The sequence below is a fragment of the Paraburkholderia sp. SIMBA_054 genome (genome assembly GCF_046534875.1).
In the GTDB taxonomy this organism is placed as follows: domain Bacteria; phylum Pseudomonadota; class Gammaproteobacteria; order Burkholderiales; family Burkholderiaceae; genus Paraburkholderia; species Paraburkholderia hospita.
This window is the reverse complement of the sequence record NZ_JAWRXV010000036.1, coordinates 1-106,991: the sequence shown is the minus strand read 5'-3', so window position 1 is coordinate 106,991 and position 106,991 is coordinate 1. Positions and strand designations below refer to the sequence as shown.

The window sequence follows — 106,991 nt, the reverse complement described above, 5'->3', positions numbered from 1 at the left end:
CAGGCAAGCTCGACTTCTCGGGCTTCAATCCACATGCCTCGTGAGCCGCATTAGCCACTCCACTTTTGAAATAGCCAATATAGCTTCCTCACACCGTGACCTCTACATCTTCCGATGCGCTCCAGGCGTCCCGATCCGCAGATGACTTCTGCGCGTCGTCCGGCGCATCCATCGTGCTGGACGCCGGTTTCGGATAGATCTGCGCGGCAAACGCGTAATCCGTGCCGTTGATATCCAGGCCGCCCTGAATAGGCTGTCCATCCTTGGTGATGGTTCCTGGAAGCTGATAGCACATGATCGACGTCTGATCGGGCGGGGTTGCGAAGATCGACTGCTGATCAAGCGCGGTGAGCACCTGCTGATCCACTGCCGTCTTGTTCCAGCCGTACTGCCGGTAGAAAAAGTCGTAGGCTTTTTGCGGATCGATCCGCGCGACCAGTTCCTGGCGCATATGCTCGTGCGGAAAGCCCAGCGTGTGCCCGGTTTCGTGTCGAACGACACGCAGGTATTCCGACTCCGCCGTATTCATCGTGAACGCTTCCAGATTCATCGTCGGACGATCTTTCGGGATATGAAGAATGTCCGTGCCGAGATACGACCAGTATCCTCCCGGGCCACGAGAAATGCGAACGTCCGCCGCCCCCTGCGTTTCGACGAACGTGACGCACGATACCCGCGCCCACGCATTCATGTGACTCAGAATGCGCGCACGAAGATCAGCGGGCGTGCTTTCCAGGAAGTTCACCGTCAGTTGACGCGGCGTCGGCCCCCAGTACTTGGATGTCATGACTGCGATGGCCATCGGCTCGAAGGGCACGTTCGCAGCAAGCATCGACGACACGGCAAGCGCGGGTGCGTTGACGGGATTCACCTTGATTGCTGTTTGGGCCGCCGGTACGAAAAGCCGGTCGGGAAGCGTCTTTATCGAGCACGATGGCGCTTCGCCCTGTGGGACCGCCGACGCCGCTACCGGGTTGTCTTTCTGCTCGTCGCCATCCGACGCATTGCCGTTGACTGCCGCGCCCGCAACTTGCAGAATCTTCACGAGCGTCTGAAGAAGTTCTTTGTCGTCCGCACTCATAGCTCACCTCCATAAAGTAGCGATCAATCTTGCGTTGCCTTTAAATCGCGAAACACACGCCTGCCGGTTCAACGCGGATACGCTGTCAAGAGATAACAGTCGGCCGGAGTTTTACGCACGACTGCAACCCAATTTGCCGTCTTCTTGCAGACATACCCGTTTTTGTTCGGACAGGGCGAGTTGTTCTTCTTGTCATGCGATACGGTGACAACCGTACCCACCGTGGTGGCCGCAGTACCATGGATGATGTAGTCGTTGGGATCGTCGCCCGGGTAGCGAGCCCCCGCCTGCACGATGTGCGTTCTCAGCGCATCCTGCAATGCCGCCTCACTCGACCACGCGCTCGCGGCGTTTCCGTTTGGCATGCACGCGGGACCATTGTGACCACCGCGATTCGTCAGGCGGCCTATGAGGCCGTTCACCGATACGCCGACATGACACGCGAGCGCATGACCTCCTGCGTCCTCTTGCGCCTGCAGCCATTGGGTCCAATTTCCATTGGCGGGCACACGACAGGTTTGCGCGACGGCCGACACCGTCGCCAATGAAGCCGCACACCACACAAGTCCTATCGCGCCGCGCCTCGCAATTCGACGCGGGACACGATTCAACGTCATTTGAGAAGTACGCATTTCCTTCACCTCGTTTTGATAAGCGAAACAACGTACGGATCCGGCTCTTCAGTCGTCTCGTGCAGGCAATTCGAGAAGGCGATGGGATTCGCGAACCGCTTGCCCATTTCCCGCTTTGGTCATCGTCGCCCACGCCTTGGCATTGGCTGTGAACCAGTTGTCCAGAACGCTTGCACCGATTGCGTCGCACGAGATCGAACCGCCCGATCCGGGATAGGCGCCGCGCGTCCAGTTGACGAACGCGAACCACACGCGGATCGTCGGACCGCCGTGTACGATAGCCGGTGAGACCTCGCCGCAATAGAGCGTCAGCGCAACCTGTTCAGACTCGTCGTCAGGCGGAATCAAACCCTGCTCGACGAGAAAGTTCACTTGCTGCTCTGGCCGGCTGAACGGCATCCTCCCTAGCACCCTTGCCACGCCTTCCAGACACGACACGGATTGCTCGGAAGACCTGCTGCCCGTCGATGGACCGAGCGCCGGGATCCGCAGCAACGCCTGCCGGGCGATGGACTGATAAGAGTCAGGCGCATCGGGTTGCATACGCGACGTGGCATAGCCATCGACAAGGCCAAAGATATCGAGCGTTCTGTCGCGACTGGTTTGCAGATCGTCACTGTCATTCGCGATCAGAAAGAAGGCCGACTGAGGCGTTGTACTCATTGTGGTTCTCCGGAAATCGGATGCGCTGAACGTGCTTGCGAAGACAGGGTTCGCGGGCCGGCCAGAGCCGACCCACAAGACGCCTCGCCAGGCCGATAAAAACGCCTTAGCTAACCGTGTCGCTGAAGAACGTCGTGGCTTCTTCGATCTTGTTGACGGCCGACGCCCCGACGAGTTTGTCGAATGCTGCCCTGACCGTCGCGTCGCTCTTGTACAGCTCGAAGTTCCAGATTGCGTCGACCTCGATGTATTGCAGGTCGACGTCGATCAGCGTTGCCGACGCGCAGCTGGAGTAGACCTTTCTGTCCTTGGACGTGAAATCGCAGAAGTACATCTTCAGGTGCGGCATCACCATCAAGGTGTTTCCGACCTGTTGCGCGTCGATGAATACCGTGTTGGACGCGAAATGGAAGGGCTTGCTCGACGAATCGACGCCCGCACTGATCTTCTGGCCGAACGATCCGATAAACGACTGGAAGGCGCCCAGCAAAGGCCCTTTGGTCGCGAAGCCGAGGATCGACTGAAGGAATTCCGACGACAGTTCGATGCCGCGTATCGTCTTCTTGTATCCCGTGTTCTGGAAGCTGAACGGGCCAAGAAGCGGATAATTGACCAGAACCTGTTTCCAGACGGAAGTGTCGAAAAGGAGATCTGGATTGTTCGCCTTTGCAGCCCGGCTTTGACAATACGTAGTACCGAGCGAGGTCAGATTCAACATGCAGCGGCTCGCCGTTTCCAGATCCGCCTGCACATTGGCAGGAACGTCCCGACTCAGTTGCACCGCGCTGAACAGCCCAGCTGTGTTCTGGTCGACGGGTGGCGGCGGTGCAGCAGGTGCAGCCGCTGCCCCCGGATAGTAATTCGGATGAATCTCGGGAAACGTCTCGCCAAAAAAGGTCGCGGCCGCTGCAACCTGATTATGAAGTTGCTGGATTTGTTCGGGTGCATTCATGGCTTTTCTCCGTCTGGATTAACCGAATAGCGGTCACACAAATTGCTGCGTGCCGTTGTCAGCACAATGGCGCTATTCATAGCTCAGAGAAATACCTCCGAATGCGTAGTGCGAAAAAATCCGTTAAGCAACGCGATTGGCTGGCAATTAGCGCAGTGAGTTTGCAATCCGCAGCAAGCCGGCCATGTCATGGATCTGGAGTTTTCGCATCAGATTTTCGCGATGCTTGCTGACTGTCCGGGGACTGATTTTTAGTTTTTTCCCGATCTCCTTGCTCGTCAATCCGGCAGCGACGAGGCGCAGCACGTCTAATTCACGTTTGCCGAGTGTTGCAGCAATGATGGGGAAAAGGATTCATTGAAGACGATTGCGCAACAGTCACCGCGTAGGAGACCAACTGGACGGTCGTTGAGAGCCCGAGCTTTTGCGCGATATTGGCTCGATGCTTTCGAACCGTCTGCGGTGATATTTTCAACGAAGCGGCAATCTGGTCTCCTCGTAAGCCATTTCCAATAAGCAAAACGATCTGTTTCTCTCGCTGCGTCAATGGTTTCATTCTTTTTTTAATGTTTTGTACACAATCGCGTGGGATATACCCAAGATTGTGCATGATCGCATGACCGGTCGACGAAAGTCGCTTTTCGGAATGCCAATACCGCGTCAATGAGCGACCCGCGCGTATTGTTTACTGAATTGATTTACAGATGTGGGCAGTTCCCCGATTGGAAATGACGTGCTCGCGTGACGCCGTTGATATCAACGGCCACTCAAACATAAATCCGGGAATGGGACCTCGATTTTTATTGATCGTTTTCCCTGGTCGCCGATCCGATTATTTTGCATTTACGCAGATGCGCGAGCCTTTGAAGACGCCCGGATTGCGTTACGCGGACTGATGGGCGCCAGAGCGGCGCCGCGGAAGGTCATTCACCTGGCAAATCGAACATGGAATGCGAGCAGTGACGACGCCCCCCAGCGGCGGTCACGCTATCGCGGACAGTTTCCAGACCAGCTCGCAGGCCATCTTCGTCGGGACGAGCAGACCTTGACGATCTGCCACGTCCACTCACCCCACTCACCCGTTAGTTCAGCCGCTTCAACTGACCATCGTCCGCATACCAGTCGACTGTCTTGCCGCTGGTGTTGATCGTCACCGCGCGCGGCTCACTGAACTGATCGAACGATTCGATGCCCGTCTCGCGCCCGACTCCGCTGTTCTTGAAGCCGCCCCACGGCGATGCAGGGTCGAGCCGGTGATGGTCGTTCACCCAGACCATGCCGAACTCGAGCTTGCCCGCAACCCGATGCGCGCGTGCGACGTCCTGCGTCCAGATGGAAGCAGCGAGGCCGAACTGCGTGTCGTTGGCGATACGAATTGCATCGGCTTCGTCTTCAAACGGCATGACGACGGTGACGGGCCCAAACACCTCGTCCTGGCCAATCTCCGATTGCGGGCTGGCGTCATGGATCACCGTCGGCTCGAGAAAGTAGCCCGACGTCAATCCTTGCGGCACGCGTCCACCCGTCAGCACTTTCGCGCCCGCCGCCTTCGCGCGTTGGAGCATCGCCAGAATGCGTTGCCTCGAACGATCCGAAATCACAGGCCCAAGCTGGGTTTTTGCATCGGCGGGATCGCCGACTCGAATGCCCTCCGCCTTCACGCGGAAACGTTCGAGAAATTCCGCGTACATCGACTTCTGCACGAGGATGCGCGCGCCGCACACACAGGTTTGCCCGGCGCCGATGAAGGCCGCGAACGCCGCGCCGTTCACCGCGCGCTCCATGTCGAAGTCGTCGAACAGAATCACCGCGCCCTTGCCGCCCAGTTCCAGCGTGGTCAGCGCGAAATTGCGCGCTGCCGCCTCGCCGATCGTGCGGCCCACTTCCGTGCCGCCCGTGAACACAACCTTGCGGATCAGCGGATGCCGTGCGAGCGCCGCGCCCGCTTCCCGCCCTTCGCCATTCACCACGTTGACGACGCCCCTGGGCACGCCCGCTTCCTGCAGCAGCTTCACGAGCCGGACCGTCGTCAGCGGCGTCTGCTCCGATGCCTTGATGACTACGCTGTTGCCCGTCGCAAGCGCGGGCGCGAGGCTCTTCGAAAGAATCATCAACGGATGATTGAACGACGTCATCAGCGCGACCACGCCGAGCGGCACGCGCTGCGTGTAGCACAGGTACGGTCCTTCAATGGGAATCACGTCGCTGCGGCGCGTCAGTGCGAGCGCGGCGAAGTACCGGTAGAACTGCGGCAACCGCGAAATCTGCGCGCGCGTTTCGGAGATGGGGCGACCGTTGTTCAGTGTCTCCAGCTTGTAGAACTGTTCGAGATCCGCTTCGAACAGATCGGCAAAGCGGTTCAGCACCCGCGCACGTTGCTGGATCGGCATGTCGCGCCACGCGCCGCCTTCGAAGGCACGGTGCCCCGCCTGCACGGCACGGTCGACGTCGTTCGCCGACGCAGCCGCCAGTGCGCCGATCACTTCGCCCGTCGCGGGATTCACGATATCGAGCGTGTGGTTCTCCTCGGCATCCGTCCATTCGCCGTCGATCAACAATTGTGCGTCGTAGTGTTGGGTGTTCGTCGTATCCATTGCGTCATTCCTGTTTGTTCACTTGAGAGGCGAAGCGTGCGCGTCGGCATGAAGCGCGTCGCGCGCGAGTGTGTCTTCCGGCTGAAGATCTTCGAGGCGCTGTCCCGTCGGCTCGACGCCGAGCCATGCGACCACCACGATCTGTACGGCGAGCAGGCCGATCATCAAGGCAAGCACGCCGACGACGCCGTGCTGTGCGAACAGCGCCACCACGATGAACGGCGTCACGATGGTTGCGCCACGCCCCAGCGTGTTGCAGACCCCAGACGCGCGCAGTCGTACTTCGGTCGGAAAGAGTTCGGGCACATAGACGGCGAACAGCAGCGCGACCAGCACGTAGATGGGTATGGTCAACAGCAGTCCGACGATGGGCAGAATCACAGGGCTCGTGATGAACGGGTACATCGCGCCGAACAGGATCGCTGCGAACGACGAACCGATGATGGTCGGCTTGCGACCCCATGCATCGGCCGTGAGCGCACCGATCGCGGAGCCGATCGGCGCACCGAGCGACATCACGAGCGCAAAGCCGAACGACTTCGCGATACTGAAGCCCTGATGCACGAAGAACGTCGGCAGCCAGGTCACGAAGCCGTACAGCAGCGTGTTGATGACCACCAGCGTCACGCAGCCGACGATCATCCGCTGCAGCATCGCGCCGCTGAAAAGCGAACCGAACGTGAGCACCTGCGGCGCGGTCGAGCCTGCTTTCATGGAAACGGGAGCCGGCAACGACTCGCCACCCCGCGCAGCCGTCACTTCGGCTTCAATGCGACGCAGGATCGCGTCGGCTTCGTCGTGCCGTCCGACGGAATCGAGCCAGCGCGGCGACTCGGGCAAGGCCTTGCGCGCATACCAGACGCCGAGCGCGCCAAGTCCGCCGAGCACGAACATCGCGCGCCAGCCGAACGATGGAATCAGCAGCAAGCCGATCAGCCCCGCAACAGGCAATCCCGACACCACGAAGACAGCCATCAGGCCCTGCAGCCTGCCGCGCTTTTGCGGTGGCACGAATTCGGTCAGCGTCGAGTAACCGACCACGTTTTCTGCGCCGAGGCCGAGCCCCATGAAGAAGCGGCAGGCAATCAGCACGCTCATGTTCGGCGCGAGCGCCGCACCGAGCGACGCCAGACCGAACAGGGCAAGGTTCGCCTGATAGGTGAACCGCCGCCCGAAGCGGTCGCCGAGAAAGCCGGTGGCAAGCGAGCCGAGCATCATGCCGAGAAACGTCAGCGACACGAACAGCGCATTCTGTCCGAGCGTGGAGAAGCCGCTCTTGAGCGTTGCACCGAGCACCGTCGACGCGACGTAGATATCGAAACCATCGAAAAACATGCCAATACCGATCAGCCACATGATGCGCCGGTGAAATCCCGACATCGGCAAGCGATCGAGCCTTGGCCCTGCGTTGACATACATGTCTGTCTCCTGTCGACGTGTCAAAGTCGCGTGACGTCCCCGTTCAGTGACGCACGCGCCGTAGCACGTCGTGTTGTATCGCGTGAGAGATGCATTACCGTATTCAGCGGCCCTGCATCAGCCGCAACGCATTGACGGTCAACATATCGGTTGCGCTGCGGAAGTTGTGTTCGACGCTGCTTTCCTGTGCCGCGAGGAAAAACGCCTTGCATTGCCTTGCACCCGCTTCGTCGAGCGAGAGAATGCGTTCGGCTAGCGCGTCCGCTTCTGCATGCAGACTCGCTGGCTCGCACACGCGCGTAACGAGACCCGCCTGCACGGCAAGCTCGGGGGTGATGGCGTCGCCGAACAGCACCATCGGAAATATCGCCTTGGGCAACGCATAGCGGCCGAGATAGGCCATGATCGCGGCGGGCGGCAGGCCAGCCCGCATCTCCGGAAAGCCGAGCCGCGCCGACGACGAGACAAGCGTGAAGTCGCACAGGATGGCCAGCCCGAAACCAAAGCCGAACGCATCGCCCTGCACCTGCGCAATCGAGATCAGCGAAGTGTTGCGCAAGAGCCGCTTCAGTTCGATCAGCCGCGCGACTTCGGCGCGTATCGACACGGCGTCCCGCCCCGCCCGCTCGCGGCCTGTGCAAAACACGTCGCCATTCGCGCGGAGGCGCAACACGCGCGCCTTGGGCTCGACGGCCTCGCTACGCAACGCGGCAGACATCGCGTCGAACATCACGCCCGACACTTCATTGCCGGCGTCTGGCCGGTTCAATGTGAAGGTGAGCGTGTCGCCCGTCTGTTCGATCAGAACGGGGGCCTGCAATGGACTACGATCCATGTCGTCTCCTGATGTATAATCTGTATACAGCGTATTCACAGAATTTCGAGGTGTCAATGCCTACCGCAAAAACTGCATCTAAAAAAGCGCCTGCGCGCCATGCGCCTACTCTGGAGTCGATCGCCACGCGGTATCACGCAAGGCTGCGCACGCTGGATACCACCGGGGATTCATTGAGCGACGGCGTAGTCGTGCCCGCGTTGCGCGAGGCGATCGTCGAGGGGGTGCTTGCGCCGGGCAGCCGGCTGTCCGAAGTGCAGGTCGCGAAACAGCTGAACGTCAGCCGCACGCCGATGCGCGAAGCGTTCGCGCAACTGGAGCGCGAAGGGCTGGTGACGATCCTGCCGCGTGTGGGCGCCTATGTGCGCGCGGTGTCGCTGCGCGATGTCGAAGAGATCTACACGGTGCGCGCCGCGCTCGAATGTCTCGCGGTGCAGCTTGCATCGGAGCGCATCACGGCGCTCGGCGCGGCACAACTGGACGACGTGATCAGCGCGATGCAGGCTAGCGTCGAGGCAGACGACCCAGCGAGCTATGTCGACGCACTGGATCGCTTCTATACGATCGTAATGACGATCGCCGACAACCGCACGCTGCAACAGAACCATGCCGCACTGATCGGCCCTGTGCGCCGCTTGCGGCGTATCGCGATGTCACGCGGCGGACGGATGCGCGCATCGTTCGAGCAGGCGGTGCGAATTCGCGATGCGATCGTCAACCGCACGGCGGACGTTCAGGATCTGATGCGCGAGCAATTACAAGGCGCGTGTGCAGCCGCGCTCGATGTATTGAAGAGCGCCTAGGCGTGCACCCCTGTGTACTCGCTGACCTTGTCGAGGTCGGTCAGATGCTCGCGCGGAATTTCATCGCCGATACGTCCGCGCCGGATCACCAGCACCCGTTGCGATACGGCGGCGATAAAGTCGAGGTTCTGCTCGACGAGCACGATCGTCAGGCCGCGCTTTTCGCGCAACGACACGAGCGTCTCAGCGATTTCCTCGATGATCGAAGGCTGGATGCCTTCCGTGGGTTCATCGAGCAGCAACATCGACGGCTCGCCCGCCAGCGCGCGCGCCAATGCGAGCAGTTGCTGTTCGCCACCCGAGAGCGCCCCGCCGGCCCGGTCCAGCAGAGGCCGAAGACGCGGAAAATCCTCGAGTAGCGCGTCGATCGCCGCTTCGGGCTTACGTCCTGTCTTCACGAGGCCGAGCCGCAAGTTGTCGTAGGCGGACAGCGTCGGGAAAATCTCGCGCCCCTGAGGGACATACGCCATGCCTCGTTTCGCACGCGCGTGCGGCGCAAGCGCGGTCACATCGTCGTGATTGAAGCGGATGGTGCCCGCCGTCGCGGGCAGCGCGCCGATCAGCGTGCGCAGCAAAGTCGTCTTGCCCATGCCGTTGTGCCCGAGAATGCCGACGGCTTCGCCGCTCTTGACGGATAGCGCCACGCCGTAAAGCACGGGAATGGCGCCATAGCCCGCACACAAGCCGTTTGCTTCAAGCATCGCGCCTCCCGTCAATGCGGCTTCTTGCCCAGATAGATTTGCTGGATGAACGGATCGCTCATGATGCGCTCGGGCGTGTCCTCGCGAATGATCGCGCCTTGATGCAACACCGTGACCTTCTTTGCAATGCGCCGGATGAAGCTCATGTCGTGTTCCACCACGACGAGGGCATGGCGCCGGTTGATCTCGAGTATCAGGTCTGCGGTGCGCGCCACTTCCGCGTCGGTCATGCCCGCTGCGGGTTCGTCGAGCAGAATCAGCGGCGGGTCTGCGGCGATCACGACAGCCAGTTCGACCCACTGGCGCTCGCCATGGGCCAGCAAGCCGGTGATCGCGTCGCGATGCGACAGCAGGCCGACGCGCTCCAGCACTTCCCGCGTCACGCGATCGGTCTGCATGGGCGTATTCACCCGCCGTGCCGCCAGCCACACGTTGTCCCACACCGAGAGGCCGTTGAAGAGGCTCGGCACCTGCGTCTTGATGCCGATGCCGAGACGCGCCGGCTCATGCGGTTGCATCGCGGTGATGTCCTTGCCGCGAAACAGGATCTCGCCCGACGTCGGCTTGACCTGACCCGTGAGCAGCTTGAAGAACGTGCTCTTGCCCGCGCCGTTCGGCCCGATCACACAGCGCAACTCCGCCTCGGCGAGCGTGAAGTCGACATCACGAGTCGCGTGCACGCCGCCGAATCGGACATTGAGCTTGCGTGTTTCCAGCAGCGGCTGCGTCATGCGGCTTCCTCGCGCGATGCGCTATGTGTGTCGTCCTGCGCGACGTTGCGCGCGTCGTCCGCTGAACGGCGTGTGCGCCGGGCCGCGCCGAAGAGCTTCATGCCAAGCTCGCCAAGACTCGGCACGATGCCCTTCGGCACCATCAGCACGAACACGACGAGAATGGCGCCGAGCACGAGGTTGGAATTGATGGTCTGCTGCGTGCCGATCTGCGTCGTGAGCCACTGGATCGCCACGCATCCAATCACCGGTCCGACAAGCGTGCCCAGCCCGCCCACGATGACCCAGATGATGATCTGCGCGGATTGCGCGAGGCCGAACACCGTGGGACTCGTAAACGCGCCCCAGTTCGCGAAGAGGCAGCCTGACAGCCCGGCGATGGCCGCGCCCAGCACGAAGGTCAACAGCTTGTAGACGCGTGAGTCGTAGCCGAGCAGCAGCAGACGCTGTTCGTTCTCCTTGCTCGCGACGATTACCCGCCCCATCTTGAACGCGAGCAGCACGCGCAGCAAAAAATAGACGCCGAGCAGCGCCGCCAGCGACAGCTCGAACAGTCCGCGCGGACTGATCACATCGTCGATATTGCCTGGCGTATTGAGCGGCGCGATGTTGGGAATACCGTTGAAGCCGCCGAGCACCGCATTGCCGATCTTCCATTCCGGTCCGGCCGTCGAGTTGACCAGGTTGAAGAGAATCAGTGTGACAGTGAGCGTGATCACGCCCATGTACACGTCCGAAAGCCGCCCATAGAAGATCAGATAGCCGAGCACCGCCGCAAAGGCCGCAGGCAACACGATAGCGAGCATGAACGGCACCGTGCTGTCGCCCATATTGGTGACGGCGATCGCATACGTGTAAGCGCCGAGACCGAAGAACGCCGACTGGCCGAAGCAAAGTATGCCGCCAAAGCCCCACACGAAGCCGAGGCTCATCGCGAGTATCGCCATGACCGCGTAGACGGTTGCCTGCACGAGCGCGAAGTCATCGAGCACACGCGGCAGCACGATCAACATGATCGAGCCGACGGCCAGCGCGAGTGCCGCGCTCTTCCATGACCGTGAGAAACGCGAGAGTGCATCGGCAACGGGAATCGTGCGGTTCGCGTTGACTGGCGTCATCACAATGCCCCCTTGAAAAAGCGGCCGGTGATGCCGCGCGGCAGAAGCCGCAGCATCACGATCGCGCCGACGAGCAGCGCGACCTCGCCGAGCACGGGCGTCGACGCGAACGCAGCGACCTGATTGATCGCGCCGAACAGCATCGACGAGCTGACCAGTCCCGCAACGATCGCCGGCCCGCCCCCGATCACCGTGATGAACGCCTTGGCGATAAACGCGCCACCCATGGTCGGCACGACGCCCGTCATCGGTGCGAGCAACGCACCTGCGAGTCCCGACAGCGCTGCGCCGATGGCGAAGGTAGCCGAATACACGCGGCCGGGAGCGATGCCCAACGCGTCGGCCATCTGCGGATTCTGCATCGTGCCGCGCGCGATGAGACCGAGCGACGTATGCAGCAACACCCACCGCAGCGCGACGCCGAGCACCACGGCAACCGCGATGATGACGAGCGTATAGCTGCTCACCGAATATCCGCCGATAGCGAAGTTGCCCAGCGGCGCGGAAATGCCCGCCGTCGTATTGCCCGCAATCGAGGTGACGATGCCGATCAGAAGCAGCGACAGCCCCCAGGTCGCCAGCATCGTGTCGATCATGCGGCCGTACAGGCGCCGGATGAAGACCCGTTCCAGCATGACGCCGATCAGCGCGACCACAAGCGGCGCGACGACGAAAATCGCAACCCACAGATTCACGCCGAAGCGGATCGCCTCGATAGCCGCATACGCGCCCAGCATCATGAATTCGCCGTGCGCGAGATTGATCACCTTCATCATGCCGAAGATGACCGCAAGCCCCGACGAGATCACGACGAGACTCGCAATGGCGTAGAGCACCTGAATCAGAATGATCGCGGCAAGATCCATCGTAGCTCCTCTCCATGAAGGCGCGGCGTGCGCCTCAAAGCTTGATTACGTATTGCTGGTTGTCGCGCGGGTTCTTGATGAGATTGCACACCGCGCTGGTGTCGACGGGAGGCTGGTTCTGGAACGTCTGAACGATGTCGAGCTTGTGACTCTTCACCTGCGCGATGCTCACGTTGAGCACGCAGTGATGCGTGGCCGGATCGATCGACACCTTGCCGCTGGGCGCGTCGATGCTGATCCCCGATTCCAGCGCCTCGATCACCTTCACGCGATCGAGCGTGCCTGCCTTCTTCACGCCCTGTGCCCAGAGGTTGAAGCCCTGATACGTGCCCATCGCCAGCTCGGTGATGTTCGGGTAGTTCGCGCCGAAACGTTTGTGAAAACGGTCCTTGAACGCCTTGTTCACCGGGTTGTCGAGGTTCTCGAAGTAGTTGTACGAGACGAGGAAGCCATCGCACTCCTCGGGCGAGAGGACGATCTGCTCGTTGCCGCCCGCGAAGGTCGTCGACGCCAGCGGAATCTTCTTGTGCAGCCCCGCCGCGGCCCATTGCCGGTAAAACGACATATGCGAGCCGCCGACAAGCGCCGACACGAGCATGTCAGGCTTCGCCGACTCGATCTTCGAGATGGTCGAGCCGAAATTGGTCACGTCGAGCGGGAAGAAGTCGATTGACTGTACCGATCCGCCGTTGTCCTGGACGAACTTCTTCACCCATTGCGAGGTGATCTGGCCGTAGTTGTAGTCGGCCGCAACGACATACACCTTCTTGCCCCACTGCTTCATCGCGTAGGGAATCAGCTTGGCGACGGTCTGGCCCGGCGTCACGCCCGTGCAGAACGTGTTGCGGTCGCACACGCCGCCTTCGTACTGCGTGTTGTAGAAATAGAGCGTGCGGTAACGGTCCAGCACGGGTCGCATGACTTCGCGCGAAGCGGACGTGATGCCGCCGTGCACGACCGCGACCTTGTCCTTCAACGCCGATTGCTGTGCGAACTGCGTATAGAGCTGCATGCTCGACTGCGGATCGTAATTCAGCAGCTTGATCTGCTTGCCGAGCAGGCCGCCCTGCGCATTCCACTCCTCGACGGCAATGGTGAGGCAGTCCGCCATCGGCTTGCCGTAGATATCGAGGCCGCCCGACAGGTCCGTGATGCCGCCGACAAGAATCTCGTCGGCCGCTTCGGCGATGAAGGGAAACGAGCCCGCCATTCCAGCGGCTACCGATGCCGCAGACGATTTCAGAAACGCACGTCGGTCCATAGAGGGGTTCCGGAAAGAGACGCGAGAAGGATCACAAAGATCAAACTTTCATCCAGTCGATCGACTGTTCGAATGCGTATGCGCCGCGATAAATGGTCGCTTCGTCCCAATGCTTGCCGATCAGCATCATGCCCACGGGCAGGCCGTCGACCGTGCCGCACGGCACGCTCATCGCGGGATGCCCCGTGCAATCGAACGGGCATGTGTTCGGCAACATTTCGAAAGCGCGCGTGACGACTTCCTCGACGCTTGCGCCCGGCTTGGGCAGCGGCGTCGCCGTGAGCGGGAGCGTCGGCATGAGGAGCAGATCGTAGTCGGCGAACGCGGCGTCGTATGCGGCCGTGAGCTGACGCGACAGGTTCTGCGCCTTCGCATAGAAATGCCCGCGATAGTGGCGAATAAAGTACTCGCCGAGCACCATCGTGATCTTCAGCGTTTCCGACAGTTCGTCCGCTCGCTCGTGCCAGCCGGCGTGATAGTCGATCATGCCCGTGACGTAAAGGCCCTTCCAGTTGAAGCCGTGACCGTTGTCCTTCATCATCTGCTGCGTGGCGCCTTCGGCGGCGATCGGCAGCCATATCGACGGGCCCACGCGATGCATCGGAATCGAGACCTCGCTGACCTTCGCGCCCAGTTCCGCAAAATGATCGGCGGCGGCACGCACCTTGGCATCCGATTCCGTGAGCGATTGCGGCCATCCGAAACCCTCTTTCACGACGCCGATTTTCAGTCCGCGCACACCTTCCTTCATCAGGTCCGAATAGGGCTTTGCGGTCTGCCCTGCGTACTGGCGCGGATCGAGACCATCGGGGCCGGCCAGCACTTCGAGCATCAACGCGTTATCCGTCACGTTGGCTGTCATCGGTCCCGTGTGGTCGATCGTCAGCTCGATCGGCATGACGCCCGTATAAGGAACCAGCCCATGTGTGGGCTTCATGCCGTAAATCCCGCAATACGACGCAGGCATGCGGATGGAGCCGCCCTGATCGCCGCCGATAGCGAGATCGACTTCGCCCGCGGCCACGAGCGCCGCGCTTCCCGACGACGAGCCGCCCGCCGAATAGCCCATCTTTCGCGGATTGTGCACGGGCGCCGGCGCGCTCGTATGCGAGCCGCCAGAGAAGCAGAAGTACTCACAGGTGGCCTTGCCGACAATCGTCGCGCCCGCATCGAGCAGACGCGTCACGATGGTTGCATCGACATCGGGCACATAACCTTCGAGAGTCGAGGCGCCGTTCATCATCGGCACCCCCGCGAGGCATACGTTGTCCTTCAGTGCGACGGTCTTGCCCGCGAGCTTGCCCGTGGGCGCACCCTTCACTTCGCTCTTCACGTACCAGGCGCCATAGCGGTTCTCTTCGCCTGAAGGACGATAACCCGGCGTGCGCGGGTAAGTGACGCGCGGGACGTAATCGGGCATCGCGTCGATGACATCGTATGCGTCGAAATTCGGCTGCAACAACGTGTGATACGAAGCGAGCTGTGCCTCGGACAGATGGATGCCGAGACTGATGGCGACTTCGTCAAGCTGGGCGGGCGTGGGACGTTTAACTGCCATGGCTTCCTCACTCGAACGGATTCGTGACGGACTGCCGCCTGGTTGTGCCTTCAGGCAGGCGTGTCGTAATGAACGGGACGAATCGACCTGTATGTGTCCCGATCTGCGAGCCATGGTATGGACACATATTTTCCGAGTCAACAATTTATTTTCCATGGAAACTAAATTGGACGAAGCCTGATGCGGCACGAAACACGCATCGCTTATAGCGGCGAAAGCACCTCGAAATGATGGCCCTCGGCCCGCGCCAGATAGATGGGCACGTGGTTCACTCGTCCACCTGCATAGGCTGAATCGCGGGCGCTTCGATAGGAAAGCGGCGCGATGCCGAGTTGCGCGAGCCCCGCCTGCTCGGACAGACGTCTGCGCCGCGCGTCGTCGAACAGCGCGGCCAGAAAATGAATGCCTTCGTAGGTGGATTGACCGAAGGTGTCGAGCGTCGGTGCACGCGCGCCGTATCGCCCCTGGTACCGCTCCTTGAATGCGAGGTTCGCATCGGTGCGCAATGAAGCGAAATAACCCGAGGCCACATATAGCTCAGCGGTGTTGCGCGCTCCAATTCCGAGCAGTTCGTTTTCGCCGAGCGCGCACGAAAGCCGCACGATATGCGTTGCGAGCCCTGCCTCGCCGAACGCACGATTGAAGTCGATGGTGTCCTGACCGATCAGCGACAGCAGCACGGCATCCGCGCGCCGCTTGCGGATCGCATCGAGCACCTCGCCATAGTCGCCTCCGCCGAACGGCAGATACATGTCGCCGACCACCTCGGCGCCCGCATCGAGCACGTAACGTCGAGCGAGCCGATGCGTCGCGTGAGGCCATACATAGTCGTTGCCGACGAAGAACCAGCGCTTCGGGCGACGCTGCGTGCTGATCCAGTGAATGGCCGGCTGGAGCTGCCGCCGCGTGGTTTCGCCAATTGCGAAAACGCCGGGCGTGCGCTCGCCGCCTTCATAGAGCGGCGTATAGACGAACGGTATCTGTCCGCCCACGGCTTTGAGCAGATCGAGGCGCACCGCGCTCGTGTGCATGCCGACGAGCGCATCGATTGCACCGTCGCCGACGAGGTCGGTCAAGGCGGCGTCGAGTTCGCGCGCGTCGTCGCCCGCATTGATCGTCAAAAGCCGGCATGGGCGGCCCGTGATGCCCGACGACGCATTCAGTTCGTCCACGGCGAGTTGAGCCGAGGCGAGCGCGCAAGGCCCCCAAAGCCCGGCCGCGCCGCCTAGCGGCACGCACAACGCGATGGTCATCTCCTGCCCTGAGCGGCAAGCACGGGAACGCGGCTTCATCAAACGGTCGACGCGGCGAGTTCGAACGATTCGGGATGCACCAACGAATGGCGTGCGCGCACCATCGCGCGCACGTGCCAGAGGACACTTGCACCGATACTTTCCGCAGAAAGTTTATTTGCGTAAGATTCAGCTATTCGTCATTCACAAAGCATCTACCATGCCGGACACAGACCTCTCCTCATACCTTGCCTGGCTCATCGCATCCGCGCATCGGCAGATGAAGCTCAGTCTCGCCCAGCTGACCGCCGAAGAAGGCGTGAACGAAGAGCACTGGCGCATCCTGCATGCCGTATCCGACGAGACGGGCCACTCGATGAGCGAACTCGCCGCCCAGGTCCTGCTCAACCTTCCCGCGCTGACCAAGAACGTCGACAAGCTCGTGAGCCGCGGCCTGGTGCAGCGGTCAGCGGACGACTACGACAGCCGCAAGGTTCTGATCTTCATCACGGACCGGGGCATCAAGCTGCTCGGCCGCCTGCAACCGGGCGTGGACGCGCATCATGCCGCCATCGAAGAAGCGCTCGGCCCTCGCAACGCAAAGCAGTTGAAGCGTCTGCTCGAACGGTTTATCGAGGAGTCGGGACCACGGTGACGCGTCCCGCCCGCTTCAGAGCTGCACGCCGCGTGTGAGCGCGCCATCGACCACAAAGTTGGTGCCGCTGACGAAGCTCGCCGCCGGGCTCGCGATGAAAGCGACAGCATTCGCAATCTCCTGCGGTCTCGCCATCCGCCCGGTCGGATTCAACGCGAGCGCGCGCTCGAATAGCGCTGCATCGTTATGCTCGATCCAGTCCCACACCCCGCCTTCGAAATAGACGTTGCCGGGCGATACCGTGTTCGCGCGAATGCCTTTGGACGCGAGCTGATTCGCGAGCCCCTGCATGTAGTGAACGAGTGCTGCCTTGAACACGCCGTAAGGGCCGGCGGCGAAATCGATCTCGCGTCCCGACACGCTCGATATCGCGACGATCGACGCCGCCTTGCTCGCTTCGAGCCATGGCATGGCCGCGTCGACGAGATTGACGGTGCCGAGCAGGTCGGTCTCGAACTCCTTGCGCCACGATTCGATATCGTTGCCGATGGCGAGCGCGCTCACGTTGGCCACCACGATATCCAGCCCGCCCCAGTCCTTCGCGACATGCTCGACCCACGCCTTTAGCGCGCTACCGTCCGAGACATCCACGGCCGCGCCCGAAGCACGTGCGCCGCCCAGTTCCGCGAGCGCGCCCGCAGTCGCCGTCGCGGCTGCCTCGTCGCGCGAACAGATTGCCACGTCGGCGCCTTCCTGCGCGAGCGTGCGCGCAATGGCAAGACCGATGCCCTTGGTCCCGCCCGTCACGATTGCCTTCAGTCCCTTCAGTTGCAAGTCCATGCTGGTTGCCCCTTTTTGAACCTACGGTTGAATTCAGTCTTCGCCGCGCCCATCCTCGGGCATCATGCCGCGCTTGATCTGCAGCACCTCGCCCGCCTGGATCACCGAGTGACAGATGTCGTCGATCGACACACGTTTCTCCATCGCCTGGGCGCGCAGCATGTCGTACGCTTCGTTCTCGCTGACGCTATGCATCGTCATGAGAATGCCCTTTGCTTCCTGCAGATGCCGGCTGTCGAGCAGCTTCTGCTCTAGCCTGGCGATACGTTGCAAGTGCTGCCGCGAGCGCCTCGCGTGATAGAGCGCCATGACCACGGTCGACAGCAGGCCCGACGCGCGGATCGGCGTCGTGACGATGCCGTCCGATCCCATCTTGATGGCCTGATCGATAAAGGTCGGATTCTCATACGCGACCACGCAGATGACGGGCGGCGCATCCGGCCCGCACCACTCGTCCTTCGGCGCGCGCTCCTCGGGCAGCAGCGCACGGAACACCAGATCCGTCCTGTCGGGCAGCGTCTCCAGCGGCGGCCAGCATCGCTCGACCTGAAAACCCATGCGCCTGAGGTGATTCGTGAGCGTCTGGCCGTCGTCATCGTCGGGATGGAACACGACCACGCGCGGATGGCGCTCCAGAATCGAACTGGTGAGGCTGCGTTGGTCTCTGCCCATGCGCGCGCTCACGTCAGTAGTCCCGTGTGCTCAACTTCGTGACCCAGTCCCCGAGCGTCTGGCGCGTCATGTACGGGTCGGGGCCGACGGCGAACTTCGATTCGCGCAGCACGGTGAACTGGCCGTCCGCATTCGCGCGGCCGATACGCGGATACAGCGCCATGTGATGATTGACGGGATCGATGCGCACCCTGCCTTGCGGCGCCGCGAATTCGGAGCCGAGCAGATGCGGCATGATCTTGCCGATTTCGTCCGAACCGGCGCGCGTGCAGGCTTCGGCGAACATATGCATCTGATAGTAAGCGGCTTCCCAGTTCATGTCGGTCGGCGTATCGACACCGAAGCGCGCCTGGTGTTGCCGTACGGCGCGATGATTCTCGGCGGTATCGACGCTCTGAAAATACGGCGCCGCCGTGAAATGTCCCGCGGCGATGCCGCGTTCCATCGCATGAATTTCGGTCTCGGACGTGTTGAGGCTGCCGATCGGCATCTGCGCGGGATCGAAACCCGCGTGCGCGTAGGCCTCGTAGAGATACGGCACGGTCGCACCGATCACCGTGCAGAAGATCCAGTCGGGCGACTTGCGCGCGATATCCGCGACGACCTGCGCGAACTGCTCGCGGTCCGCTTCGAGGGGTAGATAGCGCTCGCCGAGTATGGCGCCTTCGGGATGCTGAAGCAGCAGCTCCTGCATGGTCCGGTTGCATTCGTACGGATAGACGTAGCGCGACCCGACGAAGTAGACGCGCGCACCGAACGTCTGGGTCATGAAATCGGCGAGTTGCACGCCATTCTGATTCGGCGACGCACCGCTGTAGATGATGTTGTCCGAGTATTCGAAGCCCTCGTACTGCTGCGAATAGATCAGAAGCCGGTTGTGCTTCTCGACGACGGGCAGCATCGCCTTGCGGCTCGTGGACGTGTATCCGCCGAAGATCACGTTGACGCCGTCCTGCACGATCAGGCGCTCGGCAAGTTCGCGAAACACGGCGGGGTCCGAGCCCGGATCGTAGTGGATCGCTACGAGTTCGCGTCCTTCGATGCCGCCGCGCGCGTTGATCTCGTCCATCGCGAGGCACGCGCCACGCCATTGCGACTGCTCCAGAAGCGCCGTCGAGCCGCTCGTGGAGCAAAGCAGACCAACTCTGATGGGATCGGACAATGCCATTTCGTGACATGCTCTCCATATGATTGCGTGCGGGACCATGCCCGCACGGCAGATCGTTTTACTTGAGGTAGTGCTTGGCGACCATCGCGCCGACCGTATATTTTGGATCGACAAAATTGCCGAGCCGCACTTTGCCGACCTGGCTCAGCATCATATACGCGTCCCATTTGTCGAAGCCGTACTCCGCGGCCATCCACAGCACGAGTTCGCGATACGCAATACGTGTCGCGTCTTCGAGCGGCCGTGCGCTGCCGATGCTCATCAGCGCGTCCTCGTTTTCGAGCCGGGGCCAGTCGATCTTCCATTTTTTGATGAGATCGACCCGTACCGTGGTCGTGCTCTGATACTCGACGGCTGTGCCGCATACTTCGCCATCGCCCTGACAAGCGTGCGCGTCGCCGATAAAGAGCCGCCCGCCGGGAGAGCGCACGGGCAGATAGGTGATGCTGCCCGGCCCCATGTCGGGAACGTCCATATTACCGCCGTGCGAATCGGGCGTGAGCGAATTGATCGAATCGAGCTCGGGCGACAGGCTCAGCGTGCCGATATGCGGCTTGTACGGCAGCGTGTTGCGCTTGCTCCAGTACACGTTCTCCTCGTCGATCTTGATCTTGCGCACCACCTCCGGCAGAGGCTCGTTGAGCAGCGCCGTGTAGTCGGTGCCCGTCAGTCCGCCGAAGTTTGGGATCATGCAGCAAAAGCCGTGCGGGTCGTCGCCGCGCGGCGTCATCTTTTCGATGTACACCGCGACCACATCGCCCTTTTCCGCGCCCTCGATCATGATGGGACCGTTCTGCGGATTGAGGAACGGCACCTTCAGTACCTCCGAGGGCTTATCCGTTTCGTTCTTGATCTTGCCTTCGAACGCGTCGCGCGTGTCCACCACCACGCGATCGCCGGGCTTCACGTGCAGCACGGGCTCCGAATACGGCCCAATGGTGTAGTGGAAAGTCTTCTGCAGTTCCTCGGTCAAATGATGTTCCACCGGTTCGCGATCGGCGCCGACGCCGCGCTTCATCATGATCGATTCTTCTAGCCATTTCATGTTCTGCTCTCCGTCACAGTGCCAGATACTGGCGTATCAGTTGCTCATCCCCGAGTTGCGCCGGGCTCAACGTGTCCACGATGCGGCCTTTGTCCATCACGCAGCAACGCGTCGCGATGCGCTCGACCATGCCCATATCCTGCTCGACCAGCACCACGCCGATGCCCGTCTCACGCGCGATCGTCAGCAGCGTCTCGCCGATCAGATCGACAATGGAAGGCTGGATGCCTTCCGATGGCTCGTCGAGCAGCAGCACCTGCGGCGAACTGACGAGCGCCCGTGCGATGGCGAGCTGCTGCTGTTCCCCGCCGCTCATCGTGCCCGCCTTCTGCCGATAGCGTGTCTTGAGAACAGGGAAATAGCCGACCACTTTCTCCCGCATCAGCGCCGCCTTGTCGCGGTTCGCCTGCGCGCCGACCTGAAGGTTCTCCGCGACGGTCAGCGCGCCGAAGATCTCGCGACCCTGCGGCACGTAGCCGATGCCTTTGCGTGCGCGCACATAGGGCTTTTCATGACCGATGGGCGCACCGTCCAGAACAATGTGACCCGCATCGAGCTTGACGAGACCGATGAGCGTGCGCATCAGCGTGGTCTTGCCGACGCCATTGCGTCCGATCAGCGCCAGCACTTCGCCGCGCCCGATGCCGAACGACACGCCATTAAGCACGCGCCCGCCGCCATAGCCCGCTGCCACGTCCGCGACTTCGAGAAGCGCGCTCATGATTTTTTCCCCAGATACACCTCCGCGACATCGTCGCGCGCGAGGATCTCTTCGAGCGGGCCATCGGCGAGCAGTCTTCCGCCGTGCAGCACCGTCACGCGCGTCGCGATCTGTTTGACGAAGGTCATGTCGTGCTCGACCACCATCATCGTCAGGCCGGATGCGGAAAGCCGTTTGATGAGTTCACCCGTTGCATGTGTTTCCTCGATCGACATGCCCGCGACGGGCTCGTCGAGAAACAGCAGCTTCGGCCGCAGCGACACGGCCATCGCGATTTCGAGCCACTGCTTCTTGCCATGCGACAGATTGCGCGCAAGCACATGCTCTTCCTGTTCCAGCAAGAAGCGCTGCAAGAGTTCGTCGATCCGTCCAGGCCGGTCGTCCTTCGCGCGATGCAGCGAGAGTTGCAGATGCTGCCGCACGCTTAGATCCGGAAAGACGCCGGGTATCTGAAACTTGATGCTCATCCCCATGCGGATGCGCTCATGCGGCAGCACGTGGCTCATGTCCTGCCCGAGAAAATGCACGCTGCCTTCCGAAGGCCGATGCTCGCCCGTGATGAGCTTGAAGAACGTGCTCTTACCTGCGCCGTTCGGTCCGATCACGCAGCGAATCTCGCCCGCGTCGATCTGAAAGTCGATACCGTTGATCACCTGCACGCCGCCGAAGTGCTTCTTGAGCGCGCGTGTTTCGAGCAGCACGGTCACGATTTGCCCTCCTCTTGCTTGAGCGGTTCGTCGAAACACGGACGGTTGCGACCGCTACCAACGCCGCGCTCACGCTCGAAGCGCCGCAACTGCCTTGCCACGAACGGCAGCAAGCCTTCGGGCGCAGCCAGCACGACCACGAGCAGGATCGCGCCCATCAGGATCAGCGCGTACTGGCTGCCATACACCGCGAGATTCTGCGAAAGCCACACGAGCAATGCGGTGCCGACGATCGCGCCGCCGATGCTCTTCCTGCCTGAAGTGGCGACCCAGATCACGGGCATCGCCGCGGCCGTGAGACCCATCGTCGACGGCGTGATGTACGAGCCCCAGATCGTGTACAGCGCACCCGACACTCCGCCCAGTGTGCCGCCGAGCACGAAGACCAGCAACTGATGAAGGCGGATATCGACGCCCAGCATTTCCGCACGCTGCGGATTCTCGCGGATCGCGATCAGCGTGAGACCGAAGGGGCCGTCGAGCAGCTTGCGCATGAACGCGTAGACGGCGATCAGCAGGATCAGCACCAGGTAGTAGAAGCTCGTGTTCTCCAGCGTGAGCGGGCCGCCCGGCCACGGTATCGTCAGCGGTGGCATGCCGCCCATGCCGTTGTAGCCGTTCAGGCGTGCCTCGCCGATCGCCCATTGCGGCCCCGCCGTCTGTGCCATGAAGGTTTCGAGCACGAGCGTCACAGATAACGTCACGATGCCGATGAACACACCCTTGATGCGCCCGAAGAAAATCATGTAGCCGATCAATGCCGCCACGACGACGCTCACCACAATGCCCGCGCCGAGGCCGAGCCACGAATCGAACCACGTGTCGCCGAAGTTCAGCGTGAAGATGCCGTAGCTATAGCCAGCCAGGCCGAAGAACGCGGTCTGCCCGAACGACAGGATGCCGCCATAGCCCCACATCGCGGCGAGCCCGACCGCGCTGAATGCCCACAGTAAACAGTAGGCGAGATTGCCGCTCGTGTTCGCGTCCACGACGAGCGGCAGACACAGCGCCACAATCCAAGGCAGGTAGCGCAGCGCGCGCGGTGCCGGGCCTGACGAAGCCAGTTGCGATTGCTTCACCGATTGCTTCACGTCTCCTCCCGGCGCAAGCGCATGAACAGATTGCCGAGCCCTTGCGGCATCAACCGGATTACAACGATGACCGTCACGAGCAGGCCGATCTGCCCGAACAGCTGGCCGTAGGACGCGGTGAGCGCCGTCTGGATGATCGCCAGCACGCCCGCCGCCGGCGTCGTTCCAGCAATCACATTCGCGCCCCCGACGACCACTGACACGAACGCCTGCACGATGAAGTTGCTGCCCATCGTCGGCACTGCCGTCATGGTCGGCGCATAGAGTGCGCCCGTGAGTCCGGCGAGACCCGCGCCAAGCGCGAACGTCAGCGTGTAGAGACGATCCGTCCGCAAACCAAGGCATTGCGCAATGTTGGCATTCTGAATCGTCGCGCGCGCACAGACGCCGTAGTTGGTCTTGAAGAACAGTAGATAAAGCGCGAACAGAATGCAAAGCGCGATCAACGGCAGCACCGCGCGATACGTCGAGAACGAATACTCACCGAGCGAGAACGCGCCGAACGGCGTGCCGATACCTTCGAGCGACGGACCGGCGACGAGCAGCATGGTCTGCTGCACGATCAGGCTGATGGCCCACGTCGCCACGACGGAATCGAACAGGCGGTCATAAAGATGACGAATCACGAGCCGCTCGATCACGACGCCCGCAATGGCTGCCGCCAGCGCGCCGAGCAGCATCGCAAGCGGCAGCGGTACGCCATGCTTGGCCGTGATGATGGTGACATACGCACCGCACATGATGAACTCGCCATGCGCGAGATTGATGACGCCCATCATGCCGAAGATCACCGCAAGCCCGAGCGCGGCCAGCACCAGATACGCAAAGCTGTCGCCGAACTGATAGATCAGCGAATAGAGCACCGACAAGGTGGCCATGATTGCTCCACTTTCAGAGAACGGGCGCGCCCTTCGAACCATCCGCGCGCGCCCGTTCGGGTCACGACTTCTTCGGCAGATTCGACGGCGTGTACTGACGATGATCCGGCTTGTTCGGCAGATCGCATCCCACCTTGCCGAGCCAGTACGGCTGCACGTCGTCCCAGACCTTCGGGATATCGACGGAATGGTCGTCCTTCACATGCACGAGAAAGATCGTATGGCTCGCGTGATGGCTCTTCGGGTCGATGCAGACCTTGCCCTGTGCGCCTTCCGTGCAGATGCCGCCGCTCTCCAACGCCTTGCGCACGGCATCCTGATTGGTGGACTTCGCCTTTTCGGCGGCCGCCTTGTAGAGGTAGATGGCGTCGTAGGCGTTGGCAGCTTCCTGATTGATGTACGGCTCATTCGGGAACTTCGCGTGGAAACGCTTCTTGAAGTCGTTGCTGGCGGGCGTGTCGACTTCCTCGACGTAGTTCGCGGTCACGTACATGTCCTTCAATGCAGGCGGTTTGAAGCGCTTGTGCTCATACGCCTGACCGACGTTCACCGAACTCGCCATTGGCAGATTCAAATGTGCCGAGGCCTGCTGCTCGTAGTACGACGCCTGATTCGCGCCGACCAGCAAGGTCACGACAAAATCGGGCTTGGCCTTCTGGATGTTCTGGATCGTCTGACCGAATTGCGATACCGACAGCGGGATGAATTCCTCGCCCACCATCGTGCCGCCGTTCTCCTTCACGATGTTGCGCACCCATTCGGCGGAAATCTGCCCGAAGTTGTAGTCGGCGGCGATCGTGTACACCTTCTTGCCGAACTTCTGCATCATCCACGGAATCAGCGTCGAGAACTGCTGCTCCGGCACGGCGCCCGTCACGAAGGTATTGGTGTCGCACACACCGCCCTCGTATTGGTTGTCGTACCAGTAGAGTTGATGCGCGCGATCCATGATGGGACGAATCGCTTCACGCGAAGCGCTGGAGAACGCGCCGAAGATCACGTCCGGCTTGTCGGTCTGAACCAGGCGCCGCGCGAGTTCCTGGAACTTGGTGTTATCCGATTGCGTGTCGTACGCGATGAGCTGGATCGGGCGGCCCAGGATGCCGCCCTTCGCGTTGATTTCGTCGACGGCAAGCTGCGTGGCGTGAATCTTCGGGATGGTCGCGAGCGCGAAGTTGCCCGACGCGTCTTCGAGCAGGCCGATTTTCACGGGTTCGGCGGCATCCGTGACATTCGCGACAAGCGAAGTGACTGCAAGTCCTGCAATGAAGGCCAGACGCATCCAGCCGGACGGCTTAAGCAACATGCGGATTCTCCAGAAATGGGCTCGAACTCCCCAAAATGCGAACAAAAAAAAGCCCCCTGACGAACACACGGTTCGTCAGGGGGCTTCTGTGCCGGATCCTCGGGCGGACATCTTTGTCGGGCCGCGAGGAATGGATGCAGTCTAAAGCGCCGAATTTTCTGTTGTCAACGCTGATCAAAAATCCTTCTGCCGTCCGCGCGCTCGTTGAACCCGGCTTTACAAGCGCTCGATCAGCCGCGCGTCGCCATGCTCGCAGTACGCGTGACATGCGGTGCGTGCAGCGTTCGCCGCGCCGTGCACGAACAACGGCGCGTCCGAGCGGCGCGACATCGACACCACGATCGAAGGCGGCGACGGTTGCAAAGGCAACTCAACCACTTCGCCGCGCGCGATCAGCTCGTCGACAAAAAGGCGCGGAATGGCTGCGACGCCAAAGCCGTCGCGCACCAGCTGCACGATCACCGAGATCGATGGCGAACCCGTGATGCGGGTGTCGGCGAGCGGCACGCCATTCGCGAGCGCAAGCTTGCTGACGATGTCTTCGAGCGCGCGATGCGGCGCGGTTCCGCGACCGAACGTCAGGATGGGATGCCGCAACACGCGCTTTGCGAGCCCGCTGCGAGACAACGGCAACAGACCCGCGCGCGCGATCCAGTGAACGGGGTAATTGGCGAGCGCGTCGCACACGACCGATTCCTCATCGCTGCCCTCCACGCGAATGATCAGATCGAGTTCTCCCGCCATCAGGCGGCGCTGCAGCACCACGCTCACGTCCACCGCGAGATCCACCTCGAGTTGTGGATAGTCGGTGGCGAGCATGCGCATGTAGTCGGCGAGCCAGCTGTGCACGACCGTTTCGATCACGCCCAGCCGCAGCTTGCCGCGCATCGCGCCTTCATTGGAAGCGGCCGCCTGCAGCTGGCGCGTCGCTTCGACCACGGCTTTCGCGTAGCCAAGCAGGTAGTCGCCGTTCGGCGTCAGGCGGAATTCGCGGCTGTCGCGATCGACCAGCACGGTCTGCAATTCATCTTCGAGCGCCTTCAGACGCTGGGAAATCGCAGCGGGCGTGGCATGCAGCGCCGTTGCCGTCGTGCGAAAGCTGCGCAACTTCGCGAGCGTGACGAATGTTTCGAGAAAGCGAGTGTTCATGGCGCGAAGCGCTTCAAAAAAAGCGACGTGACTCGGGAAAACCCGCGGATTCGTTAAGAAATTCTATTCGTGGACAGCAAAGAAAACTAGTTGGCGTCAAATTTTCTTCTTTTCTATGCTTTGCCTGACGGTACGCAATTCGAGATGTGATGCGCGCCGCCAACCGAAAACATTCAGAAGCCCGCCCGACCATGACTCCATCCGAATTCCGCCAGGCCGTTCGTCACGGCGACTTCCGCGGCCCGACAGCCGGACATTGCGGCGAGTACGCGCAGGCCAATCTCGCGATACTGTCCGCCGCGCACGCGCATGATTTCCTGCGCTTCTGCCATGCAAATCCGAAACCGTGCCCGCTGCTGGGCGTCGGCGAACCGGGCGACTTCCGCGTGCCTGTGCTTGGCCGCGACATCGACATCCGCACCGACGTCCCCGCCTACAACGTCTATCGCGACGGCACACTGAGCGAGGGCGTCGACTCGATCGAAGCGCTCTGGCAGGACGATTTCGTCGTGTTCGCGATTGGCTGCTCGTTTTCGTTCGAGCACATGCTCGCGCTCGAAGGCATTGGGCTGCGCCACGTCGAAGAGGGACGCAACGTGCCGATGTACCGCACGCATATTCCCAACCGGCGCGCGGGCGTGTTCGGCGGCGAACTCGTGGTGTCGATGCGCCCGATGCGCGGCGCCGACGCGATTCGCGCCGTGCAGATCACGAGCCGCTTTCCTGGCGTGCACGGCGCACCCGTCCATATCGGCGACCCTGCGGAGCTTGGCATCGCCGATCTCGCGCGTCCCGACTTCGGCGACGCGGTGACGATCCGTGCGGGTGAACTGCCCGTCTACTGGGCGTGCGGCGTGACCCCGCAGACCGCGTTGATGGCGGCAAAGCTGCCTCTCGCAATCGCCCATGCACCTGGCCACATGCTGATGACGGATATCACGAACGCGTCGCTAGCCGTGTTCTGACAAACGCGGCGCGTTGCGCCGCATCGCTGGGCATCCCATTCGTTGAACGAGATCTGGCCGCGCCGACCAGAGGGGCTGGCTCATTCCTTTGAATCATTTTCAGGCGTGCGGACGGCGCCGCACGTGCCCCCAGCGTCCCACACGCGTCGATCGACAGGAGCAACAGATGGACAGCAAGACACTCACGGCAATCGCTGACGAGCCCAGCGAAGCGGCCGGCGCCAGCCGGCTTTCATGGTATGCAGAAGCTGGTCCGCGCGCACGTCGTGCGTTCTGGAGCTGCAAGGTCGGCTACATGCTCGACGGCATGGACACGCAGATGCTCTCGTTCGTGATCCCGACGCTCGTCGCGACGTGGGGCATCACGCTCGCGGATGCGGGATTCATCGGCACGCTGACGCTGCTTTCGTCGGCGTTGGGAGGCTGGATCGCGGGCATCTTGTCGGACCGCATCGGCCGCGTGCGCACGTTGCAGCTCACCGTGCTGTGGTTCGCCGTCTTCACCGGTCTATGCGGACTCGCGCAGAACTATGGCCAGTTGCTCGCCGCGCGCGCACTGATGGGTTTCGGCTTCGGCGGCGAATGGACTGCGGGTGCCGTGCTGATCGGCGAGGTGATTCGCGCACGCGACCGCGGCAAGGCCGTGGGCCTCGTGCAGTCCGGCTGGGCGCTCGGCTGGGGGTTGGCCGCCCTGCTCTACGCCGTGCTCTTTTCGACGATGGCGCCGGAAATCGCGTGGCGCGCGCTGTTCCTGATCGGTCTTGTGCCCGCCGCTCTCGTGCTGGTGATCCGCCGCTATGTGAAGGAACCCGAAGTGTTCGAGCAGGCGAAGGCGATCCGGCGCGACACCAACGACACACCGCGCTTCACTGAGATCTTCGCGCCGAAGCTGCTGTCCACGACGCTGCGCGCCGCGCTGCTCACGACGGGCGCGCAAGGCGGCTATTACGCGATCACCACGTGGCTGCCCACGTTCCTCAAGACGGAACGCCATCTCACGGTGATGGGCACGGGCGGCTATCTGGCGATGATCATCGTTGGCTCGTATATCGGCTACCTGTCGAGCGCGTGGCTGACGGACCGCATTGGCCGCAAGCCCAATTTCATTCTGTTCGCCGTCGGCTCGATGGCCATCGCGTTCGCCTACACGTCGCTGCCGCTCACGAACACGTCGATGCTCTGGCTCGGCTTTCCGCTTGGCTTCTTCGCCTCCGGCATCTTCTCGGGCATGGGCGCGTTTCTCACTGAACTCTTCCCCACCCGCGTGCGCGGTTCGGGACAGGGCTTCTGCTACAACGTCGGCCGCGCGATCGGCGCGCTGTTTCCCGTGCTGATTGGCTCGCTGTCGAAAGAGTTCGGCCTTGGCACCAGCATCGGCATTTTTGCGGTGGCCGCCTACGGCGTGCTGATTATCGCCGCCCTCACATTGCCCGAAACACGCGGACGCGAACTCGAATCCGCATGAACCCGGCACGCCCGATTGCGTGCTCATTCGATCACCCGTCTCCGCATTCCGCCCTTATCTTTCATCGCCCCATGAACCAAGATCACGTACCCGAAGCATGCACGCCGTCCCGCTGGCAATTCTGGATCGACCGCGGCGGCACCTTCACCGATATCGTTGCGCGTCGGCCGGATGGCTCGCTGACCACACACAAGCTGCTTTCCGAAAACCCCGAGCACTACCGCGACGCAGCCGTTGCGGGCATCCGTCATCTGCTCGGTTTGCGCGCCGGCGAAGCGATCACGCCACGCGATGTCGAGATGGTCAAGATGGGGACGACCGTCGCAACCAATGCCTTGCTCGAACGCAAGGGCGAACCCGTCGCGCTCGTGACCACGCGCGGCTTTCGCGACGTGCTGCGGATCGCGTACCAGAACCGTCCGCGCCTGTTCGACCTCGACATCGCGCTGCCCGAAGCACTCTATCAGCGCGTGATCGAAATCGACGAACGTGTGAGCGCACAAGGCGACCTTGTCGTACCGCTCGATCTTCCTGCCACGGAAGCAGCCTTGCGCGAGGTCTTCGATGCAGGCATCCGCGCGCTCGCCATCGTCCTCGTTCACGGCTATCGGCACACCACGCATGAGCGCGAAGTCGCGGCACTGGCGCGGCGCATCGGCTTTACGCAGGTCTCGGTTTCGCATGAGGTATCGCCGCTGATGAAGATGGTGTCGCGCGGTGACACGACAGTCGTCGACGCCTATCTGTCGCCTATCCTGCGCCGTTACGTCGATCAGGTGGCGAGCGAAATGCCGGGCGTGAATCTGCAGTTCATGCAGAGCAGCGGCGGCCTCACGCGTGCAGACCTGTTCCAGGGCAAGGACGCGATTCTGTCCGGCCCGGCAGGCGGCATCGTCGGCATGGTGCGCGCGGCGCAGGCGGCGGGCTTCGAGCACGTCATCGGCTTCGATATGGGCGGCACGTCCACTGACGTGTCGCACTTCAACGGCGAGTTCGAGCGCGTGTTCGAAACACAGGTGGCGGGCGTACGCATGCGTGCGCCGATGATGAGCATTCACACAGTAGCGGCAGGCGGCGGCTCGATACTCGGCTTCGACGGCGCGCGTCTGCGTGTCGGTCCCGCTTCGGCGGGCGCGAATCCCGGACCGGCCGCTTACCGGCGCGGCGGCCCGCTGACGGTGACAGACTGCAACGTCATGCTCGGCAAGATTCAGCCCGACTATTTCCCGCGTGTGTTCGGCCCGCACGCCAATGAGCCGCTCGACCGCGAAGCGGTCGCCACACGCTTTCGCGCACTCGCCGACGAAATCTGCACAGCGACGGGCCAACGCCGCACGCCGGAAGAGATCGCAGAAGGCTATCTGGAGATTGCGATCGGCAGCATGGCGAACGCGATCAAGAAAATTTCGGTGCAGCGTGGCCACGACGTGTCGCAATACGTGCTCACGACGTTCGGCGGCGCAGGCGGCCAGCATGCGTGCGGCGTGGCCGACGCGCTCGGCATGACGAGCGTGTTCGCGCATCCTCTGGCGGGCGTGCTGTCGGCGTTCGGCATGGGTCTCGCCGATCAGACAGCGATGCGCGAGCGCGCGCTCGAAATCGTGCTCGACGACACGGCGCTTCCATCCGTCGACGCGGCACTCGATACGCTCGCCGATGAAGCAACCGGCGTGCTGCTCGATCAAGGCGTCGACGCCGCGCGCATTTCGACGGTGCGGCGCGTGCACCTGCGCTATCAGGGCACCGATTCGGCGCTCGCAGTCAACGCAGGCAGCGTGCAGTCGATGCGCGAGGCGTTCGAAGCCGCCTATCGTCAGCGCTACGCGTTCCTCATGGCGGATACGCCGCTTGTAGTGGAACTCGCGTCCGTTGAAGCAATCGGTCATTCGGATGCCCAGCCGGTGACAGGCAGCATCGCCGTTCGCCCTGCCGGCGACGCGCCCACGGCTGCCGCGATGGTTCGCCTGTATTCGGGCGGCCGCTGGCACGACGCGTCGCTCTATTCGCGCGACACGCTGATGGCGGGCGACAAGCTCGACGGCCCGGCCATCATCGCGGAGAAGAACGGCACGACCGTGGTCGAACCTGGCTGGCAGGCGGCGCTTACGGGCGACGGCAACATCGTGATGACGCGCGTGCTCGCGCTGCCGACGCGCCGCTCGATCGGCACGCAAGCCGACCCGGTGCGGCTCGAAATCTTCAACAACCTGTTCATGTCGGTGGCCGAGCAGATGGGGCTTCGCCTGCAGAACACGGCCTACTCGGTCAACATCAAGGAACGGCTCGACTTCTCGTGCGCGATCTTCGACGCGGCCGGCAACCTGATTGCGAACGCGCCGCACATGCCCGTGCATTTGGGCTCAATGGGCGAAAGCATCCGAACCGTCATCGAACGCAATCGCGGCACGATGCGCGACGGCGATGTGTTCATGCTCAACGATCCGTATCACGGCGGCACGCATCTTCCCGATGTGACAGTCATCACGCCCGTGTTCGCTGACGGCAGCGAGGCGCCGCTCTTCTATGTTGGTTCGCGTGGTCATCACGCGGATATCGGCGGTATTACACCAGGCTCGATGCCGGCCGCTTCGACGCATATCGAAGAAGAAGGCGTGCTGATCGACAACTGGCAGCTCGTTTCAGCCGGTGTGTTGCGCGATACCGAAACGCGCGCGCTGCTGGCGTCCGGCCGCTATCCCGCGCGCAACATCGTGCAAAACATGGCCGACCTGCGCGCGCAGGTCGCTGCCAACCAGAAAGGCGTGGACGAACTGCGCCGCATGGTCGCGCAATTCGGTCGCGACGTGGTGCTCGCTTTCATGCAGCACGTGCAGGACAACGCGGAAGAAGCGGTGCGTCGCGTGATCGGCGCGCTCAAGGACGGCGCATATCGGTATGCGCTCGATAACGGCGCGGTGATCGACGTTAAGATCCATGTCGATACTTCCACGCGCAGCGCAACGGTCGATTTCACGGGCACGTCCGCGCAACTGCCGAACAACTTCAACGCACCGAAGGCAGTCTGCATGGCGGCCGTGCTCTACGTGTTCCGCACGCTGGTGGGCGACGATATTCCGCTCAACGCCGGTTGCCTGAAGCCGCTTTCCGTGATCGTCCCGGAGGGTTCGATGCTCAATCCCGTCTATCCCGCTGCCGTCGTGTCGGGCAACGTCGAGACTTCATCTGCGATCACGAACGCGCTGTATGGCGCACTCGGTGTCGTGGCGTCGAGCCAGGGCACGATGAACAACTTCACGTTCGGCGATGCGCGCTACCAGTACTACGAGACGATCGCGGGCGGCAGTGGCGCGGGAGACGGTTTCAATGGCGTCGACGCCGTGCAGACGCATATGACCAACTCGCGCCTGACCGATCCTGAAGTGCTCGAATGGCGTTATCCCGTGCGGCTCGAATCGCATCTGATCCGCACCGGGTCGGGCGGTGCGGGACACTGGAGAGGCGGCAATGGCGCGATCCGGCGCATCCGTTTTCTCGCGCCGATGACGGCCTCGATTCTGTCGAACAACCGCATTCACGCGCCATTCGGCGCGGCGGGCGGAGGTGCGGGAAGACAAGGCAGCAATCGCGTCGAACGAGCGGATGGCGAGATCGTCGCGCTGGGCCATATCGCCAGTGTCGAGATGGCTGCGGGTGATGTGTTTGTTGTCGAGACGCCTGGCGGCGGTGGTTTCGGGCAGACTTGACGCGGGTTGCGGCGAGCCGTTGCGCAGCGCGGCTCGCGGTACGTTCTGAAGAGAAAGAGGGGCGCATGACCTTCAGCGCCCCTTCGCGGAAGATCGACGCATTGATATGTAGCGTCGATCTTCGAACATGCCTGTGCAGCACTGCCTTCAGTGCTGGATCATTCCGTTACCCCGAGCAGATGTTCAATGTGTTCTTCAACACGGGCACGCGCCTCGGTGATCGCGTGATCCGTGGTCCGGGAAACAAGCGGAAAGTCGAGACCATTGCCTTTGAATCTCCCCGCGTAGTGCACCCATGACCGATAGGCGAACACGCCTGAATCGCGCCGGACGAGGTTGATCGTGACGTCGTAGGTACGCTGCATGCCGCTCGCTCGCGTGTAGGGAAACTTGTGGACCTCCGAGTGAATCATGGATACCGCCTCCTGTTGTTCGATCGTGGCATGACGCTTCGTGCAGGCAAGCCGTATCTTTCCGGCTTCAAAGCGTCCTGATCGTTGAAGACAAAGCCGTCGCGTCTCAAAGAAGATCGGCCGCAGATCCGTGTCCGCAACCGTCTTTCTTTGACCGGATATCGCAGGGCGGCAACGGCATCGGTTCGTTGTCCGCGAATGCCGTGCCGCACCGCACGGCAAACGCAAAGGCCGATTGCCGGTTCGCGAAGTGACCCAGATCGCCAAGCGACGTCGCCTCGCCATCCTCTTCGAGAATAGCGACCCGGGCGACAAAGGTATTGCCGCTTCGTGCGACCGACGGCTGAATCGCTACACCGTGGTGATAGAAGTGCATATCGCCTCCTCAGACCCTTATATGGAGACCCCACGGCGGCATGGATTGCGCCAATGCTGTCGGGAAGTCCTGACGGTATTGTAAGGTATTTGTCAGTATTCGGGAATGGGATGCGCGTCGGTGCGGCATTGGGACGGCCGCGGAATTCGACGGATAACCGCAGAACTATCGGGAAGACATGGACTTACGCGCCTTCCCCAGAGCAGGTTTCGTTTGTGCCCCCTCCTCTTCATCCGCCGCGAGCGGATTGGCCGTCCCCCTATCCACGCCATGCACTAACCGCTTCGCAAGCCGCGGCTGCCGCAACTGCTCCAGCCACCATCGCAACGCCCGTCCCTCGCGATCGCTACGCCACGCGACATACGAAACAGTCGGCTCGCGAGGATCAACCGTGGTCTTCTCAACCAGTTCGCCGCGCTTCAGCAATGAAGCGACGCTTTGACGCGGCAGCCAGCCCACGCCCAGACCCGCGCGTTGCGCGAGGATTTTCGCTTGCATGGTCGGCACGGCCAGCGAAGTCTGGCCACCGATCACGCCATACACACGCCCGGCTGTCGTGCGCGACGAGTCGGCCACCACCACCGCGCGATGCTCACGTATCTGCTCGCGTCGAAGTGGCTCTTCCATGCTCGCCAGAGGATGCCGCGCAGCCACAGCGAACACCCATTCGATCTTGCCCAGTTCGAACCAGTGCAGCCCGGGAATCGCGGGAGGTTCGTTGGTCGCGCCCACGATCAGGTCCGCACGGCCATCGCGCAACGCTTCCCACGTGCCGCTCAACACCTCATGCGTGACGCGCAACTGCACACCCGAGTCGAGCGCATCGAAACTGCGTATGACAGGCATCAGCAGTTCGAACTCGATGATCTCGTCCGTGACGATCCAGAGGCGATCTTCCCAGCCGCTTGCGATCTGCCGTACGCGCTGCGTCATCCGCGACATGTCGAGCATCAAACGGGCCGCTTCGTCGGCGAGCACCTGGCCTGCGGGTGTCAGTTGCAGCCGGTAGCGGCGCCGATCGAACAGCAACGCATCAAAGCGTGTTTCCAGTTGCCGCGCGGCGTGCGACACCGTCGACACTGCCTTGCCGAGCCGCACCGCCGCGCGTGACAGGCTGCCCGTTTCACGAATCGCCTCGAGCAGCGCCAATTCGTCTTCAGACAACATGTTCGACTCCATCGAAGGTGTTCATCGGCCAGATCGTACGGCAAACGGGGAGTTTGAGTTCAGCATGTGACTATGCGACCTGGAGACGGGCTCAAACGCACGTGGCTCCCCGCACATCTGCGGGGACTGCAATACATGGAGCGACCAGGCTGCGCATTCGCTGCGATCTCACCGATGTCCTCATCAAGGAAACACCATGCTTCAGTTCTACTTCCACCCGACGCCCAATCCCTTCAAGGTGGCGCTTTTGCTCGAAGAGCTTGAAACGCCATTCGAGCTTTCCCCTGTCGATACCTTCAAGGGAGAACAACACGCGCCGGCATACCGGAAGATCAATCCGAACGGCAAGGTGCCAGCCATCGTCGATGACGGTGTGACCGTGTTCGATTCGCACGCGATTCTTCTGCACCTCGGCGCAAAACATGGGAAGTTCGTGCCGTCCGCAGCGTCCGAGCGTGCCGCGATGCTCTCGTGGCTCCAGTTCGTCGCGACGGGGCTGTCGCCGTTTTCGGGTCAGGCCGTGCACTTCCTGCACCATGCACCGGAACCTCTGCCGTATGCGCGCAACCGCTATCTGAAGGAAGTCGAGCGTCACTATCGCGTTCTCGATGAGCGTCTCGAGACCTCGAAGTATCTGGCTGGCGACACCTACTCGATCGCCGACATCGCGCTGTGGGGCTGGGCGAATTTTGCTGGCTATATCTTCGGCGAGAAGGGACTTAGCGACTATCCGCACGTCAAGCGTCTGGTCGATGAGATCTCGGCGCGTCCGGCGGCTGTCCGCGCGCTGGCGCTGAAAGACCGGCTCACGTTCAAGGCCGAGTTCGATGAAGAGACCCGCCGCGCGCTGTTCCCGCAGAACGCCCCGCTCACGGTCTAAACAAGCCGCGAGAACCGCCGCGCTTGCCGCCTGAAATGGCGAGTGTCGGCGCGTTGCAGATCGATGCTGTAGTGTTACAGCTTTCCTGTTCCCTGTTCTCGCGGCCGACATCGCAGATACCGGCTAACTGAATCTACAGCTATGAAAAAGATTGGTTTTCTCTCTTTTGGTCACTGGGCCAATTCCCCGGGTTCACAGGCACGATCGGCAGCCGATGTACTTCTGCAATCCATCGACCTCGCCGTCGCCGCCGAAGCACTCGGCGCGGATGGCGCCTTCTTTCGCGTCCATCATTTCGCTCAACAGCTTGCGTCGCCTTTTCCCCTGCTCGCCGCGATCGGCGCCAAGACGCGCACGATCGAGATTGGAACGGGTGTCATCGACATGCGCTACGAGAATCCGCTCTACATGGCCGAAGATGCTGGCGCAGCCGATCTGATTGCCGGCGGACGGTTGCAGCTCGGTATTAGCCGAGGCTCGGGCGAACAGGTTATCGATGGCTGGCGCCACTTCGGGTACGCGCCAAACGAAGGCGAGACGCACGCCGATCTGGCACGCCGTCACACAGAAGTGTTTTATGAAGTGCTGCGAGGTAAGGGTTTTGCACAGCCGAATCCGCGCCCCATGTTTGCCAACCCGCCGGGACTTCTACGCGTCGAGCCGCATTCCGAAGGGCTTCGCGAGCGCATCTGGTGGGGTTCGGGCTCCAACGCGACCGCCGTTTGGGCCGCGAAGATGGGCATGAACCTGCAGACCTCCACATTGAAGAACGACGAAACGGGCCGACCGCTTCATATCCAGCAAGCCGAGCAGATCCAGTCTTACCGTGATGCATGGAAAGAAGCCGGGCATACGCGAACGCCGCGTGTGTCTGTCAGCCGGAGTATCTTCGCGCTCGTGAATCAGCAGGACCGCATGTATTTCGGCCGGGGCACGCAGAGCAACGACACGATCGGCTTTCTCGACGACGATATCCAGAAGATCTTTGGCCGGAATTACGCTGCGGAGCCCGATGTCCTCATCAAGGAACTGGCAAAAGACGAAGCAATCGCAGCAGCCGATACGTTGCTACTCACTGTGCCTAACCAGTTGGGCGTCGAGTACTGCGCGCACGTCATCGAATCGATTCTCACGCATGTCGCTCCCGGTCTCGGTTGGCGCTAACGCGCGAAAGAATCGTCAGAAACAGGTCTAGTCATTTCTGACGATGATTGAAGATACACGCAGGCCGCGGCGCGGCGGCTTTCCGGCCAAATTAGGCGGATTTTGAGCCAGACAAAAGACCCTGGCGCACACTTCCTTCTGCCGCAACGGCCATCAATTCGATCAGATGTTCAAGTACATCAGGTCGTAGCGGCTTCAATTTCTCAAGGCGTAAGAACCTTCACATCACTCCGACGAGCCTTGTCCGATAAGGCGAAGTCGATGTTGAAGCACGCCCGGCGCATCGAACCCGCCCTCTCCTTTTAGCGGCTGCACACGCACAGATTCACTGTCCAGTGCAGCCGTGCAAGCCTTGCTGTTGGCTGTCATTTGTTCCTTCCGCGCAAGACTGTTTGTCCGACGTGGATATTCGACCTCCGAGTTCGTACGCCTACATTGTGTCTATTGGAGCGGTCGGCACGAGGCGTAAAAGCCGAACAACCAACGTTCGACAACATAGGGCGGCGTGGCACGGACAGCGCCCGCAGCCCTCGATAGGAGCATGTAATGAGCGAAGCAGATAAAAGCGCTGTGCGCGAGTTGAGTCATTTCATCGACGGTCAGCGCGCCGCTGGTGCGGGCCAGCGGTTTGGCGAGGTATTCGATCCGGCGCAAGGCCGGGTGACGGCCCGCGTGCCCGTCGCAACATCCGCTGAAGTCGAAGCCGCCGTCGCGGCCGCGAAAGCCGCGTTCCCGGCATGGAGCGAAACCGCACCGCTCAAACGCGCCCGTTTGATGTTCAAGTTCAAGGAACTGCTCGAGGCGCACGCGGACGAACTCGCCGAACTCATCACGCGCGACCACGGCAAACTGTTTGAGGACGCAAAGGGCGAAGTGGTGCGCGGCATCGAAATCGTCGAATTCGCGTGCGGCATCCCGCAGTTGCTCAAGACAGACTTCACTGATTCAGTCAGCGGCGGCATCGACAACTGGAATCTGCGTCAGCCCATCGGCGTGGCCGCTGGCGTCACGCCGTTCAATTTTCCGATGGTGGTGCCGTGCTGGATGTTCGTGATGGCGGCCGCGTGCGGCAACACGTTCATTCTTAAACCTTCGGAGCGCACGCCGTCAGCATCGATCCGGCTTGCCGAGTTGTTCATCGAAGCTGGCTTTCCCAAAGGCGTGTTCAATGTCGTGCATGGCGACAAGACCGTCGTCGATGCGCTGATCGCACACCCCGATGTGGCCGCGATGTCTGTCGTTGGCTCGACACCCGTCGCTGAATACATCTACAGCGAAAGCGCCAAGCGCGGCAAGCGCGTGCAGGCGCTGGGCAGTGCGAAAAACCATCTGGTCGTGATGCCTGATGCCAATCTCGATCAAGCGGTCGATGCGCTGATCTCGTCGGCATATGGTTCGGCGGGCGAGCGCTGCATGGCAACGTCCGTCGCGGTGGCAGTGGGAAGTATCGGCGATGAACTGATCGAGCGTCTCGCGCCGCGCGTGCGTTCGCTCAGGATCGGCGGCGGCATGGAGCCCGATCTGGACATGGGACCGCTCATCAGCGCCGCGCATCGCACCAAGGTAACGGGCTATATCGAGGCGGGCGTCGCGGCGGGTGCCAGGCTCGTCGTCGATGGTCGCGGCCATACCGTATCCGGCCATGAGGAAGGCTTCTTTCTCGGCGGCTCGCTCTTCGACGACGTGAAGGCCGATATGAGCATCTATCGGGAAGAGATTTTCGGACCGGTCCTGTCGGTTGTCCGCGTGCCCGATCTCGCCAGTGCGATCGCGCTCGTCAACGCGCACGAACTGGGGAACTGCGTATCGCTCTTCACATCCGACGGCGCCGCCGCACGCGCGTTCTCCCGGCAGATTCAGATTGGCATGGTGGGCATCAACATCCCGAGTCCGGTGCCGCCGGCGTGGCATTCGTTCGGTGGCTGGAAGCGGTCGCTGTTCGGCGATCATCACGCGTATGGCGAAGAAGCTGTGCGCTTTTACACGCACTACAAGAGCGTGATGCAGCGCTGGCCGGATAGCATCGCCACAGGTGTCGAATTCACGATGCCAGCAGCGAAGTAAATCGGAGCGTCGCAGCGGGCACGGTCGGTTTCGTGCCCGCTGCGCTTTCAAACGTGGAACGACTGACGTTGCACCCCGCTCGCAACGAGCGCGATATGACAGTCCAGATGATAGTGCGGCTCAAAGCGAAACTCGGCGAATCGGGCTGTGCTAAGGATCAAACCGGGAATGTCGGCTGAGTGGTTGTACTTGACTTCTTCGGACACGCTCACCTCCCATTCACCGTCGCCACCGCAGCCGCCAACACCAGAACGATCAATCAACCGTCGATCGCGCGTCGCAAATGCGCGATGCATTGCGGCATGCGGTCGGTTCCAAGTCGAGCATCACGAATGAGTATACCGGGTCCCTCACCCGGCCAAATTGCCAGCCAGCATGGCATCCAATCGTCAACGTAAGGCTCTACAGTCGAGAACGACGCCCCAATTGAATTCCAAACGGAATATGCTTCAAATGGTATATGTTGTTGACGACGGATAATCGTACGTTTAAGTTTCTGCTTTGCAATTAAAAAATCTACAAAGTGGCTTCAACTCAATACGATGAAAGGCGACCTGTTTCCGTCACGCTCGCCGGTATTACGCACACGGGTTCATATCGGGTGCTCGAAGGAACCGTCATCGTCTATTCAGGTGCGGATATCCGGTCCGCCCAGTGCGGAATGGATCGTCCGGAGACCGTTGCGCGTTGGGTATTGCTCGACATGTGCAAGAAAGCCGAGGCGAAGAAGCGCAAAGACGGCAGCGGACGCAACCAGTTGCGCCCCGCTTGAGCCAGGCGGTTGCTACGCTTTTGCCGAAAGCGCATCAACACGCCCCCGGTCGCCCAGGAATGCGAGCGTGAGAGCCGTCAGGCCGCATAGCGCGATCAGTGTCAGTAGCGCGTCCTTGCCGGCGTGCACCAATACCCACCCGCCCACAGACGGAAAGCCGAACACCCCGACGAAGTACGCCGCAACGAACCATGTCAGTGCTGCGCGACGATGCACGGCGGCGGAATCGTTGACCGCCTGGGTCTGGATGACCGGATAGGCAAGCCCGTATCCTGTGCCAAGCAGAACGGCTGCCGCTGGATGAGCCGATACATGGTACGGCACCGCGAACATCGCTGCGATGCCCAGCACCATCATGACGAGCAGCACCTTCGTTGCAGTTTCGCGGCGCAGATTGATGACCAGTCGGGAAAATGCCCAGCGTACGGTCACGACGGTTATCGCGTACAGGCTGAAGAAGGTGGTTGCTTGCGCATGCGTTCCCTGCACCAGCGACATCTGAAATGTCATCAAGCCTGAGAAGACGCAGGCGCCCAGCGCGACCATGATGATCGGGTACATTGCACGCGTGCGCGCAATTGCGCCGATACCACGCCACCATCTGTCCTGTACCGGCGGCATGGACGAAAGGGGTGACAACCGGGCGAACATTTCCAGTATCACCGACGCGACCACACAAAGGCCGCTGACCGTATAGAGCACACTGCTGAGCGACCAGTGCAACGAATGTATGGCGACGCCCGCCAGCGCCGGGCAGCCGCCGATTCCCGCCATCTGGAAAGTGCCAAAGCGCAGAAACCAGTAACCCCGATCCGAATCATTGGTTCGCTCGGCAAGCGACATCGGCGCCGCGAGATAGAACGCGCCCCAGCCCAAGCCCACGAGAAACGCTGGAATCGCATCGAGCACGCTGACACGCTCGATCACTGCGAAACCCGCGACGCCCATGCCCACGCATAACGCCGCAAGCGCGGCCATTCGCGCCGCGCCGACGCGGTGATGCGAAAGCCAGCCAACAAGAGGAACCCCGACGAAGGTACCCACCATCGCACCCACGAGTGTGAGCCCGGTATCGACGTCATTGCCGCCGATGTACCTGAAGCGCATCGAAAGAAGAAAGGTCCCGCCGTATCCTGCCGCCGTGAGCAGGGTACCGACGAGAACGAGAAAGCCGTTGAATGGACGCATGAAAGAGAGGGCCGGGTGACCAGTAACAATCGGGCAGTCGTCAATCGCAGGAGCGAGTATGTACCATAGCGGCATCGGACTGCCTGGATGCTACGGCACACGCCAGCGATTTTCGACGGTCCGCGTCACAGCAACGACCGCAGTGAAACAGATGAATCCGCGAGCCGCGCTTCGTCCATGATGGCACCTGCCGAAATCAAACGCCTGCATGCGCCGATCTCGCGTCCCGCATTGACGGCAATCGCCGCCCTCATCCGCGTCGTGTCGTCCAGCGCCATGACACAGAACGAACCGGTGACAGCGTCCCCACGGGTGACGAGACGATGCCGCGGCTCTACGATGCCCAGCGTCTGCACATTGCAGTCGAACTGATCGGACCAGAGCCACGGCAGCTCTGCGTATATCGCACGACCGCCTAGCATGTTTTCCGCCGCGACGACGGGCTGGTTCTCCGCCACCTGCCAGGATTCGATCCTGACACTGCGGCCAAGCAACGGATTGGCGTGCATCGTCACTTCGCCCGCCGCGAAGATCGCAGGGTCGCTGGTACGGCACTGTTCATCGACCACGACGCCGTTGCGGACTTCAAGCCCGCAGGCTTCCGCGAGTTCGACGTTCGGCACGACGCCAATTCCGACTACGACGACATCCGCACTGACGGCGCCCGGATCGCTCTGGATGGATGCACATCCGTTCTCGTATGCGATTGCAGCCGGCATCGTGCCGAGACGCAATTCGACACCGTTTCGCTCGTGCAACGCCGCCATGTGTTGCGCCACGCTCTCCGGCAGCGCGCGTTGCAGCAGCGCCGGCGCAGGCTCGATCACCGTCGCCCTGCAGCCTGCCTGGGTCGCGGCGGCGGCCACTTCGAGCCCGATAAAGCCGCCGCCGAGAATAGCAACACGCTTGCCCGGCGAAAGAACGGCGCGCAGCGCCCGCGCGTCGGCGAGCGTGCGGACATAGTGCAGTTGCACGCGTTCATCCACAGGGCCGCTGAACCGGCGCACACGCGACCCCGTCGCGAGCAGCAGCCTGTCATAGCCGACATCGCTGCCATCGCGCAGCCGCACGCATGCCCGCGTCCGGTCGATTTCGACGACGGCAGACGACAGGCGCAAATCGATCCGCTGCGCCGCATACCAGTCATGCTGCCGGATGAAAGCCTTCCGCTCGCCTTCTTCGGAGGTCAGCGCGTCTTTCGACAATACCGGGCGGTCATACGGCACATGCGGTTCGTCGCCGAACATGACGATGTCCACGTCCGCGTTCATTGCGCGCAGCGTCTCCGCCGCGCGCCGTGCCGCATGCCCCGCACCCACGATCACGTGCTGTTCATTCGACATTGACTTCCACCCTCGCCTCGACGATACGGATCGGGAATGCGCGCACCGCCTCCGTGATGGGCGCGCAACGCGCCGCACCCGTGCGGATGTCGATCAGCCCCTGATGCAACGGACATTCGACGCAACCGTCTTCCACATACCCTTCCGAGAGCCGCGCATGTCCGTGCGTGCAGAGATCGTTCAACGCGAACACCTCGTCGCCGATACGAAACACCGCAATCTGACGATCGCCTGCGAACACGGCCGCCGGCTCGCCTTCGGCAAAGTCATCGAGCGTGCCGATGGTCTGCCAGTTGTCAATCTTCGCTTCCATGTCCGCTCCTCAGATCGGCGTTGCGAGCAGCGTCTGCACGCGCGACGTGTCATACACCACCCGCTTGCTTCGGTAGCGCAGCCCATCCGCCGTCCGCACGACGCGGTCGTAGTACTTGCCCGCCTGATACACATTCGACTCGCCGTTCGCCAGCGTCTGGACCACGACATAGCTGCTTTCGGTTTCGATCACGTCGTCCTGGTCGCTCGTGATCGTCAGGCCCGATGTCATGTGCCGGTATGTGTGCTCCTCGAAAATGTTGGCGTGACGCAGCGACACGACGCGATCGCGCAGCATCTTCTGGTTCGTGCAATGAATGATGCCGACGGGTAAGCCCATATCCGCATTCTCTTTCGGCACGATCTCGTACAGGCAGTCTTCCGTAAAGAGTGTCGGCCACGCTTCGAGCCTGTCGTTGTCGAGATTGCTGATGTACTGGTTCTGCAGCATGTTCAATTCGAACCAAAGCTTCATCTGATCCATTTGCATGTCCTTTTTCTCAATAGCCCATCAGCTTCTGATATCCGACCCAGAACCGTCGAATCAGGCTTTCCGTGATCACCGTGTCCTGCTGGTCCGGATTGCTGCGCGACATCTCGATCACCGACGTCGCGTCCGCATCGCGCACCGTGCCTCGCTGCACGAGTTCGGTCGCTTCCGTGTCTTCCATCGAGATGTAGCCCGCCGGTCCGACCAGGTTCGCCTGCTTGATGCGAAGCGCGCGCAGTTCCGGCGTGTCGTCGGCATAGCCGAAGAAATGGAAGATCAGCTCGAAGTTGTCCGGACCTTTTGCCAGCAGTTGGCGCGCGACCAGCGTGTTGTGGATCTGCTGGATCACCAGTTGAGGAAAGATCGGCTGGATATGGTTGGTGGTGTCTTCCTCGTATTCGGAAACGAGCCCGAGGATCGAATCGTCTTCCAGCGCGAAGCCTTCATCGAACGAGCGGATCTGTTGCTGCTTGTAGGCCGCCGATGTGTCCTCGCCCGTCTTCGTCACCGTGATGATGCTGTGCAGGCCGTGCGTCGCATCGGGAATCGATCGCGCCTTCATGCCGACACGGAAAATGTTGAAGGTCGTATGGAACAGATGCAGCATGCTCGCGTGATACGGGTCCTTCACGTTCTCGAGATACAGCTTCCAGTTGGACTTCGAGTATTGCCGCGTGCAGCCGAGATACTCGATAGGCTTGTGAAAGATGCGATCGATCCACGGGCGCATTTCCGCGCCGAGATAGTCGGGCAGCGGTGCGACTGCGTCGCTGAAACTCGCGAAGACGAGGCCGCGATAGCTGTCCACGCGCAGCTTGCGCAGGCTGTGCTGCTTGGGGTCGAAATCGGGCGGCATGCCTGTCATGCCCTTCTGTCCACGGCGGAACGGCACGCCCAGCAGATTGCCGCTGTTGTCGAAGCTCCACTGGTGATACACGCACGTATGCGACGTCGCGTTGCCGCGCGCCTTGCGGCACACGGATGCGCCACGATGCGCGCAGCGGTTGACCCATGCCGACAGCGAACCATCCTCGATGCGCGTGACGACGACGGGCGTATCGCCGACGAAGGTGCTCTTGAAGTCGCCCGGGTTCGGGATCTCCGCTTCGAGCGCGACGAAATTCCACGTCGGGCCGCGAAAGATGCGCTCCTGCTCGCGCTCGTACACCGCCTGCGAGCTGAACACCTTGTAGGGCACGCGCGAGCCGTCGTCGCGCGGGAACTGCACCATGTCCGTGTCCTGCGTGTTTCTGAAGCTGACAGGCGTCTCGACCATTTCCATGCTATTTTCTCCGCATTGTGGGGGCCCGTTGCAGCAACGAAACATCGCTGCTGCATGGTGAGAACATTTTTGGAGGCGGAAAATGCAGGGTCTATCCGTTTCTGGCCGAACACAGCCCTGATATCCAGTTCAGGCCGTTTTATCAACCAGGCTGCGTTCAATCCCCGCGCGAGCGCGCCGGAATAATCATGAGATCCGCTCTTCGACTCCCCGCATTGCGACGCCACCGGCTATTCGAATCGGTCGACCTCGACGAGACGCGCGAACTTATTTCGCGCGTCATGCAGCCGCATTCGCTGTTTCCACGCGGCCACACGCACGGTCGTTCCCACATGGACTTCGTGCGGGTGGGACGGCTCGGCATCGGCACGATTCAATTCGGCGGCGCCATCCAGGTAGATGTCGAAGCCGTCGACGGATACTTCCTGATGATGTTCTGCGTCGCCGGCAATGCGGAGGTCCATACGGCTGGCAGGAAGATCGTGGTGGACGACCAGCACGCCGTGATTCGCGCACCCGGCGAGCCGTTCAGCGCGCTACTGTCGCCCGATTGCGAACAGCTGGTGATGCGGATCGACGCGGCGGCACTGAATGGCGACAGCGCTTCCCTCTTCGACGCGGGCGCCGCCGTGTCACTCGAAAGCGGCCCCATGCGTGCATGGAAGGAGCAGTTGAAGCTGGTCGCCAGCTCGCCTGATCTGCTTAACGTGGCCGCTCAGAATCCCGCTGTGGGCGCGCATGTCGAATCGCTGCTGGTCGGGCTATTGTGCAGTCACGATACGGGCCATGCGACATCCCCGCCATCGACCATCGCGCCGTTGTTCGTACGCCGCGCCGAAGAGTTCATGGCCGCCAACCTTGCCGGGCCGATGCAGCTGCAGGACATCGCCCGCGCCGCGGGCGTGCCCGTCAGAACGCTAACCGAGGGGTTCTTGAGGTTTCGCAATGTCAGCCCGATCAGCCTGATGCGGCAGATGCGGCTCGAGCGCGCGCGTCAGGCCATTCGGGAAAGCACGCCTGATGTGCGGGTCGCGACTATCGCGCTGGATTCGGGCTTCACCCATTTCGGCCGGTTCGCTCAGGCATACCGCGAGCGGTTTGGCGAACTTCCATCGGAAACACCGCGGCGCGAATCGCTGCTTTGACGGGCTGACGCGTCACCGCGTCTCACCCAGCCCTAGGTCGGCCACCACGGTCATATCGGGACTTTACGAAGAGTTGCGCGACAGTGTGGGCGCAAGAATGACAAGCTTGTTGAGCGACGCGCCGCTTTGCCATGCAGATCCGGCGCGCCGCGAGGGGTCCAACCGCATAGCCTCGGTCTAGCGAGACTTCCGAGACGACTTTACCAAGGGGTTGCGCAATCGTCCCGAACTCAACTCCCTTGGTAAATATCACAAGACAATCCGACGACACACCGCCCGCCATTCCTTCCTCGCCCACTTCCACTCGATCCACCTGGCTGAGCACCGACCGAATCGTATTCATAGCGATTCATCGAACTGGCAGGCTGCGCCATTTGTGGTTGAGACATCGTAGCGGCGGGCGCCATTTGCGGGTTAGCGCTTCCGGATGGCTGTTGCGATGTCTGTGAATACGCCAAGCCCGTGACGGCAGACAATGCAGTAGCCACCAACAATGAAGCAAAAGGAACTCTCATTTCTGCACCTTTATCGAGTATGCAATTCGAGTCTATCCAATCAGGATTGCGAATCTAAATGCATTGATTTGAAAAAACAACAGACTTTCGGTTGCCGATCGCAGAAAGGGAAGCCTGTTACGGTGAGGCTCGTAATACACCGCCTCCAGCACGATGCCGCAAAGAACGATCAATGGCGGCACGTGCGGATAACAGCGTGAGTTTCTGTTATTGAAGGCATCCTCTGAAGAGGTGGCAGGGGCACATGTTTAAGGACGCGCCTTTTCTTGTCCTCCAGTTATAGACCTGTCCTCAGAGGAAATCCAGCGGCGAGCATAGCCGTGCCAGCTCTGCTTGCTACATCGCGCAAGACATTGGCGAGAGCGCGGCAAACATGTCGATAGCCGGACGGTGACCTTTCATTCATGACGAGTCCGTAAGTGTGCGACTTCGGAATATGGCTTGTGCCAGCGGATGCGCATTGAAACGCCATCTGGACCGAAGCGGATATGTGCAAGGGATCTGCCAGGAATCAATCGACAGGGTTGACTCTGATCACCTACATTGGTACTGCATGCCCGCGTCCCGCCATTCACTCATTGGAGTTCGATCATGAACTGCAACCCCGCCGATACCGCAGTAGTGTTTATCGATCCACAGAACGACGTGTTGAGCCCCACAGGCAAAAACTGGGGCGCCGTTGGTGCAAGTGTGACGGAAAATCAAACAGTCGAAAACATGGTGAAAATCTTCAAGGCAGCGAAAGCAGCGAAGTTCAGCGTGTTCATCTCCCCACACTATTTCTATCCGACCGACCGTGCGTGGACATTCAACGGCCCACTGGAGGCAGACGAGTTTGCAACGGGCACGTTCGCACGAACGGGTGCGCTGAACCTGAGCGGTTTCGAGAAATCGGGTGCTGACTGGCTGGACGAGTTCAAACCGTTTATCGAGGACGGCGAGACTATTGTAGTGAGCCCGCACAAGGTTTTCGGACCGCAGACAAATGACCTGACGCTGCAACTTCGAAAGCGTAACGTGCAGAAAGTCGTGCTGGGCGGGATGCTCGCCAACATGTGTGTCGAGTCTCACCTGCGCGACCTGATCGAGCAGGGTTTCGAAGTCTCCGTCGTCGCCGACGCTACGGCGGGGCCGCGTCATCCGACCTGGGGCGATGGCTATAAGGCGGCGTTGATCAACTATGCGTTTCTAGCGCATGCAGTTGTCAGGACCCAGGATGTCGTGGACTCGATGACGCGAAGATAGCTGCGACGCGAGCCGCCCGACATTCAAAAGATTCCAGCCATGTTCGGCGCCAGCGGCTGCGTCATCGTGGGGACATTGCTTCGCGGGTCACGAATCGACAGCAGTCCCCGTCCAGGCGATACCGTGGCACACAACGTTCGGCCACTCCACTACGACGCCACCTTGCCGTTGCCGGTCAGGCTGATGGTCGAGCAGCTTCAAGAATCAGTCTGCTGATCTCGTCCGGATGGGAGATCAACGACAGGTGGCTCGACTTGACCTCGATTGTCTTCGCACTCATGCGCTTGGCCATAAAGCGCTGAAGATCGGGATTGATCGTGCGATCTTCCGTGGAAACAGCGTAGTAGCTGGGCTTCGATCGCCATGCGGCGTGAGCCGTCTTCCCCGCCAGCAAGGCCTTGTGGAACGGCTCCTGGACCGCGTACAGCGTCCGCGCCCTCGCTTCCGGAAGGTCGCCCGCGAAGTCGTGCAGGAATGCGGACTCGCTGAGGCGTCCCTCGTCGCCGTCAAAGACAATGCCGGCTGACGCAGGAGGCGTGGGGTAGTTTTTTGCAAGCGCGGGGTAGTCCTCGCCGGCATCCGGCGCGCGCGCCGCCACGTAGACCAGCGCCGAAACGTTCTGATGCACGCCCGTCTCGGTGATGATCATGCCCGCGAAGGAATGCGCAACGAGAACGGTCGGACCATCCTGTCGATCCAGCACACGGGTCACGGAGTCAGCCGCCTCGGACAAGGTCGTCAAAGGATTCTGTACGGCTGTGCAATTCATGCCCGCTGCCTGCAACCGCGCAATGACGTCCAACCAGCATGAGCCATCGGCAAACAGGCCATGCGCGAGCACGACATTGCGCGCTTTCACTTGCGCAGGGGGGATCGCCAGTGCGCGTGCCGACACCAGAGCGCTTGCGGCGCATACCAGCACAGCCGCCGAAAAGGTGCGACGGTCCATAGCCATATACTGAACTCCTTCGCTAAAAGCTTTGTGGCTCAATGGCGGTCCCGACGCCGCCGCTACCTGACGGGGCCGCTGAATGATCAGCGTTATCGCCCATTTCGAGGAAGGACCGGGTCTCTGCAGAACCGCCACCGCATGAAGATCGGTCTGTCTCGATAGCAGGTAGTCCGCGCTGAGGTTCAGCCAGCGATAGTGTGCGCCACCGTGCCCACCGACTTTCCGCCGCGCGTATCAGCGTATAAGTATAGGCAGCAGCCAGCCGTAAAGCAGGCGAGGGGTACTGCGGAAAGCATTGTCGGTAGCTGGCAATCCTCTGACATTGACGCTGCCAGGTCCGAACACGTTCGAGGCGGAAAAGGATCAGGCGCAACCGTTTCTTTCCCGTCCTATAAATGACATCCATCATCTATTGTATAAATGATGACCATCATTTATTATCGAGTTGTACCCGAGCCCGCTATCCGGGCTTTTCTTGTGCTCAATCTGACGCCGCGCGCCGGCATAGACGTTTAAATCAAGGAAATTATCATGCCACTTGTACGCATCGATCTTGCAGAAGGCCAATCCGCCGAATATCGCAGCGCCGTCGCCGACGAGGTCTACAAGGCGATGACCACGACGATGAACGTCCCCGCCAATGACCGGTTCATGGTGGTCAACGAGCATAAGCTCGGCGACTTCATTGCCGATCCGGCCTATCTCGGCATCGAGCGCTCGCCTCAGTGCATCATCGTGCAGCTCACGTTGAATGCGGGCCGCGATCTCGCAATCAAAAAAGCCTTCTACAAGGCGCTCAACGATGGCCTTCACGCGCGCGTCGGACTGCGCCGCGAAGACCTGTTCGTTAGTCTCGTCGAAGTGCCGAAAGAGAACTGGTCGTTCGGTAACGGCGAAGCACAATACGCGTAATAAGCGCATGGTCGACGCACGCTGCCGTAAAGGCAGCGTGCATCGCACTCACTACGGAGGGCGCGGATGCCTCGCGTATCGAGGGAACAAACCGACGAGAACCGCCGGCTGATCGAGGCGGCGTCCGCACGCTTGTTCAAGGAGCGCGGACTGAACGGCGTGTCGGTGACCGACATCATGGCGAGCGCGGGGCTCACGCATGGCGGGTTCTACGGCCATTTCGAATCGAAGGACGAACTCGCGGCCGTGGCGTGCGAGCGGGCGTTCGGCGAATCCGTTGTGCGCTGGAGATCGTTGGTCAAGGAAGATGCGGGCGAGCAGGCTTTCGTCGACGCACTCGCGAAGCACTATCTGAGCGCGAAGCAACGCGACGAGCCCGGCGGTGGGTGTCCCGCCGTAGGGCTCGCCGCGGATGTGGCCCGCGAGGACGCGACCAAGCCGGTGCGCGGTGCATACCTACAAGGTCTCAAGTCGATGCTCGGCAGACTGGCGTCGTTTGCTGGTCCGCGCCCGTCGAAGAGAGCGCGTCAGCGCGCGATCGCCCGCCTTTCGATGCTGGTGGGCGCGGCCACGCTCGCGCGTGCGGTGCGGGGCGATCCGCTCTCCGATGAAATACTCACCGCCGTGCGCGACTATCTGCACGACAGTTTCCAATAGCGGCGCAGCCGGTGGCGTGCGGTCATCGGCGCGCAGCGTCCCTTCTGATGAACGATGAATGGCATGCGGTAAGTGCTCCGCTCACTCGCCCGCACTCCCCAACCGATGCGAGCTAGCCAGCAGGCGCAATCCGCTAGCGATGCAGCCCACACCCGCAAACATCGCGCCGCCTGCCAGCGCGAGGGTCGATCCGTGCCGGCCGGCCACGCCGAAACACAACGCGACGAGTGCGGCGCCCGTGGCCTGCCCGATCAGGCGCGAGGTCGCGACGACACCGCTCGCCCCGCCGCTACGCGCATGCGGCGCGCTCGCCATCAGCGCCTTGATGTTCGGTGACTGGAACAAGCCGAAGCCTACTCCGCAGAGCGCCATTCGCGTTGCGATGGCATACACGGACGGATCAGCAGGCATTAGCGCCAGCGACACCAGTCCCGTGCACAGACAGGCCAGCCCCGTCGCGCCCAGCACGCCTGGCGGATACCGGTCCGACAGCCGTCCCGCTATGGGCGCCACGATCGCCACGACAACGGGCCACGGCGTGATGAGAAAACCCGTCTCGATCTGGCTGCGATGCAGCACGTCTTCGAAATAGAACGGAAGCGACACGAACGCGAAGCCTTGCGCAGCAAAGCCGCAAACGGCCGTCACCGCCGACAGCGCGAAGGCGGGTCGTCTGAGCAGATCCACGGGCAACATCGGCGCGAGCCGCCCTGCTTCGCGACGCATCAGCCACGCGCCGAAAACCAACGCGAGTGCAAGCGCGCCGAATACATGAGCGGCAGGCGCACGTTGCCCGCCTTCACCAAGCGCGAAAATCAGCGACGCGAACGTGATCACGCTCAGCAAGGCCGCAACGGGATCGAATGGATGCGGGCCTTTGGCCGTACGCGGCAGCGCAGGCAGAGCGAACGCGAGTCCAATCAGCCCAAGCGGCACGTTGATCATGAAGAGCCATGACCACGAAGCCGTGGAAAGAATCAGCGACGCAATGGTCGGCCCGACGGCCACCGACACGCCAACGACGAGCGCATTGACGCCGACGCCGCGTCCCAGCTGGTGTCGCGGATAGAGCGCACTGACGAGCGCGATGCTGACGCTCGTGATCGCGCTCCCGCCAAGCCCTTGCAGCAGCCGGGCGGCAGCGAGCAGCGGCAGCGTCGGCGCGGCCGCGCAAGCCAGCGATGCAACCGTGAACAGCGCCAGGCCGCCGATGTAGACGCGCCTGTGCCCCAGTACGTCGCCTAGCGCGGCGAACGGCAGTATCGTCGCAACCATCGCGAGCTGATAGGCGTTGACGACCCAAACCGACTCGGCTGACGTGGCGTGAAGATCGGCGGCGATCGCGGGCAGCGCCGTGTTTGCGATCGCGGTATCGAGCGTCGCCAGCGCGACGGCCAGCATGACGGCAACCATCGCGAGGCGGTTTCCGGCCGGCATCGGCGCATCGACGCCACGCGCGGCTGGGTGATAAACGTCGGACAAGATGCACTCCCGGTTCGAACAAAAGATGTTGACTCTATTGTTCGACGCGCCGCGCGGAAAGCGTGGCGCCGTTTGATTCCCGCGGGGAATACCGGCGCCGTGACGTGCGGATTTCCGCTAGAGTTGGGCATCGGCAACGGCTGACGGACACAGGATGAGAATCGAAGACCTGCACGTATTCTCCGTGCTGGCGCAGACGCGCAATCTGCATCGCGTGGCACAGAAAACCGGGCTCACGCAATCCGCTGTGTCGAAGATCCTGCAGCGGCTCGAAGCCGAGTTCGACACGCGCCTCGTAGACCGCAAGGGCCGCGGCGTCGATCTGACCGCCGCGGGACGCGTGCTGGTCGAGCGTGCCGCCGATGTAGGCGCCTCCGTCGCGCAAACCTACGCGGAGATGGCGGCGGCGAAGTCCGCGTCGGTGGGCAAGATCCGCATCGGCGTCGTGCCCGCCTTGCTGGAATCCGCGCTGCTGCCCACGCTTGCCGGCTATACGACGCGTGAGAGCGCCGTTTCCTTCCGGCTTTCCGTGCAGGTGTCGGCGCTGTTATTCGACGAACTGAAGGACGGGCAACTGGACCTCGCGCTTTGCTTCATGCCGGACACCGTTGAGGACGAAGAACTCCAGTCGGACGAGATCGGCAGGCAGCGCTACCGGATCGTGGCGCGGCAAGGTCATCCGCTGACGCGTACGCCCGCCGATCCGCGCATGCTGCAGGCGGCGAAATGGCTGTTGCCGCTGCCGGGTCACGGGCTGCGCCAGATCGTCGAGCACTACTTCGATGACCATGATCTGGCGCCCCCTCAAGCAATGATCGAAACCGACGCGTCGATCTCGTTGCTAACGTCCTTGCTGCGCAACAGCGATCTGATCACGATGCTGACCGAGCAGATGCTTCAGACCTATGCGGGCCGCGATCTCGTTGCGCTGCCATACGAAACAGCGATCTTCGAAAGCAGGATCCGGCTGTTCTATCGCAGGAAAACGTACATGTCGCCGGCTGTGCAAAAGTTTCGCTCGACATTGCATGAAGCATTGACCGCGCTTTGAGTACGAGGCGCACGCAAACGCTGCGTGGCCTCCGAACTGTCTCAATGGTCGACTGCCTTCACTGACAACAGTCCCGTCTGCCCATAGAACTCCTGCAGCGCAAACGCCTCCCGCTCCCGCCGCGCACGGGCGCCGCGATCCAGCATCGAGAAGAACCAGATGCCTCCGAATGCGAGCGGCACTGAAATCAGCGCGGGGTTGTCGAGCGGTACCAGCGCATGTGCCTGATGCAGCACGTCGACCCACAACGATTTCGAAAACAGCGTCAGCAGCACGGAGGAGATCAGTCCGAGACCGCCGCCCATGACTGCACCGCGCGTCGTCATGCCGCGCCAGAAGATCGACGACACCAGCACCGGGAAGTTTGCACTTGCCGCTATCGCTGCCACGAGACCGACCAGGAATGCAACGTTGACGTGCTCGAAAAGAATGCCGAGTCCGATCGCGATGACGCTCAACGTCAGTGTCGCCATCCGCGACATACGCATTTCCCGGGCTTCGTTTGCATGGCCGCGAGCGAGCCAGCATGCGTAGAGATCGTGCGAAACCGTGGTCGCTCCCGAGAGCGTGAGCCCCGCCACCACCGCGAGTATCGTCGCGAAGGTCACGGCCGCGATGAAGCCGTAGAACAGGTTGCCGCCCACTGCCTGCGCCAGCTTGACGGCGACCATGTTCGAGCCGCCGAGCAGATCATGGGTCAGATTGAAATGCCCGTCGGCGGCAGTCTTGAAGAACTCGGGATGCTGCGCAAGCAGTGCGATTGCCGAGAAGCCGATGATGAAGGTCAGCAAATAGAAATACCCGATGAAGCCGGTGGCCACAAACACCGACTTGCGTGCCTCCTTCGCGCTGGGCACCGTGAAGAAGCGCATCAGGATATGCGGGAAGCCCGCCGTGCCGAACATCAGCGCGATGCCGAGCGAAAGCGCATTGAACGGATCTTTCAGCAGCTTGCCGGGGCCCATGATGCTGAGTGCGCCGGGGTGAACATCGACGGCTCGACGAAACATCTCTTCGGGACTGAAGCCGAATTGCGCAAGCGCGCTGACGGCCATGAACGTCGCGCCGCACAGCAGCAGCACGGCCTTGATGATCTGCACCCAGGTAGTCGCCGTCATGCCGCCAAAGAACACGTAGATCACCATCAGCGCGCCGACGATCACTTCCGCGATCCAGTACTGCAAACCGAACAGCAACTGGATCAGCTTACCCGCTCCGACCATCTGCACGACCAGATAGAAAATCACGACGACGAGCGACGTGCTGGCTGTCAGCAGGCGAATCGGCGCTTGTTCGAAACGGTAGGCGACCACATCGACGAAGGTGAACTTGCCGAGATTGCGTAACGGTTCGGCGAGCAGAAACATCACAAACGGCCACCCGACCAGAAAGCCAATCGAATAGATCAGCCCGTCGAAGCCGAACATAAACACCATGCCCGATAGGCCCAGGAACGAAGCCGCCGACATATAGTCCCCGGCAATGGCGAGACCATTCTGAAACCCGGAGATGCCGCCACCCGCGCTATAAAAGTCCTTCGTCGTGCGCGTCTTGCGTGACGCCCAGCGCGTAATGCCGAGCGTCACGAGCACGAACAGCAGGAACATGCCGATCGCAACGGGATTCAGCGCGACGTGATCGGGAACGGGACCTTCGATGGCGGAAGCGTGAGCAAGCGCAGGCAGCGACGCAAGGCTCGCGCATGACAGAGAGCGAATGTGCTTCATCATTCAGTCTCCTTTCCGGACGCTGGCGAGCAGCGCGCTCATCGACGGATCGAGCGTGCGGTTGGCATGTAGCACGTACCAGCCGGTCAACCCGATCGATGTCAGGATGATGCCGACGCCCGCGACGACACCAACGCTCGTCGTGGCGCCCGCATACAGCGGATGGGCCAGCATGTGCGGCGCGAGCGCGACGAACAGGATAAAGCCGTAGAAGATGACGACCATCAGCGCCGTCAGCGTAAAGCTGAAGCGGCGGCGTGACGTAATAAGCCGCCGGTACGCGGCGCTCGCCTTGATTGAATCGATGTGGACCTGATGCATGGGACTGTCTCCTCCCAGTTATTTGCGGACGTCTTCGATGACGGATGAAATATGCCTTCACGATTCGCAACAACGGCTTTGCTGGCTGCTTCGGCAGCTCTTGTTTCAGATGTTCCTGCTGAGTGAACCCGTTCAGGCGACGAGCAGTCGTCCCATCGCCTGCCACATGTCGCGCTCGAAGCGACGCACGATCTCGGCAAGCGGTTCGATGCGATCGACGAAGGCAAGAGACTGCCCCGCGGAGAGCAGTCCCTTCGACCAGTCGCCCGTCACATAGGCATTGCGGCCGATCTTGCCGGCCACCATCGGCATCAGGTCCTGAATCGTCACATCCGGGTTCTGTGCCTCGATCTCCTTCACCGCGGCCGTAGTTTCGTTGCGCAGCGTCCGCACGGTGTTGCGCAAGGACTGCATGCTCAGCTCGGTGTCGGTCGGTCCGGCGTCTACCAGCCGTTGCTTGTAGTCCGCATGTGCCCAGATCTCCTCGGCTACCGCGAAGCGCGTGCCGACAACCACACCGGAAGCGCCCATCGCGAGCGCCGCAGCGAGTTGCGAGCCGCGGCCGATGCCGCCGCCGATCAGATAAGGAATGTCCAGCTGGCTCTCGGCCCACGCGGCATTGACGAACGAACCGACCATATCGAGCCCGGGATGTCCGCCGCATTCGGCACCGACGATCGCGACGGCATCGACGCCGAGCGCAGCCGCCTTGACTGCAAACCGCACGGCGGGCACCTTGTGAAGCACCTTGACGCCGGCTTCTTTCAGCAGCGGCAAGAATTCCTCCGGATTGCGCCCCGACGTTTCGACGAACTTCACGCCTTCATCGACGATCAGTTCGAACACTTCCCGCGTCTTCTCGCCGGGGACGAGCTTGGGCAGCATCGAGACGTTGACGCCGAACGGGCCGCCTTCGCACAGCTCGCGACAGCGCCGGATTTCCGCACGCAACGCTTGCTGCTCCGGAAAACTCGCAGCCGTAATAAAGCCGATGATGCCGGCACGCGACGCGGCGGCGACATAGTCCGCATCGGCGAGCCACATCAGCCCGCCGGCGACGATGGGCAGCCGCGTGCCGAACAGCTCGGTCACGGTGTTTCGAAAAGCGATCTGACTCATTGAACAGTCCACCATGCGGTAAGGCGACATGCAGCGTCAGACGACGCCCTCGGCCTTCAGTTGTGAAAGTTGTTCGTCGGACAGTCCGAGCAGGGACTGAAGAACGTCGTTCGTGCCCTCGCCGAGTTTCGGCGGGCCGCTTCGCACAGGCAGGCGTACGCCGTCGAAGCGGTACGGCGGCGCGAGCACGTGCGTGCTGCCGGCTTCGGGATGCGTGTAGGTCGTCACGAGTCCGCCCTCGGATGCTCGCTTCGACGTGAGCGCCTCGTGCAGACCGAGTACTTCGCCGCACGGAATGCCCGCCTGAGTCAGACGCTCCAGCAGGTCCAGGCGTTTTCTCTTGCCGAGCTCGCGCCTGATTTCGGGCACGAGCGCTTCGCGGTTGGCCGCCCGAACGATGTTCGTGCGGAACCGTTCTTCGTCGACGAGATCCGGGCGCTCGATCACTTCGCGACAGAAACGCTCGTACTGGCGGTTGGTGCCGACCGCGATGACCACCGGCCCATCTTCCGCATCGAACACGCCGTAGGGCACGATCGAAGGATGCGCATTGCCGTAGCGCGGCGGATCGTCGCCCATCAGCATCGACTCGAGTCCGCAGTACGACGTGATCATCAGGCCGCAATCGAAGAGCGCCATTTCGATGTGGCGTCCCTTGCCCGACTTCTGCCGCTCGAACAGCGCCGCGAGTACGGCCTGAGCGGAATACATGCCCGTGAACAGGTCGACGGCGGCGATGCCGAATTTGAGGGGCGGCTGATCGGCTTCTCCGTTGAGCGCCATCAGTCCCGCCTCGCCCTGCACGACCACGTCGTAGCCGGGACGTGACGCTTCCGGTCCGCGGCGATCGTAGCCGGAGATCGAACAGTAGATGAGATCCTCGCGCCCCTGGCTGAGCTGTTCATAGCCGAGGCCGAGTTTTTCCGCGCCGCCGTACTTGAAGTTCTGGATCACGACGTCGCTCTGCTGAGCCAGCTCGCGGGCGAGCCGCTGCCCTTCGGGCGTCTGCAGGTCGAGGCACACCGAGCGCTTGTTCCGGTTGACGCTGTTGAAATAGGTCGTTTCGCTCGCGCCGACGCGCAAGCCCCAGTCGCGCGTGTCGTCACCGCGCTTTGGGTGCTCGACCTTGATGATTTCAGCGCCGAGGTCGCCGAGCACCATCGCGCACCACGGTCCGGCGAGCACGCGCGACAGATCGAGAATGCGTACGCCGGCAAGCGGCAGAGAAGAATTCAGGTTCGACATGGCTAATCCGGAGTGACAAGGGAGAGTGACGCGCACACCACGTCTAGTGCGAATCCACGGGCGAAACACGGCGCAGCGCGGAGAAATCAGCCGGGCGCTTGCCGAAGAAGGCGGCGATGCCTTCGGCGGATTCGTCGTCGCCGAGCGACTCCGTCATGTATTGCGCTTCGAGGTCCAGTTGCGCTTCGAGCGTGTTCTCGCCGGCTTGACGGCACAAGCGTTTGATGCGGGCAATCGCGCGTTCCGGACCGGCCGCGAGCGACTGCGCCATCGCGATGGCCTCCGTCAGCGCGCTGCCCGGCTCGGCGAGACGATTGGCGACGCCGAGCGCGTGCATGCGCTCACCCGTGACGGGCCTGCCCGTCAGGCACAACTCGGTCAGCAGTTGCCGGGAGACGAGCCCCGACAGAAACGCGGTCGCGCCGCCATCGGGCGAGAGGCCGACCTTGATGTACGCGACCGAGAACGACGCATTTCGTGCGGCGGCCAGCATGTCGCACGCCAGCGCGATCGAAAGGCCCGCGCCCGCTGCCGCGCCTTCGACTGCCGCGATCACGGGTTTGCTGCAATCGCGAATGGCGCGAATCATGTCGTGCAGACTTTCGATGCCCGCGCGCCGCTCGGGCGGTGTCAGCGCGCGACGTTGCGCGAGCCGGTTCAGATCGCCGCCTGCGCAAAACGCGCCGCCTACACCCGTCAGTACGATCGCGCCAACCTCGGGATCACGGCCAGCCTCAGCGAGCGCGGCCGGAAGGGCTTCGTACACCTCGGACGTGAGCGCGTTACGCGCGGCCGGGTTGTTAAAGGACAGCACTTGCACCGCGCCGTCGCGGCGCGCAAGGATAGGTTCATTCACGGTGTTAGCTCCGGCCCAATGTGATAAAGCGTTCGAGATGGTGATCTTCGTCACCGAGTTGATGGTCGATCATCACAAGGCGCTTCGCGAAGTGCGCAAGCGGCAGTTCCCACGTCATGCCGATGCCGCCGTGCATCTGGATGCACTCTTCGGCAACGAGCGCGCCGATGCGCCCGATCGTGACCTTCGCCGCCGACAACACACGCTCGCGCTCGACGCGCGCTGCGCCGAACGCTGCGGCAGCGTTGATGACGGCTGAGCGGGCCTGCTCGATTTCGAGCAGCAGATCGGCCATGCGATGCTGCAGCGCCTGGAAGCTGCCGATCGCGACGCCGAACTGCTTGCGCGTGCGTAGATACTCGAGCGTGTGCTCCTTCGCGACATCCATCGCACCCAGCGCTTCCGCGCACAACGCGAGCACGCCGGCGCCGATGCTGCGTTCGAGCGTCGCGAAGCCTGCGTCCCGTTCGCCAAGCAAAGCGGTGTCGGGAAGGCACACTTCGTTCAGACAGACTTCGGCGGCCCGTCCGCCATCGATCTTCCCGTAGCCACGCACGCTGACGCCCACCGCGTCGCGCGGGACGACAAAGAGCGAGATGCCATCCTCGGCGTCGGCAGCGCCGCTCGTGCGTGCGGAGACGAGGAAGAAGTCAGCCTCGGCGCCCTGCTGCACGACCGATTTCGCGCCCGTCAGCACCCAGCCGTTCGAGCCGTGCACGGCGCGCGTCGTCACCTTGCTCAGTTCGTAATGCGAGCTGGGTTCGTCGTGGGCGAGCGCCGCAACCGCGTGGCCTTCGATCAGGCTCGCAATGAGCGCTTTTTGCACGCCGCTGCCGGCACTGGCCAGCGCGCGCCCCACCACCAGCGCGCCGAGAAATGGCTCGACCACGAGGCCGCGCCCAAGGCTTTCGAAGACGACGGCGATATCGAAGCCCTCTCCGCCGAAGCCGCCATCGGCCTCCTGGAAGAGCGCGCCGACCACGCCCAGTTCCGCAAAGCGGACCCACAGTTCGCGGCTAAAGCCCGAGTCGCTGCGCGCGAGCGCATCGCGCGTCGCGAAGCCATATTCCTGATGCACGAAGCGGTTCAGCGTATCCGCCAGCATGCGGCGGTCTTCGGTATGCTGGAAATTCATCGTGATCCTCTCAAAGTCCCAGGATCATCTTCGAGATGATGTTCTTCTGGATTTCATTGGAGCCGCCGAAGATCGACAGCTTGCGGTTGTTGAAGTAGAGCGCGGCGGCGCTCGCGGCGCCCTCGGGGCCGACGGGCGCTTCGTCATGGCCTTCGTGCAGCGCTTCCTCGATGAACGGCTGCGCATGCGGTCCCATCGCGCGGCGCGTCAGCGACGAAAGCTCCTGGCGAATCTCCGTGCCGCGAATCTTGAGCATCGAGCTTTCCGCGCCCGGCACGCCGCCGCCCGCGACGGCCGCGATCACGCGCAGGTTCGTGGTCTTCATGTTTTCGAGGTCGATCTCGACGCGTGCGAGGCGTGCCGCGAAGTACGGATCGTCGGCGAGCGGCCGGCCGTTGCGCGTGACCTTCGCCGCGATCCGGCGCAAGCGCGCCAGCGCCGCGACCGAGAAGCCCACGCCCGCAATGTTCGTGCGCTCATACGTCAGCAGATACTTCGCGACCGTCCAGCCCTTGTTCTCCTCGCCGACGAGATTGGCGACGGGTACGCGCACATCGGTGAAGAACACTTCGTTGATCTCGTGCTCGCCTTCGAGCGTGATGATCGGACGCACTTCGACGCCTGGCGAGTTCATGTCCACCAGCAGAAAACTGATGCCTTCCTGCTTGCGCACATCGGTTGCGGTGCGCACGAGGCAGAAGATCATGTTCGCGTGCTGGCCGAGCGTGGTCCACGTCTTCTGGCCGTTGACGATGTAGTGCTCGCCTTCGTCGTCGATGCCGCGCACCGCGCTCGTCTTCACCGACGCGAGATCGGAACCCGAACCCGGCTCCGAATAGCCCTGGCACCACCAGTCGGCGCCTTCGAGAATGCGCGGCAGCCAATAGCGCTTCTGCGCTTCGCTGCCGTACTTGATGAGCACGGGTCCGAGCATGTTCACGCCGAACGGCACGATGCGCGGCGCGGCCGCCAGCGCGCATTCGTTCTCGAAGATGAACTTCTGCACGGCGTTCCAGCCTGGGCCGCCGTACTGTTCCGGCCAATGATTCGCGAGCCAGCCCTGTTCGTTCAGGATCGCGTGCCACTCGATCATGTCCGCGCGTGTGAGGTGCAAGCCGTTGCGGACCTTGCTGGAAAGTCTCGCAGGCAGTTTTTCTTTCAGGAAGCGCACGACGCGCTCGCGAAAGGCTTCCTCCTCGGGGGTGAAGTTCAGATCCATGATCTCGTTTCTCTCAATAGATTTCGAACAGGCCAGCGGCACCCATGCCGCCGGCAATGCACATCGTGACGACCGCGTACTTCACGCCGCGCCGGCGGCCCTCGATGAGGACGTGCCCCGCGAGGCGCGCTCCCGTCATACCGAACGGATGGCCGATCGAGATCGCGCCGCCATTGACGTTGAGCCGCTCGGCGGGAATACCGAGGCGTTGCTGGCAGTAGATCGCCTGCGATGCAAATGCTTCGTTGAGTTCCCACAGACCGACGTCGTCGATCGTGAGTCCGTGGCGCGCGAGCAGCTTCGGTACGGCAAGCGCGGGACCGATGCCCATTTCGTCCGGTTCGCAGCCCGCGACCGCGAGGCCGCGAAACGCGCCGAGGGGAACGAGGTTCGCGCGCTCGGCGGTCTTCGCTTCCACCATCACACAGGCGGAGGCGCCATCGCCGTTCTGCGAGGCGTTGCCCGCTGTGACGAATTTGTCCACGCCCTTGATGGGCGCGAGCTTCGCGAGTGCCTCGTACGTCGTGCCGGGGCGATTGCAGTTGTCGGCGGACACCGTGACCTCGCGCTGGCTGACGGCGCCCATCTCCTTGTCGGTCACGGCCATCGTGGTGGTGACAGGCACGATCTCGTCGGCGTAGCGGCCGGCAAGTTGCGCTTCCGTCGTGCGGCGCTGGCTTTCGACGGAGAAACGGTCCTGCGCTTCGCGGCTGATGCCGTAGCGCTGCGCCACGATGTCGCCCGTGTCGATCATCGCCATGTAGAGCGCGGGCTTGCGCTCGACGATCCACGGGTCGAGCCCGCTCACGCCGTCTTCGCGCGTCCGGATCCCGGAGATGCTTTCGACGCCGCCCGCGATCATGGCGGGCGCACCGTCGACGACGATGCGTCCTGCCGCCATCGCGATGGCCTGCAGTCCCGACGCGCAGAAGCGGTTGACGGTCGTGCCCGCGATCGACAGCGGCAAGCCGGCGCGGATCACGGTCTGGCGCGCGACGTTGCGGCCCGTGATGCCTTCGGGATAGCCACAGCCGAGGATCGCGTCCTCGATCAGTTCCGGGTCGATGCCCGAGCGCTCCACGGCGGCCCGCACGGCAAACGACGCAAGCGTGGGACCTGGTGTGATGTTGAATTCGCCGCGATGCGCTTTGGTCAGCGGCGTGCGCGCGGTGGAGACGATAACGGCTTCTCGCATGGTCTGAATCTGCAAAAGGGGATGAGGGGTTGAACGGATCAGGCGGCGTGGTTGAGGCTCGCCAGCGTGGCGCCGCGCTCGACGAGATCGACGATCAGTGGCGACGGCTGCCAGAACACCGGGTCCTGTTGCGCAAACTCGCGGATGTCGGCGAGCACCTTGTCGAGGCCAACCGTATCGGCGTACTGCATCGGTCCGCCGCGACGGCGCGGAAAGCCGTAGCCGTAGAGGAACGTCACGTCCACATCGAGCGGACGCAGCGCGATGCGCTGATGCACGACGTTCGCGCCTTCGTTGATCATGGCCGCCATGTAGCGCCGCATGATTTCTTCATCGGAGAACGCGCGCGGCGTAACGCCGGCACGCTCGCGCTCGGCATCGATGATCGACTCGACTTCCGGGTCAGGCTTGCCGGTGCGCGCGCCGTCGGCATACACGTAGTAGCCGCGCCCCGTCTTCTGGCCGAACCAGCCGCGCTCGCAGATGCGGTCGGCGATCTGCACATAGCGCTGCTGCGGATCGCGCGTGGCGGCGCGGCGCTTGCGCGTCGCCCAACCGATGTCGCCGCCCGCGAGGTCCGCCACCTGGAACGGTCCCATCGGAAAGCCGAACGCACGGACCGCGCGGTCGATCTGATACGGCGACGCGCCGTCTTCCATCATGTGGTCGGCGGCCGCGCGATAGATCGCCAGCACGCGATTGCCGATGAAGCCGTCGCATACGCCCGCCCGCACCGGCACCTTGCGCAGCTTCTTCGCCAGATCGAACGCGGTGGCGACCACGTCGGCGCTGACCTGCGCGGGCACCACGACTTCGAGCAGCTTCATGATGTTGGCGGGCGAGAAGAAGTGCAGGCCCACGACATCGCCAGGACGCGACACGCTTGCGGCAATGGCGTCGATGTCGAGATACGAGGTGTTGGTCGCGAGCACGGCGCCCGGCTTGCAGACCCGGTCGAGCTTGGCGAACACGGCATGCTTGACGGTCATCTCTTCGAATACGGCTTCGATCACGAGATCGGCCGTGCCGAGGGCGTCGTAGGACGTGCTGCCGTTCCAGCGCGCGAGGACGGCTGCCTTGGCCTCCGGCGTCATGCGACCCTTCGCGATCAGGTTGTCGTAGACCTTCTCGATATGCGCAAGGCCGCGCGCAAGCGATACATCGTCACGTTCGACCATCGTCACGGGCAGGCCCGCATCCAGTACCGCCACCGCGATGCCCGCGCCCATCGTGCCGCCGCCCACTACGCCGACGCTCGCGATCTTGCGCGGCTTTGCGTTTCGCGTTTCGGGAGCTTTCAACACCTCGCGCTCGGCGAGGAACGCGTGAATCAAACCCGCTCGCTGCGGGCTGTCGAGGCATTGGAGAAACAGTTGGCGTTCGTGGCGCAGGCCATCGTCGAAAGGCAGTTCGAGCGCCGCTTGCACCGCATCGACGATCTTTAGCGGCGAGAACAGCCCGTGGGATTTCTTCGACGATTCGGCGCGCGCGGCTTCGATGGCGGCTCGGCTTGCCGCGCGGTCCGCCAGTCCGTCGGCGTCGCGGGTCCGGCGGACAGGAGCCTGCGCGTCGAGCAAGGCCTGCACATAGGCGAGACCTTCGGCCAGCACGTCGTCGGTTTCGCCGACGAGGTCGACGAGGCCAAGCGCGTGAGCCTCTTTTGCGCCGACATGACGGCCGCTCAACATCAGATCCAGCGCGGCCTTCGCGCCGACAAGACGTGGCGCACGCTGCGTGCCGCCTGCGCCCAGCAGCAAGCCGAGCGTCACCTCGGGCAAGCCGAGTCTGGCAGCGCCGAGCGCGATCCGGAAATGCGCAGCGAGTGCGACCTCGAGGCCGCCGCCGAGTGCAGCGCCGTGAATGGCCGCTACAACCGGCTTGCGGCATGCTTCAATCGTGTTGCAAACCTCGGGCAGCGACGGCGGTAGCGGCGGCTTGCCGAACTCCCGGATATCCGCGCCACCAATGAAGTTGCGGCCCGCGCCAACCAGCAACACGGCGTCGACGTCCGGATCTTTTTCGGCGGCCTGGATAGCGTCGCGTAGTTGGCGCCGCACGTTCGCGCCAAGCGCGTTGACGGGTGGCTTATCGACGGTTACGACGAGAATGCGGTTGCACAGCTCACGCCTGACAGCGTGTCCGGTCTGTTCGGGTGTCATTGCCCGCGTCTCCATGTATTTCGTGTGGGTTGATTGTTAAATGCGGGAGACGCGTTGACAATCTAACTGGCAGTTGACGAACTGTTAACTGAAAATTGACAGTGACCGCGACAACGTCCTGCGGGGCGAGATGATTCGCCACTGAAGTTCGATGCCGGGCTAGCGGGTTTGTAGGACGGAGATAGCCTGAGCGTGGTGCGGAGCGGAAACGCCCGCCCTAGTTCCAGGCTTGCGCGAGCAACAGGATTTCGGCTCGCAGGTAGTCGATCAGGGCTTGCGTCGCCGGCGACGGATAGCGGTTCGGAAGGGTCACGATATACAACGTGTTCTGCAAGCCGGCCACACGGAAATCCGGCAGGATCCGCAGCAATCCACGGCTCATCGGCGCGTGCGGCACATAGGCCGGCAACAGCCCGATGCCCATGCCCTGGCACACCGCCTCGGTCAGAAACGGATAGTCCGAAGACTGCAGCGCAGGCTGAATCGCGATCACGTGGACGTCCGACTCGTCCTGTCGATGTGTGAGCGTCATCGTGACCCGCCGTGCCGGATAGGGCGACGCGACCAGCGTCTGCTTTTCGAGGTCGCCGGGGCAGTTGATTGGACCGTGCTTTTCGACGTACTCAGCCGACGCATACAGGTTCCAGTCAATCGAGCAGATGTTGCGCGCCACGTAATCCAGCGGCGGTGTCGCCGTGATCCTCAACGCGACGTCGACTTCAGCGGCGATCAGGTCTTCGATCCGGTTGTTGAACGTGACATTGAGCGAAATGCCCGGATGCATGCGTGCGAACTCGAGCAGTCGTTCGCCGAGAAACATTCTGCCGAAGCCGGTCGGCACGCTGATGCGGACACGGCCGCTCAAGGTGTGCCCGAGGCTGTCAATCGATGCGCGAGCCGTGCGCAGGTCTTCCAGCATGCGCTGGCCGCAATCGTATAGCGTATGTCCCGCTTGCGTCAGTTCGAGGCTTCGGGTCGAGCGGCGCAGCAATTGCGCGCCCGTTTCGCGTTCCAGCAGCTTGAGCCGCTGGCTGATGTTTGCGCGCGTCATGCCGAGCTTGCGCGCGGCGGCGCTAAGACTGCGCGATTCGACGATCTCGACAAACAGGCCGATCAGGTTCAGGTCCATGGTTCGATAATGCGTGTGATTACCTGGCAATCCGTCAGGATAGCGCTCACCCGTTCGCTCATCGCCTACAAACTGGCTTTAGCTCAATGCGACGCTGGGCGAAAAGGAATCATCGCCAGCAACTGCGCAACCCCGGCGTGCAGCTTGCGTTTGCTGGCGCCGTCGGCGGCCTGGACGGACAGGCCGGAAAAAACCGACATGCACAATGTAGCAAGCGCCGCAGCGTCCGCGTCAGGCACGAGTTCCCCTTGTTCGACGGCCTTCTTCAAGCGCTTTTCGACGGTTCGAGCCACCTTTAGCCGCAACGCCTGAAGGAAGTTTCGCAGTTCGACGTGCTCTGCGCCAATCCCCGCGCCGCCGAGAAAAATCATGCATCCACGGGAACGCTGTCCGCCCGTGAAAAGCTCGATGCTTGCGTCGAACATGGCTTCGAGGCTTTCGCGCAACGTCGCGCGCGATTCGAAGTTCCTTAGCGCCGCGCCGCCTTCGGCCTGGACGTATAGCTCGACCGCCTCGCGATACAGGCTTTCCTTGTTGCCGAACGCCGCGTAGATGCTCGGCGAGTTGACGCCCATTGCTTCGACGAGATCCGACATCGAGCACATATCGAAGCCCTTTTCCCAGAAAAGGTCCATCGCGCGCCTGAGCGCCACCTCGCGCTCAAATGCTCTTGGTCTGCCGCGTCCTTTGGTTTCGCCGTAGCTGGCCGGCTCCATGTCCCCTCCTGGCAAGCGATTGTCGCAAACCCGCGAATACTGAATTCTATGTCGATCATAACAAAATTATGGACGCACACGCACCGCCCGTGCTTCAATATCTGTAATGGTCGTTACAGAAATATCGTGGCCATCGGTCAGGTTCGATGGTCGAGCGGTTCAACATCTCAAGGATTGTGCAATGAAGCTGATTTCCTCGTCACTTTTCGCTGTCGCGCTGCTGGCCGCGCCGACGGTGTCGCACGCGCAAGCAGTTTCCGAGGCGAAGGCTGACTCGCCCGTTTTCACCGTGTTCGTCGATGCGCCCACGGGCTACACGTTCGTGAAGTTGCCGGACGGCTGGAAATACGTCGGCGCTGTGACGCAGGAAGACGCACGCGTCGTACAGGCTGGGTCTGTGCCGAAAGCACAGTCATCGGCAAAACAGTCGAGCTAACAGAGGTTGAAAGAAGTCAGAAGGTAGACGCTGCTCTTCCTGGGAAGAACAGCGTTGGTCGCGCCTCATCCCCGTTTGGGATGGTCAAGAAAGAATCGCAGCATTTCAGCACTCGCGTCCGGACCGCTTGGGTCCGTGTAACTCCCGCGTGCACTACCGCCTGACCACGCGTGCGGCGCGCCATGAATGGTCCACAACTCCGCGTCGATACCATCGGGGGAAGCAAGCCTCGAAACGGTACAGCTACGCCGCCCCGCATCGGCCCGACGCCCTTCACTGCTCTTATCGGCTCGCGCGTCGAAGCCCTGTACCAACTGCGTAGCATTCGCGACGTGAACCGTGGCGTCCGCGTCGCCGTGAAAGACGATCATGGGTCGTTTCGGCGAGTGTTTAGCGCGCTTCGCGTGCGCCGCCGCGCTGCGGCGTTTGCCGCCTTTCATTGCGGCAAGCGCAGAGGGCAAATCGTGCGCGCTGCCCACGGGCAGACCGGAATGCACACCCGCTGCAGCGTACAGGTCAGGATACGTGGCGATCATGATCGCCGCCATCGCGCCGCCCGCAGACAGACCCGCGACGTACACGCGCGCAGGATCGACGTTGTGGGCCGCGATGATTTCGCGCGTGATGCCTGCGATCAATGACGGCTCACCATTCTCGCGATGCTGATCGTCTGGTTTGAACCAGTTCCAGCACTTCGACGGATTGGCCTGTTGCGGCTGCACCGGATACGCGACAAGACATCGATGCTGCTCGGCAAGCGCATTCATCTGCGTCCCTGCTGCAAAATCGTCGGCGTTCTGTGTGCAGCCGTGAAGCATCACAATCAATGGCAGCGGCTCGCCGACTGCGCCCGCCGGCACGTACAGCCGATACTGTCGGGAGCCTGCGGCGTTCGAATACGCATGCGTGCTGAAATGCCCTCGGTCTTCGACATCATTGCTGTGTTCTCGTGGCGTGTGCGGTGTGATGTCCTTTGCTATTGTCTCGGCGAACGGAAAAACCACGGGCTCTCGCGCCTTGTCCCGCATCCCATCAGCAGCGCCCCCTCGCAGTGCGCGTTGTATTGCTTCTGTCGCTTCGGCGGGACCGCGGGTACGCAGCAAGGTCATCGCTTCGTGCATTGAATTCAGGAAACCTTCGTCGAGTTTCATCGTATGTGTCCGGTTAGCGGAAGTAGGCGTTGGGCGTCGCGTGGCTAGTGGATTCTGTCCGCGAGCGCAGTCTTGACGGCGGGCGAAGCGTGAAAGGCTCCCAGCACTGTGACGCTTTCGATGGTGGCGAGCGCAAGCTCCGGCGTGACGTCGGTGGCAATGCTGGCGAGTCCCAGCACCTGAATGGTGAGGCGCTGCCGCGCAGCGCGAACCGCCTCGAGATCCTGCCTGGAAAAGTGCTGCAGTCCGAGCACAAGCGCACGGCGCGTCACCGTGTCTTGGACGACCTGCGCATGAAGGGCAAGCTGGTTGCGAATCGCCGTTCGGATCAGGTCGGTCCGGTTCGAATAAAAGCCTTCCTCGACCAGCAGATCGATTTGCCCGAGATCGACGGGACCGAGGTTGATCGTGATTTTTTCCGAGTCGCCGCCTTTGGGGCGAATCGTGTCGAGTGCTGCGGGCTTTTTCATTTTTTCCATCCATCCACCATCCATATGGATGGTTATAGGCTGGTTTTTGTCGCGCCGCAACATCAACATTCGGGGCCGATACACTTTCCGCGCAATCATGGACTGCTGGTTGCGAGTGCCTCGATTCCGCAGGCCTTCAATGCGATCTACTGGCTCGAGAACGCGTGCCGCGCGCAAGTTGACGCAATGGCGTGCAATACCGAGCTGCATTTGCCGCCGCAGCATGTGATCGACAAGACCGCGCATCTGTACAAGCCGGAAACGCGCCGCCCGTATGGCGAAATGGAATGGCCCGCGATGCTGCGCTTTCTCGATCGACGGGACCCGTCGTATCGAAACTAGATGCGGGGCGGGCACCCCTTATCGCGCAGCCCGCTTTGGCGCTTTCGGCTGCGGCTTCTGGGACTGCCAGCTATCCTCGTCGAGCAACCGGTCAAACAGACGATTGATCATCGTTTGGGGCAGCGGCGCCAGCCCAAGCAATGAATTGAACGCTATGCCGCTTGCAGCGAAATAGCGAAGCAGTGAAAGCTCAAGGTCGCCCGATTCGCGCTGAAGCGCTTTCATCCTGTCTGCGTCCGCCGCTTTAGAGTCATCGAGCAGTTCCGGGCTCTCGACCAACGCGGCAAGCACAGCTCGCGCGACCGAATGCGGTTGCTTGATGGACTCCCGATAGACGGCTATATGCGCCGCGAGATTCGGTTCGGCTTTCTTGCCTGCTTCTTTGGTCAGGTAGTCGAGCCGGATCTGTTCAAACTGTTGCCGCTGATAATCAAGCAGCGCTGTAAGCACACCATGCTTCGTGCGGAACTGATGCAGCAGCCCACCCTTGCTCACGCCACTCTCTCGCGACAGCGAATCGAATGTAAGGCCACCCACGCCTTCTCGCGCAAGGATTGTGAATGCGGCCTCAATAGCCTTCTTGCGGGTCGTCTCGGAACGGGTCTGATTGTCCATTGATCAATAAAGATGTCGTCGCGTCAACCGGTCATGCTGTCTGTTGCGAGGTTAGCGGCGGCTGAAGCCGGCCCCGCCAGCCGCTGAAATCCGAAGCAAACCGGGCGTTCATGCTGGTAAAGGCTGAATTGTACGCCCGAGTTTTCCTCAAAAACAAACCGGGTAGACGGTTTACATCTGAAAACGGCGATGCTACGCTTCGGCCACACATCGGGATTCACCCGACGTGACGCTCTTCCGACACCTGCCATCGGCTTCCAGGGAACACGACATGTTCAAGCTCAGACTGACTCCGCTCTTCTTCGCCGGCGCAACCGCGCTGGCCCTAACGGCCTGTGCTGGCGTGCAGCCCGTTGCGTACTCGGGTATCGCTTCCTCGTCGCAACTAAAGCAAAACCGGGATGACGACTCCGCCAAGGTGCCGTACCGGTTCGCGGCCCCCGTTGTCTGGTCGCGTTACAACCAGGTGATCGTCGATCCCGTCGATATCTATCGGGGCAATGACAACCAGTTCGGGGATATGAAAGATGACGACAGGGCGGCGCTCGCTGGCTACATGGGCAAGACGTTCGCGTCGAAACTGTCGAAGCGTTTCGAAATCGCCGCACAGCCTTCGCCTGCAACCCTGCGCATCAAGCTCACGCTGACGGGCGCGGAACAAACCACGACACTCGTCGGGCAGGCGATGCACTTCGATATCGCCGGAAATCTTTATAACGGTGTGCAGGCCATCCGCGGCGGCAAGGGTGCATTCAGCGGCTCGGTGTCTTATGCGGTCGAGGTGTACGACAGTTCCAATGGGCACCTGTTGAGGGCCTATGTGACGAAGCAGTATCCGAACGCGATGAATCTGCCCGCTGCGTTCGGATCGCTCAGCGCCGCCAAGACGGGGATCGACAAGGGTGCGGATGCCCTCGTCGCTCAACTGAAGTAACGCCCGGCGAGCCACATCGACATGCGCCAAGCCGGAGAACGTGCGTTCGCCTCGCATCGACACGTCGACCGTATGAGCGATCCATGGACGCCGGCAATCGCTCACGACCCGGCGGTTTCGCCATGATGCATGCCGTGGCCGACCTCGTCATGACGACACCGCCGCCATTGATGGTCGTGATCGTGTTCGCGGTCACCTACTTCGTGGTGGGACTACCGGTTCATTTCACGCGCGGTGCTGGCTACAGGGACGTGCTCGGGACGATGGCGGGCGTGCTCGCTGCGCTTGTGTACATCGCGCTGGCCGTCGACTCGCATGCGAACGTTCACTAGTCACTGCGATCGGGCAGCGATGAAGCGTCTCTGTCGCCGGTTCAAAGTGGGCGCAGCTATCGTTCGCCGGTTCGGCAGGCGACTATGCGACGTGATCACTGGAACGCTCTGATGAATAGCCGGCGCCGGCCGTCGGCTGTATGGCTCATTCCTATCGCCGCGCTGCTCATTTGTGGCGCGCTACTCGTTGCGTCCGTCGTGCAACGCGGACCTCACATCAGGATCAGCTTCGCGAGCGCCGAGGGACTCGAGGCGGGTAAAACGCGCGTGCGATACAGGGATGTCGAGATTGGCACGCTGACAGACCTGCATCTCACCGCCGACCGCACACGGCTTCTCGCCGACGTGCAGCTGGAGGACTCAGCAAAAGCTTTTGCGGCATGTGATACGCGATACTGGGTGGTCCGTCCGCGCATCGGCATGACAGGTATTTCCGGGCTCGCAACGGCTATTTCAGGTTCGTATATCGCCGCCGATATGGGGCGCACATCCAGCGTTTGTAAAGACTTTGCGGGCCTGGAAATGCCGCCCTCCGTCACATCCGATCAGAAGGGAAAACGCTTTGTGCTTCACGCAAGCTCTCTGGGGTCGCTGACACCTGGCTCGCCCATCCTTTTCCGCCGCGTTCAGGCCGGTCAGGTTCTCGGATATTCGCTCTCGAAGGATGGTGCGGAGGTTATTATCGATGTCTTCGTTAACGCGCCTTATGACCAGTATGTCACCTCGAATACCCGCTGGTGGCACGCAAGCGGAATCGACTTGCGCTTCGATTCCAATGGGCTGCGGCTGGACACCCAGTCGGTCGCGTCGATCCTCTCCGGAGGGGTCGCGTTCGATATCGTTGGACCGGCAACGACGCGATCTCAGGCATCGGACGGCACGTCGTTCGCACTGTCCGCAACACGGACGGAGGCCGCGCGCAAAGCCGAGGATGGTCCGGCCGCACGCGTACTTATGAGATTCGGACAGTCGTTGCGTGGCTTGTCGATCGGCGCACCGGTGGATTTCCACGGTGTTGAACTGGGTCAGGTTACGGCCATCGACGTCGACTTTAATGTTCGAACCGCTAACGTCGACATGGTCGCTACACTCGACCTTTATCCGTCACGTCTCGGAAGACGCTACCGGGAAGCACTCGGAAACGGTGATGGCGCCGAAGGCAGACGTCTGTTGCATCAGCTGGTTGCTGACGGGCTACGCGGACAATTGCGTACGGGCAGTGTGTTGACCGGCCAGCGATACGTCGCACTCGACTTCTTTCCGCACGCTCGCGCGGTCAGAATCGATACGCAGCGAACGCCCGTCGAACTGCCGACGGTTCCCAATACACTCGAAGAACTTCAGGACCAGCTTGCCAGCATCGTGAAAAAACTCGACGATGTGCCCTTCGATGAGATCGGACGCAATCTCGACAAGGCTCTACGGAACTCGGCGTCGCTGTTCCAGCAGATCGATAGCGAACTGGTCCCCGAGACTCGCGCGGCGCTGGAAGCTGCGCAGCGTTCATTCGACGCGGCAAACGCTACCCTTGCGAAAGAGTCTCCGCTTCAATCCGATGTCCATCAGGCACTGAACGAATTGCGTCGAACGCTTGCCAGTCTTGGATCACTGTCCGAGTATCTGCAACGGCATCCGGAATCTCTTCTGTGGGGTAAGCCGGACCGCAACTGATCCAATCAAGTCAGGGAAGTTGCAACTGCGCACAGCGCGAACAACGCAAAGAGGGAGATTGCTGTCGTGAGGCTATTTGCTGTGGTCGCTGTCGTTTGCGGTCTGCTTGCTACTCCAGCTTTTGCTGCCAACGTCGGCTTCGAGGAAGTGAAGATCGCGAATGGCACAGAACCGCCATTGACGGTCGGAATCTGGTATCCGACGAACGCTGCGGCAGCCGAGCAGACCGTCGGCAATGTCACGGAGACCGTCGCACGGGATGCGCCCATCGCAGGCCGCGGCTTGCCATTAGTCGTGATCTCGCACGGCGGCGGCGGCTGGTACGACAGCCATTACGACACCGCCATCGCGCTGGCCCAAGCCGGCTTCGTGGCAGCGGCGGTGAGCCATGCGGGCGACACGTTCGACGATCAGAGCCGTGTTCTGCAGCTATGGCGTCGTCCCGCTCAACTGAACCGGTTAGTGGACTACATGCTCGACGAGTGGGTCGGTCATCAGCATCTGGACAAGACGCGAGTCGGCGCATTCGGCTTCTCTAATGGTGGCTTCACCGTGCTCGTGATGATTGGTGGCGTGCCAAATCTGTCCGAGATCGCTCCATATTGTCACGCACACCCGGATCACGACCTGTGCAGCGCGTTGGCGCGGGCCGGCGTCGATCCAGGGCGCGGCTGTGCCCGTCGGCGTGTGGGTGCGGGACCCTCGAATCAAGGCCGCCGTGATTGCGGCTCCCGCTTTCGGATTTGCCTTTGGACGCGCGGGCTTGAGCGGTGTGCACGTCCCAGTCCAACTATGGCGGGCCGCCGATGACCGTCATCAACCGGACCCATACTATGAAGAGGCGGTGCGCACCGACCTGCCCCATCCGCCCGAATATCACGTTATCCCGAACGCAGGACACTACGATTTTCTGCCGCCCTGCGACGCGCGCCTTGCCCGCAAAATGCCCGCCATTTGCAATAGCTTGCCGGGCTTCAATCGCGCTGCGTTCCACGAGCAGTTCAATGGAGATGTGGTCGATTTTTTCCGTAAGCAGTTGCGCTGAGTCTTTCGGTTACCTCGGCGTATGGCGGTCGCTCTCTCTTCGTTCTCTTCTTCAGCGTGCATTGCTCGCGAGTGTGGCTTACATGGGCCTATCTAACAGGTTACACAAGCATAGCGGTTGTTCGAAGCGTACACGTTTCGGCTGAGCTAACCTGCCGCAGAAGCTAACAGTTGAGACCCGCGATGAGCGAAACGAAAATCACCTTTTCCCCAATGAGAATCAACGTCACCGCGATTGCCAACTAGACCAGGTATCGCTATTCCCCAGCGCGGCCCTGTGCGAGAAAGCCTCCGGACAATGCATCCGGCAATCGGGACCATCACAGCGTTCTTCGACATTGCGCGTTATGGTTATGCACTGCTCGCCAACGCGTTGCTGGACGCTCATGCCGTGCAAGCGAATCGAAAAGCAGCGCGTTATATGCCGGTTAATAAAAAAGGAGTATTCCTTTGCTCAACACCATTCTCAATGGGCTGTTGCCGGTTGCGTTCGTCATCATGCTTGGGTGGCTTTCGGTTCGCATCGGCTTGTTGAAGCATGACGATGCAGGCGTGCTGGCGACCCTGGTGATCCGGTTTGCGCTACCTTTTGCGCTGTTTGAAGGCGCGGTCAAAACCTCGCCGGACAAGCTGCACAATGTCGGCTTTGCGCTGTGCCTGACACTCGGCCTGATGGGTACGTATGTCATTGCGCTGGGCGTCGGCCGCTTTGTGTTCAGGCATGACCTGCGCACTGCCACCATGCAGGCACTGGTGTGTGCTTTTCCCGACATGGCTTACTTCGGCGCGCCGATTCTCGCCGCGGTGTTCGGGCCGGAGGGATTTTTGGCCGTGTTGGTCGGCAATCTCGTCACCAGCATCTTCATGCTGCCGCTGACCATCGTGCTGACCGGACTGGGCGACAAGAATGCGACGGGAAAGGGGCAGCCGGACGTGTTGCGGGTATTCGGACAAAGTATCGCGCGCGCCGTCATCAATCCCATTGTCTGGCTCCCGATCTCCGGCATGGTGCTGAGCTTCTGCCATGTCACGCTGCCCGGACCGGTATTGACCTCCGTCGACCTGATCGCAAAGGCTGCCGGCGGCACGTCGCTATTTGCGCTCGGATTGATACTTTATGGCGAGCGCTTTGTGATCAACGCCAACGTCCTGGCGAATCTGGGTATCAAGAACTTTCTGCAACCCGCCATGATGGCGCTTGGCGCCTTATTGTTCGGGGTGGTGGGCGCACCTGCTCACCAGGCCGTTATCACGGGCGCTGTGCCGACTGCGACCGCGGCCGCCATGTTCGCGCTCAAGAGCAATACCTACACGCGCGACGCCACCGCGACAATCCTGGTCAGCACGATTCTCGGCGTCGTAACCGAGGGACTGCTGATCGCGTATTTTTTCTGATGATGCAGACGGGAGCCGTCGCTTCCAACGAGCGGGGCTCGACGACCCTCCCCCAGAACCTCGGCCCCCAAAAATCAGCCATCAAGCTGAACGCCGCAACGCTTCCACGATCCCCGCCGCCGCCCGCGCCGCCACATCACACCCGAGTACGATATGCGCCTCGGCGGTATCCTCGATGAAATCGTGACTGACGCCGCCAATGCTCGGCACGAAAAGCATGCATGCGGGAATGTGATGCGCGATCACCTGCGCATCGTGAGACGCACCGCTCGGCATGTGAATCCACTGACCCGGCGCGACTGCTTCGGCCGCTTGCGCAATATGATGCTGCAACGCCGTATCCATCACGACCGGCTCCTCTGGACCATCGCAAGGTATCAGCTCAACCTGCACGGCATGCTGCAAATTCCACTCATCCACTAACGCAGCAAGCGCGTTTTCCATTGCATGCAGCCGCCCGGGGTTACCGTCACGGAACTGCAAGTACATATCAGCCTTGCCCGGCACCACACTGAACGAACCCGGATCGAGATCGATCCGGCCGACAGTCCACACCGTATCCGCGTCCGCCAGCCGATCAAACGCAGCGTCAACACGCGCGATGAATGCAACCAACGCCGCGCCCGCGTCCCGTCGGATGGACATCGGCGTCGTGCCCGCGTGATTCCGCTGCCCGGTGAAGCGCAACTGAAACTCACGGATGCCGACAATCGTCGTCACCACACCAATCGACTTCCCCGATGCTTCGAGCCGACCGCCCTGCTCGATATGCGGTTCGAGATACGCGCGTTGTCTCGCATGATCGAGCACCACACGCGGCACATTCGCCACGCCCGCCTGTGCGAGCGCGTCGCCGAGCAGCACGCCGTCACGATTGCGCGCGTGCTGTACCGACGCATCGATCGCATCGCCGACGAAACTGCGACTGCCAAGAAAACTCGAAAATGTGCCCTCTTCGTCGATCCACGATGCAACGTCCACTGCGAAGTCGCGCGTCGCAGCGCATTCGTCAAGGGCGCGCGCGATTTCGAGGCCATAGATCACGCCGAGCGCGCCATCCAGCCAGCCGCCAGTCGGCTGCGTATCGGTGTGCGAGCCGATAACGAGCGCCGGGCCGGACTTGCGCGAGCGCCCGAACACCGTCCCGACACCATCGATAATTGCATCCAGTCCTGCATCCGTCATGCGCCCCGCGAGCCAGCGACGCGCCTCCATATCGATCGGTGAGAGCGACAGGCGCACTACGCCGGGTCCATTGGCGCCAAAGCTGCGCAAGGTCTTGAGATCGTCGAGCAGGCGAACGGGATTGATGCGTGGGAAGTCGTGCACGCGAGTTCTCCGAAACATGAGTCGGTGAGCAAAGCACGATTTTCGCATCAACCCAATGAACTCGTGCTGGATGATGCCCGCACGCGCGGGCCACGAGCGTTCGCGTTACAAGAAGAGTGAATTCTTCCACTGACGGATTATCGAATACCTTCGCCCCACGTAGACTCGGTCGCACTTTCAATCTACGCATGCCGACATCGACCTCCTTCGGCAAGCAGTTAATGTGTGGGACCTTGCATGAACATCACCGTGCATCACCTCGAAAACTCGCGTTCGCAGCGCGTTCTATGGCTACTCGAAGAGCTGGCGTTGCCCTATCAGGTCATTCGCTACAATCGCGATCCGATCACTGGCCAGGCGCCGCCCGCCGTGAGCGGAATACATCCGCTCGGCAAGCTGCCGCTCGTTCAGGACGGCAACCTGACGCTTGCCGAGTCGGGTTTAATCTTCGAGCACATTCTGGACGGTGCTGACGCGAAGATCGGCAGACCGGCTGAACCGGAGAGCGCTCGCCGATATCAACACTTCATGCACTACGCCGAGGGCTCTCTGATGCCTCCGCTTTTCGCGCTACTTGTTCTGGGGCGAATGGGCGAGGCGGGGCGTACGGCTGCGGCGGATGTGAGGCGTTCTTTCGAAGACCATCTCGCGTGGATGGATAGCGAATTATCCAGTCGACCGTGGTTTGCCGGTGAATCGTTTACTGCCGTCGATATCATGATGAGCTTCCCGTTAGAGGCCGCCCGTCAACGCGGCGGACTCGATGACCGGTACGCAAATCTAAACGCCTTCCTGCATCGCATTCACTCGCGGCCCGCATATCGAGCCGCAATTGAAAGAGGCGGACCTTACGCATTCGCGTGAGTACGTGTCAGAAGAAGTGATGCACGCCAATGCGAAACACTGTCTGATTGGGACTCCTCTGCCGCCCAGGTGGCAAACTGTGTGTAGGCCGTAGCACTGCACACGCGTCACTTCGAACCCGATAGCGCGCGATGTGCCTTGATGTAAGAGCGCTACCCTGTACGACGGCACAACCTACACACAGTTTGCCGCTATAGGGCCGAAATCGTTCGCCAACGCCGGCCTTTGTGCGGGAGTTCGAAGCGGGTGATGCGTCTGTTCAGTGCGTTGGCAACGTACGCGGGCAGATTCGCTGCCGTGTGAAGCGTGGGACCGTTTGGGGGCCCTCAGGCAATAACTAGAGCTAGCGGTGTTAGCCGCTTTCTTTTGCCTACTTTTCTTTGCGGCGGCAAAGAAAAGTAGGTGCCGCCCCGCACAGGGGCGACGCCTGAAGCACGAAGGCATAAGGCGGATGCCGGCGAAAGAACAAACCAAACCGGCCGCGCCACGAAGGCCCAAACGCGGATGCCAGCGTAAAGGCAAAAAAACCAAACCGCCTGCGCAGCAAACACCAAACTTTACTGCGAATCATCGCCCTGATAGAACCTGCGCCCCGCCCCGGAACTGACAGAACTATCAGCGACCCCACCATACCCACCGCCAGCCTTAGCGGCATTTAGCCGATTCTGCGCTGCCTGAATATTCTCCGGATAAGCAGTCGAATCCGAAGTCGACGGGTTATACCCCGCATTCTCCAGCTCAATAACCTGCTGCCGAACCTCGGCACGCGTGAGAGGCGCACTCGACTGCGCATAAGCGGCAAGTGGCAACAACAAGACAGCAGAAATCACAGCAACATTCGCGACAAGTTTCATGGTGGCCTCCGATAGGGCTCTAGCGTAAACCCTATCTTACCCCCAGAAACGGGCACAACGCAGCGCACGCCACGCAACCACGAAGCGCAACTCGTTACCGTCGATGACAGACGCCTTGCCGCGCCTCACATTCAGCTCACACTCGCTTAGTCGCAATGCTCCTTGCAGATCAACTCAGACGAACAAAAACCCTTCATCTAAGGCGCAATCTCTTCCAGACTCCGCTCTCGCGTCTCCGTCATCTTCATCGCGCAAAGCGCACCAAACACGGCCACCATCGCGAACATCACAAACACAGAACCGATGCCTTGCTTATGCAGCAGCAACCCGGCCAGCGACGGCCCGACAGCAGACGCCAACCGCAGCCAGGAAGTCGCGAGCCCTGTACTAGTCGCGCGCATTCGAGTCGGATAAACCTCAGGCGTGTACAGATAGAGCACAGCCGCAATCGACCCAATCAGCCCATAGCTCAACGTCCCGAGCACCATTGCGGCCCACACATCGTGCGCGCCGAACACTCCTAGACATGCGAACAGAACGGCAGCAAGACAAAAAGCCGCCACAGTCCAGTTACGGCGCCCGACGCGATCGATCACATAAGCACAAACGAGCAGCAACGCGACCTGCGCAATATTCGTCATCGATGCAGCACGCAGCGCCGTCTGCAACGGCAGGTGATAAAACGACCGGTACAGCGTAGGCAACCAGTTATTGAGGCTATTCGCGATGAAGAACGCACTCGCCCACAACGCCCACACGACAAACGTGCGCCCGCGATAGAACGGCGACAGCAGTTCACGCCAGCCCGCGCGCGCATTCGCGGAGACATTGATCGGCTGCTTCCTCGGACCGGGCGCGATGCGGCGATCGGTGCTCGCTTCCATCGCGCTGACGACGGTTTCCGCTTCGTCGAGGCGTCCTCTCGCGATCAGCCAGCGCGGCGACTCCGGCAAGCGGGAAACCAGCACCGCGATCGCCAGACCCGGCACCGCGCCGATCCAGAACATGATCTTCCATCCGACGATCGGCACGAGCCACGCGCCGAGCTGTCCTGTCGCCATCAACCCAACGGGGAAGATCAACTCGTACAGCAGAAAGTACTTGCCCCGCCCGTGCGCATTCGACAACTCGCTAATGTACGTCGCGGCGACAGGCATCTCGCCACCGACGCCGATGCCCTGCACGAACCGGCACACAAGCAGCATCGCGAAACTGCCGCTCATCGCGCAGCCCATGCTCATCACCGACATGATCGCAATCGCGATGGTCGCGCTGCGAATCCGCCCGCGCCGCTCGGCGTACCAGCCGAATATCAGCGCGCCGACGAATTGCCCGATATAGCTCGCGCCGATCAGCACGCCGATTTCGAGCGGCTCGATATGCCACAGGCCGATCAGCACGGGCAGCACGAAAGCGATCGACAGCGCATCGAAGGCGTCGAAGAACGTCGCGCTGCCGATGATGATCCGCGCCTTCGTATGCCAACGCGAAAACGGCACGCTCTCGATGCGCCGGATCAGCGCCTCTTTCGCCGCATCTGCCGTAGCCTGAACGGTCGCAGTCTGCGTGACCTCCTGTCTCACTGCGCCCTGCAGCGCATTGCTTTCGTGCATCGTCGTCTCCTCTGCCATTATTTTTGTTAGTGCAACGCGTACACGGCGATCAATGCAATCACGACCACGAGGCCCAAGGCCCACGGCCAGGTCTTGCCGCCCGCGCTTCGTACCGGTTGCGCGGACGATGGCGCAGACGAGGACGAATGCATCGTCGCCGGGCCCGATGCGTTATTGGTCGATATCGCCGCATCATCACCCGCTACCTGCTCCTGCGGACCGACGACAGCCGCCGTGAAGCGGCCAAAAAAGTCTTCAGCCATCTTCCGTGCGACACCGTCGATCAAACGCGCGCCGACCTGCGCGAGACGCCCGCCCACCTGCGCATGCGAGCGGTACACGAGACGCGTGCCGGCGCTATCGGTCAGCAGATCGACATGCGCGCCGCCCTTGCCGAAACCGGCCGCCCCGCCCGATCCTTCAAAGGTCATCGAATACGATTGCGGCGGCTGCAAATCGGTCAGCACCATCTTGCCCTTGAAGCGCGCCTTGATCGGGCCGACACTCGCGGCCATCACCATCTGAAACTGGTTGTCGTCGACGCGTTCGAACGACTCGCATCCCGGCACCGATGCCTTGAGAATCTCCGGGTCGTTCAACGCAGCCCATACGCGTTCGCGCGGCAGCGGCAGAATCTGTTCGCCTGTCAGTTCCATCTGTCATTCTCCTTGTCAGCCGCCATCAAAGGCGCGTCTGTCTGCGCGCCAGAAAAGACGGCGGCTTGCATGATCCGTATCCAGCGCGTGACCGCGCCGCTTAGTGCCCCTCGTGCCACTCCGCGCCGCATCAGCCGAGAATGTGTTCCCACCTCGCGCGCGTCTTTTCCTGCAATTCCTTGCTGGCTTCCGCGACTTGCGGAAACTCGTGAAGAAAATCGAACGGACGGCATGCGTCGATGATCGCCTTCGAATTGAACGGCGCCTTGTATGGATTCGCGATCGACATCGGGTCGTTCTTCGAACCCATCCCGCGTTTGACAATGTCGATATCGATGTCCGGGTCCGTGCGCGTCGCGACGGCCCACATCACTTCCTGCAGGTTGGCGGGATCGATATCGTCGTCGACCACGATCGAATAGCGCGACATGTACGCTCCCACGCCGCACTGGCTCAGAATGTGTCCCGCTTGCCGCGCGTGGCCTGCATAGCGCTGTCGGATCGCCACAACGTTGAACATGCGCGCGCCGCCTATCTCATGCGCCCACACACCCGCGACGTCCGGCACACCCGCCGCCTGCAGCGCATCGACGAGCAGCGCCGAGCGCATCACGGCCTTCGAATACGAGTAATCGTTTGGCGGCTTCGCGGGCGGGCTGCCCATGATGATGGGGTTGTTACGGTAGTAGATGCGCTCGATCGTCACGACGGGCGCGGTCTCCGCCTTGCCCGGGTAATAGCCATGAAATTCGCCGAACGGTCCTTCGATCTTCACGTCGCCGGGATGCGCATAGCCTTCGATCACGATTTCCGATGCAGCCGGAAACGGCAGCTCCGTCAACTGCCCCTTCACCACTGAAACGGGCTGCTTCAATATCGCGCCAATGTAGTTGTACTCGCACATACCGAACGGCACTTCGATGCCCGAGATCAGATAACCGAGCGGGTCGCAGCCGATCACGATCGCAACCGGGAACGGCTTGCCCGCTTTCATGTGCTTGTCGTACTGGATCGCGCCGTGCTTGCCCGGAATCATGTCAAGGCCGACGTGATTTTTGTCGTGGATCATCACGCGATAGGTGCCGACGTTGATCCAGTCGGAGTCGAGATCTTTCGTGACGACCATGCAGCCCGTGCCGATGTAGCGGCCACCGTCCTTCTCGTGCCACAGCGGCGCGGGAAACGAGAACAGGTCGACGTCGGCACCCGATTGAATGTTGTCGAACACCGGACCGCTCGCCGTCGTCACGGGTTCGTATTCCGGCGCATGGGCCTGCCATTGCTTCGGCTTGCCGCGCAGTGTCTCCACCAGCGCGCGATGCGTGGCCTGATGTCCCACGCGCAAGATCGACGAAAGCCGCGCCGGGCTCGCGGTGCTGCATGTCAGCACGCGATGTCCCTGCGGATAACCGGGAATGTCGTCGAAAAGCAGCGCGGCGGCCCGTTCCTTCTTCACGTTCAGCTCGCTGATCGCGCCCAGTTCCAGGTTCCAGTCGGCGCCCGATACGTCGGTCAATTCGTCGAGCGCGCGCGCCTCGTCAAGCCATGCACGCAGATCCAGCGAATGAGTGTTCGAATTCTTTGTCACGTCCTATGTCTCCTTGTACTGCGTTTCCTGACGGGCGTTACATGCCGGTAGCGCGACGCTCGAAAGCTGCCCCATCGCAACATTGCGCAACATTGAGGCAACGCAATATGCGGCGCAAACGACCATCGTTCATATCGGGGATGAGAAGGATTCATGCGATGAGGCGAATCAGTCGAGTTCGCCGCCGGGCGGATTCGACGGCTCGCGCCGTCCATAACCGCCCGCGTATTTGAACGTGCCTTGTGCCGTAGCGATCAGTGTCTTCGAATCGATCCACGCTTCGCCGCGCGCGAAGAAGATCGAGCGGCCCTTGCGTTCGAGAATGCCTCTGCCGATCAAGGTCGAGCCAACGCCCTTATCGAGGAAGTTCAGTGTCAACGACAAGGTCACGCCGTGAATAGGCCGTTGCGGGTCGGCGCTGTACAGCCCCGCGTACCCGCAAGCGGCGTCGAGCAAGGTGGCCACCACGCCGCCCTGCAGCACGCGCTGGCGATTCAGCAATTCAGGCTGCAGATCCAGACGAAATTCCGCGTAGCCTTCACGCCAATCGCTACGCGTCATGCCGAGGCTGGCAAGAAACGGATTTTCCAGCACATCGATGTCCATCGTTATTCTCCCTTCTGCGAGCGAGCGGCATGTCCCGCTCGTCGCTTCTTGTTGTCCTTGCACAGCGCGCGTTGCAAACCGCGTGCAGGGCCGCGGGTCGTCCGCACACCGCCGCTGGATATCGGATGTTCCGGGTTTGCAACAATTGATTCATCTACGCCAATAGAGGACGCTTCGTCCAACGGGACCAAGAGTGCATGAGCGCTTTCGGCATGCGCAAACTAACTTTTCTCATGCCCGGCATGAAAAAGTTTCATTTCCGCAGGGGTCGTATCGGGCCGATCATCCGTGCATCCGGCGGCTTTCAGCCTGGGCAGCCGCCGGGCGCTTGCACGGCCGCGCAGAGCATCGGAATCCGCCGATGAAACCCGCTACAATCCGTTACCAGGTGACTTGTATGGCGCTGACATCTAGATGAGACCCTACATACCCTCTCTGCAGAGTTTGCTTGCGTTCGAGGCCGCATCGCGACACCTGAGCTTCACCCGCGCCGCACAGGAACTCGAACTGACGCAAACGGCCATCAGTCATCAGATCAAGACGCTCGAGGAACGGCTCGAAGTGAAGCTGTTCGTGCGGCGCCGCAATGTCCTGACGCTGACGCCTGCCGCACGCGAGTATCTCGACTCCGTGCACGAGGCGATCAATCTGCTGTCCATCGCAACCGCGCATGCGCGCAAGAAAAAACCGAGCACGGTGCTCACGGTCACGTGTCTGCCCACCTACGCGGTCAAATGCCTGATCCCCGCGCTGCCCGAATTCCAGCGCGCTTACCCCGACGTCACGGTCCACGTCGCCACCAGTTCCACCTTCAACGAGTTCGACCGCAACAGCTACGACGTGGCGATCCGTTATGGTTCCGGGCGCTGGGCGTCGGCGCGCTCCGACCGGCTGCATGGCGAGGAGTTCTTTCCCGTGTGCTCGCCCGCCGTGCTCGAAGAAGCGGGCAAGTTCGGCTCGGTCGCGGAAGGTCTCGCGCGCATGCGGCAGATTCGCACCTACTTCTATTCGATGTATCAGGACGACTGGCCCGCATGGCTCGAAGCCGCCGTGCGCGAGCCCGTCGAATTCGCGGGCGAGTCGGTGTTCCACCTGCAACTGACATCGCTTGCCGCGGCCTGCGACGGCGTCGGCATTGCCATTGGCCGTACGCCGCTCGTCGACAGCGATCTGGCGAGCGGCAAGCTCGTAGCGCCGTTCGATGTGCGCGTGCCGTCCAGTTCCGCGTATTTCGTCTCCTCGCCCAACGACAAGGCGCGTACGAAGAAGGTCGAGCTATTCCGCGAATGGGCACTCGCGCGACTCGGCGAAAACCATGCCCCGGACAGCGCGGCGACGCCGCGCCGCGTCATGGCGCCGTCCGTGCCGGAGCCTTGCTGAGTTCATGTCGAGCGCCCGTCACCCCGTAGCCGACCCGACCTGGCGCACCGTTGCCGCTCTGCTCGAACAGCACCGGCTCGAAACGCCTGACAAGCCCGCGATCGTGGATGTCGACGGGCAGGTCAGCATGAACTTCGAACAGCTTGCGCAAGCCGTCGACGCGATCGCCCGGCAATTGGCGCAGCGTGGCGTAACGAAGGGCACGCGCGTCGTGCTCGCCGACTGTGAAGCGCCCGACAAGCTATTGCTGTGGCTCGGCGCGTGGCGTCTTGGTGCAATCGTGTGTCCGCTCGACGTGCTCTTCATCGGCCACGAAACGGCGCGCAAGCTGCTCGATACGATTCAGCCGGATCTCGTCGTGTTTCCCGACGATGCGGCCAATACGGCCGTCGCGGGTGCGCAAGTGCGTGTGGTGCGCTTTGCTTCATGGACATTGCCGGATCGCGTGCACGCTATTCGCGGCGGCGATGCAATCACCCTCGCCCTCGAGCCGGGCGATACACAGTCGCTCGACACGACGCCTTTGCCAGACCCCGCAACCGTATCCGACGCAAACGATATCGCGTCGATGTGTTGCACGTCAGGCACGACGGGCATCCCGAAGATCGTCGTCTACGACCATGCGTGCTACTGGCTCAACGGACTCGACAGCATCGACCTGCTCGGCCTGAGCCGCGACGACCGCATGCTCGAATACCGTTCATTCGACTGGTACTCGGCGCAGATACTCAGCTTCATTCCCTTCCTGCAACTCGGCTCGACGCTGTGCGTCGCGCGGCGCTTCTCGCGCAGCCGCTTCGGCGACTGGATTCGCGAGCAGCAAGTCACGGTGTGCGCGGGCGTGCCGACGGTGCTGAATATGTTGCTCGAAGCGCCGCTCGACATGCCGGCCGGCACCTTCGCCTCGTTGCGCGCGATGACATGCAGCACGGCGCCGCTGTCGCCCGTTCAGTGGCGGCGATTCGAACAGTTGTACGGCATCCGCATCCTGAACCTGTATGGATCGTCGGAAGCGGGATGGATGTGCGGCAACCGGCTGCAGCGGCGCAAGATCGGCACGGTCGGCTATCCGGCCGCGCACATCGCGTTCGATATCGTCGATCCCGAAGGAATGTCGTGCGGCCCCGACGTTGAAGGCCAGGTCGTGGTGGACGGCGCGAAGCTGGCGCTTGGCGTGCTGCAACGAGACGGCACGCTACTGCCGATACGCGGCACGCCGCTGTTCACACGCGATATCGCCGCGCGCGACGCGCAAGGCTTCGTGCGCATGGCCGCCCGCATGGACGACCTCATCATTCGCGGCGGCGTCAAGATCGTGCCGCAGGAAATCGAAGACGTGATGCGCGCGCATCCGCAGGTCCAGGACGTCGCGGCGCTGGGTGTGCCCGACCCCGTGTACGGACAGGAAACCGTGTGCTTCGTGGTCGCGCAGCCAGGCGCCGCGCCAGATGGAAAAGCGTTGCGCGCGCATTGCCGCGAGCATCTCGCGCGCGAGAAGTTGCCGAAGGAAGTCTTCGTGATCGCGGCGCTGCCGCGCAGCGCGCGCGGCAAGATCCTGCGCGACGCGCTGCGTCAGCAGTGGTGGCAGATCGTCAATTCGCGGCGCGATCTGTCCGAACCGGAGTGCGAATAGGCGCGCCGCGCCTGTTTCAGTGCACCTCGGCTAGCACCGGACACAACGCGCCCGGTTCCAGTTCACGCTTCGCCTGCGCGACCTCCAGCGAATGCGGCAGCTTCACGCCATTCCGCGCGGCCGTCATTTCGGCTGCGATCGATACCGCGATTTCCGGCGGCGTCCTGCTGCCGATATAGATACCCGCCGGGCCATGCAGCCGCGCCAGTTGCGCATCGTTCAGCTCGAACAGCCTGAGCCGTTCGCGCCGCGCGTCGCTGTTGCGGCGCGAGCCGATCGCCGCGACGTAGAACGCGTCGGTCTGGAGCGCATCGATCAGCGCGAGATCGTCGAGCTTCGGGTCGTGCGTCAACGCAACCACGGCGCTGTGTCCGTCGAGGCGCATGTCGAGCACCGTGTCATCGGGCATTGTCCGAACGATGCGCACACCCGGCATCGACCAGGCATCGGTGTATTCCTCGCGCGGATCGCAAACGGTCACCTGATAACCGAGCCCGCTTGCGATGACTGCCAGAAAGCGCGACAGGTCGCCCGCGCCGATGATGAGCAGCCGATAGCGCGGACCATGCACGCTCACCAGTGTTTTACCGTCGAAGCGCAATTGCTCGTCGGGTAATGCGTGGCGCAGCCGCGCGCGGCCGCTCGCAAGATCCAGTTCGCGCGCGATCAGATTGCCGTCCGCGATCTGATCGCGCAGTTCGATCATCGCCGTCAGCGACGCATCGCCCGCCAGCGGCTCGATCACCAGTTGCATCGTGCCGCCGCATGGCAGACCGAAGCGCCGCGCTTCCTCTGCGCTGACGCCATAGGTCGCGACTTCAGGCCGCTCGCCCGTCAGCATCTGCGCGCGGGCACGCTCCATCAGATCGTCTTCGATGCAGCCGCCCGATACCGACCCGCTCACCACGCCATCGTCGCGCATCGCGAGCCACGCGCCGACGGGACGCGGGCTCGAACCCCACGTGCGCGTCACTGTCACGAGCGCGACGCGTCGGCCTGCCTTGAGCCAGTCGACAGCGTGATGCAGCACGGTCACGTCGATGCTGTCCATCGTCTCCTCCCTGACTCCGCGTGTTCAGGCGGCGCGATACGCGACCATCTGCAACTCGACGAGAAAGCCATGATGCAGCTCGGGCACGGGCACAACGGCGCGCGCAGCCTTGTGCGCGCCGAAATACTCCGCGTACAGGCGGTTGAACTCCGGCCAGTTCTTCACATCGACGATATACGCGGTGCACTGCACGACGTCTGTCAGTCCGCAGCCCGCTTCCTCGAGCACGTTCCGGCAGTGTGCGAGCGTCGCGCGCACCTGGCGCTCGAAGTTGTCGGGACCGTCGGTGGCGACGCCCGGTCCGGGCAGCATGCCCGAGACGAACGTGAAGCCGCCTGCCTGCGTGGCTTGTGAATAATGACCGCCCGGGGACGGCGCCTTCTCGGTGAAAATAAAGTTCATTGTCAGACCTGTTCGGGTAAGGGTTTGCCGCGCGTCTCCGGCAGCCATGGCGCGAGCACCAGACCGACGAGATAGATGAAGCCGACCGTCACGGCCGCATGACCATAGCCGCCGAAGCGGGCGATCAGCGTGCCGGCGACAAGCGGCCCCGTCCATGCGAGAAAACGCGGAACATTGAAACACAACGCGATCGCGGTGCCGCGCACGCGCGTCGGATAGAGTTCCGGCAGCCACGTCGGCATCCACGTGTACTGGCCGAGACTGAAGAAGCCCGACACGCAGGCGACCGCGAGCAGCAACGCGACATCGTGCGTCCACATGAAGAGCACGGGCGTGATGATGAACGCCATCGCGAAGAACAGGCAAGTGATGCGCTTGCGTCCGTAGGCGTCGGCGAGAAAACCGAGGCCGATATAGCCCGCGATCGCGCCAACGTTGTAGGCCATGCCTGCGAAGCTGGCCCACCGGTCGGCATGCAGACCGGCATGCGCCGCCACAGCACCGATATAAGGCGGCACCCACGTCGAAATGCCCCACCAGCCAAGCGTCGTGCTGAGCGACATCAACACCGCGATCCACGTTCTGCGGCGCAGCTTTGGGTCGGCGAGCAGATCGCCCAGCGTGAAGCGTGCGAGCGCCTGTTCGCGGTCGTCGAGCGACGCGCCCGCTCTCTTGCGTTCGAGCGTGGCCTTGCGCTGTGCGTTTACGCGCTCCCATTGCTTCGATTCGGGAATGCCCGCGCGCATCCACAGCGTCGCGAGTCCGGGCAGCACGCCGATCAGATACATGTAGCGCCACGCGTGAACGCCCGTGCCGCTCATGAAAAGCCATATCAGCGACGCGATGAAAAAGCCCGTGCCGAGTCCACATTGCATGAGTCCGGCGCCTTTGCCGCGATGGCGGTCGGGCCAGATTTCGGCTGTCATTGCCGTGCCCGTGGCCCACTCGGAGCCCATCGCGAGCCCGACGATAAAGCGCAGTGCCGCGAACGACGTCCAGTCCCACGCGAATGCGCTCAGGCCCGTTGTGAGCGAGTAGGCGAGAATCGCGAGCATCATCATCCGCTTGCGGCCGATGTAATCGGTCAGTATGCCGCCGACGAGTCCGCCGATACCCCAGCCGAGCAGCGTCAGCGCAATCACGAGCCCCGCATAGAACGGAATCTGCGCGTGCGCGGCCGGCTCGAGCAACTGGCCGAGCGCGACGCCCACGGTAAGCACCAGCGCATACGTCTCATAGCCGTCGAAGAACCAGCCGAGATTGGACGCGGCGAGCGCGCTCCACTGCTGCCGGTTGATCGAGCGATACCACACGACATCCGCGTCCGCGTCGCGTGCCTGCGCGCGCACGCCGCCGGACGTCTCCTCCAGGGGTTGCTGCATCGACCGTCTCCTGTCCCATGCAAAGCTGTGGATGGGAGTTAGCTCCCGCCTCACGCAAAGCAATCGTTCTTATGTGGTGCAGTAGCCGCGTGGCGCGTTACGCCGGCACAGCGCCCGCCGACTTGCGCATCCTCGCAGCGAGCTTCACTGCCTCGATGATCTCGGGATACGCCGCGCAACGGCACAGATTACCCGACAAAAAATGCCTGATCTCGGCTTCCGTCGGATCGGGATTGCGATCGAGCAGCTGACGGCTCATCAGAATAAAGCCTGACGTGCAGAAGCCGCACTGAAACGCGCCGCATTCGATGAAAGCCTGCTGCACGACGTCGAGCTCGCCGTCCGCATCCAGATGCTCGACTGTGCTGACTTCGCCGCCGTCGGCCATCGCCGCGAGATACAGACACCCCGACACGCTCGCGCCGTTGACGATCACCGTGCAACAGCCGCACAAGCCTTGTCCACAGCTCTCGCGCGCGCCGTACAGCGCGAACTGCTGGCGCAGCACTTCGAGAATCGTGTGATGCGGCTCGATCTCGGCGCTCACCCGCTCGCCGTTCAGCGTGAAATGAATCGTGATGGAAGTGGCACTCATGGATTATTCCTCGGATAGCGGTTCGTTGCACGCAGCGCGCAACGCGCGGTAGACACTCTCGGGCGTGAGTGGCAGCGACTTGAGCCGCACGCCGACGGCATCCTCGATCGCTTCGGCAATCGCCGACGCCACGCCGAACGTCGCGCTTTCGCCGACGCCCTTCGCGCCGAACGGCCCGTTGTGCTGCACGGAATCGACGGTTTCGCGGCCGATCCTCGCCGGAATGTCGTGGATGCCCGGAATCTTGTATTCGGCAAACGACGCATTGCGCAGTTGCCCGACTTCGTCGAACTCCATCCGCTCGAACAGCGTGATACCGAGTTGCATGATCGCCGCGCCGGAAATCTGCGTATCGACGACCTTCGGATTGATCGGCGTACCGCAATCGACGACATTCTCGAAGCGCAGCAGCCTGAAATGCCCCGTCTCCGTATCCACTTCGACTTCGACGCCGCAGCCGCCCACCATCCAGTTCGGCGTGATGTTCTCCGATTGACCGGTCTCGTGCGCCGGCGACTTGTAGCTGGGAATTAAGCTGCCAATGCCGACGATATTCCCCGCCTGCATCCCGTACTTGCGGCGCAGCAGCTCGCCTGCGCGAATCGCGGGCACGGGCGGCAAGCCCAGTTCGTTGGCGAGTTCGATGAGCTTACGGTTCGCGTCCTCGGCGGCCAGACGCACCGCGTGGCCCATATGGAAGGTCGAGCGCGAGCCGAGCGTCGCCATGTCGTACGGCGTGACGTCGGTGTCGGGACGCATCACCTTGATGCGTTCGGCGGGAATGCCCAGCACGTCGCCCGCCATCAGCGCAATCGCTGTCTCCGACGCCTGGCCCATATCGACCGTGCTCGAATAGACCGTGCAGCTGCCGTCACCCGCGAGGCTCACCATCGCAACCGACGTTGTAGGCGCAACCAGCGCCTTGAAGCCGATGCCGATGCCTCGCCCGCGCCGCAGCGCACCCGTGCCGCGCTCGAACGGCGCGCTCCAGTTCATCCGCTGCGCGACGCGTTCGAGCACAAGGTCGATCGCGGCATCGTGCATCGGCGTGCCCGTCGCATGCGGACGGCCTTCGCGCAGAATGTTGCGGCGGCGGAATTCGAGCGGATCGATGCGCAGCGCGCGCGCAATCATGTCGGCGTGGCTCTCGTACGCCCACACCATCTGCGGAATGCCGAAACCGCGAAACGCGCCTGCGGGCGGAAGGTTCGTGTACACCTGATACGAATCGATCCACACGTTCTCGATATCGTACGGACCTGACGCGGTGAAGCCCGATTTCTGCGTGACGCGCGGCCCGATATCGGCATACGCGCCGCCGTTCCACCACACTTCGCACTTGCGCGCGGTAATGTGGCCCGCTTCGTTCACGGCCGTTTTCATGCGGAAGGTGGTGGCGTGCTTGGTGATCGTGAAGAACTGCTCTTCCATCGTCAGCGATATCTTCACCGCGCGCCGCGACAGCAATGCAAGCGCAACCACGAGTGCTTCGAGCTTAATGTACAGCTTCGCACCGAAGCCGCCGCCCAGCAGGCCCGACTTCACACGCACGCGGTTCTCGTCCCAGCCGAGCAGGCGTGCAATCTCGATGCGCACAAACGACGGGCTTTGCGACGCCGTGTGCACCGTCAACATACCCGAGCCAAGGTCCGGTTCCGCGAGCGACACCATCGGCTCGAGCGGCGTGTGCATGACCTGCTGCGTCGTGAACGTGTCCTCGAACACATGCGCAGCTTGTGTGAAGGCAGTGTCGACGTCGCCGCGCCGCAACTGGAAGTCGAGCGCGACATTGGTGCCCTTGCGTCCCGCCAGATGCTTGAGATCGGGGAACGTGCCCGCCGGGCGCAGAAAATCGTGCACCAGCACGTCCGATTGCGCGGCCTCGACCTCGTTGAACACGGCAGGCAGTTCGTCGTACTCGGCCATGATCAGATGCGTCGCTTCTTCGGCGATATGCGGATCCGCCGCGAGCACGACGGCCACGGCCTCGCCGATATAGCGCACCTTCTCCAGCGCGAGAATCGGCTGGTCGTGAAATGCCGGGCCGAAATACGGCTCGGGGATCACCTTCTTGACGTCCTCGCCCGTATAGACCGCGAACACGCCTTCCAGCTCGCGCGCGGCGCTCGTGTCGATGCTGACGATCCTGCCGTGCGCAACCGTGCTGCGAAAGATCTTGCCGTACAGCATGCGCGGCAGCACGAGATTGTGGATGTACTCCGCGCGGCCCGTCACCTTCGAGCGCGCTTCGAGCCGGTTCAACGCGCGGCCCACCTGTTTTTGTGCTGGCTGTTCTTCCAGCGTCGTTTCAATCTTCATCAGGCATGACCCTCGAATGGGGCAGCGCGTCCTTCTGCGGCGGCGAGCGCCGTGCGTACCGCGCGGCCCAGATAGACCTTCAGCAATTGCTTCTTGTAGCTCGCCGAGCCGTGAGGGTCGCCGACGATATCGAGCTGCGCCGCGCCCGCTTCGCCCGCGTCGCGCAGGATCGCGGAATCGTCGGGCGAGGCGCCGCGCAGCAGCGTCTCGGCTTGCGTGAGCCGCGTCGGACGGTCCGTCGCCGCGCCGACGATCACGCTCGCGCGATCGATCTGCCGCCCCTTCATGTCCAGCACGACAGCGACGCCAAGCGCGGGCCAGTCGTGCGCCGCGCGCGTCGTGACCTTCATATAGGCGGCTGGACGTCCTGCTTGCGGCGGCACGATGACTTCGGAGATCAGTTCGTCGCGGGCCAGTACTGTTTCGTAGTAGCCCGTGCACAGTTCTTCGACGGGCACCGTGCGCTCGCCGTTCGGACCGGTGATCGTCACGCGCGCGCCGAGCGACGTCAGCACGGGTGGCATGTCCATGTGCGGATCGGCGTGACCGAGATTGCCGCCGATCGTCGCGACATTGCGCACCCGCACGTTCGACAGCGTGCGCAACGTGCGCGACAGCAGCGGCCAGCCTTCCTTCACGAGCGGCGAATGTTCGAGCGTCGCGAGACGCGTGAGCCCGCCGATGCGCAGCTCGCCGTTTGCCCCGACGCGAACCTGCGCGTATTGCGGTTCGATATCGCGCAGGCTGACGAGGCGCGTCGGCCGCAGCACGCCCGCTTTCATCATCAACATCACCGCCGTGCCGCCGCCGACCGGGCGGATATCCGGGTCTTCCGGATCGAGCAGCGCGATCGCTTCTTTCAGCGAGCGTGGCCTGGCGAGCTCAAACGGAATCATCTAATGCACTCCTTGTTTCTGTATGGGGCTAGCGCGCGCAGCCCGCGCGATCGAGCAGCGCGTGCAGTTCACGCGCCACGATATCCGGCGTCTCGAGCGGCGTGAGGTGTCGCGCTTGCGGGATTTCGGTGAACGTCGAACCGGCGATACCTTCATGCAGCGCGCGCGCCATTGCGGGCGTCGCCGCGTAGTCTTCTTCGCCGACGATCACGCAGGTCGGCACGCGCACGTCGCGCATCAGTGCACGTCCGTCGAACGAGCCCAGCATGCGGCCCGTCGCCGCGAACGGCGCGACGTCGTTGCGCAAGAACGTATCGACGCAGCGCTGCACGACGTCGGGATGTTCGGCGCGGAAGGCGTCGCTGAACCAGCGCGTCGTCTGGAACTCGACCAGCGGCGCGAGGCCGCCCGCTTCCGCCTTCTGGGCGCGCGCGTCCCAGTCCTGCGGCGCGGTCTCGCCGTACCACGCGGTCGTGTCGATCAGGCCCGCGGCAATCGTATCGGGATAGGTCGCGGCGAACTCCAACGCGACGCAGCCGCCCATCGACGCGCCCGCGATCAGCACGTTGCGAAAGTCCGTGGCGCGCACCACGTCATACACGTCCTGCGCCAACAGCGACACGGTGTATGGCCCGGCCGGCTTGCCCGACGCGCCGTGGCCGCGTGCATCGATGGCGAGCACGGCCGCGCGCGGCATCAGCCGCTCGACGACGGGCGTCCAGAAGTGACGGTCCATCGCGAGTGAATGCACGAGGACCACGCGCACCGTGTTTTCTTTTCCGCCATAGAGGTTGTAGCCGATGCGCGTGCCGTCCCGCACGGTGACGTGGGACGAGACGACATCGGGACTGATCGGTTGATTCATTGCGTGCTCCGCAGGCTGTCAGGTGCTATCGGATGAGGTGCTTCGAAATGCTGTCGGGAATGGGCCGGTGTCCGGCTCTCCGAACTCGCAGATGGATATTGCTGGCTGGCGGATGACGCGGCAAACGACGATCTTTCATGCAACGCATGAAAAGTATTCATTGGCTGCGAACGGGCGTTCTAAGTCACGCGCAGCGATCCGCCTGTGTGCGTCGCGTGCGGCGTGGGGATGAATTTCTCTCATGTGCGGCATGAACAATTAGCGTTTGCCCGTCGCCTGGCTCGCCGTCAATCTTGCTGCCAGAGCGTGGCGTTCCATGGCCACGCGCTGCGCGAATCCGCGGTCTCGTGGTTCTTTATCCGCCTCTCAACCAGTAAGGTCGAATGCCGTGAACTTCACCAGGAAAGTGCTGAACTCGCAGTGGGTCCGTCCGCTGCTGCTGATCGTGGCGATACTCGTCGTGTGGGATCTCGTGATCCGCATCTTCAAGATCCCGCCGTACCTCGTACCGACGCCCGAAGCGATCATGCGTCAGATCGCCATGCAATGGTCGATGCTGCTGCAGGAGTCGCTGCCGACGCTCTACGCAACGCTGGGCGGGTTTGCGCTGTCGGTATTGATCGGCGTGCCGATCGCGATGCTGGTTGCCGCGTCGCCCGTGATAGAAAGCTATCTGTATCCGCTCGTCGTGTTCTCGCAGAGCATTCCGAAAGTGGCGATTGCGCCGCTTTTCGTCGTCTGGTTCGGCTTCGGTCTCTTTCCGCGCATATTGGTCGCGTTTCTGCTCGGCTTCTTTCCCGTGGTCGTATCGACGGTGATGGGTTTCAAGTCTGTCGAGAAAGACCTGATTGATCTCGCGAAGTCGATGGGCAGCTCGCCCGTGAAAACGTTCTTCAAGATCAGCCTGCCGCATGCACTGCCGTCGATCTTCTCCAGCATGAAGGTGTCGATCACGCTCGCCGTAGTGGGCGCCGTGGTCGGCGAGTTCGTCGGCGCGAACTCGGGCTTAGGCTTCGTGCTGCAGCGCGCGAACGGCAACTTCGATCAGCCGCTGATCTTCTCCGCGCTCGTGGTGCTGTCGGTGATCGGTGCACTGCTGTTCGTCGCGATTGACATGCTCGAGCGCATCGCCATTCCCTGGCATGCGTCACACCGCACGCGCTCACTTGGCCGCGCGTGACACACGCGCGCTGCGTGCTGCGTGTTGCGCTCCGCGCGCTTCGAATACCCAATTAAAACCAGGCAGGAGACGACATGAAGTCCAGAAGGTTATCGCGCATGGCAGCCGCGCTGAGCATTGCGGCGATCTGTTGTGGCAGCACGGCGGCCTATGCCAAAGACTCGCTGACGATGATGCTCAACTACACGGTCAACGGCGCCGTGGCACCGTTCTACCTCGGCAAGGCGAAGGGCTACTACGACGCCGAAGGCATCGATCTGAAGCTGATGGAAGGACACGGCTCGGGGCCGACCGTGCAGGCCGTCGCGACGCATAACGTCGACATCGGCTACGCCGACTTCAGCACGATGGTGAAAGTGGCTGCGATGGGTGCGCCCGTCAAGGCGATTGGCGTGCTGATGCAGGAGAACCCGACATCCGTGGTCGGCCTTGCGGAAAAGAACATCAAGACACCGCAGGATATCAAGGGCAAAACCGTGGCCGTCGCGCCGGGCGATGCATCGTCGCAGCTCTGGACGATGTTCATGAACAAGGTCGGCCTGAAGGATTCCGACTTCAAGACCATCACGGGCAACCCGCAGACCACCATCAATGCCGTGATTACGGGCCAGGCCGATCTGCTCGTCGGCTTCGCGACGATTCCCCTCATCTCCGTCGAGCAGGCCACGAAGAAACCAGCGCGCGCAATACTTTTTGCCGACTACAACGTGAATGTCGCGACGCTGAGCATCATCGCGCGCGACGACATGATCAAGGACAATGCCGACCTGCTCAAGCGCTTCATGCGCGCCACGGCGAAGGCGGTGAACGACAGCGAGAAGGACCCTGCTGCCGCCGTCGATGCATTGCTCAAGACGCTGCCCGCAGCCGGCTCGCGCGACACGATGATTCGCACACTCAAGGCGACGATTCCGTTCTACCGCACGCCTGAAACTGAGCAGGCGCCGATCTTCCATGTCAGCACGAAGAACATCAACGATTCGGTGGCCTCGATCGTGCAATACAGCAAGCTCGATCCGTCGGCGAACGTGCCCGCGAAGTATTACACGGGTGCATTCGTTCCCTGAGCCGCGCCTGAACCATCGCGCCCTTCCTTATAGTTCATCTGAAACCGGCCCCGCTATGACCACTGTACTGAAGCTTGATGAAAAGCATTACCGATCGCCCGCACCGATGCCTGCGAAACCTCTGATCGAGTTACGCGGCGTCACCAAGAGCTACCGCAGCGCGCAGGGGATGATGCAGGCGCTCAGGCCGCTCGACTTCGATATCCGCGAGCAGGAGTTTGTGTCGATTGTGGGGCCGTCCGGATGCGGAAAGAGTACCTTGCTGAAAATGGTCGCGGGGCTTGAAGAGATTTCGTCTGGGACGATGACGCTGTCGGGGCAGCCGATTCGCGGGCCGCAGAAGAATGTCGGGATTGTGTTTCAGAGTGCTGTGCTGCTGGCATGGCGGAATGTGCTGGACAATATTTTGCTGCAGGCTGAAATGCGGCGTATGCCCAAGCGCGAGGCACGCGAGAAGGCGATGAAGCTGATTGCCATGGCTGGGCTTGGCGGATTCGAGGAGAAATACCCGTGGCAGTTGTCGGGTGGCATGCAGCAGCGGGTTTCTATCTGTCGCGCGCTGCTGCACGAGCCAGCTGTGCTGTTGATGGATGAGCCGTTCGGCGCGCTCGATGCGATGACGCGGGAAAGTATGAATATGGAGTTGCAGCGGATCTGGATGGAGTCGAAGAAGACCGTTCTTTTGATTACGCATAGCATTCCGGAAGCGGTTTTTCTTTCTGATCGCGTTTTGGTGATGTCGGAGCGGCCTGGTGCTATTGCTGCGATTTATGATATTGAGTTGCCTCGGCCGAGGCCGTTAGAGGTTATGGCTACGCCGGCGTTTTTGCATTACACCAAGACTATTCGGGCGCATTTCAATGCGCAGGGGTCGTTGGACGAGCATTGAGGTTTGGGTTTGGTTTTTTGTCTGCGACGCTATGGGCGTTTTTGCCTTTGCGGCGCGGGTATCGCTGATCGGGCGGTTTGCTCTTTTCGCTAGCTTCCGCGTTTTGCCTTTGTGCTTCATGCGTCGCCGCTCGGTGTTCTGGCCTTGCGCCGGCATCCGCGTGATGACTTACCCCTTCACGCGTCGCCCCTGTGCGGGGCGGCACCTACTTTTCTTTGCCGCCGCAAAGAAAAGTAGGCAAAAGAAAGCGGCTAACACCGCCAACATTTCTTCGTGCTTGAGGGCCCCCAAAGGGTCCTACGCTTCACACGGCAACATCCTTATCTGCGTGCGTTGCCTACGCGCTGAATGAGCGCCTCACCCGCTTCGAATACCCGTGCACGGGCTAACGGCAACGAATGGTTTGTGCCGCCCAGGTGGCAAACTTTGTGTAGGTTGTCGCGGCGTACACGTTAGCGCTCTTACAAGGTGGAACGCGTGCGCTATCGGGTCCGAAGTGAGGCGTGTGTGGCTCTACGGCCTACACACAGTTTGCCACCTGGGCGGCAGTGGAATATCCGGCACGGCACGCTGCAACGCGGGTGCTTGAAGCGGGTGAGGCGCCTCTCGGAGCGTTGGCAACGTACATGGGTCACGTGATTGCCGTGTGAAGCGTAAGAACCTTTGGGGGCCCTCAGGCAAACACTAGAACTGGCGGTGTGAGCCGCTTTCTTTTGCCTACTTTTCTTTGCGGCGGCAAAGAAAAGTAGGTGCCGCCCCGCACAGGGGCGACGCTTGAAGCACGAAGGCATAACGCGGATGCCAGCGTAAGGGCAAACACACCGAACGGCAAAGCCCGCGCCGCCAAGGCACAAACCCCACTGCCAGCGCGCCGCCCCAAAAACCCAAAAACCAACACCCCAGCGCGCCAGCGCAACCCCTAGAACCAGTGATTAATACCAAACGAAACACCAGTCTGCTTCTCATGCTGAGAAGGATTCAACGTCGCATTCGTCACATACACGCCCGTGAAATGCGTATAGTCGATATCCGCATAAAGCTCGGTGCGCTTCGAGAGCAAATAACTCACTCCAAGAATAGCGACATCCTTTCTGCCGTCCACTCCATTCGTCTTGTTCTTGTTGTCATAATAAGCCGCAGTCACATTAAAGAAAGGCGTCATCTGAAACCGCACCCCACCCCATAAATACTGATTCCGCGTCATGCTATGCACGCTAGCCGGCACGTCCTGCAAATTCAGCGAATACCCGGCCATCACATCGACGGGCCCGACCGTTACCGTCCCGCCCGCGGTGTACTGATCGTTGCTGAAGTACTGACTCGACGTAGCCGACAACGGATTGGACTTGTGCGTATAGCCAGCGCCCAGCTTGAACAATTGCGTGCGGTAATTCACGCCACCCGCCAACGTCGAGCCATGCGCGGCACTACCCGGCACGCCACCCAGCGCATATTCTCCACGTATCACCCAAGGCCCGAAAACACCACGGTAGTTAATATCGTTATCGTCGCGGCCCGTGTTACCACCCGAGACCGCCGTCGATTCAGTAATGCTCAGGTAATGAAAGTCGAACGGCTCAAAGTCCTTGATCAGATAATGCTGCAACGTGAACTGACGGCCCATGTCGATCTGGCCGAATGGCCCGCCAAACCCCACTGTCGACGTGCGCTGAAAGAGCTGATTGCTCGTATTGTTGTTCGCACCCGTCGACAGCACGTAGCCCGCTTCCAGATTGAAGCGCACATAATAGCCACCGCCGATGTCCTCCTTGCCTTCGAAGCCCCAGCGGTTCGAGTTGTAAACGCCGTTGGAAGCCATCGACAGCGCAGCGCCACCCGACTTCGTTCCGTTCACGAGATTCCGTAACCCGCCATCCAGAGACCCATACAACGTGACACTGCTCTGCGCATGAACCGCGCCGCCCGAAAGACCAAGCAAAGTCAACGCTGTCAGCGAACGCCTCAGGCTGCTTATGCGCGCCGCGGAAACTACTCCTCCTTTTTCGTCCATATCTCCTCCATCAATGTCGTTGTATTCATGTGGCGGGACGTGCGGGATGTGACGCTTCCCGCGCCGTCCACCGTGGATGTGCGTCAGCGTCTCGCGTGCACTGCCGTTCGATGTTCTGTCCGCTCCTGTCGGCCAATCATCGACACCCACGCGAGACGCTCCGCTGATGCTGCTCTGGCAGGACCGCTTTCGGCGGCCGCTTACATGTCCTTCTTTTCCTCGAAGTACCAGTCCGAGTCCTTGTTGATCCATTCGGGACCCACACGTTGACGCGTCTGTTCTTCACCCGTCTTGAAGTACTCGCTCTTCACCGCGCGCTGCGCCATTGATTCGTTGCGCTCGTCCCAGTCGCCCATCGAGACGCCGTACCACGGCCATTCGGGACGCAACGCCGGCAAGCCCAGCTCTTCCCAGATCGCCTTTGCGTTTTCCATGTACGGCTTCGTCGGCAGCGACAACGGCGGCAGCTTTTCCTTGCGCGTCGCATTCATCAGGATCACGCCGTCCACGGCGTCGTCGCCGCGCTGCGCGCCCGACGTGCGCGGACCATGCCCCGTGTCACGCCCATGCAGGATCTGCACGTCCTTGATTGCATTCATCCGGTAACTCATCGACCAGAAGATCGCATCGCTGTTCTCCGGGTTGATGTCGTTGCTGACGGCCACGACCAGCTTGCCCACGGCGGGCTGTAGCGAGGCAGCGCCCATCAGCGCGCGCCAGATCTCCGTTTCAGTGGCCTTCTCGCTGAAAACGACAATTACGAGCTTGCGCAGATTCGTGAGCGGCTCGTGCATCACGACCTTTTCCACGCTGGAAATACGCAGCGAGTTGCGCAGGTGATCGAGGAACAGCGGTTCGAACGCAACTTTCTTCACCAGCGAGCTTTCACTCGGCGTCACCTGGCTGATGATCGACACGAGGTGCGCATTCTTGCGGCGCGTAATCGCCGTGACGTTCATGTACGGATTGAATTCCTGCAGGTTCACGTGACCGTGCGACTCGCCGAAAGGTCCTTCCGGTTCGAGCGTATCCGTCGGCACGAAGCCTTCGATCACGATTTCTGCGTCGGCGGGCACGAGTAGATCATTGGTCTTGCACTTCACGACGCGCAGCGGCTCGCCAAGAATCGCGCCCGCAACGCCGAGTTCGTCCACGTCGATCGGCAGCTTCTGCACGGAACAGAACGACACGGCCGGATGTCCGCCGATCACCAGCGCGGCAGGCATTGGTTTGCCCATGGCCTTGTATTTGAGCCAGTGCTGATAGATGCCCTGCCCCATTTCAATCGACGGATTGCAGCCGACCCGGCGCTTGCCCTTGATCTGCCCGCGATACGTGCCCATGTTCTGGATGCCGTTCTCCGGATCGACGGAGATGTATTGCGAGCAGGTCGTGTATGGCGCGTTGTCGAAGCCCGGCGTCGAAATCGGAATCGGCAGATGTTCGAGACCCTGTCCGTCGACGTCGAGATCGTCGCCGATGAAACACACTTCCTGGCACGGCGCTTCATCCACGGTGACGGGATCGATCGGGTGTCCCTTCGCGTATTGCCACTTCTTGCCAATCTCGTCGACGGGTACGCCCATACCGATCGAATACACCTCCCGGTTGATCGACAGCGCGCCGACGACGACAGGCAGTTCGAACCGGCGTCCCTTGCTGTCGACGACGTTATGGAATACGAAGGCCTTGCGGTCCGATTCGGGAATGCCGCCGCGCAACTGCCAACGTACGAGCGGATGCAACTCGGTGTCCTTGTTGATCTCGCGATGGACGTGGATGACGAGACCTTTTTCTTCCAAGGCCTGCAAGTGTGTCTGGAAGGAAGGGAAATTTTTCATGGTTGTCCGGTTAATGATCAAGGGGAATGCATCGCAAACCGGCCAGCCTCACGGATTCGCCTGTCGGATTGCATGGTGTGAGTCGAGCAACGGTCGCCGTCACATGAGGTGCCCGGGCAGCACGGCGGCAGACAAGTACCGCTGTTCGGCAGACGCTGCTTGACGAGTCGCGCGGCATGACATGCGGGACTGTGAGCGCAGACTGAGCCAGAACCTGTCCCCTCGCAAACGGTGATTTCTCATGTGCGCCATGAACGGATTTCATCCGTGGCAGAGCGCACCGTCGTAGGCCGAATGCGTGCTCAGACGATGAAAAGGCTTCATGCCACGCATGAACAGATTTCGTTTGAAGCGCGTTGGCGCGTCATTCAATCTTCATGGAGGCGTATGCCGCCTGTCGCGCACATGTTTTCTTGCTGATGGGGCGCACGGCATACGATGCATCGCGAAGCGGCACACGCATGCGCGGCACGGGTTCAACGAGAGACGATGGATATGGAACGACGCAAACGTATCGTGGTGGGAATCAGCGGCGCCTCAGGCGTGATCTACGGCGTCCGGCTGCTCGAGATGCTGCGCGAACTGAATGTGGAATCGCATCTCGTCATGAGCCGCTCGGCCCAGATGACGCTAGCGTATGAAACGGATCTGCGCACAGCCGACGTGCAAGCGCTGGCTCACGAACACTATCCGAACGCCGATATCGGTGCCGCCATTTCGAGCGGTTCGTTTCGCGTGGACGGCATGGTCGTCGCGCCCTGTTCGATGAAGACGCTCGCGGAGATCGCGACGGGCAACACGGGTTCGCTGTTGTCGCGCGCCGCGGATGTGATGCTCAAGGAGCGTAAGCGGGTTGTTCTGATGGCGCGCGAGACGCCACTGCATCTCGGGCATCTGCGCAACATGACGGCCGTCACGGAAGCGGGCGCGATTATCTATCCGCCCGTGCCTGCCTTCTACGCGCGGCCCGACAGTCTCGAATCGATGATCGATCACACGCTCGGACGCGTGCTCGATCTGTTCGACATCGATACGGGTACAGTCAAGCGCTGGACAGGCGAGTTCACCCATCGGCTTGTCAGCGTCGCGAATGGATGACGAGTTCGAACGAGGATGGCATCCTCGTTCGTTCCCGCAATCGGACGCTATCGATGGCGGAAGACGGGAGCGCGCTTGGCGAGAAATGCAAACATGCCTTCCTTTTGCCCTTCGGTAGCAAACGCAGCGTGGAAGAGCCGACGCTCGTGCAGCACACCTTCATTTAGAGGAGTCTCGAACGCCCGATTGACCGCCTCTTTCGCAAGCCGCACCGCAGGCAGGTTGTAGCCAGCGATGGTATGCGCCGCCTCCAGCGCGGTTTGCAGTAACTCGGTTGACGGAACCACGCGCGCCACGAGGCCGGCTGCGTATGCCTCGTCGGCACGCAAGTTTCTGCCAGTGAGAATCAGGTCCATTGCCAGCGACTTGCCAACGGCGCGCGCCAGACGCTGGGAACCGCCAATGCCGGGCAAAATACCGAGCTTGATCTCCGGTTGCCCGAATTGGGCATCATCGGCCGCGATGATAAAGTCACATGCCATCGCCAGCTCGCATCCGCCGCCCAGCGCATAGCCGCCTACCGCCGCGATGATTGGCTTCGAGATCGTTCGAATGCGGTCCCACTCGGCGAAAAGGTCGTTCGCGTGCCATTCGGCAAAGGTCTTCCCGGCCATTTCCTCGATGTCGGCACCTGCCGCAAATGCACGCGCATTGCCCGTGATGACGATCGCGCCAATTCCATCGTCCTTGTCAAATGCGCTCAGCGCTGCCAGCACCTCGCGCGACATCTCCACGTTAAGCGCATTCAATTGCTTGGGACGATACAGCGTAATCAGTCCCACGCGCTCTCTTCGATCGATCTTGATCGTTTCGTATGTATCGCTTTCCGATGTGCCTTTACCGGTATCTCCATTCACGCCAACAACGGCGGGGTCGGTACTCGTTTCGATCACTTGCATTTTGCTTTGCCTGGCGGATGCGCCACGTACTGCGGGAACTTCGGTCGACATAGTTTCACCTGTCAGTTCAAGTTTGCGGTGTCATGCTGCGAGATTTGCGGAGCGCCTCGGTTCACTGTCATCTGATTGCGAATCAGCCTGCGACGCGTAGGCGCCCGACGAAGCCATCAATTCGGCCAGAATCGCCTCTCGGTGCTGGTCCACCGCCGGCGCTCTCCTGACCACCGTCACATCCTCATCGGGCGAAGTACTCATCTTGATCGGGTTGCCCGCCGTCTTTACCTTCCGCTCCGACTCGCCCTGGACATGAATGAACATGTTGCGTGAGAGCAGCTGCGGGTGCTCGATGACCTTGTCGATCGTGTTGATCGGCCCGCACGGCACGCCAGCCTCGTTCAGCTTGTCGAGCCAGACGTTGACGGGTGCGGTGCGAGTGACACGCTCGATCGCCTCGATCATCGCGGGCCGGTTCTGGACGCGAAGATCGTTGGTGAGGAATCGCGAGTCGAGTGCCACTTCCGGCACGCCGAAGGCATCCGCCATCAACAGAAAGAGCTGATCGTTGCCGGCAGCAATGATGAATCGATCATCCTTCGCTGCGAAACTTTCGAATGGCGCCAGCGACGGATGCGCGTCGCCGAACCGGGATGGCACCTTGCCTTCCACGTCGAACCGGGCAAACGCCGTTTCCATCAACGCGGCCTGGCAATCGAGCATCGAGATATCCACGTGTGTGCCCTGCGCATCCCGCGAGCGCTTGTAAAGACCCGCGAGAATGCCGACCGCGGCAAACAGCGCGGCGCCGAGATCGCCCAGCGCCGTGCCCACACGTGCGGGCTGCGAGTCGGGCCAACCTGTCAGGCTCATGACACCGCCCATCGCCTGCACCACCGTGTCATAGCCCGGCAAATCCTTGTACGGCCCGGTATGGCCGAAGCCCGAGATCGACGCATAGACGATATGCGGGTGCGTTCTTGCCAGCTGCTCTGCGCCGTAGCCAAGCCGGTCCATCACGCCGGGCCGGAAGTTTTCGACCACGACGTCGGCCTGGTCCAGCAACCGCTCGAGCAGTTCGCGGTCGCGCGGAGATTTGAAATCGAGCGCAATGCTCTCCTTTCCTCGGTTGAAGCACATGAAGTACGCCGACTCGCCGTCAACGAACGGACCGAACGCACGCGTGTCGTCTCCCGTTCCCACACGTTCGATCTTGATGACGCGCGCCCCCAGATCGGCAAGCATCATTGCGCAATACGGACCGGACAGTACGCGCGAGAAATCGATAACGGTGATTCCTTCAAGGGGCAAACGCTTCTTTACCCCAGTCTTGTTCTCAGGCACAAGCACCTCCTGGTTGCGTTGAATCAAATGCCTTTCTGAATCCAGGCCGAAGCCTTTTCGGCGATCATCATCGTGGGGCAACTCGTGTTGCCGCTGGTGATCGTCGGCATCACGCTCGCGTCCACCACCCGCAATCTGGCTACGCCGCGCACGCGAAGATGGCTGTCGACGACGACGTTCGGATCTGCGAGATTGCCCATCGTCACGGTACCGACAGGGTGAAAAATCGTGGTGGCGATCTCTCGCGCCAGGTTTTCGAGTTCCTCGTCCGACTGATATTGCGGACCCGGCTTGTACTCTTGCGGCTTGTATGCGGCAAGGGCAGACTGGCTTGCGATGCGTCGCGTCAGGCGAAGACTATCTACAGCGACTTTTCGGTCTTCATCGGTACTGAGATAGTTCGGGGCTATAGCGGGTGCATCTTCGAAATTTCCGCTCCTGATATGAACAGTGCCCCTGCTTGTCGGGTTCAGGTTGGCAACGCTGGCCGTGAACGCCGGGAACGTGTGCAGCGGTTGACCGAACGCGTCGAGGCTCAACGGTTGCACGTGATACTCGAGATTCGCGTGCTTCCTTGACGGATCGCTACGTGCAAAGGCTCCCAACTGCGACGGCGCCATGCTCATCGGGCCCGTCCGGTGCAATGCGTATTCAAGGCCGATCTTCGCCTTGCCGAGCATGCTCGACGCAAGCACATTCAGCGTCTCGCAGTTTTCAACCTTGTACACCGCGCGAATCTGCAGATGGTCCTGCAAATTCGTGCCAACGCCCGGTGTGTTTTGAATGATGTCAATGCCGTGCTTCTTCAGGTGAGACGCGAGTCCAATACCCGAGTGCTGCAGAATATGGGGCGATCCGATCGCGCCCGCGCTCAGTACCACTTCGCGCGCTGCATTCACCGAAACAAGCTCGCCATCGCGAACAATCTCCGCGCCCGTGCAGCGCAGGCCACCGCTTTCGTCGCGCACGATCGTGAGTTTCTTCACGCGGGCGTTCGTCCACGTCGTGAGATTTGACCGGTGTTTGATCGGACGCAGAAATGCCTTCGACGTGTTCCATCGCCAGCCGTTTTTTTGTGTGACGTCGAAGTAGCCGACGCCGAAATTGTCGCCGGTATTGAAGTCGTCGATGAACGGAATGCCCGCCTGCGCCGCCGCTTTGCTGAACGCATCCAGGATATCCCACTTAAGACGCTGCTTTTCGACGCGCCACTCGCCACCGCTCGCATGCACTTTTGCAATGGCGGCCGTGTTGCCGTTGAGCAGACCGCGCTGCTCGGGGTCGAGCTTATAAAAGTCTTCATGCGCCATGAAGTCCTTCAGCGAGTTATCCCAGGTCCATTCGGGATTCCCCGTCAATTCGGCCCAGTGGTCGTAATCGCGCGCCTGGCCACGCATGTAGATCATGCCGTTGATACTGGAACACCCACCCAGCGTTTTGCCACGCGGATAGAGAATCTGCCGGCCATTGAGCCCCTTGTCCGGCTCAGTGCGGAATTGCCAGTCCGTACGTGGATTGCCGATGCAGTACAGGTAACCGACGGGAATGTGAATCCACATGTAATCGTCGGCACCGCCTGCTTCGACCAGGAGAACATTTCTGGTCTTGTCGGCGCTCAGTCGATTTGCCAGCAGACTCCCGGCAGATCCAGCCCCGATAACAACATAATCAAATGTCTTGCTTGGCATCTCGCAACCACCATTGAAAACGTTTAGCTATACGAACTATGATGAACCACCATCGACGCTGACGATGTAATTAGACCGATTGTCTATAAAAAGGCAAAAAAATTTGAGTTACTTCAGTGCGGCGAAAAAACCGTTCGCGAACGTCCGTAGTGCCGCAGGGTCACCGTCCAGTTTCGCCCTGAGCACCGCCCCTTCCCAACCAATCCAGAAAAATGCGGCTACGCTCGCACAATCGGTTTTGCGCGGGATCTCGCCGGCCGCTCGCGCTTCGAGTAGGCATCGCGCCGTTCGTGCTTCCCAATCTATGAACACTTCACGCAGACGCTCGCGATAGCCTTCGGGCAGCACGCCCATCTCTTGTCCAAGATTGCCGACCAGACACCCCCGTTTGAAGCGATAACGTCGCATCCCCGCCTCAGCGTCCATGACGAAGTCGTGTAGCCGCTCGAGAGGCGACCTTCGTTCATTCGTCAGAATGCGGTCCAGTTTCTTCGCGAAGTACGCGGCATATCGGTCGATCAACTCCAGACCGAACGCTTCCTTGTTGGCAAAGAAATGATAGAACGAGCCCTTCGGCACATCGGCATTACGCAATATCTCTTCGATACCGGTGGACGAAAAGCCTTTTTCCGTCAACACGGCAACGCCGGCCCGCAACAGCGACTCGCGGGTCTCGCTATAGCCTGCAAGCTCCTTCGGGGGGCGCCCTCTGCGGCGCGGAATGGTCGGCGTGTTCATGTAGCGGATATTAGACCGCTCGTCTCAGAAATTCAAGCGCGCAGATGAAATAGTGGCAGCTTCGACGGTACGAACGGTCATGCTTGACTCGTTGCGCACGCTGCATGAGGCATGCACAACAGTTTTGCCCGTCGGGAATAAATCGCCAATCAGCACGGTATTGCCTGGTGCGTCCACAGCGTTGCGGGCCTTCGCCCACTGGGCGAGAGGCGCCTTTCTATGCGAATTGTGAGCATCGTTGGCACGTTCGACAGACGCGCGTGGACAGACCCAACAACAATGCTTTCCAGTTATCCACCTTAATCTGGCGCCGGTGGATACCTACACTGCATTCACCGGTTCGCAAACGGGATCGTTTGAAGACCGAACCAAATACTGGAGGTAACTATCATGAAGTCGCTCATCCAAGCCGTTGTTATTGCCGCTGCCCTCGCTGCCCCCTTAGCCGCATTCGCCCAGTCGAACCAGCCGATCACCCGCGCGCAGGTACGCGCCCAACTCGTTCAGCTCGAAAAGGCTGGGTATCATCCTGGCGATGGTGACAACACCACCTATCCGGAAGAGATTCAGGCAGCCGAGGCAAAGGTCGCTGCGCAGAACAATGCGTCAGGCATCGGTGGCGTCACGAGCGGATCGTTTGGCGCGGGTCACGCGGCCGTCTCGAAGGCGGACTGGGACGCGATGTACAACCGTCCGTAACATGCACGCGACCTGATACGGAAACGGGCCTACGGTCGTTGCCGTATCCGATAGCAGGCCCGAGTCGTTCTACAACACCTCCGCCGTCGAGTTCCCTCTCGACGGCTTCGCACAGACCTCAAAGGTCTGTGCGTCTTTTTTGATTCGCCGAGACCCAATCAGAACCGTGCGCGCATACCCACGGTGCCGACAACCTGATTGGCCGTCGACGACGCCCCACCCGAGTTGTTGATAAATGCCACATAGCCGTGGCCAGTTGTGTGCTGGTACATCGCTTCGGCGTACACGTCCGTGCGCTTCGAAAACGAATAGACCGCCTGTAAATTAACCTGATTCCATTTCGGATCTGCGCCGAAGGTCGTGGTTTGTGATACGTGTCCGTCTGTGTATGTGTACGACGCGCCGAGAGCGAGTGCGTGCGTGATTGCATATTTCACGTTTAGATCGTAGTTGTCGAAGCGGAGCGTGCCATTATTGGACCCAAACGACTGAGTGCCCTGGAACTGGCTATGAGAATAGGCGAACCCGACAACGGCGGGACCATAGCTATAGTTGATGGCGGCCGCCGCGGTGCGTTGTACTTCGGCTCCAAGCTGGAACCCGCCGGTCCCGTTTGCAGCGGATTCGGCTGTGTCGATAGCGCCCGTGGTCGCGGTAGTCGAGTTCGATCCATTTAACTGCAGGTAGGCCGCCGCAATATTCAACGGTCCGCTGCTGTAGATTGCGCCCACGCTGTAAGCACGATTGTTTGCAAAGTTCTGGTTGTTCGAGAAAGCGTACAGGCCGCCAAACTTGAAACCGTGATAGTCGGTGCTGGTGTATTTGATTGCATTGTTTATTCGGAACGAGTGATCGAAATTGTCGTTGTCGAACGGGTGAGCAAACCCTGTGTCGCCTAAGGTTCCCGATACGCCCGACAACGGCGCGACGAAATCCGTCAGGAAGTCGTATTGACGCCCCAATGTCAACGTGCCGAACATGTCGCTCCTGATACCCACGAAAGCCTGCCTGCCAAAAAGCCGACTGTTTTGCGCGAGCTTACCGTTCTGCACGTTGAAACCATTTTCCAGAACGAAGATTGCATGCAGACCGCCACCAAGGTCTTCAGATCCGCGAATGCCAAATCGGCTTCCATTTATTTCGCCGCTGGTCGTCTGGAACAGTGAACCATGCGATGTGCCCTTCACCACGTTGTTTGTGTACATGAGCCCTGCGTCGATGAGACCATAGAGCGTCACGGAGTTCTGTGCGTGCGCAGCAGTCGTTGCAGCCACCGAGATTGCGAGAACAGCGATTCGTTTCATTTGACACCTCTTGCTTGAAAGAAATCGACCTCGTCTAGTGACGAATCGTCAATAGCGTGTGGTGTTCAAATCCTCGGAAAGTACCTTTCTGGCTGCTCAAGAAGCGGGTATTTATTTTTGTGAAAGCAGATTGTCAAATAACATATTTATATTTTTATGCAGCCGAAATACCGGATTCTTTTCATCCATTTATGATTGAAAATTCTCGGGACGAAAATACACGCATGAATCACATGAGAGCGCAAACGCGGCTAGGCGTCGATTGCACTTTTGTATTGGCTGTCATACTTTGGTTTAGTTGGCGTTCCGCTCTGAGCCGCGAACACACTTAAGGCGCGGCGCTCCAGTTATCAGCGCGCGTCTTGACATGTGACGGGTGACGTTTGCATCTACCGTATAGGGCTTATCCGCTCACCGGATGCTCACTTGATACTCTCGCGAAACCACTTCGGATGATGCTTGCGCGCCCAGCCGAGCGTCACCGTGCCACGCACCATCGCGCCGATCGAACCCTTCACCCATATCGCCGCGTAGATATGCACGATGATGCTGCAGATCAGCACGAACGCGGTTACGGCATGAATCACAGCCGCGACGCGCACCACTTCAATCGGGAAATAGAACGCGAAATACGCACGCCAGATGACGATGCCGCTCAGCAGCAACAGCAGCAGGCATAGCACCAGCACAAAGAACAGCAGCTTCTGCCCGGCGTTGTATCTGCCAACTTCGGGCAGCCGGTCTTCGCGGTTGGTGAGCACATCGTTGATCTGTCGCAGCCATTGCCGGTCGTCGGCATCGAGATAGTTGTGATGCCAGAAGCGCAGCGCAAG

At 61.6% G+C, this 106,991-nt stretch carries 102 protein-coding genes; 30 read left to right on the top strand and 72 right to left on the bottom strand.

The features are described 5' to 3' along the window. Positions 1-88: 88 nt before the first annotated feature. The 9 genes from SB822_RS34880 to SB822_RS34840 all read right to left on the bottom strand — a co-directional run bounded on the left by SB822_RS34880 (position 89) and on the right by SB822_RS34840 (position 8,176). Positions 89-1,081: a M12 family metallopeptidase gene (locus SB822_RS34880; protein WP_079502501.1), complete on the bottom strand. Its 993-nt coding sequence runs from the start codon at positions 1,079-1,081 to the stop codon at positions 89-91. 68 nt (positions 1,082-1,149) lie between these two features. After that, complete coding sequence (locus SB822_RS34875; RefSeq protein WP_238554530.1) at positions 1,150-1,617, bottom strand: RNase A-like domain-containing protein; 468 nt, start codon at positions 1,615-1,617, stop codon at positions 1,150-1,152. Positions 1,618-1,761: 144 nt separating this feature from the next. Further along, entirely contained in the window at positions 1,762-2,376 is a 615-nt protein-coding gene (locus tag SB822_RS34870) for a hypothetical protein (protein WP_410856729.1), read from the bottom strand. A gap of 106 nt (positions 2,377-2,482) precedes the next feature. Continuing rightward, positions 2,483-3,328: a hypothetical protein gene (locus SB822_RS34865; protein WP_007740437.1), complete on the bottom strand. Its 846-nt coding sequence runs from the start codon at positions 3,326-3,328 to the stop codon at positions 2,483-2,485. A gap of 147 nt (positions 3,329-3,475) precedes the next feature. Continuing rightward, a complete protein-coding gene (locus tag SB822_RS34860) occupies positions 3,476-3,667 on the bottom strand; it encodes a LuxR C-terminal-related transcriptional regulator (RefSeq protein ID WP_256211445.1) in 192 nt (63 codons plus the stop codon). Continuing rightward, on the bottom strand, positions 3,642-3,884 hold the full coding sequence (locus SB822_RS34855) for a response regulator transcription factor (protein ID WP_158660560.1): 243 nt from the start codon (positions 3,882-3,884) through the stop codon (positions 3,642-3,644). The genes SB822_RS34860 and SB822_RS34855 overlap by 26 nt, the downstream gene beginning before the upstream one ends. Positions 3,885-4,410: 526 nt before the next feature. After that, positions 4,411-5,922: an aldehyde dehydrogenase gene (locus tag SB822_RS34850; RefSeq protein ID WP_410856728.1), complete on the bottom strand. Its 1,512-nt coding sequence runs from the start codon at positions 5,920-5,922 to the stop codon at positions 4,411-4,413. Between the two features lie 18 nt (positions 5,923-5,940). Continuing rightward, complete coding sequence (locus SB822_RS34845) at positions 5,941-7,341, bottom strand: MFS transporter (protein WP_410856727.1); 1,401 nt, start codon at positions 7,339-7,341, stop codon at positions 5,941-5,943. A gap of 103 nt (positions 7,342-7,444) precedes the next feature. Next, positions 7,445-8,176, bottom strand: coding sequence for an enoyl-CoA hydratase/isomerase family protein (locus SB822_RS34840; protein ID WP_410856726.1), 732 nt, complete (start codon positions 8,174-8,176; stop codon positions 7,445-7,447). A gap of 56 nt (positions 8,177-8,232) precedes the next feature. Here SB822_RS34840 and SB822_RS34835 point away from each other — a divergent pair, with 56 nt between their 5' ends. Then, positions 8,233-8,979 (top strand): GntR family transcriptional regulator, encoded by a 747-nt coding sequence (locus SB822_RS34835; RefSeq protein ID WP_007740435.1) that lies wholly within the window; start codon positions 8,233-8,235, stop codon positions 8,977-8,979. Here SB822_RS34835 and SB822_RS34830 read toward each other — a convergent pair. The 7 genes from SB822_RS34830 to SB822_RS34800 all read right to left on the bottom strand — a co-directional run bounded on the left by SB822_RS34830 (position 8,976) and on the right by SB822_RS34800 (position 16,506). Further along, a complete protein-coding gene (locus tag SB822_RS34830) occupies positions 8,976-9,680 on the bottom strand; it encodes an ATP-binding cassette domain-containing protein (RefSeq protein WP_410856725.1) in 705 nt (234 codons plus the stop codon). The genes SB822_RS34835 and SB822_RS34830 overlap by 4 nt on opposite strands. An 11-nt stretch (positions 9,681-9,691) precedes the next feature. Beyond that, positions 9,692-10,411, bottom strand: a complete 720-nt coding sequence (locus tag SB822_RS34825) for an ATP-binding cassette domain-containing protein (protein ID WP_410856724.1) — start codon at positions 10,409-10,411, stop codon at positions 9,692-9,694. Beyond that, the gene (locus SB822_RS34820; RefSeq protein WP_086914849.1) at positions 10,408-11,529 is read right to left on the bottom strand and encodes a branched-chain amino acid ABC transporter permease; all 1,122 of its coding nucleotides are present in this window, start codon (positions 11,527-11,529) and stop codon (positions 10,408-10,410) included. Before SB822_RS34820 ends, SB822_RS34825 begins: the two co-directional genes overlap by 4 nt. Beyond that, positions 11,529-12,395 carry a branched-chain amino acid ABC transporter permease gene (locus SB822_RS34815; RefSeq protein ID WP_086914850.1) on the bottom strand — a complete coding sequence of 289 codons (867 nt, stop codon included), beginning with the start codon at positions 12,393-12,395 and terminating at the stop codon, positions 11,529-11,531. The genes SB822_RS34820 and SB822_RS34815 overlap by 1 nt, the downstream gene beginning before the upstream one ends. 34 nt (positions 12,396-12,429) lie before the next feature. Beyond that, positions 12,430-13,656, bottom strand: coding sequence for an ABC transporter substrate-binding protein (locus SB822_RS34810; protein ID WP_007740427.1), 1,227 nt, complete (start codon positions 13,654-13,656; stop codon positions 12,430-12,432). 40 nt (positions 13,657-13,696) lie between these two features. After that, a complete protein-coding gene (locus SB822_RS34805) occupies positions 13,697-15,214 on the bottom strand; it encodes an amidase (RefSeq protein ID WP_410856723.1) in 1,518 nt (505 codons plus the stop codon). A 203-nt stretch (positions 15,215-15,417) separates the two neighbouring features. Next, the gene (locus SB822_RS34800; RefSeq protein ID WP_410856722.1) at positions 15,418-16,506 is read right to left on the bottom strand and encodes a substrate-binding domain-containing protein; all 1,089 of its coding nucleotides are present in this window, start codon (positions 16,504-16,506) and stop codon (positions 15,418-15,420) included. A 160-nt stretch (positions 16,507-16,666) separates the two neighbouring features. Between SB822_RS34800 and SB822_RS34795 the strand changes: the two genes are divergently transcribed. Continuing rightward, a complete protein-coding gene (locus SB822_RS34795) occupies positions 16,667-17,101 on the top strand; it encodes a MarR family winged helix-turn-helix transcriptional regulator (RefSeq protein ID WP_007740423.1) in 435 nt (144 codons plus the stop codon). Between the two features lie 15 nt (positions 17,102-17,116). Here the strand turns inward: SB822_RS34795 and SB822_RS34790 are convergent, their stop codons facing one another. The 10 genes from SB822_RS34790 to SB822_RS34745 form a co-directional block, all read right to left on the bottom strand. Further along, positions 17,117-17,881 carry an SDR family NAD(P)-dependent oxidoreductase gene (locus SB822_RS34790; protein ID WP_410856721.1) on the bottom strand — a complete coding sequence of 255 codons (765 nt, stop codon included), beginning with the start codon at positions 17,879-17,881 and terminating at the stop codon, positions 17,117-17,119. 33 nt (positions 17,882-17,914) lie between these two features. Beyond that, positions 17,915-18,565 (bottom strand): ANTAR domain-containing response regulator, encoded by a 651-nt coding sequence (locus tag SB822_RS34785; protein WP_179142860.1) that lies wholly within the window; start codon positions 18,563-18,565, stop codon positions 17,915-17,917. Between the two features lies 1 nt (position 18,566). Then, a complete protein-coding gene (locus SB822_RS34780) occupies positions 18,567-19,721 on the bottom strand; it encodes a transporter substrate-binding domain-containing protein (RefSeq protein ID WP_007577470.1) in 1,155 nt (384 codons plus the stop codon). A gap of 58 nt (positions 19,722-19,779) precedes the next feature. Further along, the gene (locus SB822_RS34775) at positions 19,780-20,766 is read right to left on the bottom strand and encodes an acetamidase/formamidase family protein (protein WP_079494165.1); all 987 of its coding nucleotides are present in this window, start codon (positions 20,764-20,766) and stop codon (positions 19,780-19,782) included. Between the two features lie 13 nt (positions 20,767-20,779). Beyond that, positions 20,780-21,487, bottom strand: a complete 708-nt coding sequence (locus SB822_RS34770; RefSeq protein WP_007577473.1) for an ABC transporter ATP-binding protein — start codon at positions 21,485-21,487, stop codon at positions 20,780-20,782. Next, positions 21,484-22,194 carry an ABC transporter ATP-binding protein gene (locus tag SB822_RS34765; protein WP_007577474.1) on the bottom strand — a complete coding sequence of 237 codons (711 nt, stop codon included), beginning with the start codon at positions 22,192-22,194 and terminating at the stop codon, positions 21,484-21,486. Before SB822_RS34765 ends, SB822_RS34770 begins: the two co-directional genes overlap by 4 nt. After that, on the bottom strand, positions 22,191-23,285 hold the full coding sequence (locus SB822_RS34760) for an ABC transporter permease subunit (RefSeq protein WP_410856720.1): 1,095 nt from the start codon (positions 23,283-23,285) through the stop codon (positions 22,191-22,193). Before SB822_RS34760 ends, SB822_RS34765 begins: the two co-directional genes overlap by 4 nt. Then, positions 23,282-24,163 (bottom strand): ABC transporter permease subunit, encoded by an 882-nt coding sequence (locus SB822_RS34755; RefSeq protein ID WP_007740410.1) that lies wholly within the window; start codon positions 24,161-24,163, stop codon positions 23,282-23,284. The genes SB822_RS34760 and SB822_RS34755 overlap by 4 nt, the downstream gene beginning before the upstream one ends. 61 nt (positions 24,164-24,224) lie before the next feature. Continuing rightward, a complete protein-coding gene (locus SB822_RS34750) occupies positions 24,225-25,469 on the bottom strand; it encodes an urea ABC transporter substrate-binding protein (protein ID WP_007740409.1) in 1,245 nt (414 codons plus the stop codon). Positions 25,470-25,685: 216 nt separating this feature from the next. Next, positions 25,686-26,618, bottom strand: coding sequence for a LysR family transcriptional regulator (locus SB822_RS34745; protein WP_007577479.1), 933 nt, complete (start codon positions 26,616-26,618; stop codon positions 25,686-25,688). 149 nt (positions 26,619-26,767) lie between these two features. On the opposite strand from SB822_RS34745, the gene SB822_RS34740 reads away from it, so the two are divergent. The 3 genes from SB822_RS34740 to SB822_RS34730 all read left to right on the top strand — a co-directional run bounded on the left by SB822_RS34740 (position 26,768) and on the right by SB822_RS34730 (position 32,752). Further along, entirely contained in the window at positions 26,768-27,583 is an 816-nt protein-coding gene (locus SB822_RS34740) for a putative hydro-lyase (RefSeq protein WP_410856719.1), read from the top strand. A 166-nt stretch (positions 27,584-27,749) separates the two neighbouring features. Then, complete coding sequence (locus SB822_RS34735) at positions 27,750-29,048, top strand: MFS transporter (protein WP_079494180.1); 1,299 nt, start codon at positions 27,750-27,752, stop codon at positions 29,046-29,048. A gap of 71 nt (positions 29,049-29,119) precedes the next feature. After that, a complete protein-coding gene (locus tag SB822_RS34730; RefSeq protein ID WP_410856718.1) occupies positions 29,120-32,752 on the top strand; it encodes a hydantoinase B/oxoprolinase family protein in 3,633 nt (1,210 codons plus the stop codon). A 158-nt stretch (positions 32,753-32,910) separates the two neighbouring features. Here SB822_RS34730 and SB822_RS34725 read toward each other — a convergent pair whose 3' ends face one another. From SB822_RS34725 to SB822_RS34715, 3 genes are all read right to left on the bottom strand, one after another. After that, positions 32,911-33,165: a hypothetical protein gene (locus tag SB822_RS34725; protein WP_007577483.1), complete on the bottom strand. Its 255-nt coding sequence runs from the start codon at positions 33,163-33,165 to the stop codon at positions 32,911-32,913. A gap of 106 nt (positions 33,166-33,271) precedes the next feature. Further along, complete coding sequence (locus SB822_RS34720) at positions 33,272-33,541, bottom strand: hypothetical protein (protein ID WP_007577484.1); 270 nt, start codon at positions 33,539-33,541, stop codon at positions 33,272-33,274. 165 nt (positions 33,542-33,706) lie between these two features. After that, a complete protein-coding gene (locus SB822_RS34715) occupies positions 33,707-34,708 on the bottom strand; it encodes a LysR family transcriptional regulator (protein WP_410856717.1) in 1,002 nt (333 codons plus the stop codon). Positions 34,709-34,904: 196 nt separating this feature from the next. Between SB822_RS34715 and SB822_RS34710 the strand changes: the two genes are divergently transcribed. The 3 genes from SB822_RS34710 (at position 34,905) to SB822_RS34700 (ending at position 38,816) form a co-directional block, all read left to right on the top strand. Further along, on the top strand, positions 34,905-35,588 hold the full coding sequence (locus tag SB822_RS34710) for a glutathione S-transferase family protein (protein ID WP_410856716.1): 684 nt from the start codon (positions 34,905-34,907) through the stop codon (positions 35,586-35,588). A 141-nt stretch (positions 35,589-35,729) separates the two neighbouring features. Further along, positions 35,730-36,752, top strand: coding sequence for an LLM class flavin-dependent oxidoreductase (locus tag SB822_RS34705; protein ID WP_410856715.1), 1,023 nt, complete (start codon positions 35,730-35,732; stop codon positions 36,750-36,752). A gap of 546 nt (positions 36,753-37,298) precedes the next feature. Continuing rightward, positions 37,299-38,816: a CoA-acylating methylmalonate-semialdehyde dehydrogenase gene (locus SB822_RS34700; RefSeq protein ID WP_039899775.1), complete on the top strand. Its 1,518-nt coding sequence runs from the start codon at positions 37,299-37,301 to the stop codon at positions 38,814-38,816. A gap of 47 nt (positions 38,817-38,863) precedes the next feature. Here the strand turns inward: SB822_RS34700 and SB822_RS34695 are convergent, their stop codons facing one another. Beyond that, positions 38,864-39,112 carry an AraC family ligand binding domain-containing protein gene (locus tag SB822_RS34695; protein ID WP_079494195.1) on the bottom strand — a complete coding sequence of 83 codons (249 nt, stop codon included), beginning with the start codon at positions 39,110-39,112 and terminating at the stop codon, positions 38,864-38,866. Positions 39,113-39,339: 227 nt separating this feature from the next. Between SB822_RS34695 and SB822_RS34690 the strand changes: the two genes are divergently transcribed. Further along, on the top strand, positions 39,340-39,588 hold the full coding sequence (locus SB822_RS34690) for a hypothetical protein (RefSeq protein WP_318268379.1): 249 nt from the start codon (positions 39,340-39,342) through the stop codon (positions 39,586-39,588). Between the two features lie 12 nt (positions 39,589-39,600). Here SB822_RS34690 and SB822_RS34685 read toward each other — a convergent pair whose 3' ends face one another. From SB822_RS34685 to andAc, 5 genes are all read right to left on the bottom strand, one after another. Next, a complete protein-coding gene (locus tag SB822_RS34685; RefSeq protein WP_410856714.1) occupies positions 39,601-40,776 on the bottom strand; it encodes an MFS transporter in 1,176 nt (391 codons plus the stop codon). Positions 40,777-40,901: 125 nt separating this feature from the next. Beyond that, positions 40,902-42,119 carry an anthranilate 1,2-dioxygenase system ferredoxin--NAD(+) reductase gene (andAa, locus tag SB822_RS34680; RefSeq protein WP_410856713.1) on the bottom strand — a complete coding sequence of 406 codons (1,218 nt, stop codon included), beginning with the start codon at positions 42,117-42,119 and terminating at the stop codon, positions 40,902-40,904. Beyond that, positions 42,109-42,432 (bottom strand): anthranilate 1,2-dioxygenase ferredoxin subunit AndAb, encoded by a 324-nt coding sequence (andAb, locus tag SB822_RS34675; RefSeq protein WP_007577495.1) that lies wholly within the window; start codon positions 42,430-42,432, stop codon positions 42,109-42,111. Before andAb ends, andAa begins: the two co-directional genes overlap by 11 nt. A gap of 9 nt (positions 42,433-42,441) precedes the next feature. Beyond that, positions 42,442-42,915, bottom strand: coding sequence for an anthranilate 1,2-dioxygenase small subunit AndAd (andAd, locus tag SB822_RS34670; RefSeq protein WP_007740378.1), 474 nt, complete (start codon positions 42,913-42,915; stop codon positions 42,442-42,444). Between the two features lie 16 nt (positions 42,916-42,931). Then, positions 42,932-44,203 (bottom strand): anthranilate 1,2-dioxygenase large subunit AndAc, encoded by a 1,272-nt coding sequence (gene andAc / locus SB822_RS34665; protein WP_410856712.1) that lies wholly within the window; start codon positions 44,201-44,203, stop codon positions 42,932-42,934. A gap of 188 nt (positions 44,204-44,391) precedes the next feature. Here andAc and andR point away from each other — a divergent pair, with 188 nt between their 5' ends. Together andR and SB822_RS34655 are read left to right on the top strand one after the other, a co-directional pair. Continuing rightward, the gene (gene andR, locus SB822_RS34660; protein WP_410856711.1) at positions 44,392-45,348 is read left to right on the top strand and encodes an anthranilate 1,2-dioxygenase regulatory protein AndR; all 957 of its coding nucleotides are present in this window, start codon (positions 44,392-44,394) and stop codon (positions 45,346-45,348) included. 1,106 nt (positions 45,349-46,454) lie between these two features. Continuing rightward, positions 46,455-47,108 carry a cysteine hydrolase family protein gene (locus SB822_RS34655; protein ID WP_007577503.1) on the top strand — a complete coding sequence of 218 codons (654 nt, stop codon included), beginning with the start codon at positions 46,455-46,457 and terminating at the stop codon, positions 47,106-47,108. 175 nt (positions 47,109-47,283) lie between these two features. Here the strand turns inward: SB822_RS34655 and SB822_RS34650 are convergent, their stop codons facing one another. Beyond that, complete coding sequence (locus SB822_RS34650; RefSeq protein WP_039899778.1) at positions 47,284-48,063, bottom strand: alpha/beta fold hydrolase; 780 nt, start codon at positions 48,061-48,063, stop codon at positions 47,284-47,286. A gap of 528 nt (positions 48,064-48,591) precedes the next feature. Between SB822_RS34650 and SB822_RS34645 the strand changes: the two genes are divergently transcribed. Continuing rightward, positions 48,592-48,972, top strand: a complete 381-nt coding sequence (locus SB822_RS34645) for a tautomerase family protein (protein WP_086914864.1) — start codon at positions 48,592-48,594, stop codon at positions 48,970-48,972. A gap of 66 nt (positions 48,973-49,038) precedes the next feature. Further along, positions 49,039-49,629, top strand: coding sequence for a TetR/AcrR family transcriptional regulator (locus SB822_RS34640; protein ID WP_007577510.1), 591 nt, complete (start codon positions 49,039-49,041; stop codon positions 49,627-49,629). Between the two features lie 81 nt (positions 49,630-49,710). Here the strand turns inward: SB822_RS34640 and SB822_RS34635 are convergent, their stop codons facing one another. Further along, positions 49,711-51,111 carry an MFS transporter gene (locus SB822_RS34635; RefSeq protein ID WP_410856710.1) on the bottom strand — a complete coding sequence of 467 codons (1,401 nt, stop codon included), beginning with the start codon at positions 51,109-51,111 and terminating at the stop codon, positions 49,711-49,713. A gap of 154 nt (positions 51,112-51,265) precedes the next feature. Here SB822_RS34635 and SB822_RS34630 point away from each other — a divergent pair, with 154 nt between their 5' ends. Continuing rightward, positions 51,266-52,162, top strand: coding sequence for a LysR family transcriptional regulator (locus tag SB822_RS34630; protein WP_410856709.1), 897 nt, complete (start codon positions 51,266-51,268; stop codon positions 52,160-52,162). A 41-nt stretch (positions 52,163-52,203) separates the two neighbouring features. On the opposite strand, the gene SB822_RS34625 is transcribed toward SB822_RS34630, so the two are convergent. From SB822_RS34625 to SB822_RS34575, 11 genes are all read right to left on the bottom strand, one after another. Continuing rightward, on the bottom strand, positions 52,204-53,892 hold the full coding sequence (locus tag SB822_RS34625; RefSeq protein ID WP_410856708.1) for a cation acetate symporter: 1,689 nt from the start codon (positions 53,890-53,892) through the stop codon (positions 52,204-52,206). Beyond that, positions 53,893-54,210 carry a DUF485 domain-containing protein gene (locus SB822_RS34620; protein WP_007740362.1) on the bottom strand — a complete coding sequence of 106 codons (318 nt, stop codon included), beginning with the start codon at positions 54,208-54,210 and terminating at the stop codon, positions 53,893-53,895. Positions 54,211-54,342: 132 nt separating this feature from the next. Further along, positions 54,343-55,329 carry an NAD(P)H-dependent flavin oxidoreductase gene (locus tag SB822_RS34615; protein ID WP_410856707.1) on the bottom strand — a complete coding sequence of 329 codons (987 nt, stop codon included), beginning with the start codon at positions 55,327-55,329 and terminating at the stop codon, positions 54,343-54,345. 36 nt (positions 55,330-55,365) lie between these two features. Beyond that, entirely contained in the window at positions 55,366-56,574 is a 1,209-nt protein-coding gene (locus tag SB822_RS34610; RefSeq protein WP_410856706.1) for a CaiB/BaiF CoA transferase family protein, read from the bottom strand. Between the two features lie 43 nt (positions 56,575-56,617). Further along, the gene (locus tag SB822_RS34605) at positions 56,618-57,430 is read right to left on the bottom strand and encodes an oxepin-CoA hydrolase, alternative type (RefSeq protein WP_007577518.1); all 813 of its coding nucleotides are present in this window, start codon (positions 57,428-57,430) and stop codon (positions 56,618-56,620) included. 4 nt (positions 57,431-57,434) lie between these two features. Further along, entirely contained in the window at positions 57,435-58,565 is a 1,131-nt protein-coding gene (locus tag SB822_RS34600) for an acyl-CoA dehydrogenase family protein (protein WP_114223554.1), read from the bottom strand. 10 nt (positions 58,566-58,575) lie between these two features. Further along, the gene (locus tag SB822_RS34595; protein WP_086914871.1) at positions 58,576-59,784 is read right to left on the bottom strand and encodes an acyl-CoA dehydrogenase family protein; all 1,209 of its coding nucleotides are present in this window, start codon (positions 59,782-59,784) and stop codon (positions 58,576-58,578) included. Positions 59,785-59,797: 13 nt separating this feature from the next. After that, a complete protein-coding gene (locus SB822_RS34590) occupies positions 59,798-60,979 on the bottom strand; it encodes an acetyl-CoA C-acyltransferase (RefSeq protein WP_410856705.1) in 1,182 nt (393 codons plus the stop codon). Positions 60,980-61,017: 38 nt separating this feature from the next. Then, the gene (locus SB822_RS34585) at positions 61,018-63,138 is read right to left on the bottom strand and encodes a 3-hydroxyacyl-CoA dehydrogenase NAD-binding domain-containing protein (protein WP_410856704.1); all 2,121 of its coding nucleotides are present in this window, start codon (positions 63,136-63,138) and stop codon (positions 61,018-61,020) included. Positions 63,139-63,355: 217 nt separating this feature from the next. After that, positions 63,356-64,267 carry a LysR family transcriptional regulator gene (locus SB822_RS34580; RefSeq protein ID WP_007577528.1) on the bottom strand — a complete coding sequence of 304 codons (912 nt, stop codon included), beginning with the start codon at positions 64,265-64,267 and terminating at the stop codon, positions 63,356-63,358. A gap of 83 nt (positions 64,268-64,350) precedes the next feature. Continuing rightward, positions 64,351-64,983 carry a TetR/AcrR family transcriptional regulator gene (locus SB822_RS34575; RefSeq protein WP_007577530.1) on the bottom strand — a complete coding sequence of 211 codons (633 nt, stop codon included), beginning with the start codon at positions 64,981-64,983 and terminating at the stop codon, positions 64,351-64,353. Between the two features lie 181 nt (positions 64,984-65,164). Here SB822_RS34575 and SB822_RS34570 point away from each other — a divergent pair, with 181 nt between their 5' ends. Then, positions 65,165-65,419 (top strand): hypothetical protein, encoded by a 255-nt coding sequence (locus SB822_RS34570; protein ID WP_410856703.1) that lies wholly within the window; start codon positions 65,165-65,167, stop codon positions 65,417-65,419. A gap of 65 nt (positions 65,420-65,484) precedes the next feature. On the opposite strand, the gene SB822_RS34565 is transcribed toward SB822_RS34570, so the two are convergent. Both SB822_RS34565 and SB822_RS34560 read right to left on the bottom strand, forming a co-directional pair. Further along, positions 65,485-66,570: an alpha/beta hydrolase family esterase gene (locus SB822_RS34565; RefSeq protein WP_079494252.1), complete on the bottom strand. Its 1,086-nt coding sequence runs from the start codon at positions 66,568-66,570 to the stop codon at positions 65,485-65,487. 44 nt (positions 66,571-66,614) lie between these two features. Then, positions 66,615-67,040, bottom strand: a complete 426-nt coding sequence (locus SB822_RS34560; RefSeq protein WP_079494634.1) for a CopG family transcriptional regulator — start codon at positions 67,038-67,040, stop codon at positions 66,615-66,617. 24 nt (positions 67,041-67,064) lie between these two features. Here SB822_RS34560 and SB822_RS34555 point away from each other — a divergent pair, with 24 nt between their 5' ends. Beyond that, the gene (locus tag SB822_RS34555) at positions 67,065-67,382 is read left to right on the top strand and encodes a class II aldolase/adducin family protein (RefSeq protein WP_318268380.1); all 318 of its coding nucleotides are present in this window, start codon (positions 67,065-67,067) and stop codon (positions 67,380-67,382) included. 18 nt (positions 67,383-67,400) lie between these two features. On the opposite strand, the gene SB822_RS34550 is transcribed toward SB822_RS34555, so the two are convergent. Beyond that, on the bottom strand, positions 67,401-67,997 hold the full coding sequence (locus SB822_RS34550; RefSeq protein WP_410856702.1) for a TetR/AcrR family transcriptional regulator: 597 nt from the start codon (positions 67,995-67,997) through the stop codon (positions 67,401-67,403). Positions 67,998-68,268: 271 nt separating this feature from the next. On the opposite strand from SB822_RS34550, the gene SB822_RS34545 reads away from it, so the two are divergent. From SB822_RS34545 to SB822_RS34520, 6 genes are all read left to right on the top strand, one after another. After that, positions 68,269-68,931 (top strand): DUF3313 domain-containing protein, encoded by a 663-nt coding sequence (locus SB822_RS34545; RefSeq protein WP_079494255.1) that lies wholly within the window; start codon positions 68,269-68,271, stop codon positions 68,929-68,931. Between the two features lie 83 nt (positions 68,932-69,014). Then, positions 69,015-69,263 carry a hypothetical protein gene (locus SB822_RS34540; RefSeq protein ID WP_079494258.1) on the top strand — a complete coding sequence of 83 codons (249 nt, stop codon included), beginning with the start codon at positions 69,015-69,017 and terminating at the stop codon, positions 69,261-69,263. An 84-nt stretch (positions 69,264-69,347) separates the two neighbouring features. Continuing rightward, positions 69,348-70,934, top strand: a complete 1,587-nt coding sequence (locus tag SB822_RS34535; RefSeq protein WP_410856701.1) for an intermembrane transport protein PqiB — start codon at positions 69,348-69,350, stop codon at positions 70,932-70,934. Positions 70,935-71,000: 66 nt separating this feature from the next. Then, entirely contained in the window at positions 71,001-71,744 is a 744-nt protein-coding gene (locus SB822_RS34530; protein WP_410856700.1) for an alpha/beta hydrolase family protein, read from the top strand. A gap of 34 nt (positions 71,745-71,778) precedes the next feature. Next, positions 71,779-71,979 (top strand): hypothetical protein, encoded by a 201-nt coding sequence (locus SB822_RS34525; RefSeq protein ID WP_410856699.1) that lies wholly within the window; start codon positions 71,779-71,781, stop codon positions 71,977-71,979. A 449-nt stretch (positions 71,980-72,428) separates the two neighbouring features. Beyond that, positions 72,429-73,373 (top strand): AEC family transporter, encoded by a 945-nt coding sequence (locus SB822_RS34520; RefSeq protein ID WP_410856698.1) that lies wholly within the window; start codon positions 72,429-72,431, stop codon positions 73,371-73,373. A gap of 81 nt (positions 73,374-73,454) precedes the next feature. On the opposite strand, the gene SB822_RS34515 is transcribed toward SB822_RS34520, so the two are convergent. Beyond that, the gene (locus SB822_RS34515; protein WP_410856697.1) at positions 73,455-74,702 is read right to left on the bottom strand and encodes a Zn-dependent hydrolase; all 1,248 of its coding nucleotides are present in this window, start codon (positions 74,700-74,702) and stop codon (positions 73,455-73,457) included. 237 nt (positions 74,703-74,939) lie between these two features. Between SB822_RS34515 and SB822_RS34510 the strand changes: the two genes are divergently transcribed. Beyond that, on the top strand, positions 74,940-75,566 hold the full coding sequence (locus tag SB822_RS34510) for a glutathione S-transferase family protein (RefSeq protein ID WP_007577574.1): 627 nt from the start codon (positions 74,940-74,942) through the stop codon (positions 75,564-75,566). Positions 75,567-76,123: 557 nt separating this feature from the next. Here SB822_RS34510 and SB822_RS34505 read toward each other — a convergent pair. The 5 genes from SB822_RS34505 to SB822_RS34485 all read right to left on the bottom strand — a co-directional run bounded on the left by SB822_RS34505 (position 76,124) and on the right by SB822_RS34485 (position 80,883). Next, positions 76,124-76,420, bottom strand: a complete 297-nt coding sequence (locus tag SB822_RS34505; RefSeq protein WP_007586894.1) for a DUF4148 domain-containing protein — start codon at positions 76,418-76,420, stop codon at positions 76,124-76,126. Between the two features lie 197 nt (positions 76,421-76,617). Continuing rightward, entirely contained in the window at positions 76,618-78,033 is a 1,416-nt protein-coding gene (locus SB822_RS34500) for an MFS transporter (protein WP_007586892.1), read from the bottom strand. A 26-nt stretch (positions 78,034-78,059) separates the two neighbouring features. Next, positions 78,060-78,689: a CoxG family protein gene (locus SB822_RS34495; RefSeq protein WP_410856696.1), complete on the bottom strand. Its 630-nt coding sequence runs from the start codon at positions 78,687-78,689 to the stop codon at positions 78,060-78,062. Positions 78,690-78,819: 130 nt separating this feature from the next. Then, complete coding sequence (locus SB822_RS34490) at positions 78,820-80,277, bottom strand: UbiD family decarboxylase (protein WP_079502434.1); 1,458 nt, start codon at positions 80,275-80,277, stop codon at positions 78,820-78,822. Positions 80,278-80,445: 168 nt separating this feature from the next. Continuing rightward, on the bottom strand, positions 80,446-80,883 hold the full coding sequence (locus SB822_RS34485) for a PaaI family thioesterase (protein ID WP_007586886.1): 438 nt from the start codon (positions 80,881-80,883) through the stop codon (positions 80,446-80,448). Positions 80,884-81,297: 414 nt separating this feature from the next. On the opposite strand from SB822_RS34485, the gene SB822_RS34480 reads away from it, so the two are divergent. Together SB822_RS34480 and SB822_RS34475 are read left to right on the top strand one after the other, a co-directional pair. Next, positions 81,298-82,263 carry a LysR substrate-binding domain-containing protein gene (locus tag SB822_RS34480; RefSeq protein ID WP_007744065.1) on the top strand — a complete coding sequence of 322 codons (966 nt, stop codon included), beginning with the start codon at positions 81,298-81,300 and terminating at the stop codon, positions 82,261-82,263. 4 nt (positions 82,264-82,267) lie between these two features. Continuing rightward, a complete protein-coding gene (locus SB822_RS34475) occupies positions 82,268-83,896 on the top strand; it encodes a class I adenylate-forming enzyme family protein (protein ID WP_410856695.1) in 1,629 nt (542 codons plus the stop codon). Positions 83,897-83,912: 16 nt separating this feature from the next. Here SB822_RS34475 and SB822_RS34470 read toward each other — a convergent pair whose 3' ends face one another. From SB822_RS34470 to SB822_RS34440, 7 genes are all read right to left on the bottom strand, one after another. Beyond that, entirely contained in the window at positions 83,913-84,947 is a 1,035-nt protein-coding gene (locus SB822_RS34470) for an XdhC family protein (protein WP_410856694.1), read from the bottom strand. A gap of 24 nt (positions 84,948-84,971) precedes the next feature. Continuing rightward, the gene (locus tag SB822_RS34465) at positions 84,972-85,349 is read right to left on the bottom strand and encodes a RidA family protein (protein WP_410856693.1); all 378 of its coding nucleotides are present in this window, start codon (positions 85,347-85,349) and stop codon (positions 84,972-84,974) included. A 2-nt stretch (positions 85,350-85,351) separates the two neighbouring features. Then, positions 85,352-86,731, bottom strand: coding sequence for an MFS transporter (locus SB822_RS34460; RefSeq protein WP_410856692.1), 1,380 nt, complete (start codon positions 86,729-86,731; stop codon positions 85,352-85,354). A 97-nt stretch (positions 86,732-86,828) separates the two neighbouring features. Further along, the gene (locus SB822_RS34455) at positions 86,829-87,326 is read right to left on the bottom strand and encodes a (2Fe-2S)-binding protein (RefSeq protein WP_410856691.1); all 498 of its coding nucleotides are present in this window, start codon (positions 87,324-87,326) and stop codon (positions 86,829-86,831) included. 3 nt (positions 87,327-87,329) lie between these two features. Beyond that, entirely contained in the window at positions 87,330-89,645 is a 2,316-nt protein-coding gene (locus tag SB822_RS34450; protein WP_410856690.1) for a xanthine dehydrogenase family protein molybdopterin-binding subunit, read from the bottom strand. Continuing rightward, positions 89,645-90,541, bottom strand: coding sequence for an FAD binding domain-containing protein (locus SB822_RS34445; RefSeq protein WP_007586867.1), 897 nt, complete (start codon positions 90,539-90,541; stop codon positions 89,645-89,647). Before SB822_RS34445 ends, SB822_RS34450 begins: the two co-directional genes overlap by 1 nt. 28 nt (positions 90,542-90,569) lie before the next feature. After that, positions 90,570-91,406 carry an alpha/beta fold hydrolase gene (locus SB822_RS34440; protein WP_410856689.1) on the bottom strand — a complete coding sequence of 279 codons (837 nt, stop codon included), beginning with the start codon at positions 91,404-91,406 and terminating at the stop codon, positions 90,570-90,572. A 388-nt stretch (positions 91,407-91,794) separates the two neighbouring features. On the opposite strand from SB822_RS34440, the gene SB822_RS34435 reads away from it, so the two are divergent. The 3 genes from SB822_RS34435 to SB822_RS34425 all read left to right on the top strand — a co-directional run bounded on the left by SB822_RS34435 (position 91,795) and on the right by SB822_RS34425 (position 94,542). Then, positions 91,795-92,586 carry an ABC transporter permease gene (locus tag SB822_RS34435; protein WP_007744057.1) on the top strand — a complete coding sequence of 264 codons (792 nt, stop codon included), beginning with the start codon at positions 91,795-91,797 and terminating at the stop codon, positions 92,584-92,586. A gap of 74 nt (positions 92,587-92,660) precedes the next feature. Beyond that, positions 92,661-93,653 (top strand): ABC transporter substrate-binding protein, encoded by a 993-nt coding sequence (locus SB822_RS34430; protein WP_086914886.1) that lies wholly within the window; start codon positions 92,661-92,663, stop codon positions 93,651-93,653. Between the two features lie 55 nt (positions 93,654-93,708). Then, the gene (locus SB822_RS34425; RefSeq protein ID WP_086914887.1) at positions 93,709-94,542 is read left to right on the top strand and encodes an ABC transporter ATP-binding protein; all 834 of its coding nucleotides are present in this window, start codon (positions 93,709-93,711) and stop codon (positions 94,540-94,542) included. 919 nt (positions 94,543-95,461) lie between these two features. Here the strand turns inward: SB822_RS34425 and SB822_RS34420 are convergent. After that, positions 95,462-96,703 carry a porin gene (locus tag SB822_RS34420; RefSeq protein ID WP_242683968.1) on the bottom strand — a complete coding sequence of 414 codons (1,242 nt, stop codon included), beginning with the start codon at positions 96,701-96,703 and terminating at the stop codon, positions 95,462-95,464. A gap of 50 nt (positions 96,704-96,753) precedes the next feature. Next, entirely contained in the window at positions 96,754-98,394 is a 1,641-nt protein-coding gene (locus SB822_RS34415) for a UbiD family decarboxylase (RefSeq protein WP_007586855.1), read from the bottom strand. Between the two features lie 495 nt (positions 98,395-98,889). Here SB822_RS34415 and SB822_RS34410 point away from each other — a divergent pair, with 495 nt between their 5' ends. Further along, positions 98,890-99,492 (top strand): UbiX family flavin prenyltransferase, encoded by a 603-nt coding sequence (locus tag SB822_RS34410; RefSeq protein WP_007586853.1) that lies wholly within the window; start codon positions 98,890-98,892, stop codon positions 99,490-99,492. A gap of 47 nt (positions 99,493-99,539) precedes the next feature. Here the strand turns inward: SB822_RS34410 and SB822_RS34405 are convergent, their stop codons facing one another. The 4 genes from SB822_RS34405 to SB822_RS34390 all read right to left on the bottom strand — a co-directional run bounded on the left by SB822_RS34405 (position 99,540) and on the right by SB822_RS34390 (position 104,155). Next, positions 99,540-100,442 carry an enoyl-CoA hydratase gene (locus SB822_RS34405; RefSeq protein ID WP_085954626.1) on the bottom strand — a complete coding sequence of 301 codons (903 nt, stop codon included), beginning with the start codon at positions 100,440-100,442 and terminating at the stop codon, positions 99,540-99,542. A gap of 30 nt (positions 100,443-100,472) precedes the next feature. After that, positions 100,473-101,729, bottom strand: a complete 1,257-nt coding sequence (locus tag SB822_RS34400; protein WP_410856688.1) for a CaiB/BaiF CoA transferase family protein — start codon at positions 101,727-101,729, stop codon at positions 100,473-100,475. A gap of 23 nt (positions 101,730-101,752) precedes the next feature. Continuing rightward, complete coding sequence (locus tag SB822_RS34395; RefSeq protein WP_410856687.1) at positions 101,753-103,417, bottom strand: GMC family oxidoreductase; 1,665 nt, start codon at positions 103,415-103,417, stop codon at positions 101,753-101,755. 108 nt (positions 103,418-103,525) lie between these two features. Further along, a complete protein-coding gene (locus SB822_RS34390; protein WP_410856686.1) occupies positions 103,526-104,155 on the bottom strand; it encodes a TetR/AcrR family transcriptional regulator in 630 nt (209 codons plus the stop codon). A gap of 390 nt (positions 104,156-104,545) precedes the next feature. Between SB822_RS34390 and SB822_RS34385 the strand changes: the two genes are divergently transcribed. Next, the gene (locus SB822_RS34385) at positions 104,546-104,854 is read left to right on the top strand and encodes a DUF4148 domain-containing protein (protein WP_007586843.1); all 309 of its coding nucleotides are present in this window, start codon (positions 104,546-104,548) and stop codon (positions 104,852-104,854) included. Between the two features lie 158 nt (positions 104,855-105,012). On the opposite strand, the gene SB822_RS34380 is transcribed toward SB822_RS34385, so the two are convergent. Continuing rightward, positions 105,013-106,158 (bottom strand): porin, encoded by a 1,146-nt coding sequence (locus tag SB822_RS34380; protein WP_007586842.1) that lies wholly within the window; start codon positions 106,156-106,158, stop codon positions 105,013-105,015. A 422-nt stretch (positions 106,159-106,580) separates the two neighbouring features. After that, the coding region (locus SB822_RS34375) for a formate dehydrogenase subunit gamma (RefSeq protein ID WP_410856685.1) at positions 106,581-106,991 on the bottom strand (411 nt) is incomplete at its 5' end.

What these genes read in the sequence shown, in the direction of transcription:
- SB822_RS34880 (WP_079502501.1), bottom strand. Translation starts at nt 1,081, where the DNA reads ATGAGTGCGGACGACAAAGAACTTCTTCAGACGCTCGTGAAGATTCTG.
- SB822_RS34870 (WP_410856729.1), bottom strand. Translation starts at nt 2,376, where the DNA reads ATGAGTACAACGCCTCAGTCGGCCTTCTTTCTGATCGCGAATGACAGT.
- SB822_RS34865 (WP_007740437.1), bottom strand. Translation starts at nt 3,328, where the DNA reads ATGAATGCACCCGAACAAATCCAGCAACTTCATAATCAGGTTGCAGCG.
- SB822_RS34855 (WP_158660560.1), bottom strand. Translation starts at nt 3,884, where the DNA reads ATGAAACCATTGACGCAGCGAGAGAAACAGATCGTTTTGCTTATTGGA.
- SB822_RS34850 (WP_410856728.1), bottom strand. Translation starts at nt 5,922, where the DNA reads ATGGATACGACGAACACCCAACACTACGACGCACAATTGTTGATCGAC.
- SB822_RS34845 (WP_410856727.1), bottom strand. Translation starts at nt 7,341, where the DNA reads ATGTATGTCAACGCAGGGCCAAGGCTCGATCGCTTGCCGATGTCGGGA.
- SB822_RS34840 (WP_410856726.1), bottom strand. Translation starts at nt 8,176, where the DNA reads ATGGATCGTAGTCCATTGCAGGCCCCCGTTCTGATCGAACAGACGGGC.
- SB822_RS34835 (WP_007740435.1), top strand. Translation starts at nt 8,233, where the DNA reads ATGCCTACCGCAAAAACTGCATCTAAAAAAGCGCCTGCGCGCCATGCG.
- SB822_RS34830 (WP_410856725.1), bottom strand. Translation starts at nt 9,680, where the DNA reads ATGCTTGAAGCAAACGGCTTGTGTGCGGGCTATGGCGCCATTCCCGTG.
- SB822_RS34825 (WP_410856724.1), bottom strand. Translation starts at nt 10,411, where the DNA reads ATGACGCAGCCGCTGCTGGAAACACGCAAGCTCAATGTCCGATTCGGC.
- SB822_RS34820 (WP_086914849.1), bottom strand. Translation starts at nt 11,529, where the DNA reads ATGACGCCAGTCAACGCGAACCGCACGATTCCCGTTGCCGATGCACTC.
- SB822_RS34815 (WP_086914850.1), bottom strand. Translation starts at nt 12,395, where the DNA reads ATGGATCTTGCCGCGATCATTCTGATTCAGGTGCTCTACGCCATTGCG.
- SB822_RS34810 (WP_007740427.1), bottom strand. Translation starts at nt 13,656, where the DNA reads ATGGACCGACGTGCGTTTCTGAAATCGTCTGCGGCATCGGTAGCCGCT.
- SB822_RS34805 (WP_410856723.1), bottom strand. Translation starts at nt 15,214, where the DNA reads ATGGCAGTTAAACGTCCCACGCCCGCCCAGCTTGACGAAGTCGCCATC.
- SB822_RS34800 (WP_410856722.1), bottom strand. Translation starts at nt 16,506, where the DNA reads ATGAAGCCGCGTTCCCGTGCTTGCCGCTCAGGGCAGGAGATGACCATC.
- SB822_RS34795 (WP_007740423.1), top strand. Translation starts at nt 16,667, where the DNA reads ATGCCGGACACAGACCTCTCCTCATACCTTGCCTGGCTCATCGCATCC.
- SB822_RS34790 (WP_410856721.1), bottom strand. Translation starts at nt 17,881, where the DNA reads ATGGACTTGCAACTGAAGGGACTGAAGGCAATCGTGACGGGCGGGACC.
- SB822_RS34780 (WP_007577470.1), bottom strand. Translation starts at nt 19,721, where the DNA reads ATGGCATTGTCCGATCCCATCAGAGTTGGTCTGCTTTGCTCCACGAGC.
- SB822_RS34775 (WP_079494165.1), bottom strand. Translation starts at nt 20,766, where the DNA reads ATGAAATGGCTAGAAGAATCGATCATGATGAAGCGCGGCGTCGGCGCC.
- SB822_RS34770 (WP_007577473.1), bottom strand. Translation starts at nt 21,487, where the DNA reads ATGAGCGCGCTTCTCGAAGTCGCGGACGTGGCAGCGGGCTATGGCGGC.
- SB822_RS34755 (WP_007740410.1), bottom strand. Translation starts at nt 24,163, where the DNA reads ATGGCCACCTTGTCGGTGCTCTATTCGCTGATCTATCAGTTCGGCGAC.
- SB822_RS34750 (WP_007740409.1), bottom strand. Translation starts at nt 25,469, where the DNA reads ATGTTGCTTAAGCCGTCCGGCTGGATGCGTCTGGCCTTCATTGCAGGA.
- SB822_RS34745 (WP_007577479.1), bottom strand. Translation starts at nt 26,618, where the DNA reads ATGAACACTCGCTTTCTCGAAACATTCGTCACGCTCGCGAAGTTGCGC.
- SB822_RS34740 (WP_410856719.1), top strand. Translation starts at nt 26,768, where the DNA reads ATGCGCGCCGCCAACCGAAAACATTCAGAAGCCCGCCCGACCATGACT.
- SB822_RS34735 (WP_079494180.1), top strand. Translation starts at nt 27,750, where the DNA reads ATGGACAGCAAGACACTCACGGCAATCGCTGACGAGCCCAGCGAAGCG.
- SB822_RS34730 (WP_410856718.1), top strand. Translation starts at nt 29,120, where the DNA reads ATGAACCAAGATCACGTACCCGAAGCATGCACGCCGTCCCGCTGGCAA.
- SB822_RS34725 (WP_007577483.1), bottom strand. Translation starts at nt 33,165, where the DNA reads ATGATTCACTCGGAGGTCCACAAGTTTCCCTACACGCGAGCGAGCGGC.
- SB822_RS34720 (WP_007577484.1), bottom strand. Translation starts at nt 33,541, where the DNA reads ATGCACTTCTATCACCACGGTGTAGCGATTCAGCCGTCGGTCGCACGA.
- SB822_RS34715 (WP_410856717.1), bottom strand. Translation starts at nt 34,708, where the DNA reads ATGTTGTCTGAAGACGAATTGGCGCTGCTCGAGGCGATTCGTGAAACG.
- SB822_RS34710 (WP_410856716.1), top strand. Translation starts at nt 34,905, where the DNA reads ATGCTTCAGTTCTACTTCCACCCGACGCCCAATCCCTTCAAGGTGGCG.
- SB822_RS34705 (WP_410856715.1), top strand. Translation starts at nt 35,730, where the DNA reads ATGAAAAAGATTGGTTTTCTCTCTTTTGGTCACTGGGCCAATTCCCCG.
- SB822_RS34700 (WP_039899775.1), top strand. Translation starts at nt 37,299, where the DNA reads ATGAGCGAAGCAGATAAAAGCGCTGTGCGCGAGTTGAGTCATTTCATC.
- SB822_RS34695 (WP_079494195.1), bottom strand. Translation starts at nt 39,112, where the DNA reads ATGCATCGCGCATTTGCGACGCGCGATCGACGGTTGATTGATCGTTCT.
- SB822_RS34685 (WP_410856714.1), bottom strand. Translation starts at nt 40,776, where the DNA reads ATGCGTCCATTCAACGGCTTTCTCGTTCTCGTCGGTACCCTGCTCACG.
- andAa (WP_410856713.1), bottom strand. Translation starts at nt 42,119, where the DNA reads ATGTCGAATGAACAGCACGTGATCGTGGGTGCGGGGCATGCGGCACGG.
- andAb (WP_007577495.1), bottom strand. Translation starts at nt 42,432, where the DNA reads ATGGAAGCGAAGATTGACAACTGGCAGACCATCGGCACGCTCGATGAC.
- andAd (WP_007740378.1), bottom strand. Translation starts at nt 42,915, where the DNA reads ATGGATCAGATGAAGCTTTGGTTCGAATTGAACATGCTGCAGAACCAG.
- andAc (WP_410856712.1), bottom strand. Translation starts at nt 44,203, where the DNA reads ATGGAAATGGTCGAGACGCCTGTCAGCTTCAGAAACACGCAGGACACG.
- andR (WP_410856711.1), top strand. Translation starts at nt 44,392, where the DNA reads ATGAGATCCGCTCTTCGACTCCCCGCATTGCGACGCCACCGGCTATTC.
- SB822_RS34655 (WP_007577503.1), top strand. Translation starts at nt 46,455, where the DNA reads ATGAACTGCAACCCCGCCGATACCGCAGTAGTGTTTATCGATCCACAG.
- SB822_RS34650 (WP_039899778.1), bottom strand. Translation starts at nt 48,063, where the DNA reads ATGGCTATGGACCGTCGCACCTTTTCGGCGGCTGTGCTGGTATGCGCC.
- SB822_RS34645 (WP_086914864.1), top strand. Translation starts at nt 48,592, where the DNA reads ATGCCACTTGTACGCATCGATCTTGCAGAAGGCCAATCCGCCGAATAT.
- SB822_RS34640 (WP_007577510.1), top strand. Translation starts at nt 49,039, where the DNA reads ATGCCTCGCGTATCGAGGGAACAAACCGACGAGAACCGCCGGCTGATC.
- SB822_RS34630 (WP_410856709.1), top strand. Translation starts at nt 51,266, where the DNA reads ATGAGAATCGAAGACCTGCACGTATTCTCCGTGCTGGCGCAGACGCGC.
- SB822_RS34625 (WP_410856708.1), bottom strand. Translation starts at nt 53,892, where the DNA reads ATGATGAAGCACATTCGCTCTCTGTCATGCGCGAGCCTTGCGTCGCTG.
- SB822_RS34620 (WP_007740362.1), bottom strand. Translation starts at nt 54,210, where the DNA reads ATGCATCAGGTCCACATCGATTCAATCAAGGCGAGCGCCGCGTACCGG.
- SB822_RS34615 (WP_410856707.1), bottom strand. Translation starts at nt 55,329, where the DNA reads ATGAGTCAGATCGCTTTTCGAAACACCGTGACCGAGCTGTTCGGCACG.
- SB822_RS34610 (WP_410856706.1), bottom strand. Translation starts at nt 56,574, where the DNA reads ATGTCGAACCTGAATTCTTCTCTGCCGCTTGCCGGCGTACGCATTCTC.
- SB822_RS34600 (WP_114223554.1), bottom strand. Translation starts at nt 58,565, where the DNA reads ATGAATTTCCAGCATACCGAAGACCGCCGCATGCTGGCGGATACGCTG.
- SB822_RS34595 (WP_086914871.1), bottom strand. Translation starts at nt 59,784, where the DNA reads ATGGATCTGAACTTCACCCCCGAGGAGGAAGCCTTTCGCGAGCGCGTC.
- SB822_RS34590 (WP_410856705.1), bottom strand. Translation starts at nt 60,979, where the DNA reads ATGCGAGAAGCCGTTATCGTCTCCACCGCGCGCACGCCGCTGACCAAA.
- SB822_RS34585 (WP_410856704.1), bottom strand. Translation starts at nt 63,138, where the DNA reads ATGACACCCGAACAGACCGGACACGCTGTCAGGCGTGAGCTGTGCAAC.
- SB822_RS34580 (WP_007577528.1), bottom strand. Translation starts at nt 64,267, where the DNA reads ATGGACCTGAACCTGATCGGCCTGTTTGTCGAGATCGTCGAATCGCGC.
- SB822_RS34575 (WP_007577530.1), bottom strand. Translation starts at nt 64,983, where the DNA reads ATGGAGCCGGCCAGCTACGGCGAAACCAAAGGACGCGGCAGACCAAGA.
- SB822_RS34570 (WP_410856703.1), top strand. Translation starts at nt 65,165, where the DNA reads ATGAAGCTGATTTCCTCGTCACTTTTCGCTGTCGCGCTGCTGGCCGCG.
- SB822_RS34565 (WP_079494252.1), bottom strand. Translation starts at nt 66,570, where the DNA reads ATGAAACTCGACGAAGGTTTCCTGAATTCAATGCACGAAGCGATGACC.
- SB822_RS34560 (WP_079494634.1), bottom strand. Translation starts at nt 67,040, where the DNA reads ATGAAAAAGCCCGCAGCACTCGACACGATTCGCCCCAAAGGCGGCGAC.
- SB822_RS34555 (WP_318268380.1), top strand. Translation starts at nt 67,065, where the DNA reads ATGGATGGTTATAGGCTGGTTTTTGTCGCGCCGCAACATCAACATTCG.
- SB822_RS34550 (WP_410856702.1), bottom strand. Translation starts at nt 67,997, where the DNA reads ATGGACAATCAGACCCGTTCCGAGACGACCCGCAAGAAGGCTATTGAG.
- SB822_RS34545 (WP_079494255.1), top strand. Translation starts at nt 68,269, where the DNA reads ATGTTCAAGCTCAGACTGACTCCGCTCTTCTTCGCCGGCGCAACCGCG.
- SB822_RS34540 (WP_079494258.1), top strand. Translation starts at nt 69,015, where the DNA reads ATGGACGCCGGCAATCGCTCACGACCCGGCGGTTTCGCCATGATGCAT.
- SB822_RS34535 (WP_410856701.1), top strand. Translation starts at nt 69,348, where the DNA reads ATGCGACGTGATCACTGGAACGCTCTGATGAATAGCCGGCGCCGGCCG.
- SB822_RS34510 (WP_007577574.1), top strand. Translation starts at nt 74,940, where the DNA reads ATGAACATCACCGTGCATCACCTCGAAAACTCGCGTTCGCAGCGCGTT.
- SB822_RS34505 (WP_007586894.1), bottom strand. Translation starts at nt 76,420, where the DNA reads ATGAAACTTGTCGCGAATGTTGCTGTGATTTCTGCTGTCTTGTTGTTG.
- SB822_RS34500 (WP_007586892.1), bottom strand. Translation starts at nt 78,033, where the DNA reads ATGCACGAAAGCAATGCGCTGCAGGGCGCAGTGAGACAGGAGGTCACG.
- SB822_RS34495 (WP_410856696.1), bottom strand. Translation starts at nt 78,689, where the DNA reads ATGGAACTGACAGGCGAACAGATTCTGCCGCTGCCGCGCGAACGCGTA.
- SB822_RS34485 (WP_007586886.1), bottom strand. Translation starts at nt 80,883, where the DNA reads ATGGACATCGATGTGCTGGAAAATCCGTTTCTTGCCAGCCTCGGCATG.
- SB822_RS34480 (WP_007744065.1), top strand. Translation starts at nt 81,298, where the DNA reads ATGAGACCCTACATACCCTCTCTGCAGAGTTTGCTTGCGTTCGAGGCC.
- SB822_RS34475 (WP_410856695.1), top strand. Translation starts at nt 82,268, where the DNA reads ATGTCGAGCGCCCGTCACCCCGTAGCCGACCCGACCTGGCGCACCGTT.
- SB822_RS34470 (WP_410856694.1), bottom strand. Translation starts at nt 84,947, where the DNA reads ATGGACAGCATCGACGTGACCGTGCTGCATCACGCTGTCGACTGGCTC.
- SB822_RS34465 (WP_410856693.1), bottom strand. Translation starts at nt 85,349, where the DNA reads ATGAACTTTATTTTCACCGAGAAGGCGCCGTCCCCGGGCGGTCATTAT.
- SB822_RS34460 (WP_410856692.1), bottom strand. Translation starts at nt 86,731, where the DNA reads ATGCAGCAACCCCTGGAGGAGACGTCCGGCGGCGTGCGCGCGCAGGCA.
- SB822_RS34455 (WP_410856691.1), bottom strand. Translation starts at nt 87,326, where the DNA reads ATGAGTGCCACTTCCATCACGATTCATTTCACGCTGAACGGCGAGCGG.
- SB822_RS34450 (WP_410856690.1), bottom strand. Translation starts at nt 89,645, where the DNA reads ATGAAGATTGAAACGACGCTGGAAGAACAGCCAGCACAAAAACAGGTG.
- SB822_RS34445 (WP_007586867.1), bottom strand. Translation starts at nt 90,541, where the DNA reads ATGATTCCGTTTGAGCTCGCCAGGCCACGCTCGCTGAAAGAAGCGATC.
- SB822_RS34440 (WP_410856689.1), bottom strand. Translation starts at nt 91,406, where the DNA reads ATGAATCAACCGATCAGTCCCGATGTCGTCTCGTCCCACGTCACCGTG.
- SB822_RS34430 (WP_086914886.1), top strand. Translation starts at nt 92,661, where the DNA reads ATGAAGTCCAGAAGGTTATCGCGCATGGCAGCCGCGCTGAGCATTGCG.
- SB822_RS34425 (WP_086914887.1), top strand. Translation starts at nt 93,709, where the DNA reads ATGACCACTGTACTGAAGCTTGATGAAAAGCATTACCGATCGCCCGCA.
- SB822_RS34415 (WP_007586855.1), bottom strand. Translation starts at nt 98,394, where the DNA reads ATGAAAAATTTCCCTTCCTTCCAGACACACTTGCAGGCCTTGGAAGAA.
- SB822_RS34410 (WP_007586853.1), top strand. Translation starts at nt 98,890, where the DNA reads ATGGAACGACGCAAACGTATCGTGGTGGGAATCAGCGGCGCCTCAGGC.
- SB822_RS34405 (WP_085954626.1), bottom strand. Translation starts at nt 100,442, where the DNA reads ATGTCGACCGAAGTTCCCGCAGTACGTGGCGCATCCGCCAGGCAAAGC.
- SB822_RS34395 (WP_410856687.1), bottom strand. Translation starts at nt 103,417, where the DNA reads ATGCCAAGCAAGACATTTGATTATGTTGTTATCGGGGCTGGATCTGCC.
- SB822_RS34390 (WP_410856686.1), bottom strand. Translation starts at nt 104,155, where the DNA reads ATGAACACGCCGACCATTCCGCGCCGCAGAGGGCGCCCCCCGAAGGAG.
- SB822_RS34385 (WP_007586843.1), top strand. Translation starts at nt 104,546, where the DNA reads ATGAAGTCGCTCATCCAAGCCGTTGTTATTGCCGCTGCCCTCGCTGCC.
- SB822_RS34380 (WP_007586842.1), bottom strand. Translation starts at nt 106,158, where the DNA reads ATGAAACGAATCGCTGTTCTCGCAATCTCGGTGGCTGCAACGACTGCT.